The sequence below is a fragment of the Sedimenticola selenatireducens DSM 17993 genome (genome assembly GCF_000428045.1).
Lineage (GTDB): Bacteria > Pseudomonadota > Gammaproteobacteria > Chromatiales > Chromatiaceae > Sedimenticola > Sedimenticola selenatireducens.
Genome location: NZ_ATZE01000001.1, coordinates 114,690 through 230,032 on the forward strand (window position 1 = coordinate 114,690; position 115,343 = coordinate 230,032).

At 57.4% G+C, this 115,343-nt stretch carries 109 protein-coding genes, 1 tRNA gene and 1 pseudogene (2 of these 111 cut by a window edge); 87 read left to right on the forward strand and 24 right to left on the reverse strand.

All coding sequences use genetic code 11. From position 1 onward, the window contains the following. Window positions 1-152, reverse strand: the 5' portion of a protein-coding gene (locus tag A3GO_RS0100575; protein WP_029131748.1) for a leucyl aminopeptidase. The gene continues 1,348 nt to the left of window position 1, outside the view; 152 of the gene's 1,500 nt are visible here — the first part of the coding sequence; it begins with the start codon at window positions 150-152; its stop codon lies beyond the left edge, outside the window. 278 nt (window positions 153-430) lie between these two features. Here A3GO_RS0100575 and lptF point away from each other — a divergent pair, with 278 nt between their 5' ends. Together lptF and lptG are read left to right on the forward strand one after the other, a co-directional pair. Beyond that, on the forward strand, window positions 431-1,540 hold the full coding sequence (lptF, locus tag A3GO_RS0100580; protein ID WP_029131749.1) for an LPS export ABC transporter permease LptF: 1,110 nt from the start codon (window positions 431-433) through the stop codon (window positions 1,538-1,540). Next, window positions 1,537-2,601: an LPS export ABC transporter permease LptG gene (gene lptG / locus A3GO_RS0100585; protein ID WP_029131750.1), complete on the forward strand. Its 1,065-nt coding sequence runs from the start codon at window positions 1,537-1,539 to the stop codon at window positions 2,599-2,601. The genes lptF and lptG overlap by 4 nt, the downstream gene beginning before the upstream one ends. Before the next feature lie 9 nt (window positions 2,602-2,610). On the opposite strand, the gene A3GO_RS0100590 is transcribed toward lptG, so the two are convergent. Continuing rightward, window positions 2,611-3,075 carry an RDD family protein gene (locus A3GO_RS0100590; protein WP_029131751.1) on the reverse strand — a complete coding sequence of 155 codons (465 nt, stop codon included), beginning with the start codon at window positions 3,073-3,075 and terminating at the stop codon, window positions 2,611-2,613. Between the two features lie 163 nt (window positions 3,076-3,238). Here A3GO_RS0100590 and A3GO_RS0100595 point away from each other — a divergent pair, with 163 nt between their 5' ends. From A3GO_RS0100595 to A3GO_RS0100605, 3 genes are all read left to right on the forward strand, one after another. Then, window positions 3,239-3,592: a PilZ domain-containing protein gene (locus A3GO_RS0100595; protein WP_029131752.1), complete on the forward strand. Its 354-nt coding sequence runs from the start codon at window positions 3,239-3,241 to the stop codon at window positions 3,590-3,592. A gap of 166 nt (window positions 3,593-3,758) precedes the next feature. Further along, the gene (locus A3GO_RS21870) at window positions 3,759-6,320 is read left to right on the forward strand and encodes a PAS domain S-box protein (protein WP_051301682.1); all 2,562 of its coding nucleotides are present in this window, start codon (window positions 3,759-3,761) and stop codon (window positions 6,318-6,320) included. Next, a complete protein-coding gene (locus A3GO_RS0100605; RefSeq protein WP_029131753.1) occupies window positions 6,310-6,930 on the forward strand; it encodes a response regulator transcription factor in 621 nt (206 codons plus the stop codon). Before A3GO_RS21870 ends, A3GO_RS0100605 begins: the two co-directional genes overlap by 11 nt. A 219-nt stretch (window positions 6,931-7,149) precedes the next feature. Here the strand turns inward: A3GO_RS0100605 and A3GO_RS26740 are convergent, their stop codons facing one another. From A3GO_RS26740 to A3GO_RS0100620, 4 genes and pseudogenes are all read right to left on the reverse strand, one after another. Further along, entirely contained in the window at window positions 7,150-7,410 is a 261-nt protein-coding gene (locus A3GO_RS26740) for a MoaD/ThiS family protein (protein WP_321529385.1), read from the reverse strand. A 42-nt stretch (window positions 7,411-7,452) separates the two neighbouring features. Continuing rightward, a pseudogene (locus A3GO_RS26745) lies at window positions 7,453-7,800 on the reverse strand (gamma-butyrobetaine hydroxylase family protein); the annotation flags it as partial. 69 nt (window positions 7,801-7,869) lie between these two features. After that, a complete protein-coding gene (locus A3GO_RS0100615) occupies window positions 7,870-8,472 on the reverse strand; it encodes a TatD family nuclease-associated radical SAM protein (protein WP_029131755.1) in 603 nt (200 codons plus the stop codon). Window positions 8,473-8,504: 32 nt separating this feature from the next. Then, window positions 8,505-10,004, reverse strand: coding sequence for an HDOD domain-containing protein (locus A3GO_RS0100620; protein WP_029131756.1), 1,500 nt, complete (start codon window positions 10,002-10,004; stop codon window positions 8,505-8,507). 157 nt (window positions 10,005-10,161) lie between these two features. Here A3GO_RS0100620 and A3GO_RS0100625 point away from each other — a divergent pair, with 157 nt between their 5' ends. The 16 genes from A3GO_RS0100625 (at window position 10,162) to A3GO_RS0100700 (ending at window position 22,430) form a co-directional block, all read left to right on the forward strand. After that, complete coding sequence (locus tag A3GO_RS0100625; RefSeq protein ID WP_051301683.1) at window positions 10,162-10,812, forward strand: alpha/beta fold hydrolase; 651 nt, start codon at window positions 10,162-10,164, stop codon at window positions 10,810-10,812. Window positions 10,813-10,920: 108 nt separating this feature from the next. Further along, on the forward strand, window positions 10,921-11,667 hold the full coding sequence (locus A3GO_RS0100630) for a YebC/PmpR family DNA-binding transcriptional regulator (protein ID WP_029131758.1): 747 nt from the start codon (window positions 10,921-10,923) through the stop codon (window positions 11,665-11,667). Window positions 11,668-11,766: 99 nt separating this feature from the next. Then, window positions 11,767-12,285: a crossover junction endodeoxyribonuclease RuvC gene (gene ruvC, locus A3GO_RS0100635; RefSeq protein WP_029131759.1), complete on the forward strand. Its 519-nt coding sequence runs from the start codon at window positions 11,767-11,769 to the stop codon at window positions 12,283-12,285. Then, the gene (ruvA, locus tag A3GO_RS0100640; protein WP_029131760.1) at window positions 12,282-12,890 is read left to right on the forward strand and encodes a Holliday junction branch migration protein RuvA; all 609 of its coding nucleotides are present in this window, start codon (window positions 12,282-12,284) and stop codon (window positions 12,888-12,890) included. Before ruvC ends, ruvA begins: the two co-directional genes overlap by 4 nt. Before the next feature lie 2 nt (window positions 12,891-12,892). Continuing rightward, window positions 12,893-13,933, forward strand: a complete 1,041-nt coding sequence (ruvB, locus tag A3GO_RS0100645) for a Holliday junction branch migration DNA helicase RuvB (protein WP_029131761.1) — start codon at window positions 12,893-12,895, stop codon at window positions 13,931-13,933. 83 nt (window positions 13,934-14,016) lie between these two features. Further along, window positions 14,017-14,421, forward strand: coding sequence for a tol-pal system-associated acyl-CoA thioesterase (gene ybgC, locus A3GO_RS0100650; RefSeq protein WP_029131762.1), 405 nt, complete (start codon window positions 14,017-14,019; stop codon window positions 14,419-14,421). Beyond that, the gene (tolQ, locus tag A3GO_RS0100655) at window positions 14,421-15,095 is read left to right on the forward strand and encodes a protein TolQ (RefSeq protein ID WP_029131763.1); all 675 of its coding nucleotides are present in this window, start codon (window positions 14,421-14,423) and stop codon (window positions 15,093-15,095) included. The genes ybgC and tolQ overlap by 1 nt, the downstream gene beginning before the upstream one ends. Before the next feature lie 27 nt (window positions 15,096-15,122). Continuing rightward, window positions 15,123-15,548: a protein TolR gene (tolR, locus tag A3GO_RS0100660; RefSeq protein WP_029131764.1), complete on the forward strand. Its 426-nt coding sequence runs from the start codon at window positions 15,123-15,125 to the stop codon at window positions 15,546-15,548. A 7-nt stretch (window positions 15,549-15,555) separates the two neighbouring features. Further along, window positions 15,556-16,587, forward strand: coding sequence for a cell envelope integrity protein TolA (gene tolA, locus A3GO_RS21875; RefSeq protein WP_037374361.1), 1,032 nt, complete (start codon window positions 15,556-15,558; stop codon window positions 16,585-16,587). Between the two features lie 5 nt (window positions 16,588-16,592). Next, window positions 16,593-17,915 carry a Tol-Pal system beta propeller repeat protein TolB gene (tolB, locus tag A3GO_RS0100670; protein WP_029131765.1) on the forward strand — a complete coding sequence of 441 codons (1,323 nt, stop codon included), beginning with the start codon at window positions 16,593-16,595 and terminating at the stop codon, window positions 17,913-17,915. Further along, a complete protein-coding gene (gene pal / locus A3GO_RS0100675; RefSeq protein WP_029131766.1) occupies window positions 17,912-18,457 on the forward strand; it encodes a peptidoglycan-associated lipoprotein Pal in 546 nt (181 codons plus the stop codon). Before tolB ends, pal begins: the two co-directional genes overlap by 4 nt. A 144-nt stretch (window positions 18,458-18,601) precedes the next feature. Then, the gene (ybgF, locus tag A3GO_RS21880; protein WP_157606650.1) at window positions 18,602-19,492 is read left to right on the forward strand and encodes a tol-pal system protein YbgF; all 891 of its coding nucleotides are present in this window, start codon (window positions 18,602-18,604) and stop codon (window positions 19,490-19,492) included. Window positions 19,493-19,560: 68 nt separating this feature from the next. Continuing rightward, the gene (queE, locus tag A3GO_RS0100685; RefSeq protein WP_029131767.1) at window positions 19,561-20,202 is read left to right on the forward strand and encodes a 7-carboxy-7-deazaguanine synthase QueE; all 642 of its coding nucleotides are present in this window, start codon (window positions 19,561-19,563) and stop codon (window positions 20,200-20,202) included. 28 nt (window positions 20,203-20,230) lie between these two features. Continuing rightward, window positions 20,231-20,908: a 7-cyano-7-deazaguanine synthase QueC gene (queC, locus tag A3GO_RS0100690; RefSeq protein WP_029131768.1), complete on the forward strand. Its 678-nt coding sequence runs from the start codon at window positions 20,231-20,233 to the stop codon at window positions 20,906-20,908. 128 nt (window positions 20,909-21,036) lie between these two features. After that, window positions 21,037-22,299 carry a YeeE/YedE family protein gene (locus A3GO_RS0100695; RefSeq protein ID WP_029131769.1) on the forward strand — a complete coding sequence of 421 codons (1,263 nt, stop codon included), beginning with the start codon at window positions 21,037-21,039 and terminating at the stop codon, window positions 22,297-22,299. Between the two features lie 55 nt (window positions 22,300-22,354). Further along, window positions 22,355-22,430 (forward strand) — tRNA-Lys (locus A3GO_RS0100700). A 67-nt stretch (window positions 22,431-22,497) separates the two neighbouring features. Here A3GO_RS0100700 and A3GO_RS21885 read toward each other — a convergent pair. The 3 genes from A3GO_RS21885 to A3GO_RS0100715 form a co-directional block, all read right to left on the reverse strand. Further along, on the reverse strand, window positions 22,498-23,580 hold the full coding sequence (locus A3GO_RS21885) for a tyrosine-type recombinase/integrase (protein ID WP_051301685.1): 1,083 nt from the start codon (window positions 23,578-23,580) through the stop codon (window positions 22,498-22,500). A gap of 236 nt (window positions 23,581-23,816) precedes the next feature. Next, window positions 23,817-24,461 (reverse strand): FlhC family transcriptional regulator, encoded by a 645-nt coding sequence (locus A3GO_RS26785; protein WP_084609616.1) that lies wholly within the window; start codon window positions 24,459-24,461, stop codon window positions 23,817-23,819. Beyond that, entirely contained in the window at window positions 24,458-24,772 is a 315-nt protein-coding gene (locus tag A3GO_RS0100715) for a flagellar transcriptional regulator FlhD (protein WP_029131771.1), read from the reverse strand. The genes A3GO_RS26785 and A3GO_RS0100715 overlap by 4 nt, the downstream gene beginning before the upstream one ends. Before the next feature lie 289 nt (window positions 24,773-25,061). Here A3GO_RS0100715 and A3GO_RS21895 point away from each other — a divergent pair, with 289 nt between their 5' ends. Then, entirely contained in the window at window positions 25,062-26,126 is a 1,065-nt protein-coding gene (locus A3GO_RS21895; protein WP_157606651.1) for an HD domain-containing phosphohydrolase, read from the forward strand. 26 nt (window positions 26,127-26,152) lie between these two features. Here A3GO_RS21895 and A3GO_RS0100725 read toward each other — a convergent pair whose 3' ends face one another. Next, window positions 26,153-26,662 carry a FlhC family transcriptional regulator gene (locus tag A3GO_RS0100725; RefSeq protein WP_029131772.1) on the reverse strand — a complete coding sequence of 170 codons (510 nt, stop codon included), beginning with the start codon at window positions 26,660-26,662 and terminating at the stop codon, window positions 26,153-26,155. After that, the gene (locus A3GO_RS25065; RefSeq protein ID WP_029131773.1) at window positions 26,659-26,964 is read right to left on the reverse strand and encodes a flagellar transcriptional regulator FlhD; all 306 of its coding nucleotides are present in this window, start codon (window positions 26,962-26,964) and stop codon (window positions 26,659-26,661) included. Before A3GO_RS25065 ends, A3GO_RS0100725 begins: the two co-directional genes overlap by 4 nt. 297 nt (window positions 26,965-27,261) lie before the next feature. On the opposite strand from A3GO_RS25065, the gene A3GO_RS0100735 reads away from it, so the two are divergent. From A3GO_RS0100735 to A3GO_RS25070, 13 genes are all read left to right on the forward strand, one after another. Next, window positions 27,262-27,939 (forward strand): helix-turn-helix domain-containing protein, encoded by a 678-nt coding sequence (locus tag A3GO_RS0100735; protein WP_157606652.1) that lies wholly within the window; start codon window positions 27,262-27,264, stop codon window positions 27,937-27,939. Between the two features lie 332 nt (window positions 27,940-28,271). After that, a complete protein-coding gene (locus A3GO_RS0100740) occupies window positions 28,272-29,873 on the forward strand; it encodes a ParB family protein (RefSeq protein ID WP_051301687.1) in 1,602 nt (533 codons plus the stop codon). After that, window positions 29,870-30,469 (forward strand): DUF2857 domain-containing protein, encoded by a 600-nt coding sequence (locus A3GO_RS21905; RefSeq protein WP_051301688.1) that lies wholly within the window; start codon window positions 29,870-29,872, stop codon window positions 30,467-30,469. The genes A3GO_RS0100740 and A3GO_RS21905 overlap by 4 nt, the downstream gene beginning before the upstream one ends. Next, window positions 30,462-31,649 carry a helix-turn-helix domain-containing protein gene (locus A3GO_RS0100750; RefSeq protein ID WP_029131776.1) on the forward strand — a complete coding sequence of 396 codons (1,188 nt, stop codon included), beginning with the start codon at window positions 30,462-30,464 and terminating at the stop codon, window positions 31,647-31,649. Before A3GO_RS21905 ends, A3GO_RS0100750 begins: the two co-directional genes overlap by 8 nt. 1,570 nt (window positions 31,650-33,219) lie before the next feature. Further along, on the forward strand, window positions 33,220-33,999 hold the full coding sequence (locus A3GO_RS21910) for a PFL_4669 family integrating conjugative element protein (protein ID WP_051301689.1): 780 nt from the start codon (window positions 33,220-33,222) through the stop codon (window positions 33,997-33,999). Beyond that, window positions 33,986-34,333 (forward strand): hypothetical protein, encoded by a 348-nt coding sequence (locus A3GO_RS0100760; protein ID WP_029131777.1) that lies wholly within the window; start codon window positions 33,986-33,988, stop codon window positions 34,331-34,333. Before A3GO_RS21910 ends, A3GO_RS0100760 begins: the two co-directional genes overlap by 14 nt. A 46-nt stretch (window positions 34,334-34,379) precedes the next feature. Next, window positions 34,380-35,402 (forward strand): ParM/StbA family protein, encoded by a 1,023-nt coding sequence (parM, locus tag A3GO_RS0100765; RefSeq protein ID WP_245621630.1) that lies wholly within the window; start codon window positions 34,380-34,382, stop codon window positions 35,400-35,402. 208 nt (window positions 35,403-35,610) lie between these two features. After that, entirely contained in the window at window positions 35,611-36,015 is a 405-nt protein-coding gene (locus A3GO_RS0100770; RefSeq protein ID WP_029131779.1) for an STY4534 family ICE replication protein, read from the forward strand. A gap of 96 nt (window positions 36,016-36,111) precedes the next feature. Further along, window positions 36,112-36,627: a JAB domain-containing protein gene (locus tag A3GO_RS0100775; protein ID WP_029131780.1), complete on the forward strand. Its 516-nt coding sequence runs from the start codon at window positions 36,112-36,114 to the stop codon at window positions 36,625-36,627. Window positions 36,628-36,724: 97 nt separating this feature from the next. Continuing rightward, window positions 36,725-37,168 (forward strand): DUF6573 family protein, encoded by a 444-nt coding sequence (locus A3GO_RS0100780; protein WP_029131781.1) that lies wholly within the window; start codon window positions 36,725-36,727, stop codon window positions 37,166-37,168. Between the two features lie 128 nt (window positions 37,169-37,296). Beyond that, window positions 37,297-38,325 carry an IS110 family RNA-guided transposase gene (locus tag A3GO_RS0100785; protein WP_029131782.1) on the forward strand — a complete coding sequence of 343 codons (1,029 nt, stop codon included), beginning with the start codon at window positions 37,297-37,299 and terminating at the stop codon, window positions 38,323-38,325. 483 nt (window positions 38,326-38,808) lie between these two features. Then, entirely contained in the window at window positions 38,809-39,627 is an 819-nt protein-coding gene (locus A3GO_RS0100795) for an NYN domain-containing protein (RefSeq protein ID WP_029131783.1), read from the forward strand. Between the two features lie 92 nt (window positions 39,628-39,719). Beyond that, window positions 39,720-40,280 (forward strand): DUF998 domain-containing protein, encoded by a 561-nt coding sequence (locus A3GO_RS25070; protein ID WP_157606654.1) that lies wholly within the window; start codon window positions 39,720-39,722, stop codon window positions 40,278-40,280. Window positions 40,281-40,506: 226 nt separating this feature from the next. On the opposite strand, the gene A3GO_RS0100805 is transcribed toward A3GO_RS25070, so the two are convergent. Next, a complete protein-coding gene (locus A3GO_RS0100805; RefSeq protein ID WP_029131785.1) occupies window positions 40,507-42,813 on the reverse strand; it encodes an ATP-binding protein in 2,307 nt (768 codons plus the stop codon). Window positions 42,814-42,826: 13 nt separating this feature from the next. Then, on the reverse strand, window positions 42,827-44,404 hold the full coding sequence (locus tag A3GO_RS0100810) for a 5'-methylthioadenosine/S-adenosylhomocysteine nucleosidase family protein (RefSeq protein WP_029131786.1): 1,578 nt from the start codon (window positions 44,402-44,404) through the stop codon (window positions 42,827-42,829). Window positions 44,405-44,503: 99 nt separating this feature from the next. On the opposite strand from A3GO_RS0100810, the gene A3GO_RS0100815 reads away from it, so the two are divergent. Next, complete coding sequence (locus A3GO_RS0100815) at window positions 44,504-45,475, forward strand: IS5 family transposase (RefSeq protein ID WP_029131787.1); 972 nt, start codon at window positions 44,504-44,506, stop codon at window positions 45,473-45,475. A gap of 652 nt (window positions 45,476-46,127) precedes the next feature. Here the strand turns inward: A3GO_RS0100815 and A3GO_RS25075 are convergent. Then, window positions 46,128-46,700 (reverse strand): hypothetical protein, encoded by a 573-nt coding sequence (locus tag A3GO_RS25075; protein WP_051301691.1) that lies wholly within the window; start codon window positions 46,698-46,700, stop codon window positions 46,128-46,130. A 296-nt stretch (window positions 46,701-46,996) separates the two neighbouring features. Next, window positions 46,997-48,205: a DNA polymerase IV gene (gene dinB / locus A3GO_RS0100830; RefSeq protein WP_029131789.1), complete on the reverse strand. Its 1,209-nt coding sequence runs from the start codon at window positions 48,203-48,205 to the stop codon at window positions 46,997-46,999. A 931-nt stretch (window positions 48,206-49,136) separates the two neighbouring features. On the opposite strand from dinB, the gene A3GO_RS0100835 reads away from it, so the two are divergent. After that, entirely contained in the window at window positions 49,137-50,003 is an 867-nt protein-coding gene (locus A3GO_RS0100835; RefSeq protein WP_029131790.1) for a phage integrase N-terminal domain-containing protein, read from the forward strand. A 143-nt stretch (window positions 50,004-50,146) separates the two neighbouring features. Here A3GO_RS0100835 and A3GO_RS25600 read toward each other — a convergent pair whose 3' ends face one another. Beyond that, complete coding sequence (locus tag A3GO_RS25600; protein WP_084609620.1) at window positions 50,147-50,545, reverse strand: GFA family protein; 399 nt, start codon at window positions 50,543-50,545, stop codon at window positions 50,147-50,149. Window positions 50,546-50,767: 222 nt separating this feature from the next. On the opposite strand from A3GO_RS25600, the gene A3GO_RS21930 reads away from it, so the two are divergent. Together A3GO_RS21930 and A3GO_RS21935 are read left to right on the forward strand one after the other, a co-directional pair. Then, window positions 50,768-51,295 carry a GNAT family N-acetyltransferase gene (locus A3GO_RS21930; RefSeq protein ID WP_051301692.1) on the forward strand — a complete coding sequence of 176 codons (528 nt, stop codon included), beginning with the start codon at window positions 50,768-50,770 and terminating at the stop codon, window positions 51,293-51,295. Window positions 51,296-51,558: 263 nt separating this feature from the next. Next, complete coding sequence (locus A3GO_RS21935) at window positions 51,559-52,344, forward strand: bifunctional DNA primase/polymerase (RefSeq protein ID WP_051301693.1); 786 nt, start codon at window positions 51,559-51,561, stop codon at window positions 52,342-52,344. A 54-nt stretch (window positions 52,345-52,398) separates the two neighbouring features. Here the strand turns inward: A3GO_RS21935 and A3GO_RS0100850 are convergent, their stop codons facing one another. Next, a complete protein-coding gene (locus tag A3GO_RS0100850) occupies window positions 52,399-53,280 on the reverse strand; it encodes a dienelactone hydrolase family protein (RefSeq protein WP_029131791.1) in 882 nt (293 codons plus the stop codon). Window positions 53,281-53,488: 208 nt separating this feature from the next. Between A3GO_RS0100850 and pilL2 the strand changes: the two genes are divergently transcribed. The 25 genes from pilL2 (at window position 53,489) to A3GO_RS0100975 (ending at window position 78,438) form a co-directional block, all read left to right on the forward strand. Further along, window positions 53,489-53,989: a PFGI-1 class ICE element type IV pilus protein PilL2 gene (gene pilL2, locus A3GO_RS21940; RefSeq protein ID WP_084609622.1), complete on the forward strand. Its 501-nt coding sequence runs from the start codon at window positions 53,489-53,491 to the stop codon at window positions 53,987-53,989. Then, a complete protein-coding gene (locus A3GO_RS0100860) occupies window positions 53,979-54,734 on the forward strand; it encodes a hypothetical protein (RefSeq protein WP_029131792.1) in 756 nt (251 codons plus the stop codon). The genes pilL2 and A3GO_RS0100860 overlap by 11 nt, the downstream gene beginning before the upstream one ends. A 255-nt stretch (window positions 54,735-54,989) precedes the next feature. Continuing rightward, window positions 54,990-55,781 (forward strand): TIGR03759 family integrating conjugative element protein, encoded by a 792-nt coding sequence (locus tag A3GO_RS0100865; protein WP_051301694.1) that lies wholly within the window; start codon window positions 54,990-54,992, stop codon window positions 55,779-55,781. A 2-nt stretch (window positions 55,782-55,783) separates the two neighbouring features. Beyond that, a complete protein-coding gene (locus A3GO_RS21945) occupies window positions 55,784-56,332 on the forward strand; it encodes a transglycosylase SLT domain-containing protein (RefSeq protein ID WP_084609625.1) in 549 nt (182 codons plus the stop codon). Window positions 56,333-56,335: 3 nt separating this feature from the next. After that, window positions 56,336-56,860, forward strand: a complete 525-nt coding sequence (locus A3GO_RS0100875; protein WP_051301695.1) for an integrating conjugative element protein — start codon at window positions 56,336-56,338, stop codon at window positions 56,858-56,860. Next, entirely contained in the window at window positions 56,857-58,956 is a 2,100-nt protein-coding gene (gene traD / locus A3GO_RS21950) for a type IV conjugative transfer system coupling protein TraD (RefSeq protein ID WP_211245074.1), read from the forward strand. Before A3GO_RS0100875 ends, traD begins: the two co-directional genes overlap by 4 nt. Further along, a complete protein-coding gene (locus A3GO_RS0100885) occupies window positions 58,949-59,683 on the forward strand; it encodes a TIGR03747 family integrating conjugative element membrane protein (protein WP_029131795.1) in 735 nt (244 codons plus the stop codon). The genes traD and A3GO_RS0100885 overlap by 8 nt, the downstream gene beginning before the upstream one ends. A gap of 370 nt (window positions 59,684-60,053) precedes the next feature. Further along, window positions 60,054-60,611 (forward strand): TetR/AcrR family transcriptional regulator, encoded by a 558-nt coding sequence (locus A3GO_RS0100890; RefSeq protein ID WP_281179352.1) that lies wholly within the window; start codon window positions 60,054-60,056, stop codon window positions 60,609-60,611. An 11-nt stretch (window positions 60,612-60,622) separates the two neighbouring features. Beyond that, window positions 60,623-61,795 carry an efflux RND transporter periplasmic adaptor subunit gene (locus A3GO_RS21955; RefSeq protein ID WP_084609627.1) on the forward strand — a complete coding sequence of 391 codons (1,173 nt, stop codon included), beginning with the start codon at window positions 60,623-60,625 and terminating at the stop codon, window positions 61,793-61,795. After that, a complete protein-coding gene (locus A3GO_RS0100900; protein ID WP_029131797.1) occupies window positions 61,785-65,027 on the forward strand; it encodes an efflux RND transporter permease subunit in 3,243 nt (1,080 codons plus the stop codon). The genes A3GO_RS21955 and A3GO_RS0100900 overlap by 11 nt, the downstream gene beginning before the upstream one ends. A 182-nt stretch (window positions 65,028-65,209) precedes the next feature. After that, the gene (locus tag A3GO_RS0100905; protein ID WP_084609629.1) at window positions 65,210-65,512 is read left to right on the forward strand and encodes an integrative conjugative element protein, RAQPRD family; all 303 of its coding nucleotides are present in this window, start codon (window positions 65,210-65,212) and stop codon (window positions 65,510-65,512) included. A 9-nt stretch (window positions 65,513-65,521) separates the two neighbouring features. Then, a complete protein-coding gene (locus A3GO_RS0100910; protein ID WP_029131799.1) occupies window positions 65,522-65,752 on the forward strand; it encodes a TIGR03758 family integrating conjugative element protein in 231 nt (76 codons plus the stop codon). Window positions 65,753-65,833: 81 nt separating this feature from the next. Beyond that, entirely contained in the window at window positions 65,834-66,184 is a 351-nt protein-coding gene (locus A3GO_RS0100915) for a TIGR03745 family integrating conjugative element membrane protein (RefSeq protein WP_051301697.1), read from the forward strand. A 3-nt stretch (window positions 66,185-66,187) separates the two neighbouring features. Continuing rightward, window positions 66,188-66,568 carry a TIGR03750 family conjugal transfer protein gene (locus A3GO_RS0100920; protein ID WP_029131801.1) on the forward strand — a complete coding sequence of 127 codons (381 nt, stop codon included), beginning with the start codon at window positions 66,188-66,190 and terminating at the stop codon, window positions 66,566-66,568. After that, window positions 66,540-67,193, forward strand: coding sequence for a PFL_4703 family integrating conjugative element protein (locus A3GO_RS0100925; protein ID WP_029131802.1), 654 nt, complete (start codon window positions 66,540-66,542; stop codon window positions 67,191-67,193). Before A3GO_RS0100920 ends, A3GO_RS0100925 begins: the two co-directional genes overlap by 29 nt. 14 nt (window positions 67,194-67,207) lie before the next feature. Further along, complete coding sequence (locus A3GO_RS0100930) at window positions 67,208-67,996, forward strand: TIGR03749 family integrating conjugative element protein (RefSeq protein ID WP_037374364.1); 789 nt, start codon at window positions 67,208-67,210, stop codon at window positions 67,994-67,996. A 9-nt stretch (window positions 67,997-68,005) separates the two neighbouring features. After that, the gene (locus tag A3GO_RS21960) at window positions 68,006-69,409 is read left to right on the forward strand and encodes a TIGR03752 family integrating conjugative element protein (RefSeq protein ID WP_051301698.1); all 1,404 of its coding nucleotides are present in this window, start codon (window positions 68,006-68,008) and stop codon (window positions 69,407-69,409) included. Next, complete coding sequence (locus A3GO_RS0100940; protein ID WP_037374366.1) at window positions 69,366-69,773, forward strand: TIGR03751 family conjugal transfer lipoprotein; 408 nt, start codon at window positions 69,366-69,368, stop codon at window positions 69,771-69,773. The genes A3GO_RS21960 and A3GO_RS0100940 overlap by 44 nt, the downstream gene beginning before the upstream one ends. An 84-nt stretch (window positions 69,774-69,857) precedes the next feature. Next, the gene (locus A3GO_RS0100945) at window positions 69,858-72,515 is read left to right on the forward strand and encodes a conjugative transfer ATPase (protein WP_418064548.1); all 2,658 of its coding nucleotides are present in this window, start codon (window positions 69,858-69,860) and stop codon (window positions 72,513-72,515) included. A gap of 114 nt (window positions 72,516-72,629) precedes the next feature. After that, the gene (locus A3GO_RS21965) at window positions 72,630-73,499 is read left to right on the forward strand and encodes an alpha/beta hydrolase (protein ID WP_037374367.1); all 870 of its coding nucleotides are present in this window, start codon (window positions 72,630-72,632) and stop codon (window positions 73,497-73,499) included. A gap of 78 nt (window positions 73,500-73,577) precedes the next feature. Further along, a complete protein-coding gene (locus A3GO_RS25080) occupies window positions 73,578-74,042 on the forward strand; it encodes a TIGR03757 family integrating conjugative element protein (RefSeq protein ID WP_051301699.1) in 465 nt (154 codons plus the stop codon). Then, entirely contained in the window at window positions 74,039-75,151 is a 1,113-nt protein-coding gene (locus A3GO_RS0100960) for a TIGR03756 family integrating conjugative element protein (RefSeq protein ID WP_029131806.1), read from the forward strand. Before A3GO_RS25080 ends, A3GO_RS0100960 begins: the two co-directional genes overlap by 4 nt. After that, window positions 75,148-76,509, forward strand: a complete 1,362-nt coding sequence (locus A3GO_RS0100965) for an integrating conjugative element protein (RefSeq protein WP_051301701.1) — start codon at window positions 75,148-75,150, stop codon at window positions 76,507-76,509. The genes A3GO_RS0100960 and A3GO_RS0100965 overlap by 4 nt, the downstream gene beginning before the upstream one ends. Next, window positions 76,499-76,876, forward strand: a complete 378-nt coding sequence (locus A3GO_RS25085) for a hypothetical protein (RefSeq protein WP_211245076.1) — start codon at window positions 76,499-76,501, stop codon at window positions 76,874-76,876. Before A3GO_RS0100965 ends, A3GO_RS25085 begins: the two co-directional genes overlap by 11 nt. Next, window positions 76,873-78,438 (forward strand): conjugal transfer protein TraG N-terminal domain-containing protein, encoded by a 1,566-nt coding sequence (locus A3GO_RS0100975; protein WP_029131808.1) that lies wholly within the window; start codon window positions 76,873-76,875, stop codon window positions 78,436-78,438. The genes A3GO_RS25085 and A3GO_RS0100975 overlap by 4 nt, the downstream gene beginning before the upstream one ends. Before the next feature lie 7 nt (window positions 78,439-78,445). On the opposite strand, the gene A3GO_RS0100980 is transcribed toward A3GO_RS0100975, so the two are convergent. From A3GO_RS0100980 to A3GO_RS0100990, 3 genes are read right to left on the reverse strand one after another with little or no spacing between them, the layout of a single operon-like run. Continuing rightward, window positions 78,446-78,787, reverse strand: coding sequence for a hypothetical protein (locus A3GO_RS0100980; RefSeq protein ID WP_029131809.1), 342 nt, complete (start codon window positions 78,785-78,787; stop codon window positions 78,446-78,448). 56 nt (window positions 78,788-78,843) lie between these two features. Beyond that, window positions 78,844-79,836 carry a hypothetical protein gene (locus A3GO_RS0100985; protein ID WP_029131810.1) on the reverse strand — a complete coding sequence of 331 codons (993 nt, stop codon included), beginning with the start codon at window positions 79,834-79,836 and terminating at the stop codon, window positions 78,844-78,846. A 15-nt stretch (window positions 79,837-79,851) separates the two neighbouring features. Next, entirely contained in the window at window positions 79,852-80,220 is a 369-nt protein-coding gene (locus A3GO_RS0100990) for a helix-turn-helix domain-containing protein (protein ID WP_245621632.1), read from the reverse strand. A gap of 143 nt (window positions 80,221-80,363) precedes the next feature. Between A3GO_RS0100990 and A3GO_RS21980 the strand changes: the two genes are divergently transcribed. From A3GO_RS21980 to brxL, 8 genes are read left to right on the forward strand one after another with little or no spacing between them, the layout of a single operon-like run. Next, window positions 80,364-81,203 (forward strand): hypothetical protein, encoded by an 840-nt coding sequence (locus A3GO_RS21980; protein ID WP_051301703.1) that lies wholly within the window; start codon window positions 80,364-80,366, stop codon window positions 81,201-81,203. Then, window positions 81,178-81,747, forward strand: a complete 570-nt coding sequence (locus A3GO_RS0101000) for a BREX protein BrxB domain-containing protein (RefSeq protein ID WP_029131812.1) — start codon at window positions 81,178-81,180, stop codon at window positions 81,745-81,747. The genes A3GO_RS21980 and A3GO_RS0101000 overlap by 26 nt, the downstream gene beginning before the upstream one ends. Continuing rightward, window positions 81,744-85,187 (forward strand): BREX system P-loop protein BrxC, encoded by a 3,444-nt coding sequence (brxC, locus tag A3GO_RS0101005; protein WP_029131813.1) that lies wholly within the window; start codon window positions 81,744-81,746, stop codon window positions 85,185-85,187. The genes A3GO_RS0101000 and brxC overlap by 4 nt, the downstream gene beginning before the upstream one ends. Before the next feature lie 8 nt (window positions 85,188-85,195). Beyond that, window positions 85,196-88,690 carry an Eco57I restriction-modification methylase domain-containing protein gene (locus tag A3GO_RS0101010; protein WP_029131814.1) on the forward strand — a complete coding sequence of 1,165 codons (3,495 nt, stop codon included), beginning with the start codon at window positions 85,196-85,198 and terminating at the stop codon, window positions 88,688-88,690. Then, the gene (locus A3GO_RS0101015) at window positions 88,687-91,488 is read left to right on the forward strand and encodes a TrlF family AAA-like ATPase (protein WP_029131815.1); all 2,802 of its coding nucleotides are present in this window, start codon (window positions 88,687-88,689) and stop codon (window positions 91,486-91,488) included. The genes A3GO_RS0101010 and A3GO_RS0101015 overlap by 4 nt, the downstream gene beginning before the upstream one ends. A gap of 1 nt (window position 91,489) precedes the next feature. Further along, window positions 91,490-92,752, forward strand: coding sequence for an ATP-binding protein (locus A3GO_RS0101020; RefSeq protein ID WP_029131816.1), 1,263 nt, complete (start codon window positions 91,490-91,492; stop codon window positions 92,750-92,752). After that, window positions 92,733-95,111 (forward strand): BREX-1 system phosphatase PglZ type B, encoded by a 2,379-nt coding sequence (pglZ, locus tag A3GO_RS0101025; RefSeq protein WP_157606656.1) that lies wholly within the window; start codon window positions 92,733-92,735, stop codon window positions 95,109-95,111. The genes A3GO_RS0101020 and pglZ overlap by 20 nt, the downstream gene beginning before the upstream one ends. Then, on the forward strand, window positions 95,108-97,162 hold the full coding sequence (gene brxL / locus A3GO_RS0101030) for a protease Lon-related BREX system protein BrxL (protein ID WP_029131818.1): 2,055 nt from the start codon (window positions 95,108-95,110) through the stop codon (window positions 97,160-97,162). The genes pglZ and brxL overlap by 4 nt, the downstream gene beginning before the upstream one ends. A gap of 183 nt (window positions 97,163-97,345) precedes the next feature. Here brxL and A3GO_RS0101035 read toward each other — a convergent pair whose 3' ends face one another. Then, window positions 97,346-98,005: an ArsR/SmtB family transcription factor gene (locus tag A3GO_RS0101035; protein ID WP_029131819.1), complete on the reverse strand. Its 660-nt coding sequence runs from the start codon at window positions 98,003-98,005 to the stop codon at window positions 97,346-97,348. Between the two features lie 95 nt (window positions 98,006-98,100). Here A3GO_RS0101035 and A3GO_RS0101040 point away from each other — a divergent pair, with 95 nt between their 5' ends. The 15 genes from A3GO_RS0101040 to A3GO_RS0101110 all read left to right on the forward strand — a co-directional run bounded on the left by A3GO_RS0101040 (window position 98,101) and on the right by A3GO_RS0101110 (window position 112,860). After that, window positions 98,101-98,961 (forward strand): sterol desaturase family protein, encoded by an 861-nt coding sequence (locus tag A3GO_RS0101040; protein WP_029131820.1) that lies wholly within the window; start codon window positions 98,101-98,103, stop codon window positions 98,959-98,961. Further along, window positions 98,951-99,934: a VTT domain-containing protein gene (locus A3GO_RS0101045; RefSeq protein WP_029131821.1), complete on the forward strand. Its 984-nt coding sequence runs from the start codon at window positions 98,951-98,953 to the stop codon at window positions 99,932-99,934. The genes A3GO_RS0101040 and A3GO_RS0101045 overlap by 11 nt, the downstream gene beginning before the upstream one ends. Window positions 99,935-99,940: 6 nt before the next feature. Then, window positions 99,941-100,285, forward strand: a complete 345-nt coding sequence (locus A3GO_RS0101050) for a DsrE/DsrF/TusD sulfur relay family protein (protein WP_029131822.1) — start codon at window positions 99,941-99,943, stop codon at window positions 100,283-100,285. A gap of 51 nt (window positions 100,286-100,336) precedes the next feature. Then, the gene (locus A3GO_RS21985; protein WP_037374372.1) at window positions 100,337-101,542 is read left to right on the forward strand and encodes an NAD(P)/FAD-dependent oxidoreductase; all 1,206 of its coding nucleotides are present in this window, start codon (window positions 100,337-100,339) and stop codon (window positions 101,540-101,542) included. Window positions 101,543-101,587: 45 nt separating this feature from the next. After that, a complete protein-coding gene (locus A3GO_RS0101060; RefSeq protein WP_029131823.1) occupies window positions 101,588-103,894 on the forward strand; it encodes an efflux RND transporter permease subunit in 2,307 nt (768 codons plus the stop codon). A 13-nt stretch (window positions 103,895-103,907) separates the two neighbouring features. Next, on the forward strand, window positions 103,908-104,762 hold the full coding sequence (locus A3GO_RS21990) for an outer membrane lipoprotein-sorting protein (RefSeq protein ID WP_051301704.1): 855 nt from the start codon (window positions 103,908-103,910) through the stop codon (window positions 104,760-104,762). Further along, window positions 104,759-106,015, forward strand: coding sequence for a hypothetical protein (locus A3GO_RS21995; protein ID WP_051301705.1), 1,257 nt, complete (start codon window positions 104,759-104,761; stop codon window positions 106,013-106,015). The genes A3GO_RS21990 and A3GO_RS21995 overlap by 4 nt, the downstream gene beginning before the upstream one ends. Beyond that, window positions 106,012-106,344 carry a hypothetical protein gene (locus A3GO_RS25945; RefSeq protein ID WP_157606657.1) on the forward strand — a complete coding sequence of 111 codons (333 nt, stop codon included), beginning with the start codon at window positions 106,012-106,014 and terminating at the stop codon, window positions 106,342-106,344. The genes A3GO_RS21995 and A3GO_RS25945 overlap by 4 nt, the downstream gene beginning before the upstream one ends. Window positions 106,345-106,377: 33 nt before the next feature. Next, window positions 106,378-106,965: a hypothetical protein gene (locus A3GO_RS0101080; RefSeq protein WP_157606658.1), complete on the forward strand. Its 588-nt coding sequence runs from the start codon at window positions 106,378-106,380 to the stop codon at window positions 106,963-106,965. 12 nt (window positions 106,966-106,977) lie between these two features. Next, the gene (locus A3GO_RS0101085) at window positions 106,978-107,538 is read left to right on the forward strand and encodes a peroxiredoxin family protein (protein WP_029131826.1); all 561 of its coding nucleotides are present in this window, start codon (window positions 106,978-106,980) and stop codon (window positions 107,536-107,538) included. Then, the gene (locus A3GO_RS0101090) at window positions 107,535-108,707 is read left to right on the forward strand and encodes a trans-sulfuration enzyme family protein (RefSeq protein ID WP_029131827.1); all 1,173 of its coding nucleotides are present in this window, start codon (window positions 107,535-107,537) and stop codon (window positions 108,705-108,707) included. Before A3GO_RS0101085 ends, A3GO_RS0101090 begins: the two co-directional genes overlap by 4 nt. Further along, the gene (locus A3GO_RS0101095) at window positions 108,704-109,855 is read left to right on the forward strand and encodes a cysteine desulfurase family protein (RefSeq protein ID WP_029131828.1); all 1,152 of its coding nucleotides are present in this window, start codon (window positions 108,704-108,706) and stop codon (window positions 109,853-109,855) included. Before A3GO_RS0101090 ends, A3GO_RS0101095 begins: the two co-directional genes overlap by 4 nt. A 10-nt stretch (window positions 109,856-109,865) precedes the next feature. Further along, the gene (locus A3GO_RS0101100) at window positions 109,866-110,798 is read left to right on the forward strand and encodes an MBL fold metallo-hydrolase (RefSeq protein ID WP_037374376.1); all 933 of its coding nucleotides are present in this window, start codon (window positions 109,866-109,868) and stop codon (window positions 110,796-110,798) included. 18 nt (window positions 110,799-110,816) lie between these two features. Further along, window positions 110,817-112,052, forward strand: coding sequence for a multiheme c-type cytochrome (locus A3GO_RS0101105; RefSeq protein ID WP_029131830.1), 1,236 nt, complete (start codon window positions 110,817-110,819; stop codon window positions 112,050-112,052). Window positions 112,053-112,182: 130 nt separating this feature from the next. Further along, window positions 112,183-112,860, forward strand: a complete 678-nt coding sequence (locus A3GO_RS0101110) for a class I SAM-dependent methyltransferase (protein WP_245621633.1) — start codon at window positions 112,183-112,185, stop codon at window positions 112,858-112,860. A gap of 359 nt (window positions 112,861-113,219) precedes the next feature. On the opposite strand, the gene merA is transcribed toward A3GO_RS0101110, so the two are convergent. The 3 genes in view from merA to merP are tightly spaced (each overlapping or abutting the next) and all read right to left on the reverse strand, a layout consistent with a single transcriptional unit that may run on beyond the window. Next, complete coding sequence (merA, locus tag A3GO_RS0101115) at window positions 113,220-114,851, reverse strand: mercury(II) reductase (protein WP_029131832.1); 1,632 nt, start codon at window positions 114,849-114,851, stop codon at window positions 113,220-113,222. Continuing rightward, entirely contained in the window at window positions 114,848-115,099 is a 252-nt protein-coding gene (gene merF, locus A3GO_RS0101120; RefSeq protein WP_029131833.1) for a mercury resistance system transport protein MerF, read from the reverse strand. Before merF ends, merA begins: the two co-directional genes overlap by 4 nt. Beyond that, window positions 115,096-115,343, reverse strand: partial view of a mercury resistance system periplasmic binding protein MerP gene (gene merP / locus A3GO_RS0101125; protein ID WP_029131834.1) — the 3' portion only. The gene runs 31 nt beyond the window's last position; only the last 248 of its 279 coding nucleotides appear in the window; its start codon lies off the right edge, out of view — the gene reads right to left on this strand; it ends in the stop codon at window positions 115,096-115,098. Before merP ends, merF begins: the two co-directional genes overlap by 4 nt.

Sequence of the window (115,343 nt, forward strand, 5' to 3'; positions counted from 1 at the left end):
TCGCCCTTCTTCAGGATGGCGCTGAGGTGCCCGTTACTGGCCTGGTCGATCTGCCTGGCCGGTCCGGCCAGTTGGCGACGGGTGAATACACCCAGTACGAGGCAGGCGGTACGCAGTGCGGATGGATCGCCTGATTTCACATGGTATTCCATAGTGGTTCCCTGAATGGTTACTGTTTGTCTGTTGTTATTCCCGCCATGGCGGGCCGATGGTGCGATTGTTGCCGGTTTGCCCGCAGCCCGGTCAGGATGTACTATCCACCGCGGTTTCTGCGGAATTGAGTAAGGTGATGGTGACGTCGGTCACCATTCCATACTGCCCGGGTTTAGCCATTTCCCAAGTATTGTCATTGAGTAGTAGTCTACAAGAATTGTAACCGTTTACCACCGATGCAGGATCACGCTCCGGTTTTTTCAACTGAACGCTTTTTATGCTGCCGATTATCGATCGCTATATTCTTCGGGAAGTGACCAAGTCATTTCTCGCCATCATGACCGTGCTGATGCTGATCGTGGTGAGCCAGAGTTATATCCGGATCCTGCAGGACGCGGTCGCAGGCGCGATAAGCAACGAGGTGATGACCCGGCTGCTGGGGCTGGAGGTGTTGCAGGTGCTGGGGCCGGTCACCCCGCCGACCTTCTTTTTTGCCATTCTCTACACCCTCGGCCGCATGTATCGCGACAGTGAAATGACGGCACTGGCGGCTGGTGGCGTCGGACTGCAGCGTATCTACCGTGCGTTCGCGCTGGTGGCTGTGCCGGTCGCCCTGGTAGTGGCCTGGTTTACCCTGGGGCTAGTTCCCTGGGTGAATGCCAACAAGGCGGAGATTATGCAACAGCAGAAGGAGGAGTCTGCTGAATTGGGTATGGCGGTAGCCGGGCGGTTTAATGAGTTCAGCAAGGGCGGGCTGGTTTTCTATGTGGAAAAGATGAGCGAAGACAAGCGTCGCATGCACAATGTCTTTGTACAGAACCGCCAGCATGGCAAGTTGGGTTTGATCACCGCCGCCGAAGGTTACCAGTATACGGAGCCCGACAGTGGCGATCTCTACCTGGTGCTGACCCGTGGTCACCGCTATGAAGGGACCCCGGGGAACAACGAATACAGCGTCGGAGATTTTGACAAGTATGCCATCCTGATCGACCGGCGTGATCAGGTCAGCGACAGTCTCCCGGCCAAGGCGATTCCCACCGATGACCTGTTCGGGTCAGAGGATCTGCGTATGCGGTCCGAGCTGGAGTATCGCTTCATGTTCCCGATTGCGGTGCTGGTGTTTACCATTCTCAGCGTCCCGCTCAGCAAGTCCCTGCCCCGGGAGGGTATCTACGGACGGCTGTTGCTGGCGTTGCTGTTCTATTTTCTGTTTCTTAACCTGCAGGCTGTATCCGGCAACTGGATGGTTTCCGGTATTACCCCGGTCTGGATGGGACGCTGGTGGGTGCACCCGTTGATGCTACTGCTGGGTGGCGCGGTGATGCTGTATAAATCTCCGCGCATGTTCCGGGTATTGAGAAACCGGTTACGGAGTCGGCTCGCATGAGGGTGCTGGACAGATACATCGGTACCAGCGTGCTGTTGAGCATCTTTATTACCCTGGTGATTCTGGTGGTGCTGGTCGGTTTTGTCACCCTGATGGACGAACTGGGCAGTGTTGGTAAGGGTGACTACACCACGGCGGATGTTTTCTACTATGTGCTGCTGATCCTGCCGCGCCGCGCCTACGAGGTGTTCCCCATGGCGGTGTTGCTGGGCAGCCTGGTGGGGCTGGGTGGTCTGGCAAACAATTCCGAGCTGGTGGCGATGCGTGCGGCCGGCGTCTCCCTCGCCAGGATCATCGTCTCGGTATTGAAAGCGGGCATACTCGCGATGTTGGTAGTGCTGGTTATTGGCGAGGCGATCGCACCCAACACCGAGCAGTATGCCGAGCGGATGCGTGCCAGCAAGATGAGCCAGCAGATCACCCTCAAGTCGAAGCATGGCTTCTGGGCCCGTGATGGCGGCTCTTTTGTCAATATTCGACAGATCCTTCCCGGCTCGCAACTCCGGGATATCTATATTTACGAATTCTCCCAAGAGCGGGAATTACAAGTCTCCACCCATGCTGATTTTGCCCAGTATCAGGAGGGGCGCTGGCTGCTGCGAGGGATCAGTCAGACCCGTTTCCTGACTGACGGGGTGGAGAGTCGGTCACTGGACGAGGCGACCTGGGATTCGTTGCTCAATCCCAATATCCTCAATGTGGTGGTGGTCCGTCCCACCATGCTGCCGGTCTGGGGACTCTATCAGTATATCGACTTCATGCATGCAAACGGACAGGAGGCGACTATCTACGAAGTGGCTTTCTGGAGCAAGGTGATCATGCCACTGATCACGCTGGTGATGGTGTTTTTGGCGGTACCCTTCGTATTCGGGGTGTTGAGGTCGGTGGGTATCGGGCAGCGGATCTTTGCCGGCTCTCTGTTGGGCTTGGCCTTCTTTCTGCTGAACAAGGTGCTGGGCCACATGGCCGTGGTTTACTCTCTCAACCCGCTGTTTGCCGCCGCAGTGCCCGGATTACTGTTCCTCGGTATCGGCTTCTGGTTTGTTCGCCGGGTCCACTGACGCGGCTATTCACCGTTTCGCCAGCAAGACCAGCCGGGTCCCCGACAACCGGTCGTGCCAGGCCAGTTTGTCCCTGTCGATCAGTATCCAGAGATAACCCAGCCCCAGAGGCAGCCAGGAGAGCAGCGCGCACAACAGCCGCTTCAGGGCGTCAGTCCACTTGAGCGGTGACCCGTCCTCCCGTACCACGCGCAGACGCCAGGAACGCATACCGAGCGTCTGCCCCCCCTTCAGCCAAAACAGCAGGAAAAAGGCCGGTGGTACCATTGCCAGCCAGAGCTGGAACAGGAGGTTCCCCGCCAGCGCCTGCGAGGCCGGCTCGCCGGCCAGTATGCCAACTGGCAGGGTGACGACCATTGAGGCCAGCAGCAGCAGGCCAAAAACCAGCAGGGCGTCATACAACATGGCCGCCAGGCGCCGGGGTAATCCAGGGCTTACTGCCTGATTAATATCAATATTATGGATTTTCTTCATGTCTTGGTTGCTGCCGCTATACTCCGCGGCAGGTAATTGCCGGATTTGGTTGCAGGTCACAATGGTGCAGGATAATTGGTCTATAGTAAGAGAAACTCATCAGGTTGCCTATCCATGAGTAGGCGGCAGGGTGTTGTTCAACTATCTGGAGGCATAACTCGCTGTGGAGCATCGCAATTCGCCGCGCCGACCGGTAACCCTCTACACCATGCTGAACTATCCCAGTCTCGGTCTGGTCAGGGGTTGTATCCGTGACATCGGGATGGGGGGGATGTTTGTCGATATCGGGCGTATTCAATTGCCGGTGAACGCTACGCTTGAAGCCTCCCTGATGCTGGGTGCCAGTGGCCTCAAGTGCCACATGCAGGTAGAGGCTATCGTCGTGCGTTGCGCCGAGCAGGGCGTTGGACTGATGTTCGATGAACTGGATAGCGAGATTCACCGTGCCCTCAATCATCTGATATTCGGATCTTCCGGGGTCAAGAATGACAACGATTGTTCCGAGTTCCTGCACTGAATTGGTTCTCTCCTCTATTCGTTAAACTTAATCCTGTACCCTCCTGGCCGGCAGGATTGTAATGACCAAGTATCAAGGCATAATGGGGCGCCGGAACATAATCCGTCCGTATTCTCATGATACGGGGCAGGATGCCCAACCTGATGACGTTTGAATTCTTCTCATTATGCCGTTACCCCTGAAACGACCCCAGAAACTCTCGTTGCTCCGGCGTATTCCCATGCCGCTGATGTCCATCATGATTGGCCTGTTCTGTGGCCTGGTGGTGTGGGGGATGCTCGATCAGGTGCAGCCCCGGGCGCTCAGGAGCATTTTTGCCGAAGAGATGAAGACGCGGCTCGATCAGCAGGCGCGGGAAACCCTGATTCGTTTTGATAACTATGTGCTGGCCCACACCTCCACTGCCCGGCTGCTGGCAAACCATCGCCAACTCGCCAACTATCTTGAGCCGGTCTACTGGTTCAAGGGGGATAAGGATCAGCCCAGACAGTATCGTTCCACTCCTCCCTGGTTGCCGGGATCGACCCTCTGGCAGTCATTGATCAGGCCGAGCCATATTCTGCTGCTGGACAGTGATGGCCGCACCCGCGAGATCTATCAGCTTGGAGAGCGGCCCCTGCCGGTCGAACTGGCCGGTACCAATGAGCTGCCGCTGAGCGAGCGGCGGGTGCAGGCCAATCTCACCAGCCTGGGGGACCGCCCCTATCTGCTGGTTTCCGAAACTGCGGAGGATGCCACCGGCACCGAGATGGGTTTTTTGATGCTGGTGGCCCCCATCGATGAGCAGTTCCTGGCGGCATCCCAACAGGGGGTTTCGTCAAATGGGGTATTGGTGGGGATACTGGAGGCGGATGAGCAGCGTTTTCTCGCCAGCAGCGATCAATCCAGATTGCCCCCACAGCGGCGATTGTCGGAGGTGGAAGCCGATTTTCTGGTCACCGCGCAATCGTTTTCCGAATATGAAGGCTCGACCCTCAATTTGCAGTTCGCCACCCTGGTGCCCCACTCCGTGGTGGAGGCGATACGGGACCGGGTGGCCAGTCTGGAACGGCGTCAGCGGCTGGTGGCTGCTTTTACCTTCGTCAGTGTGTTTACCCTGGTCTTTTTTCTGCTGTCGGAGCGGCTGAACAAGATCCTGCAGCGCATCTCCCGCTTCTCACAACGGGCACTCGGTTCCAAGCAGCCGGTGATTGAGCGCGGTAACCAGCTGTTCGTGTTGGAGGACTGGATTCATCAGTTTATTCAGCTGGTTAAGGATACCCGGGAGGAGATGCGGCAGCAGCATGAGAGTGAAATGCACGAGTCAGAGATGCTCAAGCAGGCGATCATGGAGACGGCACTGGATTCAATAATCACCATCGACCGTCAGGGGGTGATTATCGAGTTCAATCCCACGGCGGAACAGACCTTCGGTCACCATCGGCAGGAGGCACTGGGCAAGGTATTTGCGGATCTGATTTTCAACGATGAGAGCCGTCCCCAGTTCAATCGGCTGATGGCGGATGTCCTCAGTTCGCGGGATCGGCATCCTGATGAAATGCGTCATGAGCTGACAGCGATCAAGCGTGGTGGCGGTGTGTTCCCGGTGGAGCTGGCGATCAAGCCTATTCGCCTGAAGAACCGTCTCGCCTTTACCATCTACATGCACGATATCTCCAATCGTCGCCGTATCGAACTGGAGATTCGCAGTCTCGCCAAGTTTGCTTCCGAGAGTCCCAGTCCCATCCTGCGTGTCAACCGGCGCGGGGTTATCCTCTATGCCAACAATGCCAGTGACCAGCTGCTCTCCTACTGGGGCTGCGAGCGGGCCCAGACTCTGCCGCTCTACTGGCGAAACCGGGTAACAGAAATTCTGGCCAACGGCCGCGACTGGCAGACCCAGGTGATTGGTGCCACCCAGGTCTACTCGTTGCTGCTTACCCCGGTGGTGGATCTGGGTTACGTCAATATCTATGGGCGTGATATCACGGCGGAGCGGGAAGCGGAGCGCCAGGCCCGGGAGCATCAGCAGGAGTTGATCCATGTGTCACGTCTCAGCACCATGGGTGAGATGGCCACGGGACTTGCCCATGAACTGAATCAGCCGCTTTCGGCCATTGCCAATTATGCCAACGGCTCGGTACGCCGGTTGCAGTCAAGTGGTCGGGAGTCAGAAGATATTCTTTATGCCCTCGGCCAGATTACCGCACAGGCTGATCGGGCGGGTGAAATCATCAAGCGGCTGCGTGCCCTGGTGGGCAAACAGACACCGGTGCGCCGGATCGCCGACATCAACGATGTGGTGCGGGAGGTGTGCAGCTTTGTAGAGTTTGAGGCGCGCAAGGCGGGGGTGGTGATCGAGCAGGATTTCAGTATCAGCAGCCTGCCGGTCAAAATCGATGTTGTACAGATTGAACAGGTATTGCTAAATCTGATTAGAAATGCCCTTGATGCGCTGTTAGAGATACCGGAAGATGAACGCAATCTGGTAATTCAGACCCGCTGTCAGGATGGAGAACGGGTGCTGCTCCGGGTGCTGGATACCGGCCCGGGTATCCAGGATAAAGATATGAGCCGATTGTTTGAGCCCTTTTACACCACCAAGGAGAGTGGCATGGGCATGGGATTGATCATCAGCAGGACGATTATAGAGGACCACAACGGCACCATCACTGCCGAACAGCGGGCAGCGGGTGGTACCTGCTTTAGTATTGTATTACCCAGCAACAGGAACAGAGATGAACAGTAATGCCACCGTATTTGTAGTTGATGATGACTCGGCGATGCGTAACTCGTTGAAGTGGCTGATTGAGACGGTGGGGATCAGGGTGGAAACCTTCGCCTCGGCCGAAGAGTTCATCAAGTCCTATTATCCGGGGCGGGCCGGTTGTCTGCTGCTGGATGTGCGCATGCCGGGCATGAGCGGGCTGGAGTTGCAGGAGTATTTTGTTCGCGAGAACATCCATATACCGGTGATTATTATCACCGGGCATGGTGACGTGCCGATGTCGGTGCGGGCGATGAAAGCGGGAGCGGTGGATTTTATTGAGAAGCCGTTCAATGACGAACAGCTGCTGGAGAGTATCCGCAGTGCCCTGGAAATCGATCAGGATCAACGTTCGATTCAGGCTGAGCGCGCGGAGATTGCCGCCCGACTGGCGCAATTGACGCCCCGTGAGCATGAGGTGATGGAGATGGTCACCAACGGCAAGGCCAACAAGGAGATTGCCAGTGCCCTCGGCGTCAGCGCCAAGACCGTGGAGGCCCACCGTGCCCGGGTGATGGAGAAGATGGAGGCCTCCTCACTGGCCGGCCTGGTGAAAATGGTGATTGCAGCCAACCTCTACAGCGATCACTGAGTGGAGCGACTCATGCCATTCGTGTCTATTGACGGGTAGCTCTTCGCACTATCACTCGTAGATCCATGAATTGTATCGTTATCGCCAACGCCCAAAGGGAAGAAACAGGTTCTCCTTCGTGTGCTTCGCGTTCTTGGCGGTAACCTGCTTTTCGTCAGCTTGGTAGGATGCGGTTCATTCGGGCTGGCTCCGGTAGAATCGGCAGTGGTTCCGTGACCGTTACTTGTTCGCCTTCGTCGGGGCGTTGGGCGAGGTGGGTATCAATGCCACTTCATCGTCCGCATCGATCCGGGTGAACGGTTCGCTGAACTGTTTGTTCACTGTTACCTGGAAGCTCCCCTCCCGAAACAGATGGGCCTGGTCCGGATTGCGCCGCCGCAACCACTCGATCAGGCTGCTTACATCTGTGACCGATGGGGGAATCTCCACTTGTTCGGCCTCTTTCTGCAACTGCTTCACCAGGTAGGTGAAATAGAGCAATTGGATGTGTCGCGGTCCCTCGGTGCTATCTGAAGCACCCGGTTTATAGCCGGCCTTTCGCAGGCTCTCCTGGTATGCCTGCCAGTTCTGTTCCTGGTTCACCCCGAGTTCGTAGAGGGTGTCCCAGGAGTAGATGCTGCTGTCATGTCCATCGTCAAAGATGAACCGCACTGCATATTGTCCCTGGGGCTCTATGCGGGTGATATTCACCGATTCCTTACCGGTAACCGGATTCCCCAAGGTGCGGACCTCCTTGGCCTTGGCAAATACCCGCAGATATTCGCAGGGCAGCCTGAAGCTGGCGCCGTCGGAAAATTCGATCGCCAGCAGGCGGGATTTGCTGTGCAGGTTGATCGCGGTGGGTGTCCGGGTTGGCTGCTTTTCACTCATGGTACTGCTCGGGTCCGTAAACAGTGGAATTTATTAATGGTGGGTGGAAAGATTCAATTCAATCGTCCATTAACCGACCACATCCAACACACGCCTTCTGAACTTGACGCCACGTGCCTCGGCCAGCTTACGGCACGCCTCGATATCCACCCCTTCAAGGCCGTCGATCGCGGTGGCGGTCACATCGGCGATATATGTTGGCGCCTCCGCGACGAATTCCAGCATCTGCTCAAAAGAGCCGGCCAGCGCCGGCTGACAGTGCCGGTCGTACACCTCGGCATTCTGTGCATTGAGGGAGATGGAGAGGGCGTCGACACAATCCGCCATCTCGGGCAGGACATTGCGCTTGTTGGCCAGATTGGCCAGTCCGTCGGTATTGACCCGGACCCGACCGCCGTGGGCCTTGATGTATTTAGCCACCTCCAGCAGCACCTTCAGGCGCAGGGTCGGTTCACCATAGCCGCAGAACACCACCTCCTTGTAGGCGGCGGGATTATCAATGGCGGCAATAATCTCCTGACTGGAGGGGCGATGATCCAGGGTCAGGTCGTACTCATGCACCTGCAGAACACCCTGGGTCTTGGGGCAGAAGGCGCACTCCAGGGTGCAGCGGTCGGTGATATTCAGGTAGAGACTGTCGCCGATTACATAGCTGAGCTGTTGATTTTCCACGGGCACTCGGGTTGTTGCGAAAAACTGGGATTCTACACTACCCCACGATCGGTAAGAAGGGTGCTTGGCCTGTTAGACTCGCTGTTACCGGAGAGTTCATTGCTGAGTCGCTGCGTCAGGCTTTTGAAGTTGATAAACCCTTGATTATCGAGCGGTATATCATCTGACCTGTCAGCATAGAGAATACCAATCGGACGATTTTTGATAATCAGGGAACTCATGTAAAAGCCCCGGGTATCCAGAGTCGTGCGGAGCTGGTCATTCATCAACGGGAGCAGTTGTTTTCGATTCCTGTCGTGCAGCCAGATATGCTGCGGTTTTTTCAGCAACAGGGTCAGCAGATGCCGCTCTCCCACGGGATGCTGAAACTGTCGCAGTGGTGACGATGACTCCGCTCCGGAGATGAACTTGACCTTGATCGTCTTGCGATCGGGCGTGAGCATGGCGAACATTACCCGTTCAACTCCGGCAGTGGTGCGCAGTTCCCGAAAAATGTGGGACAAACTTGCCTGTAACCGACTGCTGTCGGAAGCGGCAGCTGGGCGCCTGTGTATAGCCGGCTTTTCCGTTGTGGCACGGGTTTCATTCATCCGAGCGGCAGCGTTAACTGCCGGAGCCGGGGGCGTGGATGTCAGAGCCTTTTTGCCAGGCAGTTTCGGCCCCAAGGGCCGGACAGGGCAGGGTTCCAGCAGGGCATAGACCGTCAGTGGAAACGGCAGTCCGCTCAGATTTCTTGCTGCGCCTGCCGTCAGTGCGTGGATGTAGGCATGCCCCCGGTCCGGTTCCAGCCCGTTAAGTGCGGCGGCCAGCTCAATCAGTTCAGCGGTCTGTTCGCTACGCCAGCTGTTTCTGCTCTCCCTGGCCAGTGCCGAGGCCAGCATAACGGCCAGTGAGCGGATCTGGAAGGCGCCGGTCGGTTGTAGCGCCTGGCCAGTCAGCGGCGGCAGATTCCACTGCTCGGCCAACTGCAGACTGAGTTGCTGCAGGGTAAAGCCGAGAATCGCCTCTTCCGCCGTGGCCTGCCGCATGCCCCGTCTGACCAAGGTTTTTACCCGTTCCATCTCGCTGTCGGCATAGGTCCAGAGCAGCATTTCGCCCAGCTCGTGCAGTAGCGCGGCGATGGCCATCTCCTCGGGGTTGCCCAGGCGCAGGTCGTGCCCCCAGTTGTAGGCGTACCAGGCGGCATGGCCGGCCCGGGAATAGCAGTCATAGAGAGACGATCTGGCTTCTCCGGTTAACTGTTTATCCAGGTTTGGTAGCTGCCGGTCGGCCCGGGTGGTGGGTTCGATACCGAGCAGGGCGATGGCATGGGCCAGGTTGGTGACCGGCTCCCTGGGCGGGTAGGGCAGCGCACTGAACTGGCGGAAGATGGCCAGGGTAAAGCCCGGGTCGCGGGCGATGATACGCTGCAGATCGGCATGGGTGGTGTTGGGGCTGTCCAGCAACTGTAGAACGCGTTGACGCGTCAGTGCCATTGCCGGAAGCGCCTTTGAACTCAGTCGCTCGATCCAGCCGCTCAATGCATTGTCCATGGATACTGCTTCCTTGGGTGTCCTTGGTAACACCGGTTCCGCGGCTGTCTCTGATGACTTGTTGGGGTTATCTGTATGTTGCAGACTGTCGGCGCAGCCTGCTGATAAACTGCGGCTGGAACTCCCTGTGTGCAACAAGAAGGAGTGTCGGACTGAAATGAGTAACGCCTGCAGTAAGGATGATTGTAACAGGGTTCTGCTGCTGCATGGAATCTGGATGACCGGTATTGAGATGGGATGGCTAAAGCATCGTTTGACCAGTGCCGGATACCAGGTGGAGCGGTTCAGGTATCCCTCTCTTAGCCGGACACCGGTCGAGAATGCGCAACTGCTGAACCGGTTTATCCGGCAGCGGGGTTATGACTGCCTGCATCTGGTGGCCCACAGTCTGGGGGGGCTGGTGCTGCTCAACCTGTTTGATCTGTTTCCCGACCAGCCTCCCGGCCGGGTGGTCCTGCTGGGATCACCGGTCCACGGCAGCGCGGTCGCCCGGCGCCTGGCGCGACACTCCTGGGGACGACGCATGATCGGACGCGCCGGTGAACGTGGTCTGGTGGAGGGGGCGCCGCCCTGGAACGGGGAGCGGCAGCTTGGAGTGATCGCCGGTACCAGTGGGAGGCTTGGCATTGGCCGACTGCTGGGTGGCATCGAGGGAGAGAGTGACGGTACGGTGATGCTGAAAGAGACGGCCATTCCCGCTGCCGCGGACAGACGTCTGCACGACACCGGGCACATGGGGATGCTGTTTTCCACCGCGGTCGCGGCCGATGTGGCCGGTTTTCTTCGGAATGGCCATTTTCCTCGATAAAAGCAGGTGACTGCCCGGGTGAGCCGCCGCAGAAATCCGCTACATGTTATTTCTGCCCGCCCCGGGTGATGGTAAACTCCCGCCTGACCGAATATTGAGAGGAGTGTTATGGCTGGACACAGTAAATGGGCCAACATCAAGCACAAGAAGGCGGCCAACGACAAGAAACGCGGCAAGATATGGACCAAGCTGCTGCGTGAAGTGACCGTTGCCGCCAAGGCGGGCGGTGGCGAAATCGAGACCAATCCCCGGTTGCGCCTGGCGGTGGACAAGGCGAACGGGGCCAATGTGCCGCGGGACACCATTGATCGGGCAGTCAAGCGCGGCGCCGGTGGCGAAGATACGGACAACTATGACGAATTGCGTTATGAAGGCTATGGCCCCGGCGGGGCGGCGGTCATTGTCGACTGCATGACCGACAACCGCAATCGCACCGCTTCCGAAGTCCGGCACGCCTTCACCAAGCACGGCGGTAATCTTGGTACCGACGGCTCGGTGGCCTACATGTTCAACAAGCAGGGCATTATCAGTTTTGCCCCCGGCGCCGATGAAGATGCCATCATGGAGGCGGCGCTAGAAGCCGGTGCCGAGGACGTGGTGACCAATGATGACGGCTCCATCGATATCATGACCACCCCGGAAGCCTTCTCTGATGTGAACGATGCGATTGTGGCGAGTGGGTTGAATCCAGACAACGCCGAGGTGACCTTCAGTGCCTCCACCATGGCCGAGCTGGACCCGGAATCGGCCGAAACGCTGATGAAGATGATCGATCATCTGGAAGATCTGGATGATGTACAGGATGTCTATACCAATGCCGATATCTCGGAAGAGATAATGGCCTCCATGGAGTAATGGAACCTCCTTCGGGGGGCCGCAACAGCGGCCCCCCGAATCTGACCAGCGGAAGCAAATATCAAACTCACAAATCACAATGCCAAACAGAACGGGGCTTTGGGTCTCAAGCGCCGCATCCTGGGTATTGACCCCGGTTCCCGCATAACCGGCTACGGCATCATCGAGAGTGATGGCATCAAAAGCGCCCATGTGGCCAGTGGCTGCATACGTATCGCCAATGAAGAGTTTCCACAACGGTTGGGCGAAATCTATCGACAGTTGACCGAGCTGGTAGCTACCTATCAGCCGGCGGAGATGGCCATCGAGCAGGTCTTCATGGCCAAGAATGCCGCTTCGGCACTCAAGCTCGGACAGGCACGGGGCGCTGCCATCTGCGCCTGTGTTGTGGCCGGGTTGCCAGTATTTGAATATGCGCCCCGGGCAATCAAACAGGCGGTGGTGGGTTCCGGTGGTGCGGACAAGGATCAGGTGCAACACATGATTAAACACATCCTGCAACTGGATGCGCCGCTGACGGCGGATCAGTCAGATGCCCTGGCGGTGGCTATCAGCCACGCCCATGCCAATAGCACCCTCGCGCTGATCGGCCGCTCCAAGCGGGGAGGCTGGCGATGATCGGCCGGCTGCGTGGCGCGCTGGTCTACAAGCAGCCACCGTTTCTGATGGTGGATGTGGGTGGCGTCGGCTATGAGCTGGAAGCTCCCATGTCCACCTTTTACGATCTGCCCCTGCAGGGCGAACAGGTGACACTGTTTACCCATCTGGCGATTCGTGATGATGCCCATGTGTTGTATGGATTTTTCACCGAATCGGAGCGCGCGCTGTTTCGCGCCCTGCTGAAGGTGAGCGGGGTCGGGGCCAAGATGGCGCTGGCCATCCTCTCCGGCATGAGCGCCGACGAGTTCGCCCTCTGTGTCCAACGCGACGATACGGCGGCGCTGGTCAGACTGCCGGGTATCGGCAAGAAAACGGCGGAAAGGCTGATTATCGAGATGCGTGACCGTCTGGACCGGATCGAATTGTCCGGTTCGGTAACACTGCCGAAGACGCGTCCGGCCGGCGGTGCGGTTGAGACCCCGATGTCGGATGCCATCGGCGCGCTGATCGCCCTGGGTTACAAGCCCAACGACGCCAGCCGTATGGTACGCTCAGTGGAGTGTGAGGATCTCTCCAGCGAAGAGATTATCCGACTGGCCCTGCGAGCGGTGGTGACAAAATAGCCATGAATGAGAATGCACGGATTATCAGCGCAGAGGCGGGTGCCGATGATGCCGCCCTGGATCGCGCCATCCGCCCCCGGTTGCTGGCGGATTATGTCGGCCAGCCGGTGGTGCGGGAACAGATGGAGATTTTCATCGAGGCCGCCAAGGCGCGTGCGGAAGCGCTGGATCATGTACTGATCTTTGGTCCACCCGGATTGGGGAAAACCACCCTGGCCCACATCATCGCCAATGAGATGGGGGTCAACCTGCGCCAGACTTCCGGGCCGGTGCTGGAGAAGCCGGGAGACCTGGCAGCCCTGCTGACCAATCTGGAACCGCACGATGTGCTGTTTGTTGACGAGATTCATCGTCTCAGTCCGGTGGTTGAGGAAGTGCTCTATCCGGCCCTGGAAGATTACCAGCTGGATATCATGATCGGGGAAGGGCCGGCCGCCCGCTCGATCAAACTGGAGCTGCCGCCCTTCACACTGGTCGGTGCCACGACCCGTGCCGGTCTGCTCACCTCGCCTTTGCGCGACCGTTTCGGTATTGTGCAGCGGCTGGAGTTCTACTCCAATGCCGATCTGACCCATATCGTGGGCCGCTCTGCGGGGATACTTAATATCGAAACCGATGCCGCCGGTGCCGCCGAAATTGCCCGGCGCTCCCGGGGTACGCCGCGCATCGCCAACCGGCTGCTGCGCAGGGTGCGGGATTTTGCCCAGGTTAAGGCAGAGGGCCGGGTGACCAGTGATGTGGCCGACAGTGCATTGAGCATGCTGAAGGTGGACGGCAACGGCTTTGATATCATGGATCGCAAGCTGCTGAGCGCAATCATCAGTAAATTCGACGGTGGCCCGGTCGGGGTGGACAGTCTGGCGGCGGCCATTGGCGAGGAGCGTGGCACTATCGAGGATGTGCTGGAACCCTATTTGATCCAGCAGGGCTTCATGATGCGTACACCGCGGGGTCGGGTGGCCACCAATGCCGCCTATCTCCATTTCGGGCTGAACCCGAAGAGCGATCTCCCGGAATCGGGCGAATCGGGTGCACTGTTCTGAAACCGGTGGGCCGGCTGATGTGCGTTGAAGCGCTGGCGGATGCGGATTTTTGAATTGTGACGGGCTTTTGAATTGTGACAGGCATGAAGGAATTTCTATGGCCGGTTAGGGTCTACTACGAAGACACGGATTCCGGTGGTGTGGTCTACTATGCCAACTACCTGAAATTCATGGAGCGGGCACGTACCGAATGGCTGCGCAGTCTGGGGTTTGAGCAGGATGAACTTCGGGAAAAAGAGGGAGTCCTGTTTGCGGTGCGTAAGGTCGGGGTCGAATTCAGATCACCCGCCCGTTTTAATGATGCGTTACAAGTGAGTGTGCAACTTATTTCCAGGGGAAAAGCGAGTTTGGTGTTCCGGCAGGAAATCCGATCGGCAGCCGACGGCAGGTTGTTGTGCGACGGCGAGGTCAAGATTGCCTGCATTGACGCGGCCAGCTTTCGTCCTGCCCCTATCCCCCATGCCCTTTTATCGGTGGTTTCAGAATAATGTCAACTGATCTCTCATTTATCGCCCTGGTAGCGGGGGCCAGTCCGCTGGTGCAGCTGGTGATGGCGGCGTTGATGCTGGCCTCGGTCATCTCCTGGACCATGATTTTTGACCGGGCCAGGGTGCTGAAGCGGGCGCGCCGCGCCGCCGAGGCATTTGAACGGCGCTTCTGGTCGGGAGGGGATCTGGGTGAACTTTTTCGTGAGCTGGACCGGGAAGATGGCCAGGCCACGGGCATGGCGACGATTTTCCATGCCGGTTTTCGGGAGTTCGCCCGATTGAAAAAAAATCCCGACATCGAGCCGATGGCGGTGGTCGAAGGCGCACGCCGTACCATGCATGTGGCGATGAACCGGGAGATGGACGGCCTGGAGAATAATCTCTCCTTTCTGGCAACGGTCGGTTCCACCAGCCCCTATGTCGGCCTGTTCGGCACTGTCTGGGGCATCATGAACTCTTTTCACGCCCTCGGTAATGTGAAACAGGCGACCCTCTCCCTGGTGGCGCCGGGTATTGCCGAGGCGCTGATTGCCACCGCCATGGGTCTGTTTGCCGCTATCCCGGCGGTGGTTGCCTACAACCGTTACTCCAACGATGTGGAGCGGCTGAACGGACGTTACGAGGATTTTCTCGATGAGTTCACCACCATTCTGCAGCGTCAGGCCCATGTCTGACAGCAGTCACGGAATGGGGGGCAGGCAATGAGCCGGCAGAAAAAGAGTCGCCGTCCCATGGCGGAGATCAATGTGGTGCCCTACATTGATGTGATGCTGGTGCTGCTGGTGATCTTCATGATCACGGCTCCCCTGCTGACCCAGGGCGTCAAGGTGGACCTGCCCCAGGCGGATTCGGAGCCGTTGCCGACCGAGGCGGATGATCCGGTGGTGGTATCGGTAAACAGTCAGGGCGAGATGTTCATCGACGTGGGTGAAGGAAAGGATCAACCGGTGGATGCGGATACCCTGATCACCCGGATTGCTGCTGTCATCGCCTACAAGCCGAAAACCCCGATCATGGTCAAGGGCGACCGCAATGTGGATTATGGCCGGGTGGTGGAGGCCATGGTGCTGATACAACGGGCCGGCGTGCCCAATGTCGGCCTGATCACCGAGACACCGGAGCGTTAGTACAGCGATGCTGCAGATTCTCAAGCGCAATCCGCTGGCGGCCGTTATCGCGGTTTTATTGCATCTGGTGATACTTCTGTTCCTGGTGGTGGGGGTCGACTGGCTGGAGAAGCCGAAACAGCCCAGTTCCAGCGTCGAGGTGGTGCAGGCGCGGATCATCGATGAAACCAAGGTGCGTGAGCAGGTAAAGCGACTGGAGCAGGATGAGGCGCGCCAAGCCGAGGAAAAACGCGTCGCCCGGGAAAAGGAAGAGCAACGGTTGGCCGAGTTGAAGCGCAGGCAGGTGGAGGAACAGCAACGTCTGGCTGAACTGGAGCAGCAACGGCAGGTCGAAAACCGCAAGCGCGAGGAGGCCAGGCAGCAGCGCCTGGAAGAGGAGTCGCGTCGTCAGCAGGCGGAACAGCAGCGCAAGGAGGCCGAGCAGAAGCAGCAGGCCGCCGAGGCCAAGCGGCAGGCGGAACAGCAGGCGCGCAAGGAGGCGGAAGCCAAACGGGTAGCCGAGGAGAAAAAACGCCAGGAGGCGGAGGCAAAAAAAGCGGCGGAAGAGAAGCAACGCCAGGCGGAAGAGGCCAAGCGCAAGGCGGAAGAGGCCAAGCGCAAGGCGGAGGCGGAGAAAAAACGCAAGGCGGAAGAGGCCCGGCTCAAGGCTGAGGCGGAGAAGAAGCGTAAGGCTGAGGAGGCCCGTCAGCAGGCGGAGGCGGCGCAGAAGGCGCGGGAGGCGGAGTTGCTGGCGGCCATGGAGGCGGAGCACAATGCGCGTGAAATGGACCGCTATATCATCCAGATATCGCAGAAAGTCATTCGTACCTGGCTGCGTCCAGCTGGCATCAGCGATGGTCTGAAGTGTACCCTGCGAGTCAGACTGGCGCCTGGCGGCAGCGTGCTGGCGGTCAGCGTGATTCGCAGCAGTGGCAATGGCGCCTTTGACCGTTCCGCCGAGGCGGCGGTGCTCAAGGCGGACCCACTACCGGTGCCGACCGGAACGCTGTTCGAACGGTTCCGGGACATTAATTTTGAATTTGATCCAAACAAGAAATGACAATTATGAAACGATTTTTAAGTCTGATCCTGTTGCTGTGCTGGGTTGCCAATGCCGGCGCGGCGTCCCTTACCATCGAGATCACCGAGGGCGCCGAAGGGGCGCTCCCCATCGCCGTGGTGCCTTTCGGCTGGGCCGGTTCCAGTCCGGGTGCCGTCGATGTGGGCAGCGAGATTGCGGAGATTGTGCGCAGTGACCTGCAGCGCAGTGGCCGATTTGCCGCCTTGCCGGTGAAGGATATGCTGGCCCGTCCCCAGTCCGATGCCGATGTGGAGTTCCGCGACTGGAAGGTGCTCGGCATGGATAACCTGGTGGTGGGGCAGGTGCGACCCAACGGCCAGGGTGGCTATCTGGTGCGCTTCCAACTGTTTGACGTGTTCAAGGGTGAGCAACTGATCGGCTACAATTTCCCGACCACCAGCCGGGACCTGCGCTCAACCGCGCACAAGATCGCCGATATCATCTACGAAAAGCTCACCGGGCAACCGGGCGCCTTCGATACGCGCATCGCCTATGTGGTCTCCAGCAGCAAGGCGGACGGTTCCCAGGAGGTATCACTCAAGGTGGCGGATGCGGATGGCTTTGATCCCCAGACCATTGTCACCTCATCCGAGCCGCTGATGTCTCCCGCCTGGGCGCCGGATGGCCGGCGGCTCGCCTATGTCTCGTTTGAGCAGAAAAAGGCCTCTATTTACATCCAGGAAGTGTTTACCGGTAAACGCCAGAAAGTGGCCTCGTTCAAGGGAATCAATGGTGCACCGGCCTGGGCGCCGGATGGTCGGAAACTGGCGCTGACGCTTTCCCGGGACGGTAATCCCGAAATCTATGTGCTGAACATCAATACCAATGCCCTGACCCGGCTGACCAACCACTATGCCATTGATACGGAGCCGGCCTGGTCGCCGGATGGGCGCTATATTATTTTTACCTCGGACCGGGGAGGCAAGCCGCAGATCTATCGGGTCCCTGCCTTCGGCGGCAAGGTCAGCCGGGTCACCTTTGAAGGAAGCTATAATGCCCGTGCCTCTTACGCCCCGGATGGCGAATCGCTGACTCTGGTAACCCGCCAGGGAGGGGATTTCCGCGTGGCGGTGGTGAACCTGGCTAACAATGCCCTGCAGGTGCTGAGCGACGGGCGACTGGATGAATCTCCCAGTTTTGCCCCCAACGGCAGCATGATAATTTACGCCACCAAGATTAACGGCAAGGGTGAACTTGCGGCGGTCTCGGTGGATGGCCGCATTCGGCAACGACTCGCCCTCCAGGATGGGGATGTTCGTGAGCCGGTCTGGTCCCCTTACACAAAAACCAACAGGAGAAACCCATGAAACTGAGTGCGCTCAAGATTGCCCCGATCCTTGCCTTGTCACTGTTGCTGGGCGGTTGCGCCGGCATGCCCGGGATGTCAGGTGGCGACGAGACCAAGGACGGTGCTCCGGTCACAGAGGGGGGGCAGGATGGCATGGCCAATGGCGCCCAGACCTCCGGTGCCATGGAAGGAGGCGCCTGGAGTGGCAGCCCGCTGGAAAATCCCGACAGCCTGCTTTACACCAAGACCATCTATTTTGATTACGATATCGACGAGGTGCGTGCCGACTACCGTGATGTGGTGACTGCTCATGGAGACTATCTGGCAGCCAATCCGTCAATTACCGTCACTGTTGAAGGTCATGCCGACGAGCGTGGTTCCCGGGAATACAATATTGCCCTGGGCGAGCGGCGTGCCAATAGCATCAAGCGGTTGCTGATGGCGCAGGGTGCGGCGGAAAGCCAGATTATCACCATCAGTTATGGTGAGGAGCGCCCGGCTACCATGGGTTCTGGTGAAACTTCCTGGGAACTCAATCGGCGTGCCGAGTTTGTTTATTGATTGCTGAGTGCCCCGCCTGTCCAGGAGGCTGGTCTAGGCGCTTGTGCAGGAGAACGGGTAGGATGGGCAAAGCTAGCGTGCCCATCCTACTATTGAAACCGCGCTGCACTGGGCAGTGCAGCGGGGCTTGTGGGAGAAACCAAGGTGACAAAAAAACAGATCGGCCTGTTGATTGGGCTGCTGCTGATCATTCCATTCCAGTCGATACAGGCACAGCAGCGGGCGGAGAAGCTGACCCCCGAGCAGATACAGTCGCGCCAGATAGAGCTGCTGGAACGTAAGCTGGCGGCCATGTCTGATCTGGTGCTGCGGGTGGATGCCCTGCAGCGTGAGGTGCAGCAACTGCGTGGCGAGATCGAGGTGCAGAATCATGCCATGGATGCGCTCAAGAAACGTCAGCGGGATCTCTATCTCGATGTGGATCAGCGAATCAACCAGCTGTCCCACGGCAGCGCTCCGATGACCGGAATGGCCCCGCCGGCTCAGATACCGGGAACCGAACCACCGGTATTGGCCGAGACGCCGTCCCCCGCACCGGTCACCGATGCCGCAGCGGAAAGTGCGACGGCACCGACTCCAGCCGATAGCTCCGCCAACGCAGGTGAAGGGGCCGCCCCGCAACCCGCGCTGGCCGCGCCGATCGACACGGTTGCGGAAGAGCGCGATTACAAGCAGGCGTTCAATCTGCTGATGCAGCGTCGCTATGGCGAGGCCCGCACCGCATTCCAGGCGTTTCTCGCCCGTTACGGAACCGGCAGCTATGCCGATAACGCCCAGTATTGGCTGGCCGAATCGAGCTATGTGACCCGGGACTTCGATGTGGCGCTGGAGGCGTTTCAGAAGGTGATCAACGAGTATCCCAACAGCAGCAAGGTGCCGGATGCCCTGTTGAAGAGCAGCTTTATCCACTATGAGAAACAGCAGTGGAGCGAGGCGCGTGAAATCCTGCAGCGCCTGGTGACTCTCCATCCCAACTCCACCGCAAGTCGTCTGGCCACACAGCGTCTCGACCGCATGCAGTCGGAAGGACACTAGCCCGGCGGGTGAACTATCCGGGTTGAGCGGTTTATACTGATCTTATTACGACTGGCGGACTGCTTTGCATGGCGCAACTGCGCATTACCGAGATTTTCTATTCCCTGCAGGGTGAATCAAACAGCGTGGGTCTCCCCACGGTGTTCGTGCGCCTGACCGGCTGTCCCCTGCGCTGCGGTTACTGTGATACCACTTACGCCTTCAAGGGCGGGGAGTGGCTGGAACTGGATACCGTGATGGAGCAGGTAGCAGCCTATGCACCCCAGTACGTTTGTGTGACCGGTGGCGAGCCGCTGGCCCAGGAGGCGTGCCTGGAACTGCTGGTCGCCCTTTGCAATGCCGGCTACCGGGTCTCGCTGGAGACCAGCGGCGCGCTGGATATCTCCCGGGTCGATCCCCGGGTGGTAAATGTCATGGACCTCAAGACTCCCGGTTCCGGGGAAGAGGAAAAGAACCTGTTCAGTAATATCGACCGATTAAAGCCGGAGGATCAGGTCAAATTTGTCATCTGTGACGCGGCCGATTATGACTGGGCCCGGGAACAGCTGCGGGCCTGGGACCTCGGCAATCGCTGCCAGGTGCTGTTCTCACCGGCGCTTGGCTTGCAGAATGCCACGGAGCTGGCGGAGTGGATCCTGCGTGACCGGCTGAATGTGCGGTTCCAGATCCAACTGCACAAATATCTCTGGGGCGATGTCGCCGGCAAATGACCCCTTGTCCGATGAATGAACTGATGTGATGAAAAAAGCGGTAATCCTACTCTCCGGTGGCCTCGATTCGGCCACCTCCCTGGCTATGGCTCGCGAGCAGGGCTATGCCTGTTATGCCCTGAGTTTCGCCTATGGCCAGCGACATGCCGTGGAACTGGAGGCGGCCGGGCGTGTGGCCGACGCCCTGGGCGTGGTCGAGCACAAGGTGATCCCGATCGCCCTGGACGCCTTCGGCGGCTCGGCCCTGACCGACAATGCTATTGCGGTGCCGGAAGCGGAGGGTGGCGACGGTATTCCGGTTACCTATGTGCCAGCTCGGAATACGGTATTTCTATCCCTGGCCCTGGGATGGGCCGAGGTGCTGGGAGCCCGGGATCTGTTTCTGGGGGTCAACGCAGTAGACTACTCCGGGTATCCTGATTGCCGTCCCGAGTATATCGAGGCGTTCGAGCGGCTCGCCAATCTGGCCACCAAGGCCGGGGTGGAAGGAGAGCGATTCCGGATTCATGCCCCACTCATTGATATGACCAAGGCACAGATTATCCAGACCGGTGTTCGACTGGGTGTGAATTATGCCCTTACCGTCTCTTGTTATCAGGCGGATGCCTCGGGTGTCGCCTGTGGACGCTGTGATTCCTGCCGGCTGCGCGCCCAGGGATTTCGCGAGGCCGGCGTGCCTGATCCCACCCCTTACCAGCAAAAATAGCAATATTGCTATAAACCCCAGTAGATCATCTTTCGCTTATCGGCTAATCTTGCCCCTCCGGCCGTCACCGGTCTGCATAAAACGACAGGCATCCCAAGATGCCGGCACAGAGGTTGAGGAGGTACAGCATGACGTTTGAGTCTTTTTTCCAGGCCCAATCTTTTCTTTTGTGGGCAACATTTATTATTGCCCTGGTGATGGGTGCGGTGGTCAACAAGACCAATTTCTGTACCATGGGTGCGGTTTCCGACGCGGTGAACATGGGCGACATGGGTCGCATGCGCGCCTGGTTCCTGGCGATTGCCGTGGCCATGCTCGGTGTTACCGTGCTCGAATTCATGGGCCTGCTCAACCCGGGGGACTCTTTCCCTCCCTATCGCGCCAATCAGCTGATCTGGGCCGAGAATATTCTCGGTGGGCTGATATTCGGTGTCGGCATGACCCTGGCGTCTGGCTGCGGTAACAAGACCCTGATCCGTATCGGCGGCGGTAATCTGAAATCGATCGTGGTATTGCTGATTATTGGCGTCATCGCCTTCTACATGGTCAATCCCTTTCCGGGATCGGATCAGACCCTGATGTCGGTACTGTTCTATGACTGGATTCGTCCTTTAGCACTGACCCTCACCACACCCCAGGATCTGGGCTCGGTGGCGATGGGCAAGGATGCCGCGGGTGGTCGCATGGTAATCGGCCTGGTACTGGGTCTGCTGCTACTGGTGTTCGTCTTCAAGTCAGCCGATTTTCGCAGCAGTTTCGACAATATCCTCGGCGGACTGGTCGTGGGACTGGCGGTGCTGGCGGCCTGGTATGTCAGCGCTAACGTCGCTGTTGACCTGGATGGTGAAATGCATTCGCTCAGCGGCTATGTCAAACAGTGGGATTTCCTGGCCGACTCCGCCGCCGGTAAACCGGCCGACAGTCGCCCGCTGAGTACCCAGTCCTTCACCTTCATTAATCCCATGGGGCAGACCCTGGGTTATGCCGCTGCTGGTTTTAAGTCCACGCTGCTGACGTTCGGTGTCATGGCGTTGTTTGGTGTAATCGCCGGTTCACTGCTCTGGTCGCTGATCAGTCGCAGCTTTCGTATCGAGTGGTTTGTTAACTTCAAGGATTTCATTACACATGTAATCGGCGCGATCCTGATGGGATTTGGCGGTGTACTGGCGATGGGCTGCACCATCGGTCAGGGAATTACCGGTACATCCACCCTGGCGATTGGCTCATTCCTTGCGCTGGGCGCCATCATTCTGGGTAGTGCCCTTACCATGAAGGTGCAGTATTACAAACTGGTTTACGAGGATGAGGCGAGCTTCTCCAAGGCGCTGCTAACAGGCTTGGTGGACCTTAAACTGCTCCCGGAGCGCCTGCGCAAGCTGGAAGCCGTCTGAACCGGGCATTACCCGTTGACTGGCTCAATGGGTAATGTATAATCCCGCGCTTCTTGGGCCGTTAGCTCAGTCGGTAGAGCAGTGGATTTTTAATCCATTGGTCGGGCGTTCGAGTCGCCCACGGCCCACCATTTAAATCATAGACTTACAGTGATTTTGCTCTATAAGTCTTTTCCCTTTGCGGGATTTTTGCGGGAGCTACGCAAGATTTAGCCGCCGCAAAACTACCAATTCCGGCTTTCCTTCGCCACGATTGCAAATGCTTTCTGCAGCTTCGATGAGCTTTGTAAGCTCCGCTGCAGAGTAGTGCGTTGTGATCCTTCCCGAGCGATGACCCAGTAGATCTTGCCGGTCTTCAAAGCCTATACCTGCTGCCCTTAAACGGCGCCCAAAGGTGTGCTTAAGGTCATGGACTCGCACTTGAGGCAACCCGGCACGCTCCCTGGCTCGTTTCCAAGCACTGGTTAGCATGTTCTTTAACGGTTTTCCTTTGTAGTGAAAGACATGAGTGGGATGTGCGCCTCGCTGTGCTTCCACTACTGAAAAGGAAATCCGATTGAGGATTACCAGTCGTTCGTCACCGTTTTTCACCATTTGGCCAGGAACCAGGAAAATTGAGCTACTAAGCTGTGGTAACTTCATTTCCCAATCCCATCTTAGATTGCAGACTTCGGCATCTCTGCAGCCCGTGTTTACAGTGAACAAAGCCATCTGAGCTAAGTGGTCCGGTAGTTCCTTAAACAAGGCTGTCTGCTCTTCCCAGTTAAGCGGGTAGGGCTGCCGTTGATTGATGTCAGGCAACAGCTTTATTTTCGGAGCTGCTTGTAACCAGGTCATTCCATATTCATCCATCCACTCAGAAGCTGCGAGGTTCAGTATGCGTCGGACAACCTTTAAACCGTGGTTAATGGTGCCGACCGCAACACCTTCTTTCCTGCGATGTTCAATCCAAGGCTGTAGAACGCCTATATGGAGTCTGCTGAGCAGTGTGTCGCCAATCCATGGAATCAATTGCTTCAAACGGATGATGTCTTCACGAATGCTCCGTTTATGCTGGTTTTCCAGTACGAATTTTGCTGCAGCCTGCTCAAAAGAACGATTGGGTCTTACACCATAGATGGTCGCTTGTCTGGACTCCTCTATCAGTCGAGCGAGGAATCTTTCTGCCTCTTCGAGCTCAGTTGTTCTAGTGCTCTGGCAAATACGCCGTCCGTTGATTTGCTTGTCGACATGCCAGACACCGGACCTTTTGATGAGTCCCGGATTCTTTTTACGTCCCATAATTGGTCTCCTTTTGGTTGACCGGGACGCCCGTTGCGGGATTTATATTGATCCACCCAGGCGTCCAGATCAAGTCGGTCGAACGCTACCCCCTGTTTTCCGATCGGGATTTTGGTCAGAAAGGGACGCACTTCCGCATTGAAGCGGTTTCTGTCCATCCCGAGATAGCGGGGGGCATCCCGCAGCCGAATCAGCCTCGGGATAAAGTGAGTACATTTATTTTCGGGGGGCTTCATCTAATTCAGCGCACATCCACAATGACTGCAGGTCGCACGTCGTCGCCCCTTGGATTTCGATGCCAGGTGAGAAGCACACTGACGGCACCGATGCCGGAAATAGAGACGGCAACCGGGACAGGCGGTACTTTCACGGGACACTGAGGAGAGATAGGTCGTTCCACAAAAAGTGCACTGATATTTGTCCCACGCGCCCATGGCTACGAGTTCGAGCACGAAGAAAGCGCGTGTGATATCGAGCAAAGGTGCCGGTACCAACTGCCTGTACGCCTCGAATACATCGCTCAGGAGGCGCGCGGAACTGCAGCAGCCTGTACACTGTAATCGTCGATGCAGATGCCACACCAGAGTGGCCTGCAGCATTCGCTGGTCGTTCTTTTGGTACCAGGTATCGGTGAAGGGCACCTGACCCGGTGGGGAAGGGTGGCCGATGATCTGGCGGTAGAGGCGTTTGACCAGTTTCTTCTCGAGTCCGGTCAGTCGCCATACGAGGCCGGCCCGGGCCCCCTGGCGTATCAGATGCGCGGCTTCCGTGATTCTTGTAGCGTAGTCACAGAGTTCAACGCCGGCGTCGTCAGGATCAACCCGGCCAGCACCTTGCGGCTGGTGAGATGAGCAAAGGGCAGGAGTTTCCGCTGTCTTCATGCCAGTTCAACTTTGTAAGAGGCACCGACGATAAGCGGCGCCTGCGCCATGATCGCCCCGATCTCATTCTGATCCTCATCCTTCAGTGCAGTCAGCAGGCGCAGCCACCAGCCTGTTTCCTGCTGGGGAGTGATCAGCGGGATTTTGATCTGCGTGATCTGTGCCAGTGTTCTTGGAGACAGGTTTCCCACCATGCCGGCCATCTCACTGGGTATTCCCAACAGTACGCCAGCGAGATGCGGATCCTGTCTGGCGAGATCACGCGCCTGTATCAGGTATTGGAGGTTAAGGTCAGAAAAATCGATGTTCATCGTTAATCTCGGAAATGAGCCGTTTTTTTTATTTCGATGGTCGGAATCCTACACCGGGAAGAAGCGGGGAAGGGGCACGATAAGTGACCCAAAACGGGCGTTTATCGAGCTCCCCATGGCGGGTGAATTGTGGTAAGGGGATTGCCGTTGTAAATCTCTCAGGGGCAGTGTCAGGCGGATCGGAAAAGCGCGTAACGACATTTGTAAATGGCGTGCTCGTTACCAAAAACAGATTGGAAAAATTATAGAAAATCCCTGTAACCTACTGTGTTTCTTGCAAAATAATTGAGTGAATTACTCAATATTTCCAGGGGATATGCCGTTATCTCAGAGTAAGTCGCAGCAAAAAAGAGACCCAGACATGCAAACTGTGCTGATTATCGATGACCAGGGACTGACTCGGATGATTCTCTCTGAATTTGTTAGATCTATAGGGCCTGAGTTCGAGGGAAAGGCTTTTGAGACCCCTTTAGCCGCCCTCGACTGGGCCAGCCATAACACCGCAGTTATGGCGTTGGTCGATTACCAAATGCCAGGTATGGATGGCGTTGAATTTACCCGACGGCTTCATAGACTTCCAATGTGCGAAGATGTGCCGGTCGTGATGATTACTGCACTCACCGACTCCAATAAAGCGATTCGGTACGATGCGCTGGATGCGGGCGTGGTGGAATTTTTGTCAAAACCCATCGACTACATCGAGTGGCGGGCGCGCTGCCGGAATCTCCTGCAATTGCGCAGGTACCACCACCAGGACCAGTTCTACTCAGAGATGGCAGATCTTATGCTGAACATCACGCAATCGGTCAGCGGCAGAAACCCGCGACGCCTGGGACACATCAGCCGCCATATCGCTGCGCAGTATGGATTGTCAGCCTGGGATTGCGAACTGATCCAGCAAGCGGCGCCATTGAATGATCTGGGCCTTTTTGGGATACCTGACAACCTGTTGTCGAAGCCATCCACGTTACTTCAGGCAGAGCACCGAGTTGTGCAGGGTCATACCATTACCGGATATCGGCTGCTGCAGAAGGGTCGCTCCGAAGTATTGTCAATGGCATCGAAGATCTCCCTGTCTCATCATGAACACTTTGACGGAACCGGTTACCCACACGGGTTTGGAGGGCGGGATGTCCCGCTGGAGGCGCGGATTGTCTCCGTGGCCGATTGTGTCGATGCCCTGCTGTCGGATCGACCTTACCGGCGGGCATGGCCAATTGAGCAGGTATTTGATTACTTGAAGGACAAACGCGGAAGAACATTCGATCCTGACTGTGTGGATGCGTTTTTTCACAGGTTGGACCCGAGGCTGCTGTCTGGCGGGGAGTGTGGCGATCATCTGATCACTGGATAAATGACAGGCGGTTACTCCTCCAGGTTTTATGCAGCTCCCTGCTTATTCAGCGCACATATCGGACAACTGGGCGGCGTACGGGAATCGTCTGCCAATAGATAGTCAATATGACAATGGTGGCAAGCCTGGAAGTAGGCGGCACCGGTTTGAATATCCCGGGCAATGACCCAGGCCTGCGTAATATCGATGGGTATCCTTTGTGTGTTCGGCGGCGTTATCTCTCCTGCAAGTACGAGATATCGATCATAGGCTGCCAGCAGGTTCGTCAGCTCGATCCCTTCGAAGATTCCGGAACCAGCGGATGCTCGATAGAGCACGGCGAAAACAGAGGCCGATGCCTGGGCTGCCCGGGTACGGAGGATGCCACTGGTTGAGGTGATCTGGCCGGATGCCGGCCGTTTCCCATGGATTTCATGCACCAGCGACCGCAGGGACTTGGGGTTGATGCGGGTGATATGGCTGACGATCGAGACGTGCATGCCTCGCTGTAGCAACGCAACAGCCGTTTCGAACTGATGGAACGCCGCCAGCTTCACCGCTGAGTCGCCTCATCGGCGGCCATCAACAGGGTCTGGATTTGAACTGCATAGGCGGCCCAGCTTCTATTGCCGAGTGTTTCGCTCCAGAATTTTGGGTGAAAGCGTGGGTGGAATACCATCACCTTGGAGCGGGCGATCGCATTCATATCCTGGAGCGACAAACGGGCGATGCGAATTACCACCGACCGGTCAAGTCCAAGTACCACCGCCGCTGTTTCCTGGTTCGATCGGGCCATTTCCCGCGCTTTGAAAAGCCAGGAGAGATTCAGGTCAAGAATATCCGGATCAGAGGCCGGCATGCACTACCTCCGGGCAATTGGCTGCCACTGCCCCTGATTCGGGGAAGGGAAAAAAATTGGCTGACGTCATCGTAGGATCGCTGGGTTAAAGTCTGATGTTGGAAACGCCCGTAATCATCGGTTTACACCGGCAACAGGCGCGATATTAGCGGTGAAAAAGGAAGTTTATCTCACTTGCCGTGTGAATATGCCACACTGTATCGGTTAAAAGTACGGTAATATGATCTTATTTACGTCTAACCAACGCAAAATGCGATATCTTATGCCCAATGAATCGAACGGTTTTCGAGGTCTATCATGCGCGATAATAATCAGAAAAATAAAGAAAATAAGGTTTTGAAAGATTGGGATCCCAGCGTTTTCGCGGCCCGATTAAGAGCTGCGATGGGCGAGCATTCTGTCTACAGGTTCGCGAAAAAGTGTGGTTTCACGGAAAGCACATTGCGCAAGTACCTAGCCGGTGATTCCATCCCCGGTGCCGATAAGCTAATACACATGGCCCAGGTGGCCGAGGTCAGCCTGCAGTGGCTGGCATTGGGGGAGGGGGACCGCAGCGGCAGTGTCGGATGGGATCGGATTACACCCCCGCAGTTGGCCGTCGTGCTGGAGTTTGAGCGTTATGCGCAGCGCAAGCGTGATACGGGTATTCGGGATGCCGTCAGATCTTTCGTCGAGAAATACAATCAAGGGGTGCTCGAACTCGGGCAGGTCGGAGAGATCGAACGAATTAGCGAAGATGAGTTGATCCTGTGGCGCGACCTTGCCTGGGAACGACGGGTTGAAAAAGCGTCAATCGACGAAGCGATCCTGTGCACGGCGATCGAAATTGCCGAGGAGATGACGGATACTTCCGGGAAGGTGATGGAAGCTGCAAAGAAAGCGAAGCTGGTTGCCGCCATCTATCGGTTGAGTGCCACCACGGAGGGCGGCGTGGATCGTTCCATGGTCGTGAATCTCCTGAGCTCCTACTCCTGAATTACCCGCTGCGGGCCAAACCGGACCAATAGCGGCCCGCGATAGTTTCCGCCGCAAATCATGATTCCCTGTCTTTGGCGGTTTTCGTTGTCCTCCGGCCCGTTTCTTCGTGCTCAAGCCGACACACTCCTTTGTTCGTTGTTTTTAAATAAACAAGATCGAAAGCGCGCCGTAAGCGGGCATCTACTTTTGTTTTTGATTACGCCTGAATTGATTACCATAAAAGTCAAATCACGAAGGAGATACGCTGGAAGCTGTTCGCCTCTATTTCGGTATTGCGGCAGATCGAAGTCTCTTGTGGTCAATCAATTGCAAAGCAAGAGGGGAGTGCAATGGATGAACATTTACGCCGGGAGCCTGTCGTTGAAACCGAAGTGAATCAGCCGGCCCCGATGGTATTGCCGATCGATCGTATACACCCCTACGAACGCAATCCCCGCCAGGGTAACAACCCGGAGTACGACCGGATCAAAGCCTCCATCCGTGCAACCGGGCTCGATCAACCCCTGACCATTACGCAGCGGCCAGGCGCCGATGATTACATCGTCCACTCCGGCGGCAACACCCGTTTGCGGGTGCTGAAGTCATTGTACGAGGAGACGGGTGAGGCGCGATACGCAACCGTGGCCTGCCTGTTCAAGCCTTGGCATTGCGAGTCGGAGGTGTTGCTGGCGCACCTGCGGGAGAATGATCTTCGCGGCGGTCTGACCTTCATCGACAAGGCGCGCGCGATACTGGAGATCAAGAGACTGCTGGAAACCGAGTGTCAGATTGAGGAGCTCTCCCAGCGACGCCTTGAATCCGCGCTGCAGCAGGGCGGGTACGCCCTCAGCAGCGGATTGGTTTCGCGCATGGGGTACGCCGTCCAGACCCTGCTGCCATTGATCCCGCAGGCACTGCATGCCGGCCTGGGCCGACCACAGGTGCAGAAGATCCGGGCGCTGGAACGGGCGGCGCGGCAGGTCTGGCAGTCGCATGAGCTGGGGGCAGATACGACCTTCGATCCGGTATTCGCCGCATTGTGCCAGCGCTACGACGACCCCGACTGGGATACCGAACTGTTGCGCAACGCACTCGAGAGCGAGATCGCCGAACAGGCCGATGTCAGTGTTCACCTGATCCGGATGGAACTGGATGCGCGGATCGAAGGGCGGGCAGTGATGATACCGCCGCCGGAAGAAGACCCGGATTTAGACGAAGACGACGTCGACTGGCTCGATAAGCCTCCCGCCAACACCAAATTTGATAGTCCAGTATCCCTCGCCCCGGAACCTGGCAAACGCCAGGATCAACCATTGGCTGATTGTTCACCCGACTCTGATATTTCCGAAGACCCTGATGTCGATCCGGTAGCGGAAGCACTTCCCGATAACGAAGTTGGCATAGCCCCGGCGTCGAATGACTTTGAGTTCCCGGATACGACAATTCTGGATGAGGCACCGGCGGGCGTCGGTGTCGCTGGCTCCGCCGATCTGAAATCGCTGCGTGCCCGCGCCTGGACCCTGGCGTCCAGAATGGCCCAGCGCAATGGGCTGAGCGACCTGGTGCTGCCGCTGTCCAGACAAGGGCTTGGGTTTACACTGCGCGACGTACCCGATCCGGCCCTGGCCGATCAGCTGGACGAGGCGACCCTGAGTCAGCTCTCGTTGATCTGGTGGCAACTGGCTGCTTGTGCGGAACTGACCGTCGCTCCCGCCGCATCCATCCTGCCGCACCTGCCCACTGAGTCTGTGCTGCGACAAGCGCTGGAGCAGCAGGATCCAGCGCGGCTGTTCGACAGTGTCTGGACGCTGGACCCGGGCCAGACCGGCCACCGCCTGTGGCGCCGGCTGGGCGACAGGGACTGGATGGATCTGTTGAACCTGATGGACTGCTACCGCCGGATGCACCATCTGGCAGAGGAGCGGCAACTCGATCTCTGGGCAGCGCCATGAGCGTCTGTACCAAAGAGTCCGATCTGGTCACTGCGGTGCTGATGTACGCACTGCGCTGCTTGGCCGAAGGCGACCGAGCGGCACTGCGCAACATGAACTTCGGACCACATGAGATCGAGGCGCTGCGCGCCATGACCTTGAGTGATCTCTACCGGGTAGAGTCGTTGCGCGCCCATTGCCTGCGTATTCGTCTCGACCGGCAGGTTTACTGGCCGATGGTGGACAACCTGCAGCGCCAGCGCCAGTCTGAAGAGCTACAGCACAACCTGATCGCCGCTGATGCCCCGCTGGAGATGATGCAGACCCTGTTCGGCTTCAATGCCCGGGAGTACAGTCGGCTGCGCCGATCCTTCTCCGTTGACCCCGCGGTAGGTCGACCGCCGGAGCCGGACGAGGCGACCAGTCACACGCTGTGGGCCGCCTGGGTGGCCCGAGTCGATCCCGACACCCCCGAACTGCCGGCGCCCGATGGCTATCTAGAACTTCACCGGGAGACCGGCATCGGACTGCGCGCCATCTGGCACCTGACCCGGCAATGGTCGGAGTATGGTGACCCGAAGGATGTCGTTGCGCACGTGGATAACCCGCATGGATAAACACCAGGCCAACGTTCGTCCCGAGATACTCGCGCTGGGTACCCTGATCGAGACGACTATCGAACGGATCTCGGTCAATGAACCAAAACGGCACGGTGATGGCATGCTGTTCCTCGATAACCGGCTGACGGCGTTTCCGGTTCGGGTGGTACAGGACCCGGTACTCGAGCCAGTGGACAAACTGGCTTGGATGACTATGCTGCTGCAGGCCCGTGCTACCCGCGGGTATGCCGCCTTTCCGAGTTCCAGCGATATCTGCAAGACCGCCAATATTGCTTCCAGATCCACGGTTGCACGCGCCATTGCGGTGCTGCGTGCCACACGCTGGCTGACCCTCTGTACACGCGTCCGGGGCAACGTGTTCGCCCTGCATGGTGAACCCCTTCCCCTGGCTGATGTGCTGTACCTGGACACCGGTTATATGGCCTTTCTCCGGGACGCTCAGAAGAATGTCCATGCCCGGGTGCGCCATGTGGTCAAGGGCGTACTGGCAACCCTGGACGAGGATATCCGGCGCGGTGTCAACGTGTGTGCCAGTGATCACCCGACTTGCGGACACAGAGACGCAGTGGAATCCCTGACCAATGAGGCTGCTGGTCGTTCCAACGCTTGTAGCGGACCGGCGGTCGAAGAAGCGCAGAATACCCGGCCAAACGCACCCAAGACTGAAAGACCGGAACCCGAGTCATCTGTTACCCAGACACGCCCTGTCGCAGACACTGCGCCAATAACCGGAATCGACGGCGACCCGTTGATCTATCCAAAGCGACTCGGGGAGAACCCGCGCGAACTGACGCATCGCTATCTTTCCTGTGTCCTGCCCGAGCAGCGACAACCGATCCTCGACGAACTGGAGGGCCGTTTCCGCTCCGAGACAAGAGGCATGCGCCCCCTCTATGATGAGATGAGTTTTCTCTACAGCCTGTGCAAGGCTATGCGCAATGGAAAATTCAAGCTGAACCTGGGTGTCCCGGTACAGGCAGAGAGAGCAGCAAGAGAGAAGGCGAGGAAGCGATCACAGCATCTAATCCAACGTCCCAATCACACTGATCCCCGTAAGTTGAGAGACCAGCTGAAAACCGGCATCGATGCGTTGTCAAGGATGAAGGCGTCCCTCGGTCAGTATGACCGCTCAGATCCGGATGCATCGAAAACGTCCGGATCCTCACCGAACGATTGAAAGTTTAAGCTCACACCTTCGTATTCCCGGTCTCTACACCTGACGCGCCTGTGCCCAAGGACATCCACTGCCCGGTGCAGTTTGAGTCGGTAGACTTGTTCGACAGGGACTTCCTAAAAAAGTAAGGCATCACTGCATGGCGGATACGAAATACGCCAACTCGATCGTTGGTAGTTGGCCTACAGGCAGCTGAACTATCCCAACGGACCACTATCCGGCGGTATGAAAATGGGTGAGGTGCTAAGCAGTGACCATCAATAGAGAGAAAATGCATCCCTGTTTTACCCAGTTCAAATTTCGGAATAGATACCTCGTGTGTCCGATATTCGGACGGGTGGATCAGGATGACCCGGTAGTTTGTGGATAACTTTGGTGGAAGGTCTGTCCGATATTCGGTCGACCGAATATCGGACAAGGCACTAGTTTCGGCGAAAACCGGGCCTTCCGGAAAGCCGGCTGCTTGCCTGCAGGGTTAGAGAGCCAGGCCAAAAAATATAGATGTAATATATAATGAAAGTTAAAAATAATATTGAATAGTATAGTTATTATTAAATATAAACTCGTCTTTATAGAGTTGAGATGAGGAAGAAATTGAGAAAGCAAAGCAATCACATACGTTGGAAAGTGCTGACACTGTCAGCACTTTTCCAACTCAAAACCTGTCCGATATTCGGACGAGTGGGTCAGGATGAACCCTTGGTTTGTGGATAACTCGGGCGGGGTGTGTGTCCGATATTCGGTCAACTGAAATCGAATCCGGTCCCAATGTTCTACCTGATCTGAAATTCAGGACGAGTGTGGCCTTGCGTCAAGTGCCGGAAAGCAGATGGATCTTATTGATAACATTGATAATAAAATCTGATTTAACCATTTCCAGCATGTTGGGCAGCGGATGGAATCGATAACGCTAAGCCTGTCTGCACGATGAAGTCCGCTGGCACTGTGGGTACTTTTCCATTCCAAGACCTGTCCGATTTTCGGACGAGCAAGTCGTGATGCAACCTTAGTCTGTGGATAACTCAGGCGGGGTGTGTCCGATATTCGGACAATCAAACTTGGTGCCTGGCGCTCGTTTTTGCTGGAAATCGATCGAGCAGCTCGCTTGGTGATCACACGTTTCAGCTGAATACCGGGACCTCGATATCTTGACAGACAGTGTAATGAAGTAGCAGCAACAAGTTGATAATAAATAGAAAATAATCAGTCTTCCCCGCTGCTTCCTGGTTGTGGTACGAATAGAGAAAGAGGGAATGTAGCACTTCCCAGCGTTACATGATGCTGACACTGTCAGCACTTTTCCACTCCGAAACCTGTCCGATATTCGGTCAACTGAAATTCGAACACGGGTAGTAGTAGTTTTTATTTATAAAACACTACTACTACTTTTTTTGTTTTTTTATAAATATTCCGCGTGCGCGCGCGAACCACTCACTGCCGTGTCCCTTCCATTTCCGCCGTACCCTGCCAATTAACCACGACACAACCGTGCAGGGTTTCCGCTTGTCACTGAGCCGGGCAGACAGGCAAATTGGGGTCAACTTCCATCGACCCAACCGCCAGGGCAAACCCGATGCGTTCAGACACTCCCGCAAGCACCGACCAGATCCCCAGCCTCACTCCACAACCGACTCTGGGCGCACTTCGTGGCCAGGCCTGGTTGACCGTCCAGACCCGACAGGCCCAACGCCTGATCCAGGGCCGCAACGGCAGCAATGAGAAACCTGCCATCATCGGCCTGGTCGGATTCGCCGACCGGTTGAGACTGATCTGGCAGGCGGCCCGTAACGATGACCCCTATGCGGACTGGTGGCTGATCAGGATCCATGAGGCGATCGACCAGGCGCGTGAGCTCGTGCGCCGGTCACAGTCCGAGATCGATGAAAAGCTGGCACAGTCTCCGTCCATCGAGGTGCGGGTGGCAGCGTCACTGCGTCCTTATCGCATCCCTTTGCAGTTTGCCAACCCCTACGCCTACCAGGGCGCGCATCTGATCGGCGAGTACGACACCCTGGTGCGCACCTTGCTGAGCGGCTGCCACGTTGGCCTGCTGGATCGTGCATCCACGGAACGATCCGCTCAACTGGCGGGCCGTCGCATCCGTGGAGTCTTTCTGCTTCCCCAGAGTTACCGATTTCTGGGCATTGATCGGGCATCGGTTCAGCGACAGGATGAGAAGGCTAAGCGGGCGCAGGCACTGATGGGTGATCTCCCGCCAGTGGTATTGTCCGGCGAGCAGCAGGCACCCGAGGTTCCGCGCAAGCTGAACTTTCCGGAGGGATACCGCAAAGCCGCAACAGAGACATCTTTGCGGCCGGTGCCAGATTCCGATTCGCGGCATGGCGAGGAGTAGATCGTTATGTGGTTCTCGCATCACCCTGCAGTTAGACAGCCGGATCGCGCTGGAGGCGATCATCCTGACACGGATCGAACGCGTTCCGGCACGCCGCCGTCAGGAGTGGTTGCGCGGACTGCTGGTGCAGGGCTTTCGGGCCGAGTGCCAGCTGCTGCGCACGACTGCCGCAGAACCAGAGAACGGCGCGCCGATTTCCTTCTCCCGCTGGTTGGCGGCGGACTCAACTCCGCAACCCCAACATTCACCGCCCACCGCTTCGTCAGCGGCACCGACTGCAGCAGCGATCACCAACGGAAAGCCCTTCGCGGGGCTGGGCCGCGTGATTGGATGAGCGACTGGACCGAGACTCAACCAAGGACACAAGGAATAGCGAACCGATGACCTCTCCCAAATCAATGAACCCGGTGCCTGTCGGTCTCGACGATGGCTACGCGTACACCAAGCTGGTACTGCCAAATGGGCAAATGTTCGCGATCCCGTCACGTGCCCGGCTGGGAAAAGCCAATGTCACCTGGATCGACAGCGCCGAGCAGCGCATCTTCGAGTACGAGACCGAAAAACAGATCTTCGCCGTCGGCGAGGTTGAGGGCGAGCCGACCGAGTTCGATGCCTATCCGTTCTCCGGTCTCAATCGGGCCATCGTCCAGCATGCGCTGCAACAGGCGGGGCTGGAGGGACATTCGGTGCATGCCGTCTCCGGACTGCCGGTCGGCAGCTTCTATCTCAAGGACGGCAGCCGAAGGGAGGAGACCCTGGCCAGGAAGCGCGCCAGCCTGAAACAGGTTGTGCAGCCGTTCGACGGGCGTCTCCCGGCCGGGATCGCCTTTCACGAGGTAATCCCGGAAGCGCTGGCTGCCTGGTATGACTATGTCATCACCGAATCCAATGAGGGTGTACAGCTCGAGCCCGAGCGACTGCAGGCCCCGCTGGCCGTGGTCGATATCGGCGGGCGGACCACCGATTACGTGGTGGTGGCGGATCAGGCGGTTGTGCATAACGCATCGGGTTCGCTGCGCTGCGGGCTGCTGGACGTGAAACGGGAGCTGGCCGATGGCATCCGTGCCCGGTTCGACCTGGAAACGGTGAGCGAGCGCAGGGTCGAGGCGTCGATCCAGTCTGGTACGGTTCGGCTGTTCGGAGAAAACCAGGATGTCACAGATCTGGTGCAGCAGGCGCAGCGGCAAATGGTCGAACGCCTGCACAGTGAGACACAGCGACAGCTGGGCCAGGGCGCGGAACTCGAGCGGATTCTGTTCGTGGGTGGCGGCACGGTCGCACTCGCCGCGCAGATCCGGGACTGGTTCCCAAACCAGGCCATCGCCGAACATCCCGCCTTCGCCAATGCGCGCGGCATGCTGAAGTACCTGCGCTATGTCTGCGAGGCCTCCGATGCGGCCTGAACGGCAGCAGATGAATTTATACGTGGTCACTGCGGACTCAGTGGCAAACAGGCACCTTCGGACCGGGTAACAGGTGCAGCGATGCAAGTCGCCGGTCCACCTTCAACGAAACGGAAAATAACTACCGTTTCAACTACCTTGCCGGGGAAGCACTCCCGCCAGGGAGTTGTGCTTCTCCGGACCAAACCAACCCCATGGAGAAAGCACAATGTCAAATAACGAAAGTCAAAAGTATTTCGATCTTCACACCAGCGGCATCGGGTATCTCAACCGTGTCCGTGAGGTGACACCGAAAGAGGGTACCCCCTTCCTCAGCGTCACCATCGCTGCACTTCGGGGCAGCGTCGACAACGCCCAGTACACGCACTTCGAGTGTCGCGTGTCCGGTATCCAGGCGCAGAAAGTCATGCGCCAGGTTCAGCCGGCGCTCGAGGGCAAATTGAAGGTGCTCATCGGGTTCACACTCAGTGACCTGTATGCGGAGTCCTTCATCTTTAAGAGCGGGGAAAAAGCCGGAGAGACCGGTGTCAGTCTCAAGGCCCGACTGTTGCGTGTGTCATGGGCCAAGGTCGACGGTCAGCCGTTCTATAAGGACCAGGAACACGCTGCGTAACTTCACACCCGCCGGATAACTTATCCGGCCCACTTCCACCCCTGGGGGATCACTCCCCCCGGGACTGATCTTCCCTTCATTTCGAGGAGATCAGTCATGACAACCACGGCATCAACCGTAACGAAGAGAACGAAAGACCGTTTCGATGGTTTTTCGTTATCTGAACTCAACGACGCGGAGAAGCAGTCACTCAAGGCATTGGCGCTGACCCTGCTAGCAGAGCAGCACCAGCCGGGAAAGGCGCTGACCAGCCCGGAGGAGACGCGCAGTTATCTGCGTCTGCGACTGGCTGAATACAAGAACGAGGTGTTCGGATGTCTGTTTCTTACAAACCGCCATCGGATCATCAAGGTCGCCGAGTTGTTTCACGGCACCATCGATGGCGCTTCGGTTCATCCACGGGTCGTGGTGCAGCAGGCGCTCGAGCTCAATGCCGCCGCGATCATTTTTTACCACAACCACCCCTCCGGCGTGGCTGAACCCAGTCATGCAGACGAGGCGATTACCCGTCGGTTGAAAGAAGCCCTTGCACTGGTTGACGTGCGGGTGCTCGACCACTTGGTCGTCACCGCCGGTGAAAGTATCTCGTTCGCAGATCGGGGGCTCATTTAACGGTTCGATAGTTTTTCACAAACCCTGTCGGGAAAGCATTCTCTTTCCCGGTAGGGAAGGGAGTGTGACTCGGCATCTTTCCAAAAGGAGAATAACAATGTCCAATGCTTCAACAGATTACACTGAGGAATCTTTTTTCGGTGAAGTCATCTCCACCTATACCCGTGCCCAGGCCATCGAAGATGGTGTACTGATCGATGCGGGTCCGATAGCAAAGGAACTTGGGTTCAAGTTTCCGGTTGCTATGACAGCTGCTGTCTGGGCCGACTGTGTCGCCTGGACCGACAGCGACAGTCAGAAAATGCCTTTTCAGGATCAGTCCGGAAGGCTGTACGACGTGCTGTTCATGGCGGCCTTTGCCATTCAAACCAGTGAGGAATCCAGTGATCGGCTCCTATACGGAATGCTCCGGTATGAGCTCTACCGGGTCCCGCGTGATGGGTTTTCTACCGAGGCAAAGCCGGTAACGCTGAAACTGATCATCGGTCCCGGTGATCATGGTGAACCGGTCATAACTGTCTTGCTTCTTACAGAGGACTGAAAACAGCCGGAATCTTCCGGCATCTTGCCCCTTGCCGCTTGATGATATGGACCCATCCCGCTTCCTCGGAGGCTTTCGGTAAACCACAATAGGTTTAGGAAGCTTTTCGGTGAAGCGGGAGGTCTACGATGAACATTACGACGATTGGTTTGGATATTGCGAAGAACGTGTTTCATCTGGTGGGTACAACAAGCAGCGGTGAGCAGGAGTTCAAGAAACGCCTTAAACGATCTGAGGTATTGCAGTATTTTGCCAACCTTCCTGTGTGCCTGGTTGCCATCGAAGCATGTGGCGGCGCGCATTATTGGTCTCGCCAGTTCAGCCATATGGGCCATGAGGTACGACTAATTAATCCGAAGTTTGTGAAACCATATCTGCGTAGTCAAAAGAACGACTATAACGATGCCGGTGCTTTATGCGAGGCGGTTATACAACCACGTATGCGTTTCGTGCCGACGAAAAGTGAGGCGCAGCAAGATATGCAGGTATTGCATCGCAGGCGTGAAGGCCTGGTGAAGGATCGAACGGCGCTAGTGAACCGGGCACGCGGTCTTCTGGCGGAACAGGGGCTGGTTATGCCGAAGGGGATCGGTATTTTCCGCAGACAGTTACCCTATTTGCTCGAAGATGCTGAAAATGGGATCTCCGATCTGCTTCGCGAAGTGCTTTCGGAGACCAGGGAACAATTGCTGGATCTGGAACAGCGAATCAATTGGTATGCACAGCGTTTGGAATCTGTCTGTCGAACTGATGAAGCGTGTCAGCGCTTGGACGAGATACCTGGTTTCGGTGCTATTGTCTCCACGGCGTTAGTGGCAGCGGTGGGCGATGCCCGAGTATTCAAGAATGGTCGTGGTCTGTCAGCTTGGATGGGGTTAGTGCCGCGGCAGTATTCCACTGGTGGTAAACCGCGTCTTCTGGGAATCACCAAGGCCGGAGATCGGCGTTTACGGGCCATGATTATCCACGGGGCTCGCACCGTGGCGAGCTACGCGAAGCACAAAGAGGATCCACTCAGCTTGTGGATCCGAGGAATTCAGGCCAGGAGCGGATCCAATGTAGCGTCCGTAGCTTTGGCCAACAAATTGGTGCGTATTGCCTGGGTTGTCTTGAGCCGAGGTGAGCATTATCGGCCGGCATCAATAACCAGAATTTGAGGCAGCAGGAGAAAGAGTTTACAGGTGGCCTTCAATTTGATTGCGAAGACTTTTTATGACGTGATGACAAAACAGAACACCGGCGTATCGAGAACCTGCTTTAACCCAAGGCTTTTTAAAGCCGTCCGCTTGATAAGGGCGATGCGCGCGGAAATCATCATGGCCAGAGGCAAAAGAATGCCTCACAAGTAGGCCGAATATATGGAAGCAATTCTGTCCCTGTCATCGGCAAAAAAGGTCTTGCAATGCGGGAAGGGTCCATATATGGGTTAAAGCGGCACTCCCTCCTTCTTGCAGTTCTCAAAAACGGGTACTTCCTGCGATTCTTTCAGTATGCGAGTATCCTTGATAGGAAGTCATCTGGATACGATACAAACTATCCTTGACAAATCTCTTTCTGAGACAATAGGAGTGGCAACAAAGGAATTGGTATACGGACCGAGCTGTCCGTTTATTTTATTTTTAAAGTAGGGAGAGCACTCCATGGTAAGCCCCAGGCTTGTAGCAAAAATAGAAGCAGAAGAGCCATCACTCCGCCTGGCGGTACTCATTGATGCAGACAACGCCCAGGCAGCGGTAATCGAAGGACTTCTTGCAGAAATCGCGAGGTTCGGCGAAGCAACTGTAAAGCGGATATATGGAGACTTTACATCACCAGCAAGTTCGCAATGGAAGAAGGTTCTGAACAAACATGCCATCAAGCCGGTACAACAATTTGCCTATACGACCGGTAAAAATGCCACGGATAGCACGCTCATTATCGATGCGATGGATCTGTTGTACACGAGGCGCTTTGATGGATTTTGCCTGGTATCAAGCGATAGCGATTTCACAGGATTGGCGCTTCGTATACGGGAGGAAGGGCTCACTGTTCTGGGTTTTGGCGAGCAGAAAACTCCTGATGCTTTTCGGAATGCTTGTCACAAATTTATCTTTACTGAAGTGCTTCGGCCACTTCCCTCAGAAAATACCCAATTAAAGTCTACCAAGAAGGGAACTACTTCAAAGCCTGCTCCGTCCACATCATCCCCTGAAACAGCTGCCAGCAAGGAAATGCCAACCAAGGAATTTCCGCGCGAGTTTATTCTTCAAGCACTTGAGCAGGCAAGTGATGATGCCGGATGGGCGAATCTTGGAACCTTCGGAAGCTACCTGACAAAATTGCAACCGGACTTTGACGCACGGCTCTATGGTTTCAAAAAACTCAGTGAACTCGTGGCGGCGAAAACCGATATCTTTTGTATCGAGAAAAGGAAGGTGAATGGTTCAGATGCGAAGGTGTTGTACGTGCGCGCCAAGTAGCATTCTAAAATGATCAGCACCAAATTTAGAAATCGTTCGGCGTCTGCCGGGCGGTTGATTCTCAGAAAGGACAGAAACATTTCGGATTGCCGGTGAAACAGATAACGAAACGAGATTGGGGTCCCGTTGCAATGATTGTCGGAGTCGCAGTATTCATCGTGACTGTTATCGCGCTTCATTTGCTCCAGTCTGGCTATGACCCACGGCACCAATTAGTGAGTGAGCTGGCCCTTGGGAAATATGGATGGGCAATGTTTGTGGCATTTTCAGGTCTTGCTGTGGCTGTATTTGGCGTGCAAGCGGCAATAGCGGACCACAGCGCCGCGTGGGGCTATCGGGTATTGTTGAGCATCGCGGCGGTACTGTTCTTGACAGCCGGCGTTTTTCCTTTGGGAGATACTTCAACAATACATATTGGCGCCATCACGCTGGCCTTCGTACTCTCTGTCCTGGCCATGTATCTGTTTCCTTCGAGCGCAGGCGGCGCATCCATCGCTGCTCCGCCGATAATATCCTGGACATTGGCCGCCGGGGTTGCTGCAAGTGTTGCTCTGGGGAACGTAATACCGATTGGAATTGCGCAACGCCTTGCTGCCGCTTGCTTGTTGTTATGGTTGGCCATTCTATCCTCGCGACTGCTGCGGCGATCGTGAAGGAGGGTGTCAAATCCATTGTGAGGTTCTTACAGTGCTGGCGTCCGGTAGTCGACCGGAGCTGCCGTTGGGATTCAGGCTGGGCAATGACTGCTATGGGCTGGTCACCGGTCGTAGATCAGAAATCTCGCCGAACGACCGCTTTTGATTTCCTGACTGGCAAACTAAGGAAACTTTCTAGCTTGTCGAACATAGTCGCTTTTGAAACTCGTCGCATGACAGCGAATTAGATGCCATCACGACTAACGCCAAGGATTTGGTGACGAACGGTAAATTTCAATGTTGTATCCGTTGGCACCATGTGTGGCTCAAACTCCATGGGGATCGGAAGGAATACGTTGTTCCTGAGCACGAGCGGTTTCGTTTCGAGAGTCTTGGTGCCGGATCTACAGTGTCCTGCACGCTCGCCTAGAACTTCCTCGAACTGAATGTCGTAATAGACGACGGCAGACCCGGCGCTGTAGAAGAGGTAACCTGCTCGGTGCCCGCCCCAGGAGAAATCAGTTGTTGGATTGCGTTCCAAAAACACCCGTCGATAAAGGACGTGGGCGTCCCGTGTTAGAGCAATGTAATACCTAGACAACCCAAGTTGAATCTGGACCTGAGAGGCATCAAGAATTTTCGCGTCAACATCGGTCTCGATAAGCAGTTCCTCAAGCTCGCGTCGAGTCTCTTCCGGTGATTTGCCCGCAGACTGCTCGACCACGCGGTCCACTTGTTCTTTGACCGATGCCACGTCTCGCCGCCCTACCGATGTCGGCCTCGGGTTTCCAGGGCGTCTTGCCCCAAACACCGCAGCAACATCCTCAGGAGACATGTTTGTTATTGCCGCCAGTTGCTGAATCCTGCCAACATCACTGGGATCAATCTCGAAGTATTCAACCGTTGACTGGAGCTTTCGCAACAAAGAGTCAAAATCCCGCTTCCGAAGGTCCGGGAACGCCGACTCAAGATGTGGCAAGACCGCATCGCGAATAAATATGTCGAATACTGCGTCGAATGACAGCGATTCTCGGAGTTCAACCAAGCGTGAAATCTGCGGATGTTGGAAATCAACAAATAGAACACGTTCGGTATTCTTTGCAGATGGAGGCGTCCATAGCATGGCATTGTGTGACAGCTCTCCGGCTCGAACGAATAACCCGTCGATCAGGAACTGGCTTCGAAGCCGTTCGTGGAGTTGGTACTTGAGTGCCGTTTCAGAAAATGTAAGGTCGCTCACAGTGCGAATGCACGTAACTCGGTCCTCAAGTGGAGACGCCTTACACAGCTGCTGCAGATAATTGCGTTCCACTTTTTGTCTGTGTCCGTCGGACGACAAGAGCACGACTGATTTGTTCTGTTCGTTGTAGGCTTGTATGATCGATTGATCATGACCGTCTCGAGCAAAGAAGACGCTACCCTGAGTTGCTCCTGTAAAGGAATCCAATCGCGCACGAACGCTTCGTCCAAAGACACGAACCGTGGCTGGTCCAGCAAGATCCCACCTGCCGTATTGTACGAGGTAGCGATAGAACGACGAGAACCTCTCTGGAAGCCCAGCTGCCTCCGATATGTGGGTAGCAAGTCCACCCTCAATTGCAGCGAGAAGATTTTGAACTAATGAACGGCTTTCGTCGGTAACTGCTTCCCGTCCAGCAGTGGGTCGTAGCACTGAACTGTTGATGACCCCGCCGAGACCAAACACGGTTGTGACAGGAACATTGGCAAGCATAAATCCGTGCTGATAGGCCGACACGACTCCCAGCGACGTCGAAAACACGGCGGAAACGTCGGTGTCAATGCCATTCCATTTCAATCGGTCTACTTGTACTTCAGCTTGACCATTCTGCATCGCTCGGATGTACACACGAGCCTCTATCGGACCGGAGCTGATGTCGCGTTCGGCACCGTCGATTCGCTTAACCGATGGAAACGCTTGCTGGCTCAAAAGGTCACTGCCAACGACTACGGGAACGCTGAGGAATTGAACAATCGGAGTCAGATATTCCTTAACCTGGTTGACCGAGATCGGTTCGAGAAGAGTGCCGGTTACAGTAGTTCCGGGCTCGACCGTCGAAGGTCCGTTTTCATAAAATACGCAGTTCTCTTTCGCCGAAAGCTGCGACCGTTCCGCGAAGCTAAGCACCGGTGATTCGGCGGAGTGCGGCCGAGTCAACACCTCCAGCCGGGAACAGACACCAAAGTTTGCCATGCCACCTATGCCGAAAGTCCCAACGACTCCTGCCGACTTTGCTTCAGACGTATGCTTTCCGCTCTTGCCGATACTCCAAAAGAACTGACTTAAATCGTCTCGGGACATTCCAATTCCCGTATCGGAAATAGAAAGCCGGTTTCTATCTACGGAAATCAGTATTTGATGCTCCCGCGAGATATCATTGGATTGGTCCCGGAATACTTGTACCCGAATCGCGTCGAACGCGTTCTGGACATTCTCACGGAGAAATGCAAATGGCGATGTGTAAATCTCCCGCGCCAGAATTGGAAGTATTCGCTCTAGATCGACCTCGATCGGATGGGATTCGCCGCTCATAACTCTCCTCCGCCTATTTCCCCCCGAGAAACGGGAACTGAACTGCAAGTTGTTGCTGAAAAAGCTTTGCTGCCTTGTCAGTGTATTTCTCCTTGTGAGTCACCGAAGTGGTGCTAGCCATCCTGCCATCTCCCGTTGCAGCGAATGCGAAAATGAGGTTTTCCAACTCGCTACGTGTCAGATCTTCGAAAGGAACTACCTTGAGAGCACAGACGATTTCTCCCCATCGTTTTAACTCGGCCCACGTTTGGACCAGCCGCTCTCGCACTGCGGCTGGCGCAGACCCGACCTCCACCAGATACTCGGCGACGGCCTCTAGTCCAACCTCTTCCTCCAAACGTTCTGCCTGCAAAAGCAACGTAGCGGAAGCGTCATTGCCATCATCCGGACACATACTTGCAGCAGCAACTTGGTCAAAGTCATTGAGAAGCGAATCGATAGCAGCAGACTTGAACTCCGCTTGGAAGCTGTGAGCTAGACTCGCGAATCGGGAAACGGCGGATTTAACATCTCGACTTGCTTCAAGAGCTTGTCTCGCGGCATCTGCCTCGTCAAGTAACATTGAGAATCGAGTGGATTCGATGCGAAGTCGACTGACATCCATTGGAACGATAGATCCGCCGGCCGTCGCATGTGGGCCATGAAAGTAATACTCAAAGGTGACGGCCAACAACCAACGCCCCCCTACTGAACCTTTCAATCCTTGAATTGCTTCACACAACAAGTCGCCAAACGTGTTGTGGGTGGCAACATTGAAAGAACAGGCGTTTTTGAATCCGTCCCACGCTAGCAAGTGCTTTAGGAATGACGCTGCGTTACGAACGCAGTATCTTCGCCACGCCCTCTTGCCTTGTTCATCAAGTGACTTCTTTCCTTCATTTGCGTGATCGGACATACCACGTACTACAAGGCAGGGAACAGGATGTACGCGGTCAGACGCCGCAGATACCGCGCCGGCTGACTCCATGTCGATTGCAGCAAACTTCCTGTTTACACGTTTCACTTCTTCCACAAACGCGGTAGAGGCGGCGACGGTATTCCCCGACGCTATTGGCCCAATGTGGAGTGATGGCAATTCAGAACAGATTTCCTCCTTTCGGGGGATGGCAAGGTCCTGAAAGTCATGGCTTGCGTCGGCTTGCCATTCCGCGAAGGATGCTGCGGCGGCAAACTCAAAATGACCTATGGCCTCACGAATACTAAACTGTAATGGCCAATGACGTCCTGAATAACGTATCTCATACGAATCTCCGGCGGCTTCTGCTTTTGAGTTCGCTTGAAATTCATTGACCTCTTCACCAACAACGACATCACCGACTGCTATATCGCCATCCAGGGCTCCGCCGAGTCCTAAGATCACAAGAAGCTTTATTTCCGCGAAGGCAAGTAACCGAGTCGTAGTCTGAAGTGCTGGTAGAGTCCCCATACTGTTGCATATGCACGCAACTGCGGACACTCCACCAAAATCCAAAACGTAGAAGTAACTTCCTTCGTGCTCGATCGCGTCAATTTGCGGCGCAACTTCAAGGATATAACGGTATTCTTCACGCAATGGGATTATGACGCCAATGTCGAACGATCGATTTTCCATGCGCTCCTCTTTATGGCTTCACATCTAAGGCATCTCTGATTAATTCCGTATTTGAGCGATAATACGACATCATCTAAAACACGGCTTCAACTGATTACCATGAAACAGCAATCCCTGACCGACGGCTTCGAGAAATTTCGCAAGAAAACCCGTAAGGAAAAATTTCTGGATGATATGGAAGTTATTATTCCATGGCAGGGTCTGGTAGAAACGATTGAGCCGTTCTATCCGAAACCTGAAGGTGCTGGTCGTCGTCCCATCGGTATCGAGCGGATGCTGCGCATCTATTTTCTCCAGCATTGGTTCAATCTCTCTGATCCGGCAGCAGAAGAGGCGCTGTATGATTCCCTCGCCATGCGCCAGTTTGTCGGAATTGATCTTGGCCAGGAAGCAGCGCCGGACGAAACTACAATCTGCAAATTCCGCCATCTGATGGAGCGCCATAATCTGGGTGATCAACTTTTTCATCTGGTTAATCAGTATCTCCAGGAGAATGGCCTGAAGGTGAACCGGGGCACCATCGTCGATGCTTCGATTATCAATGCCCCCAGTTCTACCAAGAACAAGAAGAAGCAACGCGATCCGGAGATGCATCAGACCAAGAAGGGCAACCAGTGGTACTTCGGCATGAAGGCACATATCGGTGTCGACAGCCGGACCAAGCTGATTCATCACGTAGCAGTCACTGCTGCCAATGTGCATGATTCGGTTGTTATCGGTGACTTGTTGCATGGTGACGAGACACGTGTCTGGGGCGACTCGGCTTACACAGGAAAAGGTGACGTCATCACTGAACACGCTCCGCATGCAAAGGACTTTACCCAGATGAAGGGCTTTCGCCATCGAAAACTCAGTGACGATGAACGGAGCAAAAACCGAAACAAGTCCAGAATCCGCGCCAGGGTAGAGCATGTCTTCGGTGTGATGAAGGGACAATTCGGCTTCACCAAGGTTCGATACAAGGGGCTGGCAAAGAACGCCCATCATCTTTATGTATCCTGTGCGTTGGTGAATCTGGTCATGGCTAAAAAGTCTCTGATGCGGCGACGTACATTAGTTTTGCAGGCGTAGTACGCCTGAACTCTGGCCTTCGGGCCGTTGATAATGAATTGGTCGCCGGTACAGCTTCGAAAGAGGCGACTGAGAACGGTAAAAAGGCATGCCCTGATGAAATTGATGGCTCCATATCATTAATTCGTCAATTGATCAGATGTTCCCTAAGTGAATGTCATGCAATCGCTCCTTACTATTCTCCAAGTTTCGCATGCATCGAGAGAGTTGTCGATGGAACACGGGTGCCGTGGTTGCGTATTTCGAGGTGGTTGTCATTCATCGCAGTACGGTCTGCAAACGATAAGGACTGCGCAAGAAAATCTGGCGTCCTCGATCAGTGTGAGGGAGAAAGGCCCCAGGAGCGCCCTGCGGAAACTCGAAGGCTGTCTCGCATTGTGCGGACAGCAAGGACCGACTACGGCCGGATGGCGAACCAGACAGCCGACGTTCCATCGGGTTTCGTGAGCTATGACCGTTGACCAAACCATTGCCGGCGTTGCCAGATCCAATCCTGAACGCCCGCTTCGGCTACAACCTGACGCTCGACAAGATTTCGCGCTCTACGAGCTGGCTGTCGGTGTGGGAGTTGATGCCTTGGCAGGGAATGGCTTGCATGAAGCTGCTTATCCAGTCCCACGGCGAAGTCCACCAATCCGCTTTCTGTACGGCATCAGGAAAGCCGGTCGCGCAGCCAATTAATGTCCTCGTTCAATAATTTAGCGTTGGCATCGCGCATCCTGCGGAATTGTATTTGGAGATCACGGCGCTCCAGCTCCGCTGCCAACGCCAGCATAAAAACTCCCGACCGGGCAGCCAGCTCTGTTTCCCCGGCTCCCGTGATGTGCACGGCGCATCCTGGGCTCTCTTCGTTGCCGCCCAGGATAGCCAGAACCTCGAATCCCTGATCGAGATCACTTTTAATCCGGTCAGCAGTGGCCGCAGCGAGTTTTCGGCAGCAGTTTGCGGGGCCCGGGGCTCCGAGAGCCTGGCGAATCGACTGGCCAGCCGGGCGCCGGCGTTCGAAACCGAGGCAGGCTATCTCCGGACAGGGAATCTGCACCATGCCGATCCCATTGTCTGCCAGCAGGTCCATCACCTCCCGCGTAACCGCTGGATTTTCCGCTGCCCCCAGGTCTCTGGCATTCTGGTTCAGCAGGCATTCGATGAGAAATACCAGGCGACCGCTCCTCAGGTCCTTTTTTGGTCTGTTAAAAGGCCACATGGCCGTCATTTTCTTGCGCATCGGGCAATCGATCTCAACTTCCCTTTTTTTTCGTCACGTTTCATTTTCCACAGATCGTAATGGGGCGAACCCTCGCGCAGCATCTTGGCCCCGCAACTCGGGCAGCGTAACTCCTGGCAGGGCAATCCATGCTCGTGGGCAACACTTGCTGCGCACTTGGGGCAGATGCATTTGCCGCCTGCGCCCATCTCGTGTCTGCGTTTTTCTGTCATGGTTTGATCTTTATAATGGCCGGGAATCTACAAAGTATCGGATAAGGCAGCGACTCGTGACCTGATTCGATGGGATCCACCACTTCACCGAGGATCATGCTTATCACGCTTCGCCGCGCACCCCAACTGCAACATTCCCTTTCCAAACCGATCGGTTACCCGATCGAGGGTCTCCAAAATACGGTTGTCCTTTTCACTTTGCCGAGGCTTGTCGAAGAGGTCGGCCTGCACCGGCTCGGACTCGATCTGTTGCCAGCCGCTGATACCGACCCCGATGAGCCGCACCGGCGTGCGCGGCAGGTTGCCATTGAGAAAAAGTGCCCAAGCCTCCCGCAGGATTACCCGTTCGTCGTGCGTCGGGACGGGGGGCTTGTGCTGACGGGTATGGGTCTCGAAACCGGTGAAGCGGATCTTCAGCGTCACCACCGAACCGGAAAGCTGCTCTCTGCGCGCAGTCGCGGCGACTTCGGCAGCCAGGTTATGCAAGGCATCGTGCAGGATCTCCTGCTCCCGCACGTCTTCCTCGAAGGTGGTCTCTTTGGAGATGCTTTTGCGCTCTTGACCGGGTACCACCTCAGCTGAAGCGATCCCCAAAGCCTGTTGCTTGAAGACTACACTCTTCTTCCCAATGTGTTCTTCAAGGATTCGAAGCGGGAAAGCGCGCAACTGTGCCACGGTCCTGATCCCAAGGTGTGCGAAGATCTTCTGGGTCTGACGGCCCAGGCCTCGCAGGTTGGCTACCGGCATGGTTGCCAGGAACTCCAGGATTTCGTCCGGGTAGACCACCGTCAGCCCATCGGGTTTTCGGTGTTCGGATCCCAGTTTAGCGATCAGCCGATTTGGGCCTATGCCTACCGATACGGTGAGTCCGGTCGTCTCCAGGATGCGGCGCTTGATCTCGGTCCCGATGGTCTCCGGTGACCCGATGAGCTTCTCCAGACCCGTCAGATCCAGATAGGCCTCATCGACCGAGACAGGTTCGATGACCGGCGTGATGCTTTCCAGGATCTGAAAAATCTCACGGGAGACCCGAAGGTATTTGGCCATGTCGGGACGCAGATAGACCGCATCCGGACAGCGGCGGTAGGCCTCAGCAATGGGCATGGCCGAGCGGATGCCGAACACCCGCGCCCGGTAGTTCGCCGCGGCCACCACGCCGCGGTGGCCGGGGAGGGCACCGACCACCACCGGACGGTCACGGTAGTCGGGGCAGTCACGCTGCTCGACGCTGGCATAGAATGCATCGAGATCGGCATGTCCGACCCAGCGTTGCGCCCTGTGCGAGTGCGTCACCGACGCTGGCCCTTTATAAAGCCGGCAGATTTCTGACCGTTGCAATCCACATTATCCAGCCCGCAGTTTGTCGTCACTGCGCATGCTATCAATAATGCCTGCAGAACACAGCGGCAGAGGCATTCAGCACCGACCCATCCGGCCTTCGAGCTGTCCACAAAATCCACAGGCCCTGTCCGTCACGGTGAAGCGAGCCCGAAAGCTCGCGCAGCCAAGGGCGGGGCCGCTTCAGCGGCGCCTGTGGGGTTTGTGGTCAGGTCGATGTGTACCGAAGGCCGATTCCGTCTTCAATATGCGAGCGGTATGACAGGCCTGTGCCTGGCGAACCGCTCGTCCCGAGCGAAGCCGCCATCGTCACTAGTGAACGAAGTGGGGTAGTGACGAGGGCGGCGATCCCATTAACGGCGCGGGTTTGCGGCGGAATTTCGGGGTGACGGCGGGATTATCTGTTCTTATACTCGCCCTCAGAACAGCAAAATTCGATAAATTCATCCGTGGCCACTACGTGTATCAGTGGCAATAGCGCTTAACCGGATCATTCGAAGCGCAACGGCTTTCAGCCGTTGATCCATCTTCCAGCCCAGACAGATCGTTCGATCTGATTTTATTGCAGGCGCCAGCCTGCCATCCACTCGACGAGCCATCAGACTATCGCCATTGGCGATGAAAGTTGACGCTCATTTTTCATCCACCGCGGAAATCTCTTCCGCTCATTCAAAAAAGGAGGTGTAACCACCGTCCAAGAACGTCCGAATCCGGGCACGTTGGGTCCGCACTGGGCCTTTACCCATCAGGGATAAACCAGTGTTGCCTGAGACCAGGCATGTTCAGGTCGTACGGGAGTGGTGTCCCAAGGCCGTTTCGCATCAGCGGATTCAGTCAGCTACGGCTGCTGGATGGTCATAAACACTTACCAGATAGAGATTACACTTTGAGAAACCTGAACTACCAACTCAAACAACTCTGCCGCCAGAACCGGGATGGCAGCTACAGCACCCAGGCCAAGCGGGCGCATCATCTGATGCTCATCGCGAATCAGCTGCACGCGCTGGGTTTTCACGGGATGAACGCCAGCTCCCTGAAGCAGAAACATGTCGAAGCGCTGATAAAGCAGTGGCTGGAGCAGGAACTCTCCACCGGCACGATCAAGAATCGGATGGCGGTGCTGCGCTGGTGGGCTCAGAAAGTGGACAAGCAGAATGTGGTGGCGCGATCGAACGACCACTATGGCATTTCCAACCGGCAGTTCGTGACCAACGCTTCGAAAGCGAAAACATTGAACAACTCGGACCTGGAAAAGATACCGGATCCGCAAATCCGCATGAGTCTGCAGCTACAACAAGCCTTCGGCCTGCGCCGGGAGGAGGCGATCAAGTTCCAGCCTGGGTTTGCGGACCAAGGAGATCACATCCGCCTCAAGTCTTCCTGGACCAAGGGAGGGAGGAGCCGGACGATCCCGGTTCGCACCGATGCTCAGCGCGACCTGCTCGACCAGATACGGAAACAGGTCGGGAGCGGATCTCTGATCCCCGCGGATAGAAGTTACGTGCAACAGCTGCGCGTTTACGAACGCCTGACTGCCAATGCTGGATTATCCCGGATGCATGGGCTGCGGCACGACTATGCGCAGCGGCGGTATGAGGAGCTGACTGGTTGGTTATCGCCAGCCGCGGGTGGGCCGACATCAAAGCAACTGAGTCCGGTGCAGAAAGAATGTGATTACCAGGTGCGATGCCTTATCAGTCTCGAACTCGGTCATGGCAGAGAGCAAGTGCTAAGTCTGTATTTAGGAAAGTAAGTTGTTTGAAAAGCCCCGCACAAGGTGTGCTTTGGAAGATCAGCCAGTTTTAATCGCCCACTTTATCTCACCGGATTTTCTCAGAATAATCCGCGCCTGCACGTCTGGTTTCCTCCACTGTTGCGGATGCCGACTGGTTCTATCTATGTAGGTGGCCCTTTATCAAATTGAATCACGCCTTCGGGTACCACTTCCCATTTGGCTTTGGATCCGACGAAAATGTGCATGCCTATTTCAATCTCTGGATCTCCGTTTACACACCCCAAGGTAATTCCATGAATCTTGCCGTCGTAAATGCCGCACAATGTCGAGCCACATCGGCTACAGAACTGCAGACCATATCCGTCTTGGCTCTCGTAGGTAGTCAGCAAGTTTTCACCGGTAAGCCACTCGAATGCATCTGACGCGACTTCTGCGTAAGCGGATGCCTGGGAACTGAAAGCTTTTCGACACCGCGAGCAATGACAAGATCGGGCATCTCGGAGTTTCCCGTTGATTCGATAAGTCACTTTGCCACAGAAGCATTCGCCGGTTATCGCCATCACGGTTTCTCCCAGATAGAGTGGTTATTCTGCCTGAACTGTCGCAGGCCGGCCAACTGCCATCGATTGTTGCAGCTATGGCAACGACCGCTTCAAACGCGTTGCTGGCTTGGATCGGGTGGAGTCGCCAGATCGGAAGATGACACATTGAAGCCACTCAGGTATGGATGAATAATGGTCGGTGTATCTTGATCCAACAGCTGACTATGACCGGATGCGACAATGCTGGAGAAGCTCGAAGTTTACGAGAGCGCACAAATTGATTCCGCTGCTATTGAGGCGCTATACCTGGAAGCATTCCCAGACGAGAATTTAGTTCCGCTTGTGCAAGCGCTGCTCCAGAATCCGGTGATTACCGTTTCGCTCGTCGGGAAGATTTCCGCGCAGATTGTAGGACATACGATCTTCACACAGTGCTGCGTGGTCGGTAGTAGCATTAAAGTCGTTCTTCTCGGTCCACTCGCTGTGGCACCAGATTGGAAAAAACAAGGCATCGGGAGTGCAATTGTACGCACCGGTTTGAGACGAATGGAGGTTGCAGACGTCAGTCTCGTGTGTGTATTGGGTGACCCTGCATACTATATGCGCCTCGGGTTTATTCGGGAGTCTTTAGTTGAGCCACCGTTCAGCTTGCCAACTGAATGGCATGACGCATGGCAGTCACAATATTTGGGGGACACTGTAACACCTTGTGCGGGAAAGCTGTCAGTTCCCCCGCCTTGGCATAAACCTGCCCTGTGGCTTCCTTGAGGAGTCGGCTCCCGGCCGGATCCATGCATTACCTGCTTGGCTGATAGAGTCCGGTTACGCTGAACAACGGCAAATAACAGCGGGTTTTGAGCGGCACATCCTCAATGCCAGCTAACTGGAAGGAACTTGGGGTCTTGCTGGATTCTTAGCATTTTCCTTGATAGTTTTGGAAAAGTAGAAGAGGTCAAAGCCAAGTAGACGAGGTTTCTCGAAAGCAATTGTGGCGAAAACGGCATAGCAGCGGATCATACACCGGCGTCCTTATGAAGGCCGCGCTCGATTATGGTCGCCTGGGTTGGTCGGTCATTCCGATCGAGTGCTGCGGCAAGCAACCCCTGATCCGCTGGCAGGTCTACCAATACCGTCACCCAGACGCGGGAGAGGTCTTCCAGTGGTTCCAACACTGGCCGGACGCTAACATCGCCATTGTCACCGGAGTCGTCTCCGGTCTCCTGGTGTTGGATATCGATCCATGCCACGGCGCGGATGCCGCGCTGCAGGAATTGGTGCGTAGGCACGGGCCCATTACTCAGACAGTCGAGGCCCGGACAGGCGGGGGCGGGCGCCATCTCTACTTTAACCACCCCGGGGAGATCCTGCATAACCGGGTTGGCTTCGCTCCGGGTGTTGACCTGCATGGTGACGGTGGTTATGTGGTGGCACCGCCCTCGGTCCATGCCAACGGTGAACCTTATCGGTGGAAACGCTCCCCCGATACCTGCCGCCTGGCACCCCTGCCGAATTGGCTCAGAGAGACGACAAAGGAGCAGAGCCATCGAGGACACCTGCTCTCGCACTGGGGTAACCTGGTGCGGAAAGGAGCCGTGCAGGGTGAGCGCAACAACACCATCGCCTCCCTGGCCGGACATCTGTTGCGGCAGGGTGTCGATCCTGAAGTTACAACAGAGCTCCTGCTCACCTGGAATGCGACACGCTGCCGACCTCCGCTGGAACCAGAGGAGGTCGTGCGGACTGTTGCGTCGATTACGCGCCTTCATCAGCAGGGTATGGATGGCGGCACCCGCCGCGGCACGGAACCTGCTGAGTAGTCTTGGGTCCCAGAGCAAGCGTCAATCTCCCCTGTGTTTAAGAAGCGCCATAGTTTAAGCTAACTTTTCGCGAAAAAATTTCACGGTACGCTCCCAGGCCAGCTGCGCTGCTGCTTCGTTGTACCTTGGCGTTGAGTTGTTATGAAAGCCGTGGCGGGTGCCGGGATAGAGATAGCGCACAAATGACTTCTGGTTCGATTTCAGCGCCGCCTCAAAGTCCGGCCACATCGCGTTGATCCTGGGATCCTCCTCAGCTGACTGAATCAATAGAGGTGCTTCAATTTTTGCCACGTCCTCACTTTTCGGAGCGGCTCCGTAGAAGGGGACCGCGGCGGCAAGATTAACGCCCATTTCTACAGCAAGATAATTGGTCGTCCCGCCACCCCAACAAAAACCAACCGATCCAAGTTTTCCACTGGATAGTTTATGTGATTTCAAAAACAGCGCGCTGTTCAGCATATCCGTTTTTAGTTGCATCTGGTTCAGGCTGCGTTGAAGCGCGCGGCCATCGTCATCATTTCCGGGGTAACCACCAACCGGAAACAACCCATCCGGCGCCAGCGCAAGAAATCCTTCTGCTGCGAATCGGCGGGCGACGTCTTCGATATAGGGATTCAAGCCGCGATTTTCGTGAATGACAATAACCGAAGAAAAAGGGCCTTCTCCAGTTGGCCGTACCAGATAACCACGCATCTCACCTGAAGTGCCACCCGGTGATGGGTACTCGACGTAGTTTGCCTTGATACGATCATCCGTAAAGGAGATCGTCTGTGCCTCGGCATAACGCGGTAACAGGGCCTGGGCCATCGCCAGGCCGGAGATGCCGGCGACCGTGATTGCGCTTGCACGGCTCAGGAAATCACGTCTGCTCAGGTAGCCGTGGCAATACTCATCGTACAAATCGTAAATTTTTTCATCTATATCGATTTTGGTCACAATTTATCCTCAGAAAAGACAAGGTTCAATGATACCCCCGTGCATAAAGACTTAGCTTGAGCCTTAGAAAATTTTTACGGAACACTCCCGAAAATAATACCTGCTTAAAAAAACAACGCGAACCCCTGAATGGATTTTCCATTCCCTGATTGAAATTGCTCCGTAATGATGCGGCCTGGCATCCAAGATTGCTGAGTTCATTTTCATCATGAAGAGATCTGTTTTTTATCCCAAGCCCTCGGCAACGGTCATCGCAATCTGTATCGCCGGATTCTGCATACTGACCAGCCAGAACCTTCAGGCAAATGATGCGCAGGTCGGCCGCTATTCAGTGATTGCCGCGTTACCGACCGAGGCACAAGTCGATCTGCTGGCCACGACAATGACTGTCCGGTTCCCGGAACGTATCCGGACCCTGGGGGAAGCCGTCCGGTATCTCCTGCAACGCAGCGGTTATCGGCTGGCCGATGCCGGGTCGGTCGGGCCGGACACGATCGCGCTGTTTGCGTTACCGCTCCCGACTGTCCATCGAAGTCTGGGACCAATGACGCTGAGAGACGCACTGGAAACACTCGCAGGACCGGCATTCAACCTGGTGCAAGATCCCGTCCACCGTTTGGTCACTTTCGAGCGTTGTGTGGCGGATCGGTTCGCTGGCCAGTCCACTGAGACCACTATCGAAATGGAGGTCGCTCGGGATGAAAAGTGAAACTCAAACGGAACAGCCGGCCTTTTTAGACGAGGCGATTCCGGAAGATGTCGGGCTGCAGCCAACAACGCACCGTCTGGCCTTCAAGGCCGCATTGGCTGTAATCGTGCTCGGGGTCATCACGATCAGCGTACTTTGGTTTTTCGTGATTCGTCAGGAGGAAGTCCCATCCGACATAGCCCTGGTAGCGGTACCCGATACAGAGGTTCACGATGAGACCAATGAAAAAGGCGCACTGGTCGCGCTGATGGTGGATGAGATTGGGTCTATCGACCGTAGGCTGCTGTATCTATCCGGTCAGATCGAGCAGGTGGTCGAAGCGCAGCAAACCAGCAGTTCAAATTTGAAGCATCAAATTTCCGACTTGTCTCAGGATATCCAGGCAATCAAGGCAACGATTGCCGACCAGAGAGTAACCAACCTGGAACTGGGCCGGCAGATCAGTGAGGCCATCTCGCAGATGGATATGGTCATTAAAGATGCCCGGGCTTCAAAAGTCGTCAAGCCCAAACCAGCGGCCAGGCACAAACCCCGTTCCGTCAAAACCCCACCCTTTCAAATCGATGCTATCGATGTATGGGATGACGTGACCTACGTTGCCATCTCCCAATCCGGGCGCATGGCATTCCTGGCGGCCGGTGAGCAGCAGTCCGGCTGGAGAGTCACTCGCATCGACCGTCTCAAGGGAGAGGTCGATCTTCAGGGGCCAGCCGGACAGGCCCATTCTGTTTTGTTGCAGAGGTAGCGCCCATGGAAATCGTACTCGCTGTTCTACTGCTTTTCGGGGGATATACGTTGGGATCGATCACCGCAGATGAAGGAAGTGATGATACACAATCCGCGATGACCCCGACCAAAGCAAACGGTGCAGATTCTCATCGAGTGATACAGACAACGAGCCAAGTCGACCCGAACCGCTGTCTTTCCAACGGGACCGTCATATACCGGGATCTGACCCTGCCATACCCCGGTCAAACAATGAGCCAGGTAGGTGACTGTGATGGCAAATGTCCAGATGAGTAGTCACATGAAACCCGCGATTCTGGCTTTCGCCCTCGTAGCATCGTATCCCATAGTTGCTGCCGATCTTTCCCAATTCCTGATAAACGAGACCGGCCAGACAAGGTCGTCAACAGCAGCGAACGACATATCAGAAACAGATATGGCCCACGCCCAACTCTGGGATTTGTCTGAGACGGAATGGCGTCGCTACCAACAGCTGATGCGAGGGATTCGCGGAAGTATCAGTCCGTCGACGATATCGCCCATCGAGGTGCTTGGCATCCACGCGCGAGATGAAGTGGAAAGACAGCAGTACGCGGAAGCCTGGGCGCGCGCCATGCGCGAGGACGTGGACCGAATTCTCTCGTTCCAACGTGCTTACGACGCAGCGGTAAAACATCTCTATCCCAATGAGCCAGTGATCGACATCGGTCGGCTACCAGGAAAGTCAGTGGAGACGAGCGCGCTGCAATCCAGCGATCGCCTGTTGTTTTTCACCCGTCCTGCGTGTCCGGTCTGCGATGTGCTTTTAAACAAACTGTTGCAGCGGATCGGCGAAGTCAGAGGCATTGATATCTATCTCACGGAATTAACGCTGGGTGATGATGCGGCAGTGCGGGACTGGGCTTCGAGCCACCGGATCGAATCCGAGTGGGTGCGCAGCCGGCGGGTTACCCTGAATCACGACGGAGGTGCCCTGGACAGCCTGACGAATGGGCAGGGAAAGGTTCCCTACCTCTTACGTCGTCGGGGCGAGGATCTGTCGCAGCTCCGGGCATCGGAGCTATGACGATGGCCCGACCGAGATGCCATCAGGCCTGGTTATGGGTACTCGTTGGACTGGCTCTCCCCTGTGTTGGCTGGAGCAATGCTTCGGTTCCGGCAGGATACCGCGCTATCGCAACAGCACAGGGAATTCCACATACCTTGCTGTACGCCATAGCCCTCACCGAGAGCGGTAAACTGATCAAAACGGCAGGTGATTACCGGCCCTGGCCGTGGACCTTGAACCTGGCCGGCCGGGGCTACTTTTTTGACTCCCGATTGGAGGCATGGCAGGCATTGACGGCTTGGATCGGCGAAGGTAGGCGATCAATCGACATCGGCATGATGCAGGTGAGCTGGAAGTATCACAAGGACAAGTTGGGCAACACCTGGCAGGCGCTCGATCCCTATCACAACCTGCGCGTGGGTGCGGCCATCCTGCGAGCTTGCTACCAGACCCGTCAGGATTGGTGGTCCAGCGTGGGATGTTATCACGCGCCGGCGAATGAGAGCCGGGCAGACCGCTACCGTCAACGGGTGGTTTTACATTGGCACCGGATCAATAGCGAAGGGTAGGGGATGAACACGGCGAGCTGGTTAAAAATAATTGGGTTTACCATTGGTTTGATACCCGCACTGGCCGGCGCTGCCCTGACGGTCATCTATGACAGTGGCGACACCCAGCCGATCGCACCTTTTCTCGATGCTTTTGATTCCACGGAGACCACCATACCCCAGAAGCAGGTGACCCAGCGTCCGCAGCTGGGTGCCGCGGATCTCGCCTCCTTGTTGCCGATCCGTTCACCTGGTCTGACACCGAGCCCGATCCAGCCGAAAACCCATGATCGGCCCTTTGCTCGCCCGTTCTTCCTGGTTGGATCAGACAACTTGTCCCGCCAGTGGCTGCTGGAACACCGGGACCGGCTCAAGGAGATCGGTGCTGTGGGCATGCTGATCCAGGCTGACACCCTGGATGATCTGCAAACCATCGCCGAATTGGCAGCCGGATTATCCGTGATGCCGGCATCGGGGAGTGATATCGCTAAAGCCTTAGGCCTCTCGCACTATCCCGTACTGATTACCCCCCACGGCATCGAGCAGTGAGCCGCCATCCGATCGAGGCGCTTCTGCGCCCGCCGGTCGAACTCTGGTCCATGTGGGTCGCCTTTGCCACCGCGGCGATCGCCGTGGCGGCCCCCTGGGCCTTGATGATGCCGCCGGGTGTGGCCTATGGTGCAGCGTCTGCGCTGACGATGCTCGGGGTTATCCGGGGACGGCAAGCCTGGCGGGTGATCCGCTATCAGCGCAATATGTGCAAACTGCCCACCTACCGGCTGCGGGCAAGCCAGATTCCACTCAGTCGACGGAAGTTGTTCCTGGGCAAGGGCTTTCGCTGGACCCAGCAGCATACCCAACGGCTGCGCGATACGATCCGCCCGGAGGTCCAGCACTACGTGCAGCCAGGGCGGCTGCATCGATGGGCGCGCCGCAAGGAGGTGACCTGGGAGTCGACCCCGATACTGCAGTGGCTGGCTCAGCTGTTACGCACGCGAGCCTGGTGGAATCCCCTGGCGCCACTGCCGGCGGTCGGCGGTAAGCCGGCACTGCATGCTGTGGAACCCGATGAGCAGGCGGTCTGGATGGATATCGGTGAACGGGTGGGCCACACTCTGGTGCTCGGCACCACCCGGGTCGGCAAGACGCGCTTGGCCGAGATGCTCATCACCCAGGACATTCGGCGCGGGGATGTGGTGATCGTGTTCGACCCCAAAGGGGATGCTGGACTGCTGAAGCGGATCTACACCGAAGCAAAAAGATCGGGACGGGCCAAGGAGTTCACACTGTTCCATCTCGGGTATCCCAAGGTATCCGCCCGCTACAACGCCATCGGCAACTTTTCCCGCATTACCGAGGTGGCGACCCGCATTGCCAACCAGCTCCCCAGCGAGGGCAACTCGGCCGCCTTCAAAGAGTTCGCCTGGCGCTTCGTCAATATCATCGCCCGGGCCTTGGTGGCGCTCAAGCGACGGCCCGACTATCAGCAGGTCCGGCGTTACATCAACGATATCGAACCCCTGTTTATGGAGTACGCGAGATACCATCTGGACCAGCAGGGAGCCGAAGACTGGAAAGCGCAAGTAGAAGCACTTGCAGGATCCATTAATGAGCGCAATCTGACACCGGCACTGCGGGGTCGAAACAGAGATGCCATCGCCCTGATGCGCCATCTCCAGGCGCAGGACCACTACGACCCGGTGCTCGACGGTCTGATGTCGGCCTTCAAATACGATAAGACCTACTTCGACAAGATCGTCAGTTCTGTCGGGCCGCTGATGGAGAAACTGACCACCGGCAACATCGCTGAACTCATCTCACCGAACTATCTCAATGAAGAGGATACCCGGCCCATCTTCGAGTGGATGGAGGTCATCCGCCGGAAGGGGATCGTCTATGTCGGACTGGATGCGCTGACCGATACCACAGTGGCAAGTGCGGTGGGCAATTCCATGTTTGCCGATCTGGTCTCCGTGGCGGGTCACATCTACAAACATGGCGTACCGGGTGAAACTGAAAACACCCCGCCGACCATCTCCCTGCACGCCGATGAGTTCAACGAACTGATCGGGGATGAGTTCATCCCCCTACTCAACAAGGCGGGTGGTGCAGGTTTTCAGGTCACTGCCTATACGCAAACTTGGTCGGACGTGGAGGCACGCATCGGCAACCGGGCCAAGGCCGGACAGGTCGCTGGTAACTTCAACACACTGATCATGCTGCGGGTCAAGGAGATGGCCACCGCCGAGATGCTCACCGAGCAACTGCCCAGAGTCGAGGTCTTTACCTTGATGAGTGTCTCCGGGGTGGATGACTCATCGGAGCCGGGCTCCGGTGTCGATTTCAAATCCCGTAACGAGGACCGCATCAGTGTCTCCGAAGTTCCGCTGCTCACACCAGCAGAGCTGATCACTCTGCCCAAGGGGCAAGCCTTCGCCCTGCTGGAGGGTGGTCAGCTCTGGAAACTGCGGATGCCCCTGCCGGTTGATGACAGCGATATGCCCGAAAGTCTGGCCGAGATCGCCAAAGAGATGGAACGCACCTACATCACCAACGATCAATGGTACCGGGTGCAGGAACCCTGGTGGGGAGCTGTAGCGGATGTCGATTCCTCTAACAGCCAGGAGGAGAGCACCGATGGCTGAAGCGGTTTCCGATCCGCGTAGAAGGGTCGTTCAGGAAGGGCTTATCGCAAAAAGCCTGACGGCCCTGGCGAGGGTTATTCAGTGGATACTGCTATCACTGCTGTTCTCGATCATCGTCGAATGGGCCGGTATGGTGCTCTGGTGGCCGGACGAAGGCATCGAGCACAGCCGCGCTATGCTCGCCACGGAGATCAGCTATCTCGAATCCGACTTCAAACGCAGCGTCGTCACCTCCGACCCTGCACAGTTTGCCAAACAATTTGCCGATAACACCTACTACTATCTATTCGAGATGACCCGGTTCGTCGATTTCATCCGCTGGGTCTCGCCACCACCGGCGGCAAACGAGCAAGGACTCAGACCAACCCTGCACAAGATCTACCAACCGACAGCGGAATTCGTGATCGCAATGATGCAGGTTACACAGCTGTTTTCGGTGCGTCTGGCAATCCTCACCCAGGCGATGCCGGTTTTCCTACTGTTCAGCCTGGTAGCCATGGTCGATGGATTGGTGCAGCGGGATCTGCGTCGATGGGGTGGGGGACGGGAGAGTTCCTTCGTCTACCACTATGCAAAAAAGGCGGCGGTGCCTCTGGTGGTGATTACCTGGGTGATCTATTTGGCGCTGCCGTTCAGTCTGCACCCGAGTTTTATTGTTTTGCCGTTTGCTGCGTTGTTTGCGTTAAGTGTGGCGGTTACGGCGAGTACGTTTAAGAAGTACCTCTGACAGGTCGAGTTTCGATTAAAGAGATGCAAAAAAAGTTTGTTCACTCGCACCTCCTAGGTTGCATGCATTACGGCCTTTTCTTAGAGGCCGGGCTATAATTACTTGGCATTTCAGCTGTACTATCGGCCAGGAAGAGCCATTCGGAATTCCATCGGCGACTGACAGCTGAAAGCTGTGAGCAGACATTCCGACTGGTCTGGTGAATGTGTGCTCACAATCCAAAAACTGTTGTCCACTGTTGCTCGTGGTGTTTGAAATCCATCCTCGCGAGAGGGCGAGGATGATGCTAATATCTTATTAAACGTTCGTTAAGGTACTGGCATTGAGAACACAGCATTCAAAGGCTGCTTCACGCACAGCCGATATAATTTTGGAAAAAGCGATACCCCAGTTCGCGAACGCAGGCTATGCAGGTGTATCCATGCGCGACATTGCGGGCGCTGTGGGTATCACGCAAGCGGCGCTTTATCACCACTATGCTGATAAACAAAGCCTGTATCTCGCCGCGATGGGTCATGCTTTCTCGGACAAGGCCGTTGGGATCACCGAGGCGTTGCAGAGCAAGGGCACCCCGACAGAGCGTCTCGAGCGATTCATTTCGAGCTTTACCAGACTCATGGCTAGTGACCCAGACTTTCGCGCTCTGCTGCAGCGTGAGCTGTTGGATGGCGACGAAAGCAGACTCCAGCTTCTTGCCGAGCAAGCATTCCTGGAACCTTTCCAGGCGATGACGGAGCTAGCCAGAGATCTTGCACCCGACTGTGATGCCCATCTGGTGGCGATCTCTATGGCCGGGCTTGTGCTTTTCCATTTCGAGACAGCGCCAGTGCGGCAATTTCTACCGGGAGGCACCAAACGCCACAACGACCCGAAGGTGGTGGCCAAACACGTGACCCAACTCCTTAGTCGAGCGTTTGGTACAGCCTGAGAGATACAGCCATGACCGACTCAAGTAATGATATATTTCGCTGTAGAACTAAACGAACGTTTAGTAACGCGAGTATTTGGCCGAAGAATTTTTTGGTGGCCCGGTCAGCAGCGGGGTTTATTCTGCTTACAGCTCTAAGTGCGATAGTGGGGTGCCAGGAGAATTCCAGAACGGATTCTGGGAAGGCGCTGCAACCAACTACCCAGAACGTGGCCCTTTCCAGCATTGAGCAGCGCACTCAGCCGGTCATTTACGAAGTGCCCGGTTCAGTAGTGCCAGCTCAGCGCCTGCAGGTAACATCACGCATCAGCGGCTTTATTGAACAGATCCACGTCGATGAGGGTGATCGTGTGGAAATGGGCGGTAAGCTAGTGGATATAGATGATGCACAGCTCGAAGCGAAGATCCGGGCAGCTGCGGCGGCACTTGCGTCCGCTGAAGCGGATCTGGCGGATGCCAGAGCGGATGTCGAACGTTACCAGTCCTTAGCGATGAAACAGGTACTGGCGGAGGATCAACTTAGAGACGCACGGGTGCGTAGTCTGCTGGCCAGCGCACTAGTTGAAAAGATGCAAGCCGAACTGGACGTACACCGCGAGGACAGACGTTACACACGACTTATTAGCCCAGTTCAAGCGCTGGTTCGAGAGCGGTTGCGTGATCCTGGTGATCTGATCACGGCCGGAGAACCGGTTCTGCGTCTCGATGTATTGGGGCCAAAGGAACTTGAGGTGTTCATACCGACGACCCAGGTGGACGCCGTCACAGCGGGGCAGGCGGTAAAGGTCGTGTTCGACCATGTCAACGAGCACTTAACGGGTACGGTGATTGGTGTAGTGTACTCCGCGGATCCCATGACGCGCCGTTATAAGGTACGCATTGCACTGCCCGATGACCAGCGTCTTTCACCCGGTCAATTCGGAACAGCACGGCTACGGATCGGTGAGGAAACGGTTTTGGCAATCCCGCAAGCAGCCGTCGTAAACCGAGCAGGGATTGAGGGGATATTCGTGGTCGACAGTGAAGGCAAGGCGCGCTTTCGCAGTGTTCGTCTCGGCCGGAGGTGGGGCACAGAACGGGAAGTGCTTGCCGGTGTTGAACCCGGTAATTCTGCCGTGCTACATCCGCCCGCTGGATTGCGGGATGGTGACCGAGTCCAACAGGTTGCCAGAGATGATACCTGAGCGGCTTAACCTGCCTGGACAGCTGGCTTGTTACTTCGTCGAATCACGCCTGACCGTCCTGTTGGCTGTCGCCATCCTGGCATTCGGCGTGATCGGTCTGTTGTTCACACCAAGGGAAGAGAATCCTCAGATTATCGTTCCGGCCGCGGAGGTTCGCGTCAACCTTCCAGGCGCTCTTCCCGGGGAGGTGGAACATACGCTGCTGGCACCGCTGGAGGCAGAGTTACTTGCCATCGATGGTGTAAAGCATGTCTATGGCACGGCACTGGAGGGCCTGGCACGTATCGACGTGGAGTTCGAGGTGGGTGAAGACAAGGAAGATGCCTTTGTGCGCCTCTACGACCGGGTGCTGCGCAATCGTCATCGTCTGCCGCCAAACGCAGGCGAGCCGCGCATCCAGGCCATCGATGTCGACGACGTGCCGGTGTTCACCCTAACCCTGGCTTCCGGTCACTATGACGATGCTGACTTACGCCTTATGGCCGAACGGATACTTGAGCGGCTGCGCAGTGTGCAGGGCGTGGGTCGAGGTTATGTCGTGGGTGGGCGTTCCCGTGAAATGCGTATCGAAGTATCACCGGAACGTCTGCAGGCTTACGGCGTTACGCTCAATCAAGTCGCGGATGCGGTGGCCGCGGCAAATGTGTCGCAGCCGCTGGGCCTGCGGGTCTACACGGGAAAGAACCGCGCCTTGCGGGTCGTGGGATTGATTGAGGACGCCACCGAGCTCGCGGACATTGTCGTGCATTCCGCTGGTGGACAACTGCTACGGGTGCGCGATATCGGCAACGTGGTCGACGGCCCACCGGCCGAGATCGTCCAGATGACCCGCTTCGCCTTCGGTCCAGCGGATCCACGCTTTGGCACCGGTACTCTGGTCGAGATGGCAGCAGTGACGGTAGCTATCGCCAAGCGCAACGGGGTGAACGCGGTCAAACTGACCGAAACGCTTCGTACGCGGGTCGAGCAAATGCGCCAATTGTTCATTCCTCCCGATGTGTATGCTGTGGTGACGCGTGATGACGGGATAAGGGCCGACAAGACCGTGACGCGGCTGGTGGAACACCTGTTAATTGCTATTGGTGCAGTGACCCTGGTATTGCTCTGGTTCCTTGGGTGGCGGGCGGCCGCAATCGTGGCGGTAACCATCCCGCTGGTCTTCGCTGTGGTGATGGGGGCGGACCTTTTAGCGGGCCCCACGCTCAATCGCATTACGCTGTACGCACTGATCCTCGCACTCGGCATGCTGGTCGATGATGCCATCGTGGTGACGGAAAACATCCACCGGCACTATCTGTCGTTAACTTCCGATAAGGACAACGTAGACAAGGCGGATGCGGCGGTGCTTGCGACACATGAGATCGGCAATCCGACGACACTCGCCACGATTACTGTGGTCACGGTGTTCCTGTCGTTGACGTTGGTGACCGGAATGCTCGGCCAGTACTTCTATCCCATTACCTTCAACCTCCCGATGGCCATGATCGCCTCTCTGATCATCGCCTACTCGGTAACACCCTGGCTGGCACGGCGCTTTATGCGAACAGGCAGGCACTGTGGCAGGTCCGGACAATCGGCCTTGCAACGTACATACTACGTCCTGATCAAACACCTGCTGGCACACCGCGGGCTGCGTATTGGGTTTTACATCCTCATTTCGGTTCTTCTGGTTCTTTCATTGCTCCAACCCGCTTGGCAGTTCATCCGTCCTCAGGGAGTTGCTGGCGCTGTCTCATCCTTGGGAGTGCCTCTGGCGTTTCTCCCCAAAGACGACAAGAACACTTTCCTGATCCATATCCATTTGCCGGAGACCACGCCGTTGGAGGTCACTGACCGTGCTGCGCGGAAACTGGGTGAACTGCTGAGACGCCAATCTTATGTACGGGACTATCAGACCCATGTGGGTATCCCGGCAATCATCGACTTCAATGGACAGCTCAAGGGTAGCGGTCGTAACCTCGGGCCGCAGTTCGCCGAGATCCGGATCAATCTTCAGGACAAGTTCGAGCGCCGACCCACATCCATCGATTACGCGCTTGCACTGCGCCCCCAGATCGAAGCGATTGCGGCCGGTTATCCAGGTGGCATTATTCAGCTTGTCGAAGACCCGCCAGGCCCACCGGTACGGGCAACCGTCCTTGCTGAGATTTACGGGCCGGACAACGAACGCCTTGCCACTCTGGCGCACCGTGTGGTGGACGCATTCAAACAGACTCATGACATGGCGGAAGTCTGGGCAAGTGTGCCGTTTGAGGTGGCCGAATACCAGATCCGCGTGAACCGGGAGAAGTCCGCCCTGTCCGACGTTGATCCAACCCAGGTCACCCAGGCCGTCGCACGCCTCTTGCGCGGTGAGACGCTGGCACAGGCACACCCGGTGGGAACACGTACTCCCGTGCCAGTAAGGCTGCATATACCGCGTGAACAACGCATCGACCCCACCCTGCTCGAACGGGCGTTCGTGCACAATGGAGCTGGGCAGACAGTACCCTTGTCGGAGGTCACCGACATGGTCATGGGCATTCAGCCGAAGCCCATCAATCATAAAGATACCGAACGTGTCGAATACGTGGGTGGCGAGCTCGCAGCCAGCGCACCAGCGTATGCTGTGTTGGATCTCGACCTGCGCCTTGATGAGCTGTCACTGGAAGGAGAGGGTCAGCTCAATACCAAGAACCTGTCGTTCATTCCGATACGTCCGGATGCACTCAAGGGCTATCAGTTGTTATGGGAGGGGGAAATGCGGCTTACCTTGGACGCATTCCGCGATATGGGTTTGGCGCTCGGCCTCGCGTTGCTGGTGATCTTTCTACTGCTGGTTGCCTATTACCGGTCATTTTCGCTGCCATTGCTGGCTATGTCCGCCGTACCTTTGGCCCTGATTGGAGTGTTTCCCGGCCACTGGCTATTGGGAACCACCTTCTCTGCGGCTTCGATGGTTGGCGTGATCGCGCTTGCCGGGGTGGTGGTGCGCAACTCCCTGCTTCTGATCGACTTCGCCCAGGAATATCAACGACAAGGGCATCCGATAGAAGAGGCTGTTAGAGAGGCGGGTGCAGTGCGCCTCAGACCGATCCTGCTCACGACACTGGCGATTGCGCTCGGCACAGCGATCATGGTGCCCGATCCGGTGATGGGAGGGCTCGCGATTGCGTTGATTTTCGGTTCAATGAGTTCGGCGCTGTTCGTAGTGTTTGTGGTGCCCTTGCTCTATCGGCATTGGATGTCTTGAATTGAAACGTATCCGAGATAGTCATTCGCTAGTTTCTGAGTTGCATATCCTTGGATTTGGAATTTTAGTGTAGTCTACCAATCAAGACGAAAAACCCCGCACCCTCCTGAATAGATTTTCCATATCAAGTCATCCCCGATTCTCCCACCATGCGCTCCATGCATTACACGGGGAGAACATCAATGCGAGTTACCCAGTTACTGTTCTTAGGGCTGATCGGAACCGCGCTGCCTGTTCAGTTCGTTAATGCTGACGCAGATGGCGAACGGGAAATGCTGGCGAGAATTGTCCACGAGATCGAAGCGATTCACCCGCTGATACGTCAAGCAGCATCGCAAGCCAATCCCGACGTCCGTATCCGGTTTCAGTATGACTGGTTGCGGCAGGATCTCGATCAGATTCAACGCGGCATTCAGGAACACATCGATGCCCCTCGTGCCGAGCCCAGAACCTTTCCGCCGCTGCATGGCGATTACCGCCGGTGATGTGTCGTCATGACCGGCGCACAAAACGCGGCATTTCAAGCAGGCTCCGGAGTTACACCGGCAACGCTCCTGACCGGAATCGCATCGGTTGTTCTGGTGCTCGCTTTTGTCTGGGTCATCTGGGTTTCTTTGGGCACCTTCCGTGCCTGGCAGAGCGGTCAAGTGGTGTTGTTCGATCTCGTCTGGAGTGCTTTACGTGCCAGCATCGTGCTCATGGTGTTGGGCTTTTATCTGCGGTGAGGATGTCGTCACCGTTTCTGTTTCGGGGAGTGCCCCGGTATTCGTGAAAGGGGGCAACCCCGTTACCTGGGAGGGTAAACAATGGTGGTGAAATCAGTAAGAAAGGTGGCGGCCGCAATCGGGCTGCTGGCTGTGTCTGCAGGACAGTCGGTCTGGGCGGCGTTGCCGACCCCGGTTGCACCCAGTACGGCGCCGGCGGCTGGTGATTGGATCGCACTCATCAAGGGATACATAAAAGACGGTGGCCTGGTCCTGGGCCTGGCGATTGCGGTGCTTGGTTTTCTGTGGATCGCCTATCTCGGGTTCTCCAAATTCAACGAGGCACGCCAAGGCAAGGCCGAATGGGCCGAGGTGGGTGTGCTGGGTATTGTCGGTGCAATTGTGCTGATCTTTGCCAGCTATCTGCTCACTGAAGCCGCCGGCGTCATCTGATTGATGTCCAATCGCGACGACATTCTGGCTGACCGGCTTAATGCGGAGCCAGTGATCTTCAAAGGCTGCTCGTCGTCCGAGTTGGGCATTATCGTCGGGGTGGCCGCACTCATCTGGTTGCCTGTCAGTCTTCTGCTGGCGGGGCTGTTGGGTGCGGTCACCATGGGGTTTGGTATCGCGGGTGTGGGTGTTGTCGGTACCGTGATTGTGATGGCAAGCCTGTTCCAACGACTGAAACGTGGGCGACCAGACGGACATTACCAGCAACGGTTCAGCATCTGGCTGTCAGAACTTGGGTTGCACCGGTCACCGTTTATCCTGCGCAGTGGTGCCTGGGACATCGGGAGGAGTGGCAATGCAACGCTACCGCTACGAGATCGATAACGTTCGCGCCCATCTCCGGTCATTGTGGGCCGTAATCGGACTGCAGCTGATCATCATCCTGGCGCTCTTGTTTGGCTGGAGTCAGGCTCCCAAACAGATCACGGTGCATGTCCCGCCGGATCTGCGCTCCGGTGCGACGCTGGCCATAGACGAAGTGCCCGCGGCCAACGTATACGCCTTTGCCTTCTACATCTTTCAGCAACTCAACCGCTGGTCGGAAAACGGCGCCCAGGACTACGGCAAGGCGATATTCCGGGTCTCGCCCTATCTGACACCACGCTATCGGGCGGATCTGATCGCTGATATGGAACTTAAAGCCAAACAGGGTGAGCTGAGCTATCGCGTACGTGGTGTACACGAGATGACCGGACACGGCTTCGAGGAGCGTCGGGTCGATGTGCTCGCACCCGGGGTCTGGGTCGTGTGGCTGGACCTGGATCTGTTTGAATCGGTGAAAGGGATGACCGTGAAGAAGACGGCGATTCGTTATCCATTGCGTGTGGTCAAACTCTCCGTCGATCCGGAATCCAATCCCTGGGGATTGGCGCTGGACGGTTTCAGTGGCAACGGTCCCCATCGGCTGACCGAAGCCCAACTCGGTGACGAGCCCGGGCAAGAAGAATGATAAGGAACCAAAACATGTTGCTGACCAGTCATTGGAAAATTCGTTGGATGTGCTGGCTTGGGCTAACTCTGTGGCTGTTCCAGGTTCCGGTCCACGCCGCATCGGAAAACGTCGAACGGATCGAATGGAAGAAGACACCTATCCGCGTGGAACTGACGGTGGGTCAGGAACGACAGGTAGAGTTTCCATCTTCGGTAAAGGTGGGCGTGCCCGGCAACCTGCAGCCGTTGCTGCGTACCCAGAGCGTGAACGGGACCGTCTATCTCCTGGCGCATGCACCTTTCGAGTTGACCCGTGTCATGGTGCGGGAGACCGAGGGTGGCCAGATCTATCTCTTCGATATCTCGGCATCAAATAAGCTGGGACAGAATCACCCCATACAGCTATTTGTGCAGGAAGCGAACGAACATGGCGTTTTGAATGACGGCAATACCATTGCCTCGAACATCAGTTACGTGACTTTGACCCGATTCGCAGCCCGGCAGCTTTATGCACCAGCCCGACTTCTGCAGGACGGACCCGGCATCGTGCGCACACCGGTGGCACGCGATCCCATCAACCTGATGCGCGGTGGCGCGATCGATGCCACACCTTTGGTGGCCTGGCGGGCAGGGGGGTACTACCTCACCTCCGTCAAACTCACAAATCGAACCGAGCAACCGCAGACGCTGGACCCGCGTAATCTTCGCGGCGCTTGGTTGACGGCGACTTTCCAGCATCATCGCCTGTTGCCTGCCGGCAATGAGGCGGATACCACGGCGGTCTATCTGATTTCAGCCCGACCCTTCAGTGTCTCTTTCTAGGCGGGCGTTATGACGATCGCAACCAGTAACCGACTTCTACCCCTGCTGGCCGGCGGCGTACTGCTGATGCTGGTGTTCGTTACCCTGAAATCCTGTACCGGTGAACCAGATGTGCAGCTGACGATGGACGCGGTTCCCCAAGCCTCGAGTCCTGATGCGGACACACCGGCGGATACCATCAAAACGCTGACGGCCAACGTCGCGGCCATGACCGCTGAGGTCAAGGCGCTGCGCCAGGACAACACGGCACTGCGCAGTGAAAATAGGGAACTGTTGTCCAGCCGTACCCAAATAGAGAATAACGTTACCACCCGCGTAACTCGTGAACTCTTGTCCCGAGAAAAGGATCAGGCAGCGAGCCAGCGGCTGGATTCCGGTGTGCTCTCCTCATTGACCGCGCGGGTGGATGCCTTGTCCCAATCCTATTCTCAGATCAACTTGACCCCATCCGGCAGCGACATCCCGGTGGGCCTGGGGCTCGATGGGTTAGGCGCAGATCCTGCCGACAGCTTGATCTGGATCGAACCGCTGGAACGTACGCAAGACGATACCCCGGCATTGAACGGCAGTGGTCTGCTGCACAAGACCGGTCAATCCACGGGCAGGATGCTGGACACAGCCCGGGAGCAAACCAGTAACATCGCCCAGCAGATCAACAGTGTCGATCCGGTCTACACTGTCCCCCGCAACGCCACGCTGATAGGCTCGACCGCGATGACCGCCTTGGTTGGCCGGGTCCCCGTGCAGGGGCAGGTGCGCGACCCCATGCCGTTCAAGGTGATCACGGGCGCGGATAACCTGGCCGCAAACGGGCTGACGATACCCGGTATTCAGGGCATGGTCTGGAGCGGCACGGCGATTGGTGACTGGACCCTCTCCTGTGTCACCGGCCGTCTCGACTCGGTCACTTTCGTATTCGATGACGGGACGATTCGAACCATTTCCAGCGACGACCGCAGAGGCCAGGCCAGTGGCCAGTCGGGCGGTGCGGATAAACCTCTGGGCTGGATCTCGGACCAACAGGGGATCCCCTGCATCAGCGGGGAGCGAAAGACCAACGCGCCTGCGTTTTTGACGCAACGCATCGGGGTCATGGCCATCCAGGCGGCCGCACAGGCTGCAGCTGCCGCAGAAACCACGTCGGTGGTCAGCGATGCCGGCGGGGTGACCAGCAATGTCACCGGTGACGCCGGAAACTACGTGCTTGGCAAAACAATCGCCGGCGGCAGTGACGAGGTCGGCAAGTGGCTGATGGAACGCCAGTCCCAGAGTTTCGATGCGGTCTTCGTGCCGGCCGGTATCCGCATTGCCATCCACGTCGATCATGAACTCCCGATCGATCTCGATACCACCGGCAGGAGACTGACGCATGCAAAACCCGTTGATCCTCATATCCGCACTCGGCTTGATTAGCCTGGCAGGGTGCGCCAGCACCAAGGAGGCGGTGCTGCCTCAGGATGGCCCTTCAATGAAGGCGATCTATCAGGGGCATATCCAGGAGATGAATGCCCAAGACCCGCTGTCCATACGCCAGGAGCTGGGGAGTCGCCCCATCCTGACCGGCGACACATCACTGCATGGATATACCCGCGATGCGGCCAACGAGATAGATGCCATCTTCCCAAGGCTCCCGAACCCCACCCTGGTGATGTACGTGTTTCCTCATCTGGCAGGCGAGGAGCCGGTGTCGGTGCCGGGTTATGCCACCGTCTTCCCGATGTATGAGCGCACCGAGTACGCGCTGCCGGGTGAAGTGCCGGCTCGGCCGGAACGGTAGGGCATACGGATCATGTGGAAACGGTTATCACAAAACGCAGTGAATGAATCCGTAATACAGGCAGAAGCCCCCGTGACCCAGACAATGGTCAAGCGCTTGTATGAGCGTCCGCCATCCTTCACCGGTCTCCTGCCTTGGGTCGAGTACGACCCCGAGAGCCGAACCTTTCTGCTGGAAGACGGTATCAGCCTGGGTGCCCTGTTTGAGTTGACACCGGCCGGTACTGAGGCACGCACGCCCGAGTTCATGACCCAGTTACGCGATGCGATCCAAACTGCGCTGACAGATGCCATCCCCGAAGAAGACGATGCCCCCTGGGTGCTGCAGGTCTACGTGCAGGACGAACCCAGTCTGCAGGGGTTTCAGAAAGAGGTTGCAGACTACCCGCAACCGAGTGCAAAGAAGACGCCATTCACACGACACTTCCAGACAATGTTTTCACAGCACCTTGCCCGGATTACGCAGCCCGGCGGCCTGTTCGAAGACAAGGCCGTAACCGGAACCCACTGGCGGGGACAGGTGCGCCGCGTGCGCGCTACGCTCTATCGTCGATTGAAACCCAGGGGCAAGTTGCCATCGGCAATCGAGGTGGAGGAGGCGCTGAACGATGTCGCGATCAAATGGGTTGCCGCGCTGGCTTCGGCCGGGATCCGCGCTCGGCGCGGAACCGGAAAAGACCTCTACGAGTGGCTTCTCAAGTGGTTCAACCCAGCACCTGCGATTGCCGGTGGTGATCCCGACAAGTTAATGGAGATCGCCCCCTATCCCGGGGACGAAGATCTTTGCTTCGGCTACGATCTGGCCGAACGTCTCACCTTGACAATGCCGAAATCGGATAACATATCGGCTACCTGGTGGTTCGATAACCTGCCCCACAGCATCGTCACGGTTCAGGGGTTGCGCCGGGCACCCGAGGTGGGGCACATAACAGCGGAACGCCAGGCCGGAGATCACGTCTTCTCCCTCTTCGACCGACTGCCCGAGCACACCGTGATGGTGATGACCCTGACTGTCAAACCACAAGATTTCACGCGTAACCACATCGCACAGGTCAAGCGGGCCGCAGTGGGCGATTCCGCCGAAGCTGAACTTACCCGCGAAGATGCCGAAGCGGTAGAGCGGGAGATGGCGCGAGGCAACAAGCTCTATCCGCTGAGCATCGCTTTCTATGTCCGGGGCAATGATTTGAAATCCCTGCGCGCCAACATCAACCAGCTGAATGCACTGCTGCTGCCCAATGGACTGCAGCCGATCCTGCAGGAGGCGGATCTGCTGACCTTGGACAGCTACATCCGCAACCTGCCGATGGCCTATGACCAGTCAATGGACAAGATCAATCGGCGATCGCGACTGGTATTTTCCAGCCACACCGCGAATCTACTGCCGCTGTATGGGCGTTCGAAGGGGACCGGGCACCCCGGCCTGGTCTTCTTCAATCGGGGGGCCGAGCCGCTGGTATTCGATCCGCTGCATCACGAGGACCGAAAGAAGAACGCCCACATGCTCATTTTGGGGCCCACCGGCGCGGGCAAGTCGGCGCTGCTGGTCTATCTGTTGCAGCAGATGGCTGCGATGTACCGCCCGCGCATCTTCATCATCGAGGCCGGGGGCTCATTCTCTCTGCTTGGACAGGACTTTCAGGCGAACGGGCTCTCGGTCAACCAAGTCACGCTCAATCCGAACGTGGATGTGAGTCTGCCGCCGTTTGCCGATGCCCTGCGCATGCTGGAGAAGGAGAGTCGTCTGCGAATCAGCATCGATCCCGATACGCTGGACGATGACGAAACCGACGAAGAGGGCACCGGCAGGGATATCCTCGGCGAGATGGAGATCGCGGCGCGCATCATGATCACCGGTGGTGACGAGCGCGAAGACGCGCGCATGACACGAGCCGACCGGCTGTTGATCCGTAACGCGATTTTTCTGGCCGCCAAAACGGTCAAAGAGAGCGAACGCACCCAGGTGATCACCGAAGATGTGGTGGCAGCGCTGCATGCGATTGGGCGGGATCAGACTCTACCCGAGTCCCGACGTAACCGGGCCATGGAGATGGGGGATGGCATGGCGCTGTTCTGTTCCGGTCTCGCCGGCTACTTCTTCAACCGGCCGGGTACGCCCTGGCCGGAGTCCGATGTCACCATTCTGGAGATGGGCATACTGGCCCGGGAGGGCTACGAGGATCAGCTCACCGTCGCCTACATTTCCATGATGAGCCACATCAACGATCTGGTGGAGCGGCATCAGCATGATGCCCGGCCGACACTGGTGATTACCGATGAGGGCCACATCATCACCACCAACCCGTTGCTGGCTCGCTATGTGGTTAAGATCACCAAGATGTGGCGCAAGCTCGGCGCCTGGTTCTGGATCGCCACTCAGAACCTGGAAGATTTCCCAGACGCCAGCCGCAAGATGCTCAACATGATGGAGTGGTGGTTGTGTCTGGTCATGCCCAAGGAGGAGGTCGAACAGATCGCACGGTTCAAGGATCTGACGGATGTACAGCGCAACCTGTTACTGTCCGCACGAAAAGAGCCGGGTAAATATGTGGAAGGGGTGGTGCTCTCCGATAACCTCGAAGCTCTGTTTCGCAATGTCCCGCCGCCGTTATCCCTGGCACTGGCGATGACCGAGAAGCATGAGAAGGCGGCGCGGGCGGAGATCATGCGGGAGCGGGGGTGTTCCGAGCTGGAGGCAGTGTATGTGATGGCGGAGCGTATCGCAGAACATCGGAATGCCTGATCGCTGATAGGCGGGATTTTAAACTCTGTAGGAGGGCAGGGATGGGCATTGGGTGTTCGTCTATATAGATGGTATCTGCTGCAAACCGATGATGGTCTCTCTATCATAGGCCCGATGAACCTCGTCTTAATCATAGCCGCTGTTGCCATCACGCTGATCGGGCTCTTTCCCATCATTCTGCACCGGGTCTACCGGGCACCCAGGCGGGTTGAAACCACCACGCCGGCGAGCCACTCGCTGCCCTTCAGCATGCACTACCTGCCCGGACCGAAAGGAAAACGGCTCTATTCCTGGCTGATTCCGGGAGAGCTCGAATTGTGTACTGTCATCCTGGTTCATGGCTGGGGGGCGAACGCACAAATGATGCTCCCGCTGGCACGATGCTTTCATCGGGCCGGTATGAACGTGCTGCTCTATGATGCGCGTAATCACGGTAAGAGTGATCGGGACAGCTTCTCCTCGCTGCCGCGTTTCGCCGAGGATCTGGGTTGCGCCATTGAATGGGCAAAACAACGTGACGCCGGTCAGAAGATCGTGCTGTTTGGACATTCGATCGGTGCGGCAGCCGCCATGCTGGCCGCGTCACACAGAACCGACATTGATCTGGTGATCGGACTGTCTGGATTTGCGCATCCCAATCTCGTCATGAACCGGCATCTGGACCGTCCCTGGCTTCCCAAGGTGTTAAGACCCCTGATCATGAATTACATCCAGTGGGTTATCGGATATAGGTTTGAGGAGATCGCTCCCATGAACCGCATCCGGTATATTCGATGTCCCGTCCTGCTGGTGCATGGGACAGAAGACGCGGTTGTGCCGATTAGCGATATGCATCTGATCGAGCAGAATGCGCTGCCGGAAAATCCCGTTCAACTCATTGAGATCGAGGGTGCCGGCCACAACTCGGTTGAACAGTTTCAGCAGCATGCAGACGATCTGATCGATTGGGTTCACGAACACCTTAACCGCGTGCCGCCTGTTTAACCGGCTCAAATAAACCAAGACAACTGGTGATTGGTTTTTCTCTGTAACGACTTTTCGGCCTGGTGCACACTCCAGGCCATGATCCGCATCCTCTTCATCATGCTCATGTTGGCAGCCGTCCTCGGCTTTAACCGGACGCATGCAGCATCCGCCAATCAGAATACATTATGGGTAGAGATTTTCACCACAGCGGACAGAGAGGTACAGTGGGAACGCGAAGCTGAAACCGGGGCTGTACGGAACATTGATCTTCAGTTCTATGTGCTGGACGGCATTCAGCAGTTTGAGACACAACTTTCGAACAACCTCTCCACCGATCCGGATCTATCCAAACAGATCGCTTTACAACGCATCCAGCAGTTGGACGAACAGACGATGGCAGCGGTTCAGAATGCAGCTGTCGGTCTGGCAAAATCCATGCAATACGGTATCGATCGTTATCCAGCTATCCTGTTTGATGGCGAGGCAGTGGTCTACGGTCTGACCGATCTGAATATCGCGCTCGATCACTACCGGACATGGCAGGCGGGAGCCCGGCCATGAAAGCACCATGCACCTTCGGTTTCCTGTTGGCGGCCGTACTCCTTTTACCCATACCCGGAAATACCGGCACCATCACAACCCCCGGCATCGTCGCCAAGACGACAGCCGCTGCGCTCTCCTGCATGCGCTGGATGCCGATCGGTATGTGTTTCTGGCTACGCTGTTCCTGGTCCGGTTGCCGGGTCAGAACATCGATCAAGGTGGGTCACTACAATCCGGATCTGGTGGTCAGCAGCTACAACGAACTGGGCGGAAACCCCTGGGTGGAGATTCGGGCGACACTCGGTCTCGCACAGAAGACGGCTGCAACAGGTCTGCTGGGTGCACTGCTGCCGGTTCCTATCGACAGCGCAGGTAATCGCACGGAAGGGAGTGCGAATAAACGCGACCACAAGAACCTGGTTTTTCGCGAGGCCGATGCCATCGGCCATCCGCTCAGCTCCCTCTCCGGCATCGCTGCCGGGGTGGGGATGTTGTGCCAGTCCCAGACGGCTTCTTTCTTTCCCTATTTCATGTCGGGGCTCGATGCCCTGTCCTGGCGCCAGGAGGTCCCGGAGATTTTCTACCCGGCGAGTCTACTGCCGGGACTGCGCGAGATCGGTACCTGGCCCCTGCAGACCTGGGGCAGTGTGCACCCTCGTACTGGATGGACTACCCAGGCGGAGGAGCCCAAGGCGGCCGCCATCAATGCCCAGCGGGCCGGAGATATCGTCACCCGTGCCGGACAGCCGCATGTCTATGTGTCGCTCTCCAGCGCCTCTTATATGCACAACGACATTATCAGCCTCATCGATAACTGGGTAGACGATGGTCTCGGAGGAATGACCAACCAATGGTTTCCTTCGTTTTCCGGTCAGAGGGTCTGGCCGCCCGGCCCATTGGTGGAGAAGGACCGGAGCACCGGTACCTGGCAGATGTTGGTTCCTCGCACGGAGACCAGTTGCAATGTGTTTGGCAACAACGATCTTGCGAGTCTCACCGGTTGGGGCGGTGGGCGCGTCGACAGTGCAGGGGACTACGCCTGGAACCTCTGGCGGCCCTACCAATGCTGCCGCCGTCGCGGCCAATGGTTCCTGTTCGACATTGACTGGTTCTCCTATCCGCCATGAAACCTAAATTGCGCTTTTCATCTTCACAGACCCATGTTTCTGCCTGGTTGCTCATCTCGATACTTGTATGGAGCAGTACAGGCACGGCTGCCCAAGCGCCGACCGAGGACAGTCTCTGGTATTACGAGATTGGTGGAGCGGAACCCGTGTCCGTGCCGGCCAACCCTTCGGTGGTGTCTGTCGCCCTGGGTGGTTCGGCTCAGCTGGGTCTTGGCTACAGCTGCGGCAAGTTCGACCCGGTGGCAGCAGTCAGCAATACGTTGAATGACATCGGCGCCGGTGTCGACAATATGGTGAGTGCGATGACCGCGGCCGCCAGTGCGGCGATCGCAGCCCTTCCGGCACTGATTCTGCAGCGCGCCAATCCAGGTCTCTATGACATGTTTCAAAATGCCTTGCTCCAGGCCCAGGAGACCATGCAACTGGCCACCAAGTCCTGCGAGCAGATGGAGGCCGAGATCGCCCAGGGCAAGAACCCCTATGCCGACCTGATCACCTTGTCGAAAGGCAATGACTGGAAAGTTCAAATGGGAATTGGTGGCAACGATGCGGTGACCGCAAAGAGATCGGTCGAGACCTCGAACGGCGACAGCGGTATTCCGTGGGTTGGTGGCCAGGCGGGTGGGGCAGGACAGCCGACTCTCCAGTTCACCGGGGATATCGTCAAGGCCGGTTACAACATCAACATGAACCGGCCGATTACCGCGGCGGGTCCGGTCCCTCCGGCATCGGCAACCCGGCTCTCCGAAGTCTGGAATACGCCCGTGGATGCCCGTAACTGGGTCGTGGAGGTTGTGGGCGAAAATATCGTCACCACCTGCGATACCTGCCGCAAGGACAGCATTCCCGGGACCGGCCTGTTGCCCAAGCTGCACCAGGAGGCAGCCACCGTAACGGTGGATCTGCAGAGTCTGGTCAGCGGAGCGACATCACCGACACTGGCCAACTTGGACAAGATCACCGCCCCCGGTGTGGCCATTACCCGGCAGGTGATCGAGGCGATCCGCGAGATGCCGGTCACCGAGCAGGGTCTGATCATGGGCAGGCTGGTCTCTGAGATCAGCACCGCGCGCACGGTTGAAAAGGCGCTGTTTGCTCGGCGCCTGCTGCTGACCGGGCGGCAGGTACCGGAAGTGTATGCCACCGAGGTGGCGCGCGAGCATGCCGATACCTCCATTACGGAACTGGACAAGGAGATCGAGAACTTGCTGTTCGAGACGCGGGTGCGTAAAGAAGTTGTTTCCAATACCCTGACCACACTGCTGCAGCGTGCCGCGGCTAAGCGCCAGGCCTCTCTGAATGTTCCCCAAGTGTCACCTTTGGATTCCAGGCCACTGAGCAACGGCCGTGTTCAATAAAGTGCCATCCTTGCGCAGGCGTTGGTTTGTCGGCTTGTCGCTCATCACTGTCGGTCTGATCTTTGCTATGGGTGCGCTTCTCTGGCAGGTGGCGGAACTCTCGTCTCTCTCTGCTATATCGGAACAGGTTACACGCTTGAAACCTTTTGCCGGTGTCACCCGACTCCTACTCATCGCAATGCTGGCGGTCCTCTGGCCTAGACTGGTTGATCTGACAGTCCGCGCTGGGCGAGTTGATCCGACAGAACGATCCCAACTACTCGCACTTCGTTGGCGTGTTGTCGCCTGGCTGCTGATCATCGAACTGATGATCGGTCAGGATCTCTTCGGCCGGTTTTTCCTGGCAACCAGCGGGCCTGTCGCATGACACTCGACAGCTATCTCGAACTCTTCACGACCCTGTTTGGCTGGGCCTTCTACGGGGTGCTGTGGGATGTCTTGGTCGGAACCGGCATCGTCTACCTTCCGTTTCTGGGCATACTCATCGACAACTGGCGTGAGCCGGCACAGGGCGGTGAGTTCGGAACGGTCACCGGCCTTTCGCTGCGGCGGATGGAGATCGATCTCTTCATTGCACTGCTGGTCGTGGTGCTGGCCGGACAACCGGCTGCGTTGACACCATTGAATGCCGGCACACTCAGCTATACGCCACCTCCAACATTGAATAACCCGGCGCCGGCGACAGCCACCGTAGCTGCGCCGCAGAGTACCTATGGTACAACCGGATTCAACGGCTCGCCCGCGACGGTGAATATCCCTGTCTGGTGGTACGCCGTGCTTGCCATGACCTCCGGCTTCAACCACGCGGCTATCGAAGGAATGCCCGCCGCCAGCGACATGCGCACGTTCGAGCAGCAGGCAAGGCTGGCCACCATTGCGGATCCGCGTCTCCGGCAGGAGATGAGTGAATTCTTCAGTCAGTGCTATATCCCGGCGCGCTCCAAGTACCAGGCAGAGCAGCCAAATGCCGCTGCCGTCAGTGCACTGCTGACCACCTATGGTCCGGACGATCCCGACTGGATGGGATCTCACGTTTACCGGGATACCTCGGGCTACTACGATACCTTGCGTCCCACAAACCAGATTCCGGGCTGGGCCTACAATGCGGCTCGGGACACCGAATACGACCCGGCTACTCCACCCGCCTGGGGGAAACCCACCTGCAAACAGTGGTGGGAAAGTGGTGCCATCGGTTTGCGCAAGAAGCTGATCGATGAGGCCGATGCTACCTCCGCCGGTTTCTCTGGCCTCGTCGTTGCGGTTGCACCTGCCCTGGCGGGGGAGAAGCAGAACGACGCGGTCGCGAGGACTGTGCTGACGAATTCACCACCCTCCTGGTCGAACAACGACCTGGTGGCCAACAACACAGGCAGTACCGGACTGCTGAGCACCGCGGAGAACATCGTAAAAGGCGGCCTGGCCGCTGGGGGTGTGCTCACAGCCTCGGCCCTGTTCTCCGTGACCATCACAGCCGTCCTGCAGGCGCTGCCGATGGTACAGGCAATGCTGCTGCTGGGAATCTATGCCCTGTTGCCCATGGTCGTCGTGCTGTCGCGGTACTCCCTCTCCATGATGGTGGTCGGCGCTATGGCCATCTTTACCGTCAAATTCTGGAGCGTGCTCTGGTACCTCGCCATGTGGGTCGATCAGAACCTGATCCACTCCATGTACCCGGACGTGAACATCTTTCTGCAGATCTTCGCCAACCCAGGGGAACACGATACCAAGCGGATGTTGCTTAATATGATTACGACCAGCCTTTATCTCGGCTTGCCGTTGCTGTGGAGTGGGATGATGGCTTGGGTGGGGATATCAATTGGTCGATCAATTACCTCCGCAACATCCCCGCTTTCTCAAACGGCAAGTGATGCGGGGAGGCAGGGGGGAGCGATCGGAAAGTCAATGACTAATAAGGGAATCAGGCGGTGACCAAAAACTACATATCTTCTTCGTACCAGCCATTTGGATCTGTTCCTGCGTCCAGCTTATGGGTTCGGAAGTTGTATTCACCGATCAATCCTACGTCTCGCATTGGTTGATCATTATGTTCATCCAGGATTTCATCGGATGTGTCAGCACTTGCGGCTAAGAAGCCCATCAGGCCTGCAGTAATTTTGGCTAGGCTGCCAGTGACTGCTTTAGCGAGTCGACCCAACTGAAAGAGGTAACCGTTAACACCAAGCCTACGAATAGCCTTGATACTGTACCTCAACAATGCAACGAGAAGCCCTATAAGGCTCACTGTGAGTAATAAGAATGGGTTCAATAAAATATTCATTTCAATGAGACCTCGCCGGACTCGTTTCTGTCAATGACCTACAGGTTCGAGTTTCCTCAAAACTCCCCATCCCGAACCAGATTACCCTTGCCGACTATCTTGACGATCTTTGGTTGAACCGGATCGTTGTCCGGCAGGACTCCCTTACCTTTCTCGATGATCTTTGCGGCGACGCTGGTCAACCTGCTCAACGTGTCAGAGCCAGGCAGCGCCTTACCATCATCATAATAGTCAAACCAGGGTAACCCAGCGCTGGTGTAATCGCTGGCGGTCGGCGGTTTGTGCGGTGGTCGATGCCCGGTGATTGCCTGGTACTGCTCGCTGTTGGCCAGGTGAATGAAGCATCGGTAGCCGTGGTCCCGGTCCCATGCATCTATACCGTACTCGTCTTCATAAATCTCCTGCCGCATCAAGCCACCGGGAGCCAGTCCCATATCTGGCACAGCCGATTCGCATACGCAGAACTGGATATCCAGATCATCAATAGCAGGTCTCTTTGCCTGCTCACGACACAGTTCCACGTACACTTCGTGCTTCATCGGATAGACGATGATCTGAAGGCCGCCGTGTTCGGCCTTGCCGGTAATCTGCTCTTCGGCGGTGAAACCCTCGCCCAGGGGCATGGCGATGAACTGCCGAATGAAATCTTCCGAGACGTTGAAACCATCCAGCCAGGGCTGTTCCGGGATGACTGCATAATCCTGCGGGTCGTTGGAAAGACCATTGCTCCATGTTTTCCCGGAAACCGCATTAATCTTGCCGGCAGCGATCTTCACTGCACAGGGGTAGTCGCCGGAGAAATTGATCCATAATGCCTCGGACTGATACATGGGGATGAAGACACCACCATGTTCTTGCCAGCTATCGGGCAAGCTGTCCGCGAAATCGTCCACGTGCTCCACGGGAAATCGACCCAGACCCGGGGGGAGGGGATACTCCCGGTTATCATCAGGTATGCGTAAAGTACGCTGGAAGTCGATCTGGCAGATCGCGTTTTTATGAACCTCCGGAAACCGGAAAGTGAGTTGGTTGTTCTGTAGCTCGATCATGTTTTTACTCCCTCATTACCAGTCGCCATCACGCACATCCCGGGCGATACGCAGGATGGAGTTATCCGGCATCGTTTTGAGCTGGCGAATCAGATCGGCAAACAGCTGCGGCCGTTTGCGGATGATCTCCTGCAGATCCGATGACACCTTGCCGGCCATCGCCAGCAGCATATCCGCATCCTCATTCAGCTCATCCGCGAGTGCCCGGATTTTTGCCTCGGACGGCGGCGCCACGTCCCCGCGCTCGATCTTGCTGAGGTAGGCCGGCTCCACGCCGATACGTTGCGCCACCTGGCGCACCGAGAAGCGCCGGTCTTCGGCCTTGAGTGCTTCACGATGTTCACGGATGTATTCTCCAAATGTCATGTGTACTATATAGTACACAATTTAGCTCCTTGGCAAGAGATAGTCATGGATTTACGAGCTTAACGATGACTATTTGATCTCTTTTAACAACAGATAAATTATGCCGGCTAGTTTGCCGGCGAAACTTGAAAGTTTATTTAAGTGCGCTATAGTGTTTCACCATGGGCGCAATATCGAATCTGAATTTCGAAGCGGGGATCATTGGTTTGGCGGCAGGCCAGGCTATGGCGTGGGGATTTCGGTCGGGTGAACGGGGTACTCACACCAGCCGCACCATGATGCTCGATGAGCTGTCGCATTTACTGGAGACCGTGCCCGGTGACGTTTCTCGTGAGCAGTATGCTGAGGCGGTCATGGATTATAACTGCCTGGGCAAGCGCACGGCCGCGACGCGCAAGCTTTCCTTGCAGCGCCTCACTGAGCTTTACGCCCTCGAGCCTCAAGTGATTCTGTTCCGGGTGCTGAGGGATCTCTGGGGAAGAAACGAGACCAGCCGTCCGCTTCTGGCATTGTTGCTAGCCTTGGCAAGGGACCCCTTGCTCAGGACCACCGCCACTGCTGTTATCCGTACCCCCTATGGTCACGAGTTCGCCCGGCAGTCCATGAAGGATGCCCTTACTGCCGCTGTTGGTGATCGCCTGAATGAAGCAACTCTCGATAAGGTCGTGCGTAATTCATCTTCGTCGTGGACCCAGTCCGGGCATTTTCACGGTAGAGGGCGCAAGACCAGACAGAAAGTTGAGGCGACACCCGCCGCGACGGCATTCGCTCTACTGCTCGGATTTGCAGTGGGGCGGCGTGGACGTTTGCTGTTCGAAACGCCATGGGCCGCTGTCCTCGACGCCAATCCCGATGAGCTCATCGATATGGCGGTCGACGCCAAACGGTTAGGGCTGCTCGATCTCAAACAGTCCGGTTCGATGATCGATGTGTCATTTCCGATACTGCTTACAGATAAAGAAAGGGAGCTGATTCATGGGGCGCATCGACAGGCTGGCTGAGCGCTACAAGAGTTATATCTCTCTGCCGTGGCAGAAGGACCTGGCCGGCGCCCAGCGAGCCATCTTTGTCGTGTACGACAAGGCTGACGAACGCCGGTTACGGGCACGGAAAGACCTGTTCGCACTGTCAACGGCAGAAACAGGCCACGGGTGGCTCGAATGCGACTTAACGCAGGTCTTTGCCCAGTGGATGGCTGCAACGAATTATCGCGACAGCTACTTCGAGTCTCCGGAGGATCTGGAACTCAAGCTGGAGGACGATTTTCTCGAGCACGTGGCCGATCGCGTGAGAGAGGTGTTGAATGCACCGGAAGCCGATGAGAATTCGGTCGTCGGTGTCTTTGGCATTGCATCGCTGTTCGGATTTGTACGTGTGTCCGAGCTTATGAACGAGATAGAGCGGGATATCAAAGGCCGCGTGGTGGTGTTCTTCCCCGGTGAGTACGAAAACAGCAACTATCGGTTGCTGGACGCAAGGGATGGGTGGAACTACCTCGCAGTCCCGATCACCTTGCACGAAGATCGAGGAGTGTACGAGGTATGAAGAACCGGGATATCTACCAGAGGGACCCCGGCAAGATCACCTTGCTGAACAACGGCGTCGCAACCATGACCGACGCCCTCACCGACGATGAGCGCCGCACCCTACGGTTCGAGCTGGAACACTTCGTCTGCGAAGGGGAATACCAGCGGGGTCTTGTCCGCATCCTCGACTCCTACGTCAGCAATCAGGGACAACCCGAACAGCCGGCGGCCTGGGTTAGCGGCTTCTTCGGGAGTGGTAAGTCGCACCTGGCGAAGATGCTGCGCTTCCTGTGGACCGATTACACCTTCCCTGAGGATGGCGCCAGTGCGCGAGGCCTGGCGCGATTGCCAACCGATGTGCAGGATCTGTTGAAAGAGATAACGACGCTCGGAAAACGAGCACATGGATTGCATGCCGCTGCGGGGACGCTCGGCGCCGGTGCCGGTGACAGTGTTCGACTCGCTTTGCTGGGAATCGCATTCAAATCGGCAGAACTTCCCGAGAGCTACCCGCAGGCGCGTTTCTGCATCTGGCTGAGGAAAAACGATATCTACGACCAGGTCTGTGCCGCTGTCGAGGCGGATGGCCGGGATTTCCGCCGTGAGCTGAATGATATGTACGTCAGCCCGCTGATCGCCAAGGCCTTGCTGGCAGCCGACCCGAATTTCGCCACCAGCGAAAAAGAGGCCAGGGCAGCGCTCCGGGCGCAGTTCCCGAAACCCAAAGACATTACCACCGACGAGTTTGTTGCTGTCCTGCAGGAGACCCTCGCGCCCGATGGTGAGACGCCATGCGCGGTTATCATCCTTGACGAGGTGCAGCAGTACATCGGCGATGACACCAGCCGTTCGTACATCGTGCAGGAAGTGGTCGAGGCCTGCAGCAAGCGATTCGGCGACCGTCTTCTGTTCCTGGGAACCGGGCAAACGGCGCTGTCCGGAACACCTGCGCTGCAGCGCCTCCAGGGTCGGTTCACGGTCAACGTAGAACTTTCCGACACCGATGTCGAAACCGTCACGCGTCGCGTCGTGTTAGCGAAGCGACCGGACCGCGTTAACGACGTTAAATCGACAATGGATGGCAACGCCGGTGAACTGGATCGACATCTGGTCGGAACCAAGATTGGTCCGCGTAGTGAAGATAAATCCGTTCTGGTGGAAGACTATCCCCTGCTGCCTGTACGCCGCCGCTTCTGGGAGCATGCGCTGCGCGCAGTCGATCGGGCGGGTACCGCAGGGCAGCTGCGCACCCAGCTGCGTATTGTTTATGACGCCATCCGTCGCACGGCGGATGACCCGGTCGGCACGGTGGTGCCGGCGGACTTCCTGTTCGAGGAGATCTCGGCCAACCTGCTCCAATCCGGCGTGTTGCTGCGCGAGGTAAACGAGACGATCGTTGAGCAGGATGACGGCACGCCTGATGGACGGCTCAAATCACGTCTGTGTGCCCTGGTCTTCCTGATACGAAAGCTTCCTCGTGAGGCCGGCGTCGATATTGGCGTCAGAGCCACGGCGGATGCCTTGGCGGATCTGTTGGTCAAGGATCTGGCCAAGGATGGTGCCGCACTGCGGGGTCAGCTTCCCAAGCTGCTGGACGAGCTTGTTGCTGCGGGAACGCTGATGAAGCTCGATGACGAGTACAGCCTGCAGACCCGCGAGAGCAGCGAGTGGGAAGCGGAATTCCGCAACCGGCAAACCAAACTGGTTAACGACCCTACCCGGATGAGCAGCAAACGCGCCCAGCTGTTGGGCGCGGCGGTTCAGGATGCCATCGGGTCCGTGAAGCTCCTGCATGGCAAGTGCAAGGAGCCCAGAAAACTTGCCCTGCATTTCGGCTCAGAACCACCGCAGGGCACCGCCCATGAGATTCCGGTCTGGATTCGTGACGGCTGGGGCTCGGACGAGAAGAGCGTCATTGCCGATGCGCGTGCAGCAGGTCCCGACAGTCCCGTCATCCATGTGTTTGTGCCGAAATCGCGCGCAGACTCGCTGGCTCGGGTCGTCGCTGCGCAGAGCGCCGCGAAAGACACGCTCGAGTACAAAGGCGTGCCTTCAACTCCAGAGGGTATCGAGGCCCGGCAGGGAATGGAGACACGGCTGACCGAGGCAAGCAACAGTCTGCGGACCCTGGTTGCCGAAGTGGTCGACGGCGCGAAGGTCTACCAGGGGGGCGGCAGCGAGCGGCTGGAAGTGTCCCTGCTGGAGAAGGTCAGGGAGGCCGCCAACGCCTCACTGGATCGGCTTTTTTACGATTTCAAGGATTCCGATGACCATCGCTGGCCGAAGGTGATCGAGCGGGCACGCAAAGGTGCCGAGCATCCCCTGGAAGCGCTGGACTACAGCGGCAAGACCGAAGATCACCCGGTCTGTTCCGCCGTGCTCTCTTTCGTGGGTTCCGGCAAGAAGGGCAAAGACATTCGCTCTCACTTTTCGGATCCGCCTTACGGCTGGTCCCGAGACGCCGTTGACGCCGCTCTCATCAGCCTGTTCGGTACCGGGCATTTGCGCGCGACCACCAGCGGTACGCCATTCAAACCGGGTCAGCTCGATCAGGCGAAGGTGTCGAGCACCGACTTTCGGGTCGAAAGTGCCACCATTGATACCCGCCAGCGTCTCAAGGTACGCAAATTGTTTCAGACCGGAGCGATGGCCTGTAAGCCGAATGAAGAGGCTGCAGCTGCCGGAGAGTTTCTGAGCAAGCTGAGTGAACTTGCCCGCGGTGCCGGTGGAGAAGCGCCACTACCCGAACGTCCGGATACCAGTCACCTATTGGATCTTCAGTCGTTCGCCGGCAACGAGCAGTTGGTCGGCATCCTCAATCGTCACGATGAACTCCTGAAGAACATCGAAGATTGGACAAAAGCTCGGGATCTGGCCGAAAAACGACTACCCGCCTACAAGCGCCTGTTGTCCCTCGCGCGCCATGCCGAAGGGCTGGATTCGGCGAAAGAAACGCAACCACAGATTGAGGCCATTGCCGCAAATCGCAGCCTACTGGATTCGGCCGATCCGGTGCCCGATCTGGCCAAAACGCTGGCGGATGCCTTGCGTGCCGCGCTGGCAGGGGCAGAGAAGCACTATGCGGAGATTTTCGAACAAGAATCGACGCGATTGGAGGCCGCAGAGAGCTGGCAGAAGGTCGAGCAGACCGAGCGTGATCGGATCCTGAAAGGATTGAATATCGTCAAGGTCTCGAAGGGCGCAACGGGCACCGAGCAGGAGGTGCTCGATTCACTGGATCGAATCTCACTGGATGCCTGGAGGACCAAAACGGCTGCCTTACCGCAGCTATTCGCGGATGCCCGCATCCAGGCGGACAAGCTGGTGGAGCCCAAGACCCATCACGTCAAGCTGGGCAGCGCCACGCTGCGAACGCCCGAAGAGGTGCAGGCCTGGGTGAAAAAGACCGAGCAGGAGCTGCTTGAGCAACTCAAGCATGGACCCGTTGTGGTGTCATAGGGGCAGGGATGAAGACGCTATCAACAGAGTTCCGCCGACAACTCGAGCGAACGGTCGTTGCGGCCCGCGATATCGCCGAGGCCGGGGCGAAGGTGGCGCTCGAAGCGCTTGCCGTACAGCACCATGAACCCTATGGCCACATGGATGGGGCGCAACGCACCCTGCGCCGACGGCTCCGCGCCCATGCACGCCAGCTCGGCGACCGGCCGGATGCTCGCTCGGGTGGTCACGGTATTGACCACCTTGTTCACGAGTGCGCCTACGAGCACTGGCACGGCATGCTGTTTGCCCGGTTTCTTGCAGAGAACCACCTGCTGATCGAGCCCGAGATGGATGTCGCCATCACGCTGGATGAGTGCGAGGAGTTGGCGAAGGAAGCGGGTATAGACAAATGGGCACTGGCGGCTCGCTTTGCGCACCGCATGTTGCCGCAGGTGTTTCGGCCGGATCACCCCGTGTTCGTGGTTCAGTTTGCCCGCGAACACCGGCTGAAGCTAGAAAAGCTGGTCGAGGGGCTGTCGGCAGAGATGTTTCTGGCGACGGATGCACTTGGCTGGGTTTATCAATTCTGGCAGACGCGAAAGAAGGGCGACGTCAACGCCGCCGGAAACAAAATTGGTGCGGACGAACTGCCCGCGGTTACGCAGCTGTTCACCGAGGACTACATGGTGGACTTTCTGCTCGATAACACGCTTGGCGCATGGCACGCGGGTAGGGTTCTCGCCGCGAATCCAAAATTGGCCGATACCGCACAGAGCGAGGACGAACTTCGCCGAGCAGTGTCGCTGCCCCGCTGCCCGTGGGAATATCTCCGCTTCATCAAAGACCAGGGTGACAAGTGGGTGCCCGTTGCCGGCAAGTTTGACTGCTGGCCCAAAGCTGCGAGTGCTCTCAAGGTACTCGACCCATGCATGGGCAGTGGACACTTCCTGGTGGCGATGTTCGAGCGGCTTGTCGCGCTTCGGATGAATGAGGAAAGCCTAGATGAGCAGGAAGCGGTATCAGCGGTCATTCGCGACAACATTTACGGGCTGGAGCTTGACCCGCGCTGTACGCAGATAGCCGCGTTTAACGTGGCACTGGTGGCGTGGCGGCGAGTGGGCCACTGTGGGTTGCCTGCAATGAACCTGGCCTGCTCAGGCATCGCTCCCAATACACGTGAAACCGATTGGGTCGGGATTGCGGGTAACGACCAGAATCTTAAGCACGACATGGAACGTCTGTACCGTTTGTTCAAGAACGCGCCAGTATTGGGTAGCCTCATAAATCCACGTGTTGGTGAAGATGATCTTTTTGTGGCTGCGTACCATAAACTCCAGCCGCTACTGGAAAGCGTACTTGCGAAAGAGACGAATGACGACCCTGCGTTTGAGATGGCGGTTACCGCGAGCGGTCTGGCTAAGGCGGCTGAAATACTCGCGAGCCAGTTCACACTCGTCGCCACCAATGTGCCTTACCTGAAGGCGGAGAACCAAGGGCCGGAGCTAAAAGAGTTCATTGAGGTAAATTTCAATGATGCAAAAGCCGACCTCGCAACGGCGTTCGTTAGAAGATGGTTTTCAATCCGCTCGCAGAACGCTTGTCTTGCCGTTGTGTTGCCACAGAATTGGCTGTCACAGCCGAGATACTTGAAGTTTCGTGACGCCCTAATCGAAGCAGGAGGAATCAGCTGCATCGCGAGGCTCGGCCCGCGGGCTTTCCAATCAATAACAGGCGAAGTCGTAAACGTCCTTCTTGGCGTATTTGCTCCGCTGCAAGCAGGAACTCGTGCGTGGGGTCTCGACACGACAACCGAGAAGACTCCCGACTCAAAGAAAACAAAACTGCTCGAGGGGAGTTGGTCCGGGCTTCAACTGAGAGGTTCGGCGGGAGGGACACGAGATAATCGAATTTCCTTTTTAGATTCCGATGGTGAGGATTCGTTGGCCTCGATGGGGCGGACTTTCAAAGGCATTACCTCGAACGATGACCCGAGTTTTCTGCGGTGTTTTTGGGAGTTGGATCGCTGTCCGGCAAATTGGGAGTTCCACCTAACCGCTGTCGAAGGATCAGCTGTGTATGGTGGTCGCAGTAATCTCATCCTATTTGAGGGGGGAAGTGGGAGGATGCGGGCGCTCTCGGCAAGCCAATCTAAGGATCGGAAAAGAGACCTGCAAGGAAACCAGGCTTGGGGAAAGCGCGGAATAGCGATTTCGCTGATGGGCAGCTTTCCGGTTACGCCGTATTGTGGAGAAAAGTTCGACACAAACGTTGCTGTGTTTCTCCCCACTGATGCAGCACGCAATCCCGCGCTGTTTGCATATTTTTCCGACCCTGAGTTTGCCACAGATTTGAGGTCTGTGGATGGTGCATTAAAGCTAACCAATTCCTCGATTAAGGCAGTTTCCTTTGACCTTGTGCACTGGCAAGAGGTCGCAGCGGAGAAATATAGACACGGATTGCCGAAGCCGTTCTCCAGTAACCCGACGCAATGGCTGTTCAACGGCCATCCGGCCGGGGCAGATCAGCCTTTGCATGTGGCCGTGGCGCGCTTGCTCGGTTATCAGTGGCCGCGTCAGACCGGGTCAAGTTTTCCCGATTGCCCGGCACTCGGGCTGGATGGTCTGGAAAAGCTGGCGGATAGCGATGGGATTGTTTGTATTCCTGCCGTTCGCGGCGAGCGCCCTGCGCACGAGCAAGTGTTGCAGATGCTGCAGGCCGCCTATGCACCCTCACCCCCGGCCCCTCTCCCGGAAGGAGAGGGGGGATGGAATGACGGCATACTTGCGAAGCTGCTGGCCGATACAGGCAGTTCAAATCTCGATGACTGGCTGCGTGACGGATTCTTCGAACAGCACTGCAAGCTGTTCCACCACCGCCCCTTCATCTGGCACATCTGGGACGGTCGCAAGCGTGACGGCTTCCATGCCCTTGTCAACTATCACAAAATCGCCGGGAGCGATTTTGAACAGCCGCAGGCTGGCCCGAAGGGCGAATCCCAGGGACGGGGTTCGCACAAGCTCGCCGAAGGCGACGGCAAGGGCCGGCGCCTGCTGGAGTCCCTCACCTATAGTTACCTTGGCGACTGGATAACCCGGCAGCAGGATGGTGTGAAGCGCGCTGAAGATGGCGCTGAGGATCGTCTGGCCGCCGCGCTGGAGTTGCAGAAGCGCCTCGTCGCCATACTCGAAGGCGAACCGCCGTTTGACATCTTTGTCCGCTGGAAGCCAATTGAAGAACAGCCTATCGGCTGGGAGCCGGACATCAACGACGGCGTGCGCCTGAACATTCGCCCCTTCATGGCCCAGGACATCCCCGGCGGAAAGAAAGGTGCCGGCATCCTGCGGACGAAGCCGAACATCCACTGGAAGAAAGACCGCGGCAAAGAACCTTTGCGCGATCAGGCTCAGTTCCCCTGGTTCTGGAAGGACGGGAAGTTCACCGGCGAACGGGTTAACGACGTGCATCTGTCGAATGCGGAAAAGCAAATAGCCCGCGAGCGGGTGGAGGGTAAGTCATCATGACAAACAGTGTGCAACCAGACTGGCTCTGGCCAGGCTCCCGCTGGTGGAAGTTTGATTTCCATACCCATACGCCCGCGTCCACCGATACGCCTTGGGCGAAGCAGAACCTCGCGCTTTCACCGGAAGACTGGTTGCTAAAATATATGGCAGCCGGCGTCGACTGCGTCGCGGTGACCGACCATAACAGTGGCGCCTGGATCGATGGTCTCAAAGTTGCTTACGATCAGATGAAACAGCAGGCCGAGAACGGAACACCGCCCGGCGGCTTTTGCGAGATGACGCTGTTCCCGGGGGTGGAAATCTCCGTCAATGGCGGATTTCACCTGCTCGCCATCTTCGATCCATCGGCGACGACCAGCGACATCGATTCCTTGCTGGGCAAGGTTGACTACCAAGGCACAAAGGGCGATAGCGACGGGGTGACGCGCGCCAGCGCCATTCAAGTCGTGCAAGCCGTACTGGATGCCGGCGGCATCCCAATCCCGGCCCATGCTGATGATGGCGGCAAGGGGTTGCTTCGAGTCAATGCCGGGACGCGGGAGTGTGCTCTTGACGCCAACACGGTTCGCCAAGTTATGGATATGGAACATCTGTTGGCGGTGGAGTGGCTGGATAACACAGTGCCCACGCCGGCATGTGTAGAAAAGCAGACTGAGCGACTCGCACGAATCCTTGGCAGTGATTGCCACAGTTTTCAAGGCAATGCTGTACCCGGGTCTCGCTTTACCTGGATCAAGATGGCGATCCCCACCCTTGAAGGGCTGCGCCTCGCACTGCTGGATGGCAATGGCATCTCGGTCCGTCGGAGCGAGGAAGGGGCGTTTGAGCCGTTTCAGACGCCGGCGAACTTCATCACCAGCATTGAAGTCGAGTCCGCCCGCTTCATGGGTAACGGCACGGCTGAGCACATTGCATTCAGCCCCTACTACAATGCGCTGATTGGAGGGCGTGGAACGGGCAAATCTACTGTCGTCCACGCTTTCAGGCTCGCATACCGGCGAGATGAAGAGCTTCGGCGCTTAGGCGATAAATCGGAACCCTATCGCCGATTCAGCAGCTTTTCAGAGACAGTGAAAGGGCATGACGGCAATGGCGCGCTTCGCGAGAGCACTGAAATCCGCCTCCAGTTGATGCGCGATGGGGTTCTGAACCAGCTTCGTTGGCGTCAAAACGGTGCAGGTATTGTCGTTGAGGAACAAGGCGAAGACGGTGTTTGGCGTGCATCATCCAGCCAAACCGTCTCCGGCGAGCGTTTTCCAGTTCGCATCTTCTCTCAAGGGCAGATTGCGGCAATGGCGGGAGAGAGTCGCCAGGCCCTACTCGATGTTATCGATGAGGCTGCCGAGGTTGGTGATCTCCATCGTAACTTTGAAGAGGTGAAACGGTCCTATTTCTCGCAGCGAGCGCGGTTGCGTGAGTTGGACGGAAGACTGGACGGTAGATCCGAGCTGGAACGAAAGCTGGCCGATCTCAATCGCAAGATTGAAGCGCTTTCACAGTCCCATCATGCCGAGGTGTTGAAGGCCCATCAGCAGGGACTCAAACAGCAGCGTGAAGTAAATACCACCATCGAACAGTTGCAGGCCACACCTGATCGCATTGAGTCCCTGGCACAGGATCTACTGCTCGACGACTGGCCTGATGGCACCTTCAATGCGGAACAGGATGCGGACGCGCTTGCGTGGCGGGCCGAAGCAGAAGGGGCATTGCGAGAGGCCCGTGAGGCGCTTGCAATGGCTGCGCAAGCGCTGACTGCTAAGGTGCAGGCGCTCAACGAGGATCGACGCTTGGCAGATTGGCGGCAACGCGCGGGCAAAGCGCAGGCGGAGTATCAGGCATTGCAAGCCGCCCTTGCCGAGCAGGGCGTTATGGATCCGCAAGCCTTTGGTCGCCTGGTGCAAGAGCGCCAGCAGCTGGAGGGACAGTTGAAGCTGCTCGACCGGATTCAGCAGGACCGGGAGCAGTTGGAGGCCGAGAACGCGATCCAGTGGGTCCGAGTGCTTGATGCGCGTATCTCCATCACCACAAGGCGCTCGGAGTTTGTATCGACGACGTTGGAGGCCAATGCGTTCGTACGTATGGACGTGATTGGCTTCGGATTTGATGCGCGCAGTATTGAGCGCAATTTGCGCGATCTTCTGGATGTGCAGGACGACCGGTTTGAAAGCGATATCTTGCGGTTTGATGCTGGCGAGCCCGCAGGAGGGCTCGCACTTGATTTGGCTAGTGCCGTTGAACGTGCTGATGTTGTGGAAGACGTCAAGCGCCGACTGATCGAGCTGGATGTGGCTGGTGGTCACTTTAGAAATTACCTACAGCGTAAATTGGATAAGCCGGAATTCGCCGACCACATTCGTTGCTGGTTCCCCGATGATGATCTGCGCATTGAGTACAGCCGCTCAGGAGATGGCCGAGACTGGTCTGCCATTACGCAAGGCTCGCAGGGCCAGCGCTCGGCGGCGTTGCTGGCATTTCTGCTCGCGTTCGGTGACGAGCCGCTGATCCTCGATCAACCCGAGGACGATCTGGACAACCATCTGATCTATGAACTTATCGTCCGCCAGATCCGCGAGAACAAGCGTCGTCGGCAACTGATCATCGTGACGCATAACCCCAACGTTGTGGTGAACGGTGACGCAGAGATGGTGCACGCCTTTGATTTCCGTGGTGGTCAATGCCGCGTCATCGAGCAAGGGGCCTTGCAGGAGAAGGCGGTACGTGAAGAGGTCTGCCGCGTCATGGAGGGCGGTCGCGAGGCATTCTCGCGGCGCTGGGCGCGCTTGGGTCGGGAGGTCTGACATGTTTGCGACACGCAGCGAGTTGCTGGAGAAGATTCGTTTGGGCGAAGACAATTTCCTGGAGTTGAAGGAGGTTCGTTTCGCCGGCGGCAAGATACGTGGGCCGGAGCAGAATGACCTTGCCGATGAATTGGCCGCCTTTGGCAATACCCGCGGTGGTGTGCTGCTCCTGGGCGTCCATGACAAGACTCGCGAGGTGCTGGGAATCCCCGTCGATCGGCTCGATGCCGTTGAGGCGCTGGTACGCCAGGCCTGCGAGGATTCGATCAAGCCACCTGCTGCGCCCGTGATTGAACGCCTTAGCCTGTCCGACAGCGCTGGCGTCGAACAACCGGTGATTCGTGTCGAGGTCCCACCCAGCCTATTTGTGCACCAAAGCCCGGGCGGATATTTTCACCGTGTTGGATCGTCGAAGCGGCCGATACCGCCCGATCAACTGGCTAGATTGTTCCAGCAGCGTAGTCAGGCACGATTGATTCGTTTCGATGAGACGCCGGTCCCGCGAGCAACGCTGGCGGATCTGGACGAAGCACTGTGGCGACGATTTGCTACGCCGCGGTCAACCGACGCATCGGAGCAGCTGCTATCCAAACTTGCCATGGCTTCGCAAGATGATGCCGGCGTGTGGCGGCCCACAGTGGCCGGCGTGCTTCTGGCTTGTCGGGAACCCGAACAATTTCTGTCCAGTGCATTCATTCAAGCCGTCGCATATCAAGGTACGGCGATTTCACCGCAAATGGAATCGGCGTACCAACGTGATGCCCGAAATATCACCGGTTCTCTGGATCGCCAGATCTTCGAGGCTTGCGATTTCATTCGAAAGAACATGCGGGTAGCAGCCAAGAAGAGCTCGGAGGGTGGACGCGAGGATATTCCGCAGTTTGACATGCTTTCCGTCTTCGAAGCGGTCACCAATGCGGTAGCGCATCGCGACTATTCGATGGCGGGGAGCAAAGTGCGCCTTCGGTTATTCGATGATCGCTTGGAGTTGTACACGCCGGGACTCCTGCCCAACACCATGACCCCAGAAAGCCTGCCCTATCGGCAAGCCGCTCGAAACGAAGCCATTACCAGTCTGCTGGCGCGTTGCCCCGTCGAACGAGACGACTTCAAGAGCCATCGCACACACATTATGGACAAACGGGGAGAAGGAGTACCGATCATCCTATCTCGAAGCGAACAGCTTTCAGGCAAGATTCCAGAATATCGCCTGATCGACGAATCGGAGCTGCTGTTGAAAATCTATGCCGCGGCTGTTTCTTGAGGCCGAACCAGTGTTGGACATTCGAGAAGCCGAAAAAAAATTAACGGTAGTCGAGGCTCTGGTGCTGTCACTCGAGCGTGCTGCCAGGTTCAATCCAAACGATGTTGTACACCCGTATGCCATCTTGTGGACTGATCATGATTCACAGTGGCAGCCGATCATTCCCCAACTCCGCCGCTTGCTGCCCCAGCTGTTGACTTTCGGTGAATACCAGCCCGAGCAGCGAATAGGGCCGGCCATCTGGCTGCGTAGTGTTGTAGACAGGGCGTTACCGGAAGTTGAAATACCTGACGGGACGACGCCGATCGTGTACCTGCCGGCAGTGAGCCGGCAGGTACTACGGGCAATCGAGGAGTGCCCAGATCGCCTCAAGCCGCTGGTGGAGCTCCAATATCGTGGCGTTTGCTGGACGCAGAAGAACGGCAAGGACTGGACTGTCGAAGCCTTCCTGGTGGCGGAGGAAGGAGGCCTTGGGTTGGACGTGGCGCGTGATGCGACCACTCGTCGTGCCATGCTCGGCGCATTGGCAGAACTGGCCACGACGTCGGTTGATAGGCTGCGGGGAAAACATCTCGAGGCCGAGGATTTCGACAAGCTCTTTTCCGACGATCCGGCAAAGGATCTGTTGCTCTGGTTGAGCGATCCGGAGACGGCAAAGACGGGGTGGAACGGAGGACGTTGGGCCGCTTTTAAGTCCCGCTGTAAGGCGGACTTCAAGTTTGATCCGGACAAGGACGGCGAGTTGGTCGGTGCGGAGCTACTCGGCAAGCGGGAAGGTCATTGGGCCATAGTATGGGAGCGATTTTCCGAGTCGCCTGTGCTCTATCCCGGCATACCGGAGCTGTTGCGTCAGGCAATGCCGGGCGATCTGTTCATCGAGCCTTCTTCCTGGCCTCAGAACAATGAGAGTGAAGAGACAACGCTGCGGAAAGCGCTGTTTGGGCTTGAGAAGGCGACGCCCGCTGATGGGCGTAAACGGATCCTTGAGCTCGAGAAGTTACATGGTCTAAGACGGGAGTGGGTCTGGGCGAAGTTAGGGCAGGCACCACTCGCGGTAGCCCTGGGCCATCTGGCAGCTATTTCCGAACACGCGAGCTCCAAGCTGGGCGGTGCCTCGACTGCTGAAATGGCAAAACTATATGTCGATGCTGCATGGGAAGTCGATACTGCAGCGTTGTCTGCGATGGCTTCGATCAAGTCTACTGCCGATGCGCAAGCAGTGGGGAAGGCATTGAACGCTGTTTATCGGCCGTGGCTTGAGTCAGCAGCAGAACATCTTCAGCAGTTGGCTGAGAAAGAACCGCTGCCTGGACACATTGGCCAGGGGCTGGAGGACGTCATCGTTGAATCAGGCGGTCTGATTCTATTTGCTGATGGACTTCGATTCGATGTATCTCAGCGCCTCGTCGAACACATGCGATCGAAAGATTGGTCAGTTACTATGTCAACCCGGTGGGCAGGACTGCCTACCGTAACCGCAACGGCCAAGCCGGCGGTTTCGCCCGTTTCAGATGGCATCAAAGGTTTGTCACTCGGAGAGGATTTTCTCCCTGTTATGGCTGATACGAACCAGCCGTTAACCACGGACAGGTTTCGAAAACTGCTGAAGTCGGCGGGATACCAATACCTGAGTGCCGACGAAACGGGTGATCCCTCGGGGCGTGGCTGGACGGAAAACGGCGAGCTCGACAAATTGGGTCACTCCCTGCAGGGAAAACTCGCCGGCAGTGTGGAAGAGCAGATTGATCTGATTCTGGAACGTATCGAGACATTGCTCGATGCCGGCTGGCGTGAGATTCGTGTGGTAACAGACCACGGCTGGCTCTGGCTGCCTGGCGGGTTGCCGAAGGTTGATTTGCCCAAGTATCTGACAGCAAGTCGCTGGGCCCGTTGCGCAGCGATCAAAGGGGCATCCAAGGTGGATGTGCCCACCGTGCGATGGCACTGGAATGCTCACCAACAGGTTGCAGTGGCCCCTGGGATTTCCTGTTTCGGCGCCGGCAATGAATACGCACACGGTGGACTGAGTCTGCAAGAGAGTCTGGTCCCTGTCATCCGGGTGACCGCGGGTGAGACAAAAGCCAAGGCAGCTGTAAAGATTGCAGATCTCTTCTGGGCAGGGCTGCGTTGTCGTGTGCGGATTGAAGGAGCACAGCCTGGATTGTCTGTGGATCTGCGGTTGAAGGTGAATGACCCGGAATCTTCCGTGACTAAAACACGGCCGGTTGACGCCGATGGGGCAGCCAGTTTGCTGGTGGCAGATGACGAATTGGAGGGTACGCCGGCGGTTCTAGTGGTATTGGATGCCAGCGGCCATGTGATTATGAAACAACCCACGATCATCGGGGGTGACGATTGAAAGTAGAACTCGATCCACTTGACCGTCTGGCGGCGACGGCGTTTGAAGGTTACCTTGTCCGCAAGGACCTGGTGCGGAAATATAGCCGTCAGTATCCGGTTCCGACATACGTGGTGGAGTTCCTCCTGGGACGCTACTGCGCGAGCACGGACGATCAGGAGATTGAAGAAGGGCTGACCATCGTCGAGCGTCAGCTCTCCGATCGGACGGTCCGTACGGGCGAAGAGGAGTTGTTCAAAGCGCGGTCTCGTGACAAGGGTTCGATCAAGCTGATCGATATCGTCCGTGCCAAGCTTGACGCCAAAACCGACTCTTTCGTCGCTGAGTTACCGAGTCTGGCGATTAAGGATGTACGAATAGAAGATAGCCTGGTCAAGCAACACGAGCGTATGCTGACAGATGGTTTCTATGCAGAAGTGACATTGAGCTATGACGCCGCGATTGCTCAGGAGAAAAGCGGGCGACCCTTTGCCATAGACAGTCTGCGCGCCATTCAGCTTTCCAAAGCCGATGTACTGGATACGCTCAAGCGCGGCCGTCACGATTTCACTACGGAGGAGTGGAAACGTGTTCTGCTGCGTAGCGTCGGTCTGGAGCCGGCCGCATTGTCGGAGCGTGCACAACAGGTCGCGCTCGTCAGGATGGTGCCGTTCGTGGAGCGCAACTACAACATGGTCGAGCTGGGTCCACGCGGAACGGGGAAGAGCCACCTTTACCAGCAGATATCTCCGTATGCACACCTGATCTCCGGCGGCAAAGCGACCGTTGCCAAGATGTTCGTCAACAATGCGAATGGTCAGCGTGGTTTGGTGTGTCAATACGATGTCGTTTGCTTCGACGAAATCTCCGGCGTCTCGTTCGATCAAAAGGACGGCGTCAACATCCTCAAGGGTTACATGGAATCCGGCGAGTTCTCCCGCGGCAAGGAAAGCATCCGTGCCGAGGGTGGGATCGTCATGGTCGGCAATCTCGATGTCGAGGTCGAGCATCAGCAGCGTGTAAGTCACCTCCTGAGTCCTCTCCCACCAGAGATGAGAGACGATACCGCCTTTATGGACCGGATCCACGCCTACGTGCCCGGTTGGGACTTCCCCAAGCTCAACCCAAACGAGCACTTTACCGACCATTTTGGATTGGTGAGCGACTTCCTGTCCGAGTGTTGGAGCAGGTTGCGCACGGGTAGCCGTATTTCGGTGCTGCAGGGGCGAGTGAATTTTGGCGGCGCACTCAGCGGCCGTGATATCACGGCGGTCAACAAGACCGTAAGTGGCCTGTTGAAGCTGCTGTATCCCGATCCGGAGATGGCGGTGCCGGACGAAGAACTGGAAGAGATGGTTCGTGTCGCCCTTGAAGTCCGTCGCCGAGTGAAAGAACAACAGAAGCGCGTGTTCAAGAGTGAATTCCGGAATACGCACTTCAGCTATGCGATGGGTGAGGACGGTGTGGAGAAATTCGTATCAACGCCAGAGCTCCACAGCGACGAAGCCATTGAGTTGGATCCGCTGCCACCCGGACAGGTGTGGGGAATCAGTCCTGGTGGAGCGGAAACCGGCCCCAGTCTGTATCGACTCGAAGTGACGGCAGGGAAGGGCAGTGGCGTCAAAATTCTGAATGCTCCGGTTCCACCGGCGTTCCGCGAAAGCGTCCGGTACGCCGAGCAGAATCTGTACACAAGGGCAAAGCAATTGGTAGGCGATCGAGACCCACGCTCCCATGATTTTTCCTTGCAACTTCGTGCTATGGATAACGACCGCGGTGGAACCTCTCTCGGCTTGCCCGTTCTGATGGCCCTTTGTAGCAGCTTGCTCGAAAAAAGTACGAAGGGTGGTCTGATTGTCGTCGGCGCCCTAAACCTTGGTGGATCGGTGGAACCTCTGGTAAATGCGGTCGGTATCGTTGAAGTCGCTGTAGAGAAAGGTGCCGATACGGTGTTGATGCCGGTGTCCGCCCGTAAACAGCTGTTCGAGCTTTCGGACGACATGGCAACGCGGATCAATATCCAGTTCTATTCAGATACGCCGGATGCATTGCTGAAGGCGCTACTTGAGTAGGGCGTTGATTTGCGGCGAAATGTGACCCAGTGTTTGAGTTGAATATTGAAACCACGCACTCTTGGATGCCCTCCCGAAGTGGAAGATATTATTCGGTTCAGATGTAGTAGTTCAGACTTGGGCTAACTTTTCGATACAAGCGTCTTCAAACGTGGGTCACTCTCACGTGCAATCCAACACCATTCAGCGTTCGGTCGGGTACCCAGCCTGCTGCCATTCCGGAAAACCGTCACTGAGACGCCTCGCGTTTAGCCCCTTCTTCCGCAATTTCGCCACGGCATCGAACGCCAGGACACAATGCGGTCCCCGGCAATAGGCTACGACCTCTAAGCTGGGATCCAACTCCTTAAGACGCCTTTCTAACTCCTTGAGCGGAATGTTGATCGCGCCGGGCAGGTGTCCCGACCTGTACTCTTCTTGTGGACGTACATCCAGCACGGTCACCAGGCCATCACGCGCACGTTCCAACAACTGGTCCGCCGGCACCGGCTCCAGGCTGTCTTTGACTCTGAGATAATCATCCACCAGGCGGTCCACATCCGCCAGATGACGCTCTGCCACTTCCCGTAAAGAGCCAAGCAGTGCCGAAACGTCCATACCACTCAGCTGGTAATAGACCTTCTGACTCTCCTTCCGGGTAGTGACCAAACCGGCTTGACGCAACTGCTGCAGGTGTTGCGAGGTATTGGCCACGGTCAAGCCTGAAACCTGCGCCAAAGCATCTACGCTGCGTTCTCCCTGAGCCAAAAACTCCAGCAGTTCCAATCGATAACCGTTGCCCATCGCCTTGGCGACACGGGCAAATTGGTTGAAAAGATCATGTTTGAAATTAGTAGTTGACATATTGCCCTTAGAGGTCTTCAATAATTCAAGAGATCAATTGAATAGTAAATGCTCGAAGAAATTATAGCAGCATAACCGTTTGAGGGAAGGGAAGCATGAACTGGAATGATTGGATTCTTGGGAATGAGCTGCCCATCCGTCTGGGTTTCTTCTTCGGCATTTTTGTCGTGATGGCGGCCTGGGAGGTGCGCTCACCCCGCCGCACACTGACCGTTTCCAAGGCGGTTCGCTGGGTTAACAACCTGGGCCTGGTCTTTCTCAACAGTCTGGTGCTGCGTGTGCTGTTTCCGGCGGCCGCGGTGGGCGTCGCCGTCCTTGCCCAGCAGCGGGGCTGGGGGCTGCTCAATCTTTACGAGATACCCTTTGTGCCATCCGTTGTCATTGCGGTTGTAACGATGGATTTCGTTATCTACCTGCAGCATGTGATGGTTCACGCCATACCCATTCTTTGGCGCCTGCATCGGGTACACCATGCCGATCTCGATTACGACGTGACCACCGGCGCGCGCTTCCATACCTTCGAGATCATCCTCTCCATGTTGATCAAGTTCGCCACCATCATGGTGCTGGGTCCACCGGTGGTCGCGGTGGTGATTTTCGAAGTACTGCTAAATGCCACCGCCATGTTTAACCATGCCAACGTGCGACTTCCCGAAGGGCTGGACCGGATGCTGCGTTGGTTCGTGGTCACCCCTGACATGCACCGGGTGCACCACTCAGTGGAGGACGACGAGGCCAACAGCAACTTCGGCTTCAGCCTCCCCTGGTGGGACAGGCTGTTCGGCACCTACCGCGATCAACCGAGAGGCGGTCACGAGGGCATGACCATCGGCATCCACAAGTTCCGGGATCCGAAACAGGTGGACCAGTTGCCGGGTATGCTGGCGCTGCCCTTTATCGGCAAGATCAGCGGGTATGCCATCAACCGGCGTGAGTGGAGCGGCGATGAAAAGTAGATCGCTGCGTTGGCTGTTGGTCGCCCTGTTGGCGATGGGTGTTGCACTGACGGTGCTCTATCAGGATCGTTTGGATGTCGCCGCCTTGCAGCAGTGGATCCAGCAGGCCGGTGCGGCTGCGCCGCTTCTGTTTATATTGATCTACGCCATCGGCGCCCTGTTCTTCCTGCCGGGATCGGCACTGACTCTGGCGGGAGGCGCCTTGTTTGGACCAGTCTGGGGCACCTTGTGGAACCTGACCGGTGCCACCCTGGGTGCTGCACTGGCTTTCCTCGCTGCCCGCTACCTGGGGGCAGAGTGGGTGCAACGGCGCGCCGGACCGAAGCTGAAACGACTCACCGACGGAGTGGCAGCGGAAGGTTGGCGCTTCGTGGCGTTCGTCCGTTTGGTGCCGCTGTTCCCTTTCAATCTGCTCAATTATGCACTGGGCCTGACCCGCATCTCTTTTCTGCCATACCTGTTGGCTACCTGGATTTTCATGTTGCCCGGCGCGCTTGCCTATACCTATCTGGGTTATGCGGGACGCGAGGCGGTGGCCGGTGGCGAAGGAGTGATTCAAAAGGGGTTGCTGGCGCTGGCGCTGTTGGCGGTCGTCGCCTTCCTGCCGCGTTTGATCGCCAAGTTACGCGAGCGCCCCATGCTCGAGGTGAGCGAGCTCAAGCAGCGTTTGGACGCAGGAGAAAATCTGCTGGTGCTGGATGTGCGCACCGCCTCCGATTTTGTCGGTGAGCAGGGGCACTTGGTCGCTGCCCAAAACCTGCCACTGGAAGAGTTGCCGGCGCGCGTGGAGGAGCTGGAGCCCTGGTTGGAACAGACCGTGGCGCTGGTATGCCGTACCGACCGACGTTCCGCCAAAGCCGCCGCCATCCTGGCGGGGGCCGGTTTCTCTGACGTACACGTGGTGGGCGGCGGCATGACAGCCTGGCTCGGCCATGGCTGGCCCGTCGAAGAGGTTCAACTGAAAAAGGAGTGATGTGACATGAAGACCTTACTGATTCTCAATGATCCCCCCTACGGCACCGAACGCAGCTTCAACGGCCTGCGTTTGGCCAAGGCGCTGGCCGGCGAAAAAGTGGAGGTGTCGCTATTTCTGATGGCGGATGCCGTGGCCTGCGCCAAAGCCGGACAGAAGGTGCCACAGGGCTATTACAACCTGGAGCTGATGGTGAAGTCGGTCGCGCGTACGGGTGAGGTTCTCTGTTGCGGCACCTGCATGGATGCACGCGGCCTGGCCGACGACGAACTGGTGGAGGGAGCTCGGCGCAGCACCATGAAGGAACTGGCGGAGCAAACCGTCGCTGCCGATCGGGTTCTCGTCTTCTGATCCGCCAGCACGAAGAGGTCTGCAAAAGAGATACCGGTGGAGAAATCAAAGATGAAGGTCCTCATAATGGGTGCTTCTTTCGGTGGGATGACCGCGGCCTATGAGCTGCGCAAACGCCTTTCGCCTGGGCAATGTGAGATCAGGGTGATTTCGAAAGATCCCCGATTCACGTTTATCCCTTCGCTGCCATGGGTTGCCCTTGGGTCGCGAAGCCTCGATCAGATCAGCTTCGATCTTGCGGGCTCCTTTACACGTAAGGAAATTGAATTCGTGCATGGCGGCGTCACCCGCATAGATCCGGAATCCCGGCGCGTGTACACAGACGCTGGGGAATATGCGTATGACGTTTTAGTCATCGCCACCGGACACCGCAGTGCCAACGAAGCTGTTCCCGGTCTCGGACCGTTCGACGGTCCCGGACACTCGCTCATGTCACCGCCCGAAGCGGAAGAAGCGAGGGATGCGCTGCAGACATTCCTTGGCGATCCTGGTCCGCTCGTTGTGGGTTGTGCGCCGGGAGCAAGTTGCATAGGTCCGGCCTACGAGTTTGTCTTTCAGGTGGATCATCTGTTGCGCTCCCGGCGAATGCGCCACAAGGTCCCCATCGTTTTTGTCACGCCAGAACCCTTTCTCGGGCATTTCGGCGTGGGGGGCGTCGGCAAGGCGCGGCAGTTTCTCGAGGGGGAGTTCGAACAGCGGGACATTCGTTACTTTACCTCGGCGGCTGTATCCAGGATCGCCGAGTCTGCGGTCGATCTCGCCGACGGGACGAACTTCGAATCCGCATTCTCGCTCTTCATCCCGCCGCTGGCGGGCGTGAAGCCCTTGGCCGAGGCACCGAATCTGGCCAATCCCAAGGGATTTGTGCCGGTCGAAGAAAACTATCGGCACCAGACGTTTTCCGATATCTACGCGGTTGGGGTGGCCGTTGCATTGCCACCGGTCGAGCAGACGCCTGTTCCCGTGAACTTCCCCAAGACCGGTCACATGACGGAACAGATGGCAAGGATGGCGGCCCACAACATCGCGGCCAGGGTGCTGGGAAACGAGAAGATTGCCCGTCCGTTGCACGCTGAGTGCATCCTGGACATGGGTGACCGGGCAGTAATGATCAAGGCGGATCCCTTCCGTCCGCCGCGCAACATTGCCCGCTTCAGCGAGGGCCGGCACTGGCTGTGGGCCAAGAAGGCCTTTGAGCGCTATTACCTGTGGAGGAGCAGACGCGGCAAAACGGTAGCTGGCGAATGGGGATGGTGAAGGGTGCATTTTCGATCTGGGTGTTACCACTGAGAGGGATATGAAATGTTGAAACGACTGATCTGGCTTGCCATGGACTTTCCTAAGTCCACCATCCTTCTGGTGCTTTTGGCCACTATCGCCTTCGGTACTCAGTTCCCGAAGATCCACATCGACACCGATCCGGAGAACATGCTGCCCGCCGATCAGGCGGACCGGGTGCTCTACAACCGGGCCAAACAGGATTTCGGCATTCACGACTTGATCGTACTCGGCATCACCGACGAGGCCGGAATGTTCCAAGCCGACAGGTTATCCCGGGTTGCGCGAGTGGTTGAGCGCCTGTTGGGTATTCATGGCGTGATCACCGCGGATGTCATCAGTCTGACCACCACCGACGATGTACGCTCCAGGGGGGGACTGCTCGAAGTGCGCCCGCTGATGCAGCGGGTTCCGCAGAACCAGGCGGAGATCGACTCGCTGCGTAAGGCCATTGCCGACAACCCGCTGTTCACCGACAAGCTGGCCTCCGCAGACGGCACAGCGCTTGCTGTTTACATTCCTATCGAGAGCAAAGACCAGGCAGCGCGTATTGGCGACGAACTGCGCGCCATCCTGGACGAGGAGCTGACCCCGCAACAGCAATACCACATGGCAGGTCTGCCCATCGCCGAAGACAGCTTCGGCATCGAGATGTTCCGCCAGATGGGCATAGTGTCGCCAGCCAGCGGGGGCATGCTGTTTCTGCTGCTCTGGTTCGCGTTTCGTAAACTCACCCTGGTTGTGCCGGTGATGGTGGTGGCCATGTTCACCGTGGCCTGGGGTATGGGGCTGCTGATTGGCATGGGCTACACCGTGCATATTATGTCGAGCATGATCCCGGTGTTCCTGATGCCGATTGCTGTGCTCGACTCGGTGCACATTCTCAGCGACTTCTACGACCGCTATCCGCGGCTCAAGGACCGGCGGGCGGCCCTGCGCGAGAGTATCGAGGAACTCTACACTCCGATGCTCTACACATCGGTGACCTCGGCTGCCGGTTTTGCCTCGCTGATGCTGGCCGACATCCCGCCGGTGCAAGTGTTCGGCGCCTTCGTCGCCTTCGGTATCCTGGTCGCATTCTTACTAACCGTTACCCTGGTCCCCGCCACCATCGTGCTGATCCGCGAGGAGCGGTTGCAGGCGGTTATCGGCTCCATGGACAGCGAGGGCGGCCGGCTCGGCAAGGTGTTGCGGGAATTCGGGCGTTTTGCGTTCGGGCGCGCGGTGCCGGTGGCCCTGCTCGCCGCTCTGGTCCTAGGCCTGGGTTTCTGGGGGGTGTCGCGCACCGTGGTCAATGACAACCCGGTGGCCTGGTTCCCGGAGAGCCACGATCTGCGCGTGGCCGACCGGGTCATGAACCGACAGTTCGGTGGCACCTACATGGCATACCTGCTGATCGAAGGCAAGGCGGCCGGCGACATGAAGCGACCTGAGGTCATGGCCTACATGGAGGGGCTGCAACGGACCCTGGAGACCGATCCCAAGGTGGGCAAAACCTCTTCGCTGGCGGATGTGATCAAGCAGGTTAGCTACGTAGTTCACGATGCTGATCCACAGCACAGGCGTATTCCTGAAAAAGCCGATGAACTGGCGCAGTACCTGTTCCTGTATGAGACGGCCGGTGACGCAGGAGACCTGGACAATTTCGTCGACTATGACTATCGCAGCGCCAACATCTGGGTGCAGATGCAGGCGGGGGACAACCTGGAGATGGCGCGGGTGGTGGAACTGGTCGACCGGCACCTGGAGAGAGCGCCGCCGCCCGTGGGTGTGCAGGTGCGCTGGTCTGGTCTCACCTACATCAACAAGGTATGGCAGGACGAAATGGTGGTGGGGATGATGAAGGCGGTGATGGGCGGCTTCGTCGCCGTGTTCGTACTAATGGCCTTCCTGTTCCGCTCTCTGAGTTTGGGCTTTCTCTCCATGCTGCCCCTGACTTTTGCCATCACCCTCTCTTATGGCCTCGCTGCCTTCGCCGGCAAGGAGTATGACATGCCCATGTCGGTCTGCTCAGCCCTGACCCTGGGACTCTCCATCGACTTTGCCATTCACTTCGTGCAGCGCTACCGGTGCAACCTGGCGCGACTGGGCGGGGATCTCAGCGCTACCAACGCCGTGGTCTTCGGTGAGACGGCGCGGGCCATCGTGCGCAATGCGCTGGTGATCGCCGTGGGCTTCTCGCCCATGGTGCTGTCACCCCTCGGCCCTTACAAAACAGTGGGTGTGTTCTTCGCGTTGCTGATGTTGTTCTCCGCACTTACCGCCCTGGGTCTGCTGCCAGGACTGTTGAAGCTTACCCACGGTCGGTTGTGGCAAGCCAAGACCACCTAAAGGAGGTGTCGTCATGAAATGCACAAGTTTACTCATCATCCTTAGCTTCGCCTGCAGTGTTGCAGTTCAGACACCATCTTTTGCCGCGGCCCCCACCGCGAATGAAGCGGTACCGGGCCTCCTGCCCTCCAGCCGCATAAGTCCATCCGTGGACAAAATCGTCGCGCGCTCTCTCGAGACTTTTTATTACGCGGGAGAGGATCAGCGCACGCGGGTCAGCATGCGGTTGATCAACTCCCAGGGCAAGGAGCGCAAGCGCGTGATGACCCTGCTGCGCAAGGACCTGGGTACGTCGGGAGAGCAGCGTTACTACATCTATTTCCACGAACCCTCGGATGTGAAGGGCACCGCCTTCATGGTGTGGAAATACCCGGCCCGAGAAGACGACCGCTGGATCTTCATCCCGGCAATCAAGCTGGTCAGGCGCATCGCAGCCGACGACAAGCGCTCATCCTTCGTCGGTTCCGACTTTACCTACGAGGACGTCTCCGGCCGCGATCTGGAGGACGAGACCCATAACCTGTTGGGGGAGGAGACGCTGGGCGGTCGCCCGGTCTTCAAGATCGAGAGCGCTCCGCAAGCCAAGGTGGAGTATGTTCGCCGCCTCTCCTGGATCGATCGGGAGCGGGGCCTGCCGCTCAAAGAGGAGTACTACGATGCGCGGGGTGAACTGCTGCGCACTTTTTCGGCCGACGAGGTGCGCGAGGTTGACGGTCACTGGACCGCAACGCGCCGCACCATGCACGATGCTCAGAGCGGCCATCGCACCGAGGTGGTATTCGATGAAGTGAACTATGACGTAGGGCTCGGTGAAGATCTGTTCAGTGAGCGCTACCTTCGCCGCCCGCCTGGGCAGTGGGTCCGATGAGCACAGAGAAAGGGGTCAAGAAATTGGGGTTTGACTCCTTTTTCTTCCTGTTCTTTATGCTGGTTTGGAGTGCCACTGTTTCTGCAGGAGATTCCGGTTGGATGCCGCAGATCCACGGCTTCCTCCAGGCTCACGCAGCGGCACGTCTGGGCAATGTCGATTGCGCTGTGCAGACCGCCTGCGACTGGCCCTTCAACGAACAGCGCCTGCAGCTCAAGGCGGAGGGGAGCGGAATGGGGGGTTCGCTGGGCTATGCCGCCAAGCTTGATCTGCTGCACGACGCCGCCCTCGATGACTCGGATTCGGATGTCCGGGAACTCTATGCCGACTACAATGCCGAACATTTAACGCTCCGTGCCGGCCGCCAGGTGAACACCTGGGGTGTGGCGGACCTGCTGTTCATCAATGACACTTTTCCCAAAGACTGGGTCTCTTTTTTCGGTGGCCTGCCTCTGGAATATCTAAAACTCGGCAGCGACGCCCTGCGCCTTGACCTCTATCCCGAGTTCGCCGATGTGCAGATTCTGCTGGCCGACTTTCGCGAGGACAGACTGCCGGACAGGGATCGCTTCGTCCTGCCGGGTCCGGAGATCTCCGCTGCCTTGGACGAACCCTCGGATCTGGAGGCCAGTCTGCGCGTCTCGCGCTATTTCGGCAGTTGGGACGGAGCCGTCTATCTCTCCCGCACCCACTATCGTGCTCCGGCAATGAGCCAGATAGCAGGGCAGTGGCGCGGCGAATACCCGCGCCTGAATGCCTATGGTGCCAGTCTCTCGGGACCGCTGGGAAACGGCGTGCTCAACTTCGAAGCAGGTTATTACGACTCGGTTAGAGATCGAGATGGCACCGATCCGGCGGTAGAGAACAGTCAAACGCGGCTGCTTATCGGCTACAGCCGCCAGGTTGCCGAGGAGACGACGCTTGGGTTTCAAGCTTATGCCGAGTGGATGCACGACCATGACGCCTACCGCCGCACCCTGCCGGCGGGAGTGCCGGAACGTGATGAGCTGCGTACGGTGGCGACCCTGCGTTTCACCCAGTTTCACCTGCATCAGACGCTGCGTCTCAGCCTTTTCGCCTTCTGGGGTGTCAGCGAGGGCGATGGTTACATCATCCCATCTGTGCGTTATGCCTTCAGCGATAACCTGTGGGGTGAACTGGGGGCGAACCTGTTCGTGGGCGACCGCAACGGCCAGTTCGGTTCCCTCGGCGACAACGACAACGTCTACGCGACACTGCGTTACGCGTTTTGAGGAGGAGTAAGCATCATGTCCGGCATCACCATTATGTCCAAGCAGCCGCCGGGCGGGCGCTGCTCCCTGTATATGCGCTACGCCGAGACCTTGAAGCAGAGCTGGGTATCGAGTTGGAGATCCGTTTCTGCGACGATGGCGCGGAGGTCCCACCGCCCGCGATGTTAATTTATGGCGCACTGATTACCCCTTCGGACGGAGTGATCCTCTCTCCCGAGGATATCGCCGGACAGCTGCGGGACCGTCTCTCCGCGGATGAGGTCGCCAAGCTTGCCCGGCTGCTGGAGGAGACCCAGGAGCAGTGGATGGAGGAGTGGAGCGATGGGTAGAGTAGAACCGGATCCGAACCTTGGGTGGGCCTTATGACACACGAATACTGGATAGCAATGATCGTGCTCCAGGCGCTTCTCTTCAGCGGCGGCGCCGCGGCAGCCGATGTCGAGCATAGCCGCGATCCGGCGACGGGACTGGAGACCTGGCAGTGGCAGGGCGACACAGCGTCGTTCACCTTCACCCAGCGACTTCCGGATCAGTCCCGCGCCTATTTTCAGGGCCGTGGTTTTGCGTCGGCCGATGCCGAGCCGGTGGCCATGGCCTGCGTCTTTCAGGCAATCATCCGCAACCGTGCAGGTTCCGGTGCACCGATCGATCTCGATCTCTCGGGATGGCGGGTGATACCCGCGCAGGGGAGTCCGCATCCACCGCGGCTGGAAGCGGATTGGCAACAGGAGTGGGAGCGCCGCCAGCTTTCCGGACCGGCGCGCACCGCTTTTCGCTGGTCGTTGTTCCCGACCCGGCAGACTTTCCAGCCCGGTGACTGGAACATGGGCATGGTGACTTTCGGCCCGCCGCCGGGAGACCGTTTCGATCTCGAACTGACATGGAAGCGGGGCGGCACGCCTGGGCACGTACGCCTGGAGTCGATGCGCTGCGCACCCGATCAACCCTGAGAGGAGAATAATATGCTGCGAACCCTGCTACTGATCACTGCGCTGCTGCCGCAACTCGCCGTCGGAGCAACGCCGCTGCCACAGACGCTGACCCCGGTCGAAAGTCGGCCCATGGCGCCCGACTTTTCGCTGCAGGACCTGGACGGTGAGGTCCACCGGCTCTCCGCGCTGCGCGGCCGGCCGGTGATCGTCAACTTCTGGGCCACCTGGTGTCCACCCTGCCGCGAGGAGATGCCCTCCATGCAGCGTGCCTGGGAGAGGCTTCAGACAGAAGGGGTAACCCTGCTGGCGGTCAATGTCGGCGAGGACCCCGATACCGTGTTTCAGTTCACCGGCAGCTACCCGGTCGAGTTCCCCATCCTGTTCGACCGCGAAGGAACGGTCAGCGGCGCCTGGCCGATGCTCGGATTGCCCACCACCTTCGTCGTCGACCCCCAAGGGCGCATCGCCTACCGCGCCATCGGCGGACGCGAATGGGACGACCCGACACTGCTGCAGCCCGTGCTCGAATTGCGCAATTCGGCAGCGAACGCCACCACCCCTCAGCAACCAGCAACAGGAAACCTGCAATGAACGAGACGATGCCGAAAAAACTTGCGACCCGCTGCATCCACGCCGGTGAACTGGCGGACGCCCATGGCAGTCCGCACACGCCGATATACAACACGACCACATTCGCCTTCCCCTCGACCGCCGCCATCCTGGACGTGGTGGAAGGACGCACTGAGGGAAGCCTCTACACCCGTTACGGGCTGAACCCGTCTATTAAGGCGCTGGAGGCCAAGCTTGCCAGTCTGGAAGGTGCCGAGGCGGCACTGGTATTTGCTTCCGGCATGGCCGCGGAGTCAGCTCTGTTCCTCACACATGGCCGCGAGGGGATCGTCTGTATCGGCGACGCCTACGGCGGCACCCTGGAGCTCATTGGACAGCAGCTCCCGCAGCTCGGTATTCCCACTCATCTAATGCTGGGGAACGAGTTGGATCGCCTGGACGCTCTGCTCGCCGGCGGCGCCCGGCTGGTGTTCTTCGAAACGCCAAGCAACCCGACCCTGGAGCTGTTCGACATCGCCGCCATCGCAGAGCAGGCGCACGCTCACGGCGCTCTGCTGGCGGTGGACAACACCTTCGCCTCCCCGGTCAACCAGCAGCCGCTGGCGCTGGGCGCGGACCTGGTGGTGCACAGCGCCACCAAGTACCTGGGCGGCCACAGCGATATCACGGCGGGCGCGCTGATGGGATCGAAGGAACTGCTGGATGCCGTGTGGCCCTGGCGCAAGAACCTTGGACAGACCCCGGCTCCGGAGACGGCCGCGCTGCTGGCGCGCAGTCTGCGCACCCTGGTGGTGCGGGTGCATCACCAGAATGCTTCGGCGCTGGCGATCGCCCGGGCCATGGAGGCCCACCCCAGGGTTGCGCGGGTCCTCTACCCGGGTCTGGAATCTTTCCCAGGGCATGCGCTGGCCAAACAGCAAATGGCGGGCTTCGGTGGCATGCTCACCATCGAGATTGATGGCGGCGGCGAAGCCGCTGCAGCGGCGGTGGATCGTTTCAAACTGTTTGCTATTGCCGCCAGCCTGGGTGGCGTCGAGAGCCTGGCCACCCAGCCGGTCACGACCACCCATCACGGACTTACCCCGGAGGAGCGGTCACGGCGGGGCATTAGCGATGGCATGGTTCGCCTCTCCGTGGGACTGGAGGATTCTCAGGACCTGATCGACGATCTGACGCAGGCCCTGCGATGACCCTGCCGATTTACCTGGACTTCAACGCCACCACCCCGGTGGCTACCGAAGTGGCGAACGCCATCGAGCCTTATCTGCGCGAGCACTTCGGCAATCCTTCGTCCAATCACCTCTTCGGTCAGCGAGCCCATGATGCAGTGGAACGGGCGCGGGCCCAAGTCGCTACACTGATCGGCGCCAAGCCCGAGGAGATCGTCTTCACCGGCTGCGCTACTGAAGCGAACAACCTGGCCATTCTGGGGGTGGCTCGCGCCATGAAAGGGCGGGGCCGGCACTTGATCACCAGCGCGGTGGAGCACCCGGCGGTTAGCGCGCCCATGACGCACTTGCGCGAGGAGGGTTGGGAGGTCAGGGTGTTGCCGGTGGATGCAACCGGGCGGGTCGTACCCGCGGACCTGGTGTCAGCCTTGCGCGCAGACACGGTGCTGGTCTCGGTGATGCACGCCAACAACGAGGTGGGTACACTGCAGCCGATCGCGGAGTTGGCGGCTTTGGCCAAACGCCACGGAGCGCTGTTTCATACCGACGCCGCGCAATCGGTCGGCAAGGTCCCAGTCGATGTCGATGCGCTTGGCGTAGACTTGCTGATCCTTGCCGGTCACAAGTTCTACGCACCCAAAGGGATCGGAGCGCTGTATGTAAGAGAAGGCACGCCGATCGAGCCCATCCTGTTCGGGGCGGGACACGAGCACGGCCTGCGCCCGGGAACGGAGAATCTGCCCCACATCGTCGGTCTCGGTATGGCAGCGGAGATGGCGCAACGAAAGCTGCCCGAGGTCACCGAACGCCTGCACAAACAGCGTGATGCCCTGCACCAGCGTCTCGCCGCCGTTATCCCCGGTCTGATCCTGAACGGCCACCCCGAGCAGCGCCTCCCCAACACACTGAATCTCTCTTTTCCGGGAGTGAGCGGCCGTGCATTGCTCGATCGCACGCCCTCGGTCGCCGCGTCCGTGGGTTCCGCCTGCCACGAAGAGGTAGATGCGGTCAGCGGCGTACTGGGCGCCATGGGTGTAGAGACCGATCGTGCCGGCGGCGCGGTGCGCCTCAGTATCGGCGAACCCACAACGGATGATGAAATCCGCCTGGCCGCCGATGCTTTGATCGGGACCTGGCGCAGCCTGTCATCTCATTCCAACCAGCTGTAAGGAGAACCTGATGCAAAGATTTATTGCGCTGTTTCTGACCCTGTTGCTTCCAGCCTTGTCTGTGGCTGGGGATTCTTTGCCCAGCCCGCAACAAGTCTCGGATCGCACCTGGGCCTGGATTGGGCCCTACGGTCCGCCCACCCGGGAGAACGGCGGCTTTCGCATGAATCTGGGATTCGTGGTCGGTGACAAGGCCGTGGCGGTGATCGACTCGGGTTACGGGGAGGCAATGGCCGAGGCCATGCTCACCCGGATTCGCGCCATCACGGACCGCCCCATCAAGTATGTGATCAATACCAACTCCCAACCCCATCGTATCATGGGCAACTCGGCGTACCGGCGTGCCGGGGCCGAGGTGATCGCAGCGGCTGAAGCGGTTCCCCGTATCACGTCGGAGGGTCCGCAGTTCGCCGCCACAGTCGCGGAACTCCTGGGTCTACCGTCGGGCAGTGTCGCTCCGCCTGAAGCACCCGACCGAATTCTGGAGCAGGAGACGTTCCTGGACCTGGGCGGGGTGGGGCTGCGCCTGATTCCCGTAGGCCAGGCTCACACCGCGGGTAGCTTAATCGCGGTGGTGGAATCGGACCGGGTGGTGTTCGCAGGTGATGTGCTCTATGGCGGTCGTTTGCTTGCGGTGTTATCCCAGAGTCGAGTGGCGGGTTGGATCGAAGCCTACGAGAGGCTGCGGGAATTTGGTGATTTCCGGTTTGTGCCAGGGCACGGAAATCCCGGGATACTCGCCAATTTTAAGCAGCCCACTTACAAGTACCTGACGACGCTAAAGCAGTACATGGATCAGGCCGTGGACGAAGGCGTCGATCTCCAGGATGCCATTGGTTCGTTGGACCAGTCGCCCTGGAAAGATCTTGCTGATTTCGATGCACTGGCTGGCCGTAATGCTCATCAAGCCTACCTGCAAAGCGAGGCGGCGGCCTTCGAGTGACGCAGGGCGAAAAATCCCATGAAGAGAAAGACCCTTATCGTCTGGTCCATCCTGGCTGTACTGTTGGCATTTTTGGGTTGGAGATTCGTGCGGCCCATGAACATCTTCCTGGTCTCCGAGGCCTTCGAGCGTCCGGTCGACTCCAGCAGGATTCCGGCAGGGCTCAAAGGGCTCGGCGCCGAAGAGTGCGGTGAATGCCATAAAGAAGAGTATCTGGAATGGTCCAGCTCCATCCACAGCCAGGCCTGGACGGACCCCTATTACCAGGTGGACTATCTCTTTGATGGCGCGCAGCAGATCTGCCTGAACTGCCACATTCCGCTCGATCGGCAGCAGGAGCACAAGGTGCTCGGTTTTCGGGACAGCGAGAAGTGGGACCCGATCCTCGCACCGAATCCGGATTTCGATCCGAAGCTCCAGAACGAGGGCGTTACCTGCTCCGGGTGTCACGTGCGTAACGGCACCGTCCTTGGCGCCTATGGCCACGAGAACGAAGATCACCCGGTCGAGACCATGGAGGACAGCAACGTCATCTGCATCCAGTGCCATGTAGTACAGGGTGAGCGCTGGGATACATTCTATCGCATGCCCCCATGCGGCACCGTGGCGGAGATCAGGGCGGGATACGGAAAACAATCGGACCGGTCAGGAGATCTGACCGTTTCGGATCTGGGGGAGCTAGGCTGCGTCGAGTGCCACATGCCGGATGTCAAACGACCACTCGTGGAAGGCGGCAAGCGCCGTTTTGCCCGCCGCCACACCTGGCGCGGCGGACAGGATCCGGAGATGGTCAAGGAGGCCCTTAAGATTGCCCTGGAGGAGCATGCACTGCCTAAGAACGGGAAGCGACGCTTTGTGCTGACGCTGACCAACTCCGGCGCAGATCACTATGTGCCCACCGGTACGCCGGACCGGCATCTGACCGTGGAGCTGCGCCTGCTCGATGGCCGGGGTGAGGTGCTGGAGCAGGAGCGGCACACCCTGAAGCGGACGATCATGTGGCGGCCGTTCATTATCGATCTTTGGGATAATCGCCTGGCTCGCAAGGAATCCAGAAGTTACGCACTGGAATTCGACAGCAACCGGGAACCGGATGCTGTGGCGGTCGAGGCGGTGGTGCGCTATCACCTGCTCGACGAGGCGAGGCGCAAGCGCATCGGCTACCAGAACGAGGAGCCGATCTCCTATGAGGTGTTTCGCAGGCGATTGTCGGTTCGGCCGACTTTCGTCATGGAGGATAAAGAAACCTGGTGATTTGGTCCTATTGGGGGGCAACCCGAGGAGGGGATCGCCAGGATCAGCGCGACGCATCCCTTCAATCCCACTCCGCTAGAGGTTCGGTATCGGGAGGAGTTACGTGACAGAGGAATCAACTGAGAGGGCCATGATGAGCTCTCAAAATGAATCTCCGGGCTTGTCGAGTGGCTTGGTCGATCCTGCCGCCTATCATTCATGGTACGAGACACCGCGCGGGGCCTGGATAGCCGAGCAGGAACTCGGCCTCATGTTGTCTTTGTTACGGCCTCATCCGGCCAGACTACTGCTCGACGTGGGCTGCGGCACCGGCTGGTTCAGCAGCCGTTTCGCCGATACCGGACTCGGTGTCATTGGCCTGGATCCAGACGTTCTGGCCCTGCGCTTTGCCCGACAGCGGGATGGTCGGATCGGCTGCATCAAGGGACAGGCCGAAGCGCTGCCCTTTGCTGACGCTGCTTTCGACTATGTGGCGGCGGTCACCAGTCTCTGTTTCGTGTCCGATCCCATACTTGCGCTACGGGAGATGTGGCGGGTGAGCGGCCAAGCCGTAGTACTCGGACTGTTGCACCGGCACAGTCTGTTGTGGTTAAGAAAACGGGGGCGGGGCAGTTACCGAGGTGCCCGTTGGGACCTGCTGGACGAGGTGCGGTGCTGGACCAGGGAATTGGCGCCGGCGCCTAATATCCAGGCAGGCTGGGCTGTCTTTCTCCCTTCCGGCGGTACCATCGCCCGAAATATAGAAGCTTTCCTGCCAAATCAACTCCCTATAGGCAGTTTTCTGGCAGTGTGCCTGCGGCGCCAATAGCCTGCGAATAACTCGTGAGAAGCAATCGCAACGTGAAAATCTATCCTGGATTTGATTAATTAATATGTGTTTTCTCGAACTTCGTTGTGCGGCGCCTGATTGGATGGGGGATATGAGACCAAATACAGGGAGCCTTTGAACGACTGATTCAAGTCTTTCTTTAGGTAGTTATTGTTGCCGCCTGAGTCACCTGGTTATGGGTGAGTGGATCATCTGCCATTTCTGCGTTCCTCCGTTAGAGCTATCAAGGTTTTTCTAAGCGTGTTGGTCGAAGAGTGATTCTGGTGGACGGCAATAACTGGCGGGTACTCGTATCGGGGAAGTGTATCAACAGCATCACAACTCGCCTCAAGCACCCTTCAGCCCGCACAGCAAGAGAGCTGCTTAACGTCCTTGGTGAAGGTCTGGGCGCAGAGCTTTAACCCTTCCACCATGGTAAGATAGGGGAACAGTTGATCCGCCAATCCTTGTACCGTCATGCGGTTACGGATGGCCAGTGCGGCCGTCTGGATTATTTCACTGCCCTCGGCGGCCAGCACCTGGCAGCCGAGAATCCTGCCGCTCTCCTTTTCCGCCACCAGCTTGATGAATCCACGGTTGTCGAAATTCGCCAATGCGCGGGGGACATTTTCCAGTTCGAGGATACGGCTTTCCACTTCGATCCCCTGGTCTGCTGCCTGTGCTTGGGTGAGCCCCACGTTTGCGACCTGCGGATCGGTGAACACCACTGCGGGCATGGTGCTCAGGTCCAGTGCGGCGTCGCCACCGGTCATGTTGACGGCAGCGCGGGTACCCGCCGCGGCAGCGACATAAACATACTGCGGCTGGTTGGTGCAGTCCCCGGCGGCGTAGATCTGTTCAACTGAGGTGCGCATATGGTTGTCGACAATAATGGCGCCGTTGCGCCCAGACGCAACACCGGCCTGTTCAAGCCTCAGCCTGCCGGTGTTGGGTTTACGACCTGTGGCAACCAGCAATCTGTCGCATCGTATCTTTCCGATTTTCGTTTCAGGGATAAATTCCTTACCATCATGCGCTACCGCATCGGGGAGGGTGTGCAGCAGTACCCGTGCACCTTCTTCCTCAAACACATTGACCAGAGCAGTACCGATGGCCGGGTCTTCCTTCGACAGGAAAGTGCTGCGCGCCATGATGGTGATTTGGCTACCCAAACGCAGAAAGGCCTGGGCCAGTTCCAGTGCGACGACAGAGGCGCCGATGACCACCAGGTGCTTGGGGATCTGTTCTGCAACCAGCGCTTCGGTCGACGTCCAGTAGGGTGTCTCCTTCAGACCGGGGATGCCGGGAATGGCGGGGCGAGCGCCGGTCGCGATCAGTACCCGGTCTGCGCTTAATCTTGTCTCTGATCCGTCAGTGTGGCTGACAATCAGTGTGTGGGAATCGGCAAAGCTCGCCCAGCCCCGGATCAGCTCAATGTTGGGATGCGTATCGAGAATGTTTTCATACTTGGTGTGGCGCAGCTCTTCGACCCGGTCTTGCTGCTGGCGAACCATCGCAGCACGGTCAATGGAGGGACGGTTCAGTGGAATGCCAGTAAAGGCATGATTAGCTTGCAGGTGCGTGATGTGTGCGCCACGAATCAAAATTTTTGACGGCACGCAGCCCACGTTCACACAGGTGCCACCGATCTGGTTGCTGCCTTCGATGAGCGTTACCCTTGCTCCAAGTTCTGCCGCCTTGATGGCTGCGGCAAAAGCGCCCGAGCCGGTGCCGATGATCGCCACCCTCAGGCCGGCGTTGTCCTTTGTTTGTGTTGTATCTTCGTGATCGATCAGCAGGCGCGCGCCATAGCCCTCGGCCTCCACCGCCTCGAGTATTCGCTCGGTTTCGATTGAATCAGCAGCCTCTATTCGTGCCATCCCGCTCTCGTAGCAGACATCGGCCCGGATGCCGGGTAGAGCATCTAATGCCTCTTTGACAGCTTGCGCGCAGTGCCCGCAGGTCATGCCGTCTATTTTAATTTTGATCAAGACTCGTCACCTTTGTGGGCTGGGGTACAACACTCTTCTGCCTGACGGCGGCGCCAGACGGCATAGATCGTCAGGCCCAGAAACAGGGCAAGTGCCGGCAGCAGCACATAATCCAGATAACCCGAGATTGCCGACAGGCCAACCACCCCGAGTAGAACGATCAGAACCGGTGTAAAGCAGCAGAGTGCGGCCACGACCGTACCAATCACGCCGACCCGCAGCAGAATATCTGGGTTTGGCGGGTTCATGGCCTCACCGTGGATGGGTATCCCACATTTTCCGTGGCTTTCGTCAATGCCTCGGTTGCGGTGACCTGGTCATCGAAAATGACGGTGGCGCTCATGCTGTCGTAGTCCACCTCAGCGCTTTTTACACCATCGACTTTCTCCAGCGCCTTGCGCACCGTGATCGGACAGACCGGGCAGTTCATTCCCGGAACGGAGAGGGTGATCGATCGCTCTGTTGCCCAGACGGGTACGGTCAACTGGCTTG

Bases quoted from the DNA above. Each gene is read 5' to 3' on its own strand.
- lptF (WP_029131749.1), top strand. From the start codon at position 431: ATGCTGCCGATTATCGATCGCTATATTCTTCGGGAAGTGACCAAGTCA.
- lptG (WP_029131750.1), top strand. From the start codon at position 1,537: ATGAGGGTGCTGGACAGATACATCGGTACCAGCGTGCTGTTGAGCATC.
- A3GO_RS0100590 (WP_029131751.1), bottom strand. From the start codon at position 3,075: ATGAAGAAAATCCATAATATTGATATTAATCAGGCAGTAAGCCCTGGA.
- A3GO_RS21870 (WP_051301682.1), top strand. From the start codon at position 3,759: ATGCCGTTACCCCTGAAACGACCCCAGAAACTCTCGTTGCTCCGGCGT.
- A3GO_RS0100605 (WP_029131753.1), top strand. From the start codon at position 6,310: ATGAACAGTAATGCCACCGTATTTGTAGTTGATGATGACTCGGCGATG.
- A3GO_RS0100620 (WP_029131756.1), bottom strand. From the start codon at position 10,004: ATGGACAATGCATTGAGCGGCTGGATCGAGCGACTGAGTTCAAAGGCG.
- A3GO_RS0100625 (WP_051301683.1), top strand. From the start codon at position 10,162: ATGAGTAACGCCTGCAGTAAGGATGATTGTAACAGGGTTCTGCTGCTG.
- A3GO_RS0100630 (WP_029131758.1), top strand. From the start codon at position 10,921: ATGGCTGGACACAGTAAATGGGCCAACATCAAGCACAAGAAGGCGGCC.
- ruvA (WP_029131760.1), top strand. From the start codon at position 12,282: ATGATCGGCCGGCTGCGTGGCGCGCTGGTCTACAAGCAGCCACCGTTT.
- ruvB (WP_029131761.1), top strand. From the start codon at position 12,893: ATGAATGAGAATGCACGGATTATCAGCGCAGAGGCGGGTGCCGATGAT.
- ybgC (WP_029131762.1), top strand. From the start codon at position 14,017: ATGAAGGAATTTCTATGGCCGGTTAGGGTCTACTACGAAGACACGGAT.
- tolQ (WP_029131763.1), top strand. From the start codon at position 14,421: ATGTCAACTGATCTCTCATTTATCGCCCTGGTAGCGGGGGCCAGTCCG.
- tolR (WP_029131764.1), top strand. From the start codon at position 15,123: ATGAGCCGGCAGAAAAAGAGTCGCCGTCCCATGGCGGAGATCAATGTG.
- tolA (WP_037374361.1), top strand. From the start codon at position 15,556: ATGCTGCAGATTCTCAAGCGCAATCCGCTGGCGGCCGTTATCGCGGTT.
- tolB (WP_029131765.1), top strand. From the start codon at position 16,593: ATGAAACGATTTTTAAGTCTGATCCTGTTGCTGTGCTGGGTTGCCAAT.
- pal (WP_029131766.1), top strand. From the start codon at position 17,912: ATGAAACTGAGTGCGCTCAAGATTGCCCCGATCCTTGCCTTGTCACTG.
- queE (WP_029131767.1), top strand. From the start codon at position 19,561: ATGGCGCAACTGCGCATTACCGAGATTTTCTATTCCCTGCAGGGTGAA.
- queC (WP_029131768.1), top strand. From the start codon at position 20,231: ATGAAAAAAGCGGTAATCCTACTCTCCGGTGGCCTCGATTCGGCCACC.
- A3GO_RS0100695 (WP_029131769.1), top strand. From the start codon at position 21,037: ATGACGTTTGAGTCTTTTTTCCAGGCCCAATCTTTTCTTTTGTGGGCA.
- A3GO_RS21885 (WP_051301685.1), bottom strand. From the start codon at position 23,580: ATGGGACGTAAAAAGAATCCGGGACTCATCAAAAGGTCCGGTGTCTGG.
- A3GO_RS26785 (WP_084609616.1), bottom strand. From the start codon at position 24,461: ATGAAGACAGCGGAAACTCCTGCCCTTTGCTCATCTCACCAGCCGCAA.
- A3GO_RS0100715 (WP_029131771.1), bottom strand. From the start codon at position 24,772: ATGAACATCGATTTTTCTGACCTTAACCTCCAATACCTGATACAGGCG.
- A3GO_RS25065 (WP_029131773.1), bottom strand. From the start codon at position 26,964: ATGCCGGCCTCTGATCCGGATATTCTTGACCTGAATCTCTCCTGGCTT.
- A3GO_RS0100735 (WP_157606652.1), top strand. From the start codon at position 27,262: ATGCGCGATAATAATCAGAAAAATAAAGAAAATAAGGTTTTGAAAGAT.
- A3GO_RS0100740 (WP_051301687.1), top strand. From the start codon at position 28,272: ATGGATGAACATTTACGCCGGGAGCCTGTCGTTGAAACCGAAGTGAAT.
- A3GO_RS21905 (WP_051301688.1), top strand. From the start codon at position 29,870: ATGAGCGTCTGTACCAAAGAGTCCGATCTGGTCACTGCGGTGCTGATG.
- A3GO_RS0100750 (WP_029131776.1), top strand. From the start codon at position 30,462: ATGGATAAACACCAGGCCAACGTTCGTCCCGAGATACTCGCGCTGGGT.
- A3GO_RS21910 (WP_051301689.1), top strand. From the start codon at position 33,220: ATGCGTTCAGACACTCCCGCAAGCACCGACCAGATCCCCAGCCTCACT.
- A3GO_RS0100760 (WP_029131777.1), top strand. From the start codon at position 33,986: ATGGCGAGGAGTAGATCGTTATGTGGTTCTCGCATCACCCTGCAGTTA.
- parM (WP_245621630.1), top strand. From the start codon at position 34,380: ATGACCTCTCCCAAATCAATGAACCCGGTGCCTGTCGGTCTCGACGAT.
- A3GO_RS0100770 (WP_029131779.1), top strand. From the start codon at position 35,611: ATGTCAAATAACGAAAGTCAAAAGTATTTCGATCTTCACACCAGCGGC.
- A3GO_RS0100775 (WP_029131780.1), top strand. From the start codon at position 36,112: ATGACAACCACGGCATCAACCGTAACGAAGAGAACGAAAGACCGTTTC.
- A3GO_RS0100780 (WP_029131781.1), top strand. From the start codon at position 36,725: ATGTCCAATGCTTCAACAGATTACACTGAGGAATCTTTTTTCGGTGAA.
- A3GO_RS0100785 (WP_029131782.1), top strand. From the start codon at position 37,297: ATGAACATTACGACGATTGGTTTGGATATTGCGAAGAACGTGTTTCAT.
- A3GO_RS0100795 (WP_029131783.1), top strand. From the start codon at position 38,809: ATGGTAAGCCCCAGGCTTGTAGCAAAAATAGAAGCAGAAGAGCCATCA.
- A3GO_RS0100805 (WP_029131785.1), bottom strand. From the start codon at position 42,813: ATGAGCGGCGAATCCCATCCGATCGAGGTCGATCTAGAGCGAATACTT.
- A3GO_RS0100810 (WP_029131786.1), bottom strand. From the start codon at position 44,404: ATGGAAAATCGATCGTTCGACATTGGCGTCATAATCCCATTGCGTGAA.
- A3GO_RS0100815 (WP_029131787.1), top strand. From the start codon at position 44,504: ATGAAACAGCAATCCCTGACCGACGGCTTCGAGAAATTTCGCAAGAAA.
- A3GO_RS25075 (WP_051301691.1), bottom strand. From the start codon at position 46,700: ATGCGCAAGAAAATGACGGCCATGTGGCCTTTTAACAGACCAAAAAAG.
- A3GO_RS25600 (WP_084609620.1), bottom strand. From the start codon at position 50,545: ATGGCGATAACCGGCGAATGCTTCTGTGGCAAAGTGACTTATCGAATC.
- A3GO_RS21930 (WP_051301692.1), top strand. From the start codon at position 50,768: ATGCTGGAGAAGCTCGAAGTTTACGAGAGCGCACAAATTGATTCCGCT.
- A3GO_RS21935 (WP_051301693.1), top strand. From the start codon at position 51,559: ATGAAGGCCGCGCTCGATTATGGTCGCCTGGGTTGGTCGGTCATTCCG.
- pilL2 (WP_084609622.1), top strand. From the start codon at position 53,489: ATGAAGAGATCTGTTTTTTATCCCAAGCCCTCGGCAACGGTCATCGCA.
- A3GO_RS0100860 (WP_029131792.1), top strand. From the start codon at position 53,979: ATGAAAAGTGAAACTCAAACGGAACAGCCGGCCTTTTTAGACGAGGCG.
- A3GO_RS0100865 (WP_051301694.1), top strand. From the start codon at position 54,990: ATGGCAAATGTCCAGATGAGTAGTCACATGAAACCCGCGATTCTGGCT.
- A3GO_RS21945 (WP_084609625.1), top strand. From the start codon at position 55,784: ATGGCCCGACCGAGATGCCATCAGGCCTGGTTATGGGTACTCGTTGGA.
- A3GO_RS0100875 (WP_051301695.1), top strand. From the start codon at position 56,336: ATGAACACGGCGAGCTGGTTAAAAATAATTGGGTTTACCATTGGTTTG.
- A3GO_RS0100885 (WP_029131795.1), top strand. From the start codon at position 58,949: ATGGCTGAAGCGGTTTCCGATCCGCGTAGAAGGGTCGTTCAGGAAGGG.
- A3GO_RS21955 (WP_084609627.1), top strand. From the start codon at position 60,623: ATGACCGACTCAAGTAATGATATATTTCGCTGTAGAACTAAACGAACG.
- A3GO_RS0100900 (WP_029131797.1), top strand. From the start codon at position 61,785: ATGATACCTGAGCGGCTTAACCTGCCTGGACAGCTGGCTTGTTACTTC.
- A3GO_RS0100905 (WP_084609629.1), top strand. From the start codon at position 65,210: ATGCGAGTTACCCAGTTACTGTTCTTAGGGCTGATCGGAACCGCGCTG.
- A3GO_RS0100910 (WP_029131799.1), top strand. From the start codon at position 65,522: ATGACCGGCGCACAAAACGCGGCATTTCAAGCAGGCTCCGGAGTTACA.
- A3GO_RS0100915 (WP_051301697.1), top strand. From the start codon at position 65,834: ATGGTGGTGAAATCAGTAAGAAAGGTGGCGGCCGCAATCGGGCTGCTG.
- A3GO_RS0100920 (WP_029131801.1), top strand. From the start codon at position 66,188: ATGTCCAATCGCGACGACATTCTGGCTGACCGGCTTAATGCGGAGCCA.
- A3GO_RS0100925 (WP_029131802.1), top strand. From the start codon at position 66,540: ATGCAACGCTACCGCTACGAGATCGATAACGTTCGCGCCCATCTCCGG.
- A3GO_RS0100930 (WP_037374364.1), top strand. From the start codon at position 67,208: ATGTTGCTGACCAGTCATTGGAAAATTCGTTGGATGTGCTGGCTTGGG.
- A3GO_RS21960 (WP_051301698.1), top strand. From the start codon at position 68,006: ATGACGATCGCAACCAGTAACCGACTTCTACCCCTGCTGGCCGGCGGC.
- A3GO_RS0100940 (WP_037374366.1), top strand. From the start codon at position 69,366: ATGCAAAACCCGTTGATCCTCATATCCGCACTCGGCTTGATTAGCCTG.
- A3GO_RS0100945 (WP_418064548.1), top strand. From the start codon at position 69,858: ATGGTCAAGCGCTTGTATGAGCGTCCGCCATCCTTCACCGGTCTCCTG.
- A3GO_RS21965 (WP_037374367.1), top strand. From the start codon at position 72,630: ATGAACCTCGTCTTAATCATAGCCGCTGTTGCCATCACGCTGATCGGG.
- A3GO_RS25080 (WP_051301699.1), top strand. From the start codon at position 73,578: ATGATCCGCATCCTCTTCATCATGCTCATGTTGGCAGCCGTCCTCGGC.
- A3GO_RS0100960 (WP_029131806.1), top strand. From the start codon at position 74,039: ATGAAAGCACCATGCACCTTCGGTTTCCTGTTGGCGGCCGTACTCCTT.
- A3GO_RS0100965 (WP_051301701.1), top strand. From the start codon at position 75,148: ATGAAACCTAAATTGCGCTTTTCATCTTCACAGACCCATGTTTCTGCC.
- A3GO_RS0100975 (WP_029131808.1), top strand. From the start codon at position 76,873: ATGACACTCGACAGCTATCTCGAACTCTTCACGACCCTGTTTGGCTGG.
- A3GO_RS0100980 (WP_029131809.1), bottom strand. From the start codon at position 78,787: ATGAATATTTTATTGAACCCATTCTTATTACTCACAGTGAGCCTTATA.
- A3GO_RS0100985 (WP_029131810.1), bottom strand. From the start codon at position 79,836: ATGATCGAGCTACAGAACAACCAACTCACTTTCCGGTTTCCGGAGGTT.
- A3GO_RS21980 (WP_051301703.1), top strand. From the start codon at position 80,364: ATGGGCGCAATATCGAATCTGAATTTCGAAGCGGGGATCATTGGTTTG.
- A3GO_RS0101000 (WP_029131812.1), top strand. From the start codon at position 81,178: ATGGGGCGCATCGACAGGCTGGCTGAGCGCTACAAGAGTTATATCTCT.
- brxC (WP_029131813.1), top strand. From the start codon at position 81,744: ATGAAGAACCGGGATATCTACCAGAGGGACCCCGGCAAGATCACCTTG.
- A3GO_RS0101010 (WP_029131814.1), top strand. From the start codon at position 85,196: ATGAAGACGCTATCAACAGAGTTCCGCCGACAACTCGAGCGAACGGTC.
- A3GO_RS0101015 (WP_029131815.1), top strand. From the start codon at position 88,687: ATGACAAACAGTGTGCAACCAGACTGGCTCTGGCCAGGCTCCCGCTGG.
- A3GO_RS0101020 (WP_029131816.1), top strand. From the start codon at position 91,490: ATGTTTGCGACACGCAGCGAGTTGCTGGAGAAGATTCGTTTGGGCGAA.
- pglZ (WP_157606656.1), top strand. From the start codon at position 92,733: ATGCCGCGGCTGTTTCTTGAGGCCGAACCAGTGTTGGACATTCGAGAA.
- A3GO_RS0101035 (WP_029131819.1), bottom strand. From the start codon at position 98,005: ATGTCAACTACTAATTTCAAACATGATCTTTTCAACCAATTTGCCCGT.
- A3GO_RS0101040 (WP_029131820.1), top strand. From the start codon at position 98,101: ATGAACTGGAATGATTGGATTCTTGGGAATGAGCTGCCCATCCGTCTG.
- A3GO_RS0101045 (WP_029131821.1), top strand. From the start codon at position 98,951: ATGAAAAGTAGATCGCTGCGTTGGCTGTTGGTCGCCCTGTTGGCGATG.
- A3GO_RS0101050 (WP_029131822.1), top strand. From the start codon at position 99,941: ATGAAGACCTTACTGATTCTCAATGATCCCCCCTACGGCACCGAACGC.
- A3GO_RS21985 (WP_037374372.1), top strand. From the start codon at position 100,337: ATGAAGGTCCTCATAATGGGTGCTTCTTTCGGTGGGATGACCGCGGCC.
- A3GO_RS0101060 (WP_029131823.1), top strand. From the start codon at position 101,588: ATGTTGAAACGACTGATCTGGCTTGCCATGGACTTTCCTAAGTCCACC.
- A3GO_RS21990 (WP_051301704.1), top strand. From the start codon at position 103,908: ATGAAATGCACAAGTTTACTCATCATCCTTAGCTTCGCCTGCAGTGTT.
- A3GO_RS21995 (WP_051301705.1), top strand. From the start codon at position 104,759: ATGAGCACAGAGAAAGGGGTCAAGAAATTGGGGTTTGACTCCTTTTTC.
- A3GO_RS0101080 (WP_157606658.1), top strand. From the start codon at position 106,378: ATGACACACGAATACTGGATAGCAATGATCGTGCTCCAGGCGCTTCTC.
- A3GO_RS0101085 (WP_029131826.1), top strand. From the start codon at position 106,978: ATGCTGCGAACCCTGCTACTGATCACTGCGCTGCTGCCGCAACTCGCC.
- A3GO_RS0101090 (WP_029131827.1), top strand. From the start codon at position 107,535: ATGAACGAGACGATGCCGAAAAAACTTGCGACCCGCTGCATCCACGCC.
- A3GO_RS0101095 (WP_029131828.1), top strand. From the start codon at position 108,704: ATGACCCTGCCGATTTACCTGGACTTCAACGCCACCACCCCGGTGGCT.
- A3GO_RS0101100 (WP_037374376.1), top strand. From the start codon at position 109,866: ATGCAAAGATTTATTGCGCTGTTTCTGACCCTGTTGCTTCCAGCCTTG.
- A3GO_RS0101105 (WP_029131830.1), top strand. From the start codon at position 110,817: ATGAAGAGAAAGACCCTTATCGTCTGGTCCATCCTGGCTGTACTGTTG.
- A3GO_RS0101110 (WP_245621633.1), top strand. From the start codon at position 112,183: ATGATGAGCTCTCAAAATGAATCTCCGGGCTTGTCGAGTGGCTTGGTC.
- merF (WP_029131833.1), bottom strand. From the start codon at position 115,099: ATGAACCCGCCAAACCCAGATATTCTGCTGCGGGTCGGCGTGATTGGT.